Source organism: Rhodococcus sp. KRD162, assembly GCF_017168335.1.
In the GTDB taxonomy this organism is placed as follows: domain Bacteria; phylum Actinomycetota; class Actinomycetes; order Mycobacteriales; family Mycobacteriaceae; genus Rhodococcoides.
In genome coordinates this window covers 1-115,343 of record NZ_JABFAU010000005.1, presented here as the reverse complement: position 1 = coordinate 115,343, position 115,343 = coordinate 1, and the positions used below count along the sequence as shown (strand labels likewise).

Annotated in this window: 106 protein-coding genes and 1 riboswitch (1 of these 107 running past the window's edge); of the genes, 75 read left to right on the top strand and 31 right to left on the bottom strand. The window is 65.2% G+C overall.

Annotated elements, in window-relative coordinates; all coding sequences use genetic code 11:
• On the bottom strand, positions 1-70 hold the start of the coding sequence (locus tag J1M87_RS08850) for a heme-copper oxidase subunit III (protein WP_206489189.1). 542 nt of this gene lie to the left of the window's left edge; 70 of the gene's 612 nt are visible here — the first part of the coding sequence; it begins with the start codon at positions 68-70; its stop codon lies off the left edge, out of view.
• Between the two features lie 151 nt (positions 71-221).
• On the opposite strand from J1M87_RS08850, the gene J1M87_RS08845 reads away from it, so the two are divergent.
• Together J1M87_RS08845 and trpD are read left to right on the top strand one after the other, a co-directional pair.
• Positions 222-701 (top strand): hypothetical protein, encoded by a 480-nt coding sequence (locus J1M87_RS08845; protein WP_206489188.1) that lies wholly within the window; start codon positions 222-224, stop codon positions 699-701.
• 51 nt (positions 702-752) lie between these two features.
• On the top strand, positions 753-1,814 hold the full coding sequence (trpD, locus tag J1M87_RS08840; protein ID WP_206489187.1) for an anthranilate phosphoribosyltransferase: 1,062 nt from the start codon (positions 753-755) through the stop codon (positions 1,812-1,814).
• Between the two features lie 10 nt (positions 1,815-1,824).
• On the opposite strand, the gene J1M87_RS08835 is transcribed toward trpD, so the two are convergent.
• Together J1M87_RS08835 and J1M87_RS08830 are read right to left on the bottom strand one after the other, a co-directional pair.
• Positions 1,825-2,100: an Lrp/AsnC family transcriptional regulator gene (locus J1M87_RS08835; protein ID WP_206489186.1), complete on the bottom strand. Its 276-nt coding sequence runs from the start codon at positions 2,098-2,100 to the stop codon at positions 1,825-1,827.
• Between the two features lie 142 nt (positions 2,101-2,242).
• Complete coding sequence (locus J1M87_RS08830) at positions 2,243-3,958, bottom strand: DEDD exonuclease domain-containing protein (protein ID WP_206489185.1); 1,716 nt, start codon at positions 3,956-3,958, stop codon at positions 2,243-2,245.
• Positions 3,959-4,125: 167 nt separating this feature from the next.
• Here J1M87_RS08830 and J1M87_RS08825 point away from each other — a divergent pair, with 167 nt between their 5' ends.
• The 5 genes from J1M87_RS08825 (at position 4,126) to J1M87_RS08805 (ending at position 9,167) form a co-directional block, all read left to right on the top strand.
• Positions 4,126-4,407 (top strand): hypothetical protein, encoded by a 282-nt coding sequence (locus J1M87_RS08825; protein WP_206489184.1) that lies wholly within the window; start codon positions 4,126-4,128, stop codon positions 4,405-4,407.
• A gap of 115 nt (positions 4,408-4,522) precedes the next feature.
• A riboswitch (cyclic di-AMP (ydaO/yuaA leader) is annotated at positions 4,523-4,686 on the top strand.
• Between the two features lie 15 nt (positions 4,687-4,701).
• On the top strand, positions 4,702-5,256 hold the full coding sequence (locus J1M87_RS08820) for a C40 family peptidase (protein WP_206489183.1): 555 nt from the start codon (positions 4,702-4,704) through the stop codon (positions 5,254-5,256).
• Between the two features lie 345 nt (positions 5,257-5,601).
• The gene (locus J1M87_RS08815; protein ID WP_206489182.1) at positions 5,602-6,615 is read left to right on the top strand and encodes a C40 family peptidase; all 1,014 of its coding nucleotides are present in this window, start codon (positions 5,602-5,604) and stop codon (positions 6,613-6,615) included.
• 30 nt (positions 6,616-6,645) lie between these two features.
• The gene (locus tag J1M87_RS08810; protein WP_241256620.1) at positions 6,646-8,019 is read left to right on the top strand and encodes a hypothetical protein; all 1,374 of its coding nucleotides are present in this window, start codon (positions 6,646-6,648) and stop codon (positions 8,017-8,019) included.
• 23 nt (positions 8,020-8,042) lie between these two features.
• Positions 8,043-9,167 (top strand): glycosyltransferase family 4 protein, encoded by a 1,125-nt coding sequence (locus tag J1M87_RS08805; RefSeq protein WP_206489181.1) that lies wholly within the window; start codon positions 8,043-8,045, stop codon positions 9,165-9,167.
• Between the two features lie 10 nt (positions 9,168-9,177).
• Here J1M87_RS08805 and J1M87_RS08800 read toward each other — a convergent pair whose 3' ends face one another.
• Positions 9,178-10,983, bottom strand: a complete 1,806-nt coding sequence (locus J1M87_RS08800; protein ID WP_206489180.1) for a long-chain fatty acid--CoA ligase — start codon at positions 10,981-10,983, stop codon at positions 9,178-9,180.
• 132 nt (positions 10,984-11,115) lie between these two features.
• Between J1M87_RS08800 and J1M87_RS08795 the strand changes: the two genes are divergently transcribed.
• From J1M87_RS08795 to J1M87_RS08770, 6 genes are all read left to right on the top strand, one after another.
• Positions 11,116-11,508, top strand: coding sequence for a polyketide cyclase / dehydrase and lipid transport (locus J1M87_RS08795; RefSeq protein WP_206489179.1), 393 nt, complete (start codon positions 11,116-11,118; stop codon positions 11,506-11,508).
• A 130-nt stretch (positions 11,509-11,638) separates the two neighbouring features.
• The gene (locus J1M87_RS08790) at positions 11,639-12,073 is read left to right on the top strand and encodes an SRPBCC family protein (protein WP_206489178.1); all 435 of its coding nucleotides are present in this window, start codon (positions 11,639-11,641) and stop codon (positions 12,071-12,073) included.
• Between the two features lie 26 nt (positions 12,074-12,099).
• Positions 12,100-13,335 carry an ArsA family ATPase gene (locus tag J1M87_RS08785; protein ID WP_241256619.1) on the top strand — a complete coding sequence of 412 codons (1,236 nt, stop codon included), beginning with the start codon at positions 12,100-12,102 and terminating at the stop codon, positions 13,333-13,335.
• Between the two features lie 37 nt (positions 13,336-13,372).
• Positions 13,373-13,801: a hypothetical protein gene (locus J1M87_RS08780; protein ID WP_206489177.1), complete on the top strand. Its 429-nt coding sequence runs from the start codon at positions 13,373-13,375 to the stop codon at positions 13,799-13,801.
• 52 nt (positions 13,802-13,853) lie between these two features.
• Positions 13,854-14,828 (top strand): ROK family protein, encoded by a 975-nt coding sequence (locus tag J1M87_RS08775; protein WP_206489176.1) that lies wholly within the window; start codon positions 13,854-13,856, stop codon positions 14,826-14,828.
• A 179-nt stretch (positions 14,829-15,007) separates the two neighbouring features.
• Positions 15,008-15,736, top strand: a complete 729-nt coding sequence (locus tag J1M87_RS08770) for a 1-acyl-sn-glycerol-3-phosphate acyltransferase (protein WP_206489175.1) — start codon at positions 15,008-15,010, stop codon at positions 15,734-15,736.
• A 21-nt stretch (positions 15,737-15,757) separates the two neighbouring features.
• On the opposite strand, the gene J1M87_RS08765 is transcribed toward J1M87_RS08770, so the two are convergent.
• Positions 15,758-17,047, bottom strand: coding sequence for a glycosyltransferase 87 family protein (locus J1M87_RS08765; protein ID WP_374222373.1), 1,290 nt, complete (start codon positions 17,045-17,047; stop codon positions 15,758-15,760).
• Between the two features lie 79 nt (positions 17,048-17,126).
• Between J1M87_RS08765 and J1M87_RS08760 the strand changes: the two genes are divergently transcribed.
• Together J1M87_RS08760 and J1M87_RS08755 are read left to right on the top strand one after the other, a co-directional pair.
• Positions 17,127-17,618: a polyadenylate-specific 3'-exoribonuclease AS gene (locus J1M87_RS08760; RefSeq protein ID WP_206489616.1), complete on the top strand. Its 492-nt coding sequence runs from the start codon at positions 17,127-17,129 to the stop codon at positions 17,616-17,618.
• Positions 17,619-17,663: 45 nt separating this feature from the next.
• Positions 17,664-19,049 (top strand): class II 3-deoxy-7-phosphoheptulonate synthase, encoded by a 1,386-nt coding sequence (locus tag J1M87_RS08755; protein WP_206489174.1) that lies wholly within the window; start codon positions 17,664-17,666, stop codon positions 19,047-19,049.
• Between the two features lie 40 nt (positions 19,050-19,089).
• Here J1M87_RS08755 and pknB read toward each other — a convergent pair whose 3' ends face one another.
• On the bottom strand, positions 19,090-21,063 hold the full coding sequence (gene pknB / locus J1M87_RS08750) for a Stk1 family PASTA domain-containing Ser/Thr kinase (RefSeq protein WP_206489615.1): 1,974 nt from the start codon (positions 21,061-21,063) through the stop codon (positions 19,090-19,092).
• Positions 21,064-21,246: 183 nt separating this feature from the next.
• Here pknB and J1M87_RS08745 point away from each other — a divergent pair, with 183 nt between their 5' ends.
• Positions 21,247-21,618, top strand: coding sequence for an Rv2175c family DNA-binding protein (locus J1M87_RS08745; RefSeq protein ID WP_206489173.1), 372 nt, complete (start codon positions 21,247-21,249; stop codon positions 21,616-21,618).
• On the opposite strand, the gene J1M87_RS08740 is transcribed toward J1M87_RS08745, so the two are convergent.
• The 4 genes from J1M87_RS08740 to J1M87_RS08725 all read right to left on the bottom strand — a co-directional run bounded on the left by J1M87_RS08740 (position 21,590) and on the right by J1M87_RS08725 (position 27,186).
• Positions 21,590-22,579 carry a phytoene/squalene synthase family protein gene (locus tag J1M87_RS08740; RefSeq protein WP_206489172.1) on the bottom strand — a complete coding sequence of 330 codons (990 nt, stop codon included), beginning with the start codon at positions 22,577-22,579 and terminating at the stop codon, positions 21,590-21,592. The genes J1M87_RS08745 and J1M87_RS08740 overlap by 29 nt on opposite strands.
• A 10-nt stretch (positions 22,580-22,589) precedes the next feature.
• The gene (locus J1M87_RS08735) at positions 22,590-24,230 is read right to left on the bottom strand and encodes an alpha-(1->6)-mannopyranosyltransferase A (protein ID WP_206489171.1); all 1,641 of its coding nucleotides are present in this window, start codon (positions 24,228-24,230) and stop codon (positions 22,590-22,592) included.
• 158 nt (positions 24,231-24,388) lie between these two features.
• On the bottom strand, positions 24,389-25,972 hold the full coding sequence (crtI, locus tag J1M87_RS08730) for a phytoene desaturase family protein (RefSeq protein WP_241256618.1): 1,584 nt from the start codon (positions 25,970-25,972) through the stop codon (positions 24,389-24,391).
• 11 nt (positions 25,973-25,983) lie between these two features.
• Positions 25,984-27,186 (bottom strand): polyprenyl synthetase family protein, encoded by a 1,203-nt coding sequence (locus J1M87_RS08725; protein ID WP_241256617.1) that lies wholly within the window; start codon positions 27,184-27,186, stop codon positions 25,984-25,986.
• Between the two features lie 64 nt (positions 27,187-27,250).
• Between J1M87_RS08725 and metF the strand changes: the two genes are divergently transcribed.
• The gene (metF, locus tag J1M87_RS08720; RefSeq protein ID WP_374222372.1) at positions 27,251-28,219 is read left to right on the top strand and encodes a methylenetetrahydrofolate reductase [NAD(P)H]; all 969 of its coding nucleotides are present in this window, start codon (positions 27,251-27,253) and stop codon (positions 28,217-28,219) included.
• A gap of 4 nt (positions 28,220-28,223) precedes the next feature.
• Here metF and J1M87_RS08715 read toward each other — a convergent pair whose 3' ends face one another.
• From J1M87_RS08715 to J1M87_RS08695, 5 genes are read right to left on the bottom strand one after another with little or no spacing between them, the layout of a single operon-like run.
• The gene (locus J1M87_RS08715; protein ID WP_206489169.1) at positions 28,224-29,393 is read right to left on the bottom strand and encodes a glycosyltransferase family 2 protein; all 1,170 of its coding nucleotides are present in this window, start codon (positions 29,391-29,393) and stop codon (positions 28,224-28,226) included.
• Positions 29,390-30,133: a DUF3153 domain-containing protein gene (locus tag J1M87_RS08710; protein ID WP_206489168.1), complete on the bottom strand. Its 744-nt coding sequence runs from the start codon at positions 30,131-30,133 to the stop codon at positions 29,390-29,392. Before J1M87_RS08710 ends, J1M87_RS08715 begins: the two co-directional genes overlap by 4 nt.
• Before the next feature lie 23 nt (positions 30,134-30,156).
• Positions 30,157-31,005, bottom strand: coding sequence for a carotenoid biosynthesis protein (locus J1M87_RS08705; RefSeq protein ID WP_206489167.1), 849 nt, complete (start codon positions 31,003-31,005; stop codon positions 30,157-30,159).
• On the bottom strand, positions 31,002-32,606 hold the full coding sequence (locus J1M87_RS08700) for an NAD(P)/FAD-dependent oxidoreductase (RefSeq protein ID WP_206489166.1): 1,605 nt from the start codon (positions 32,604-32,606) through the stop codon (positions 31,002-31,004). The genes J1M87_RS08705 and J1M87_RS08700 overlap by 4 nt, the downstream gene beginning before the upstream one ends.
• A gap of 4 nt (positions 32,607-32,610) precedes the next feature.
• Positions 32,611-33,228: an N-acetyltransferase gene (locus J1M87_RS08695; RefSeq protein WP_206489165.1), complete on the bottom strand. Its 618-nt coding sequence runs from the start codon at positions 33,226-33,228 to the stop codon at positions 32,611-32,613.
• A gap of 196 nt (positions 33,229-33,424) precedes the next feature.
• Here J1M87_RS08695 and J1M87_RS08690 point away from each other — a divergent pair, with 196 nt between their 5' ends.
• From J1M87_RS08690 to J1M87_RS08570, 25 genes are all read left to right on the top strand, one after another.
• Positions 33,425-33,880, top strand: a complete 456-nt coding sequence (locus J1M87_RS08690) for an SAV_6107 family HEPN domain-containing protein (protein ID WP_206489164.1) — start codon at positions 33,425-33,427, stop codon at positions 33,878-33,880.
• A 227-nt stretch (positions 33,881-34,107) separates the two neighbouring features.
• Positions 34,108-34,545 (top strand): DUF3040 domain-containing protein, encoded by a 438-nt coding sequence (locus J1M87_RS08685; protein ID WP_206489163.1) that lies wholly within the window; start codon positions 34,108-34,110, stop codon positions 34,543-34,545.
• A 603-nt stretch (positions 34,546-35,148) separates the two neighbouring features.
• Complete coding sequence (mraZ, locus tag J1M87_RS08680) at positions 35,149-35,580, top strand: division/cell wall cluster transcriptional repressor MraZ (protein WP_094679124.1); 432 nt, start codon at positions 35,149-35,151, stop codon at positions 35,578-35,580.
• Between the two features lie 220 nt (positions 35,581-35,800).
• Positions 35,801-36,832, top strand: a complete 1,032-nt coding sequence (rsmH, locus tag J1M87_RS08675) for a 16S rRNA (cytosine(1402)-N(4))-methyltransferase RsmH (RefSeq protein WP_206489162.1) — start codon at positions 35,801-35,803, stop codon at positions 36,830-36,832.
• Complete coding sequence (locus J1M87_RS08670; protein WP_241256616.1) at positions 36,829-37,650, top strand: hypothetical protein; 822 nt, start codon at positions 36,829-36,831, stop codon at positions 37,648-37,650. The genes rsmH and J1M87_RS08670 overlap by 4 nt, the downstream gene beginning before the upstream one ends.
• Complete coding sequence (locus J1M87_RS08665) at positions 37,647-39,503, top strand: penicillin-binding protein 2 (protein WP_206489161.1); 1,857 nt, start codon at positions 37,647-37,649, stop codon at positions 39,501-39,503. Before J1M87_RS08670 ends, J1M87_RS08665 begins: the two co-directional genes overlap by 4 nt.
• Before the next feature lie 163 nt (positions 39,504-39,666).
• Positions 39,667-41,268: a UDP-N-acetylmuramoyl-L-alanyl-D-glutamate--2,6-diaminopimelate ligase gene (locus J1M87_RS08660; protein ID WP_206489160.1), complete on the top strand. Its 1,602-nt coding sequence runs from the start codon at positions 39,667-39,669 to the stop codon at positions 41,266-41,268.
• The gene (gene murF, locus J1M87_RS08655; RefSeq protein ID WP_206489159.1) at positions 41,265-42,782 is read left to right on the top strand and encodes a UDP-N-acetylmuramoyl-tripeptide--D-alanyl-D-alanine ligase; all 1,518 of its coding nucleotides are present in this window, start codon (positions 41,265-41,267) and stop codon (positions 42,780-42,782) included. Before J1M87_RS08660 ends, murF begins: the two co-directional genes overlap by 4 nt.
• On the top strand, positions 42,779-43,864 hold the full coding sequence (mraY, locus tag J1M87_RS08650) for a phospho-N-acetylmuramoyl-pentapeptide-transferase (protein WP_206489158.1): 1,086 nt from the start codon (positions 42,779-42,781) through the stop codon (positions 43,862-43,864). The genes murF and mraY overlap by 4 nt, the downstream gene beginning before the upstream one ends.
• Positions 43,865-43,867: 3 nt before the next feature.
• Positions 43,868-45,328, top strand: coding sequence for a UDP-N-acetylmuramoyl-L-alanine--D-glutamate ligase (gene murD, locus J1M87_RS08645; RefSeq protein WP_206489157.1), 1,461 nt, complete (start codon positions 43,868-43,870; stop codon positions 45,326-45,328).
• Entirely contained in the window at positions 45,325-46,929 is a 1,605-nt protein-coding gene (ftsW, locus tag J1M87_RS08640; protein WP_206489156.1) for a putative lipid II flippase FtsW, read from the top strand. The genes murD and ftsW overlap by 4 nt, the downstream gene beginning before the upstream one ends.
• Positions 46,926-48,068, top strand: a complete 1,143-nt coding sequence (murG, locus tag J1M87_RS08635) for an undecaprenyldiphospho-muramoylpentapeptide beta-N-acetylglucosaminyltransferase (RefSeq protein WP_206489155.1) — start codon at positions 46,926-46,928, stop codon at positions 48,066-48,068. The genes ftsW and murG overlap by 4 nt, the downstream gene beginning before the upstream one ends.
• Positions 48,069-48,134: 66 nt before the next feature.
• Positions 48,135-49,625 carry a UDP-N-acetylmuramate--L-alanine ligase gene (murC, locus tag J1M87_RS08630; RefSeq protein WP_206489154.1) on the top strand — a complete coding sequence of 497 codons (1,491 nt, stop codon included), beginning with the start codon at positions 48,135-48,137 and terminating at the stop codon, positions 49,623-49,625.
• Between the two features lie 71 nt (positions 49,626-49,696).
• Positions 49,697-50,416 carry a cell division protein FtsQ/DivIB gene (locus J1M87_RS08625; protein WP_241256615.1) on the top strand — a complete coding sequence of 240 codons (720 nt, stop codon included), beginning with the start codon at positions 49,697-49,699 and terminating at the stop codon, positions 50,414-50,416.
• 172 nt (positions 50,417-50,588) lie between these two features.
• Positions 50,589-51,842, top strand: coding sequence for a cell division protein FtsZ (gene ftsZ, locus J1M87_RS08620; protein WP_206489152.1), 1,254 nt, complete (start codon positions 50,589-50,591; stop codon positions 51,840-51,842).
• Positions 51,839-52,606, top strand: a complete 768-nt coding sequence (gene pgeF / locus J1M87_RS08615) for a peptidoglycan editing factor PgeF (RefSeq protein WP_206489151.1) — start codon at positions 51,839-51,841, stop codon at positions 52,604-52,606. Before ftsZ ends, pgeF begins: the two co-directional genes overlap by 4 nt.
• A gap of 19 nt (positions 52,607-52,625) precedes the next feature.
• Positions 52,626-53,381 (top strand): YggS family pyridoxal phosphate-dependent enzyme, encoded by a 756-nt coding sequence (locus J1M87_RS08610; RefSeq protein WP_206489150.1) that lies wholly within the window; start codon positions 52,626-52,628, stop codon positions 53,379-53,381.
• An 83-nt stretch (positions 53,382-53,464) separates the two neighbouring features.
• Positions 53,465-54,115 carry a cell division protein SepF gene (locus J1M87_RS08605; protein ID WP_206489149.1) on the top strand — a complete coding sequence of 217 codons (651 nt, stop codon included), beginning with the start codon at positions 53,465-53,467 and terminating at the stop codon, positions 54,113-54,115.
• 82 nt (positions 54,116-54,197) lie between these two features.
• The gene (locus tag J1M87_RS08600) at positions 54,198-54,485 is read left to right on the top strand and encodes a YggT family protein (protein WP_206489148.1); all 288 of its coding nucleotides are present in this window, start codon (positions 54,198-54,200) and stop codon (positions 54,483-54,485) included.
• Positions 54,486-54,644: 159 nt separating this feature from the next.
• Complete coding sequence (locus tag J1M87_RS08595; RefSeq protein WP_206489147.1) at positions 54,645-55,493, top strand: DivIVA domain-containing protein; 849 nt, start codon at positions 54,645-54,647, stop codon at positions 55,491-55,493.
• Positions 55,494-55,572: 79 nt separating this feature from the next.
• Positions 55,573-55,749: a hypothetical protein gene (locus tag J1M87_RS08590; RefSeq protein ID WP_206489146.1), complete on the top strand. Its 177-nt coding sequence runs from the start codon at positions 55,573-55,575 to the stop codon at positions 55,747-55,749.
• A 297-nt stretch (positions 55,750-56,046) separates the two neighbouring features.
• Positions 56,047-59,184, top strand: a complete 3,138-nt coding sequence (gene ileS, locus J1M87_RS08585) for an isoleucine--tRNA ligase (RefSeq protein WP_206489145.1) — start codon at positions 56,047-56,049, stop codon at positions 59,182-59,184.
• On the top strand, positions 59,181-59,870 hold the full coding sequence (locus J1M87_RS08580) for a peptide deformylase (RefSeq protein ID WP_307830767.1): 690 nt from the start codon (positions 59,181-59,183) through the stop codon (positions 59,868-59,870). The genes ileS and J1M87_RS08580 overlap by 4 nt, the downstream gene beginning before the upstream one ends.
• A gap of 59 nt (positions 59,871-59,929) precedes the next feature.
• Positions 59,930-61,276, top strand: coding sequence for a DNA polymerase IV (locus tag J1M87_RS08575; RefSeq protein WP_241256657.1), 1,347 nt, complete (start codon positions 59,930-59,932; stop codon positions 61,274-61,276).
• Positions 61,277-61,446: 170 nt separating this feature from the next.
• Positions 61,447-61,959, top strand: a complete 513-nt coding sequence (locus J1M87_RS08570; protein WP_206489144.1) for a hypothetical protein — start codon at positions 61,447-61,449, stop codon at positions 61,957-61,959.
• Positions 61,960-62,069: 110 nt separating this feature from the next.
• Here the strand turns inward: J1M87_RS08570 and J1M87_RS08565 are convergent, their stop codons facing one another.
• A complete protein-coding gene (locus J1M87_RS08565; protein ID WP_206489143.1) occupies positions 62,070-62,813 on the bottom strand; it encodes a sensor domain-containing protein in 744 nt (247 codons plus the stop codon).
• Complete coding sequence (locus J1M87_RS08560) at positions 62,810-63,787, bottom strand: hypothetical protein (protein WP_307830766.1); 978 nt, start codon at positions 63,785-63,787, stop codon at positions 62,810-62,812. Before J1M87_RS08560 ends, J1M87_RS08565 begins: the two co-directional genes overlap by 4 nt.
• Positions 63,788-63,858: 71 nt before the next feature.
• Between J1M87_RS08560 and lspA the strand changes: the two genes are divergently transcribed.
• The 4 genes from lspA (at position 63,859) to dnaE (ending at position 69,793) form a co-directional block, all read left to right on the top strand.
• A complete protein-coding gene (gene lspA, locus J1M87_RS08555; RefSeq protein WP_374222371.1) occupies positions 63,859-64,509 on the top strand; it encodes a signal peptidase II in 651 nt (216 codons plus the stop codon).
• On the top strand, positions 64,506-65,432 hold the full coding sequence (locus J1M87_RS08550; RefSeq protein ID WP_206489141.1) for an RluA family pseudouridine synthase: 927 nt from the start codon (positions 64,506-64,508) through the stop codon (positions 65,430-65,432). Before lspA ends, J1M87_RS08550 begins: the two co-directional genes overlap by 4 nt.
• On the top strand, positions 65,432-66,109 hold the full coding sequence (locus tag J1M87_RS08545; RefSeq protein ID WP_206489140.1) for a hypothetical protein: 678 nt from the start codon (positions 65,432-65,434) through the stop codon (positions 66,107-66,109). The genes J1M87_RS08550 and J1M87_RS08545 overlap by 1 nt, the downstream gene beginning before the upstream one ends.
• Before the next feature lie 147 nt (positions 66,110-66,256).
• Positions 66,257-69,793, top strand: coding sequence for a DNA polymerase III subunit alpha (gene dnaE, locus J1M87_RS08540; protein WP_206489139.1), 3,537 nt, complete (start codon positions 66,257-66,259; stop codon positions 69,791-69,793).
• Here dnaE and J1M87_RS08535 read toward each other — a convergent pair.
• Positions 69,764-70,033: a hypothetical protein gene (locus tag J1M87_RS08535; RefSeq protein WP_206489138.1), complete on the bottom strand. Its 270-nt coding sequence runs from the start codon at positions 70,031-70,033 to the stop codon at positions 69,764-69,766. The two genes, dnaE and J1M87_RS08535, sit on opposite strands and share 30 nt — an antisense overlap.
• 153 nt (positions 70,034-70,186) lie before the next feature.
• On the opposite strand from J1M87_RS08535, the gene J1M87_RS08530 reads away from it, so the two are divergent.
• Together J1M87_RS08530 and ilvA are read left to right on the top strand one after the other, a co-directional pair.
• Positions 70,187-70,621, top strand: coding sequence for a nitroreductase family deazaflavin-dependent oxidoreductase (locus J1M87_RS08530; protein ID WP_206489137.1), 435 nt, complete (start codon positions 70,187-70,189; stop codon positions 70,619-70,621).
• 70 nt (positions 70,622-70,691) lie between these two features.
• On the top strand, positions 70,692-72,047 hold the full coding sequence (gene ilvA / locus J1M87_RS08525; RefSeq protein WP_206489136.1) for a threonine ammonia-lyase IlvA: 1,356 nt from the start codon (positions 70,692-70,694) through the stop codon (positions 72,045-72,047).
• A 1-nt stretch (position 72,048) separates the two neighbouring features.
• Here the strand turns inward: ilvA and J1M87_RS08520 are convergent, their stop codons facing one another.
• The gene (locus tag J1M87_RS08520) at positions 72,049-72,573 is read right to left on the bottom strand and encodes a TetR/AcrR family transcriptional regulator (RefSeq protein ID WP_206489135.1); all 525 of its coding nucleotides are present in this window, start codon (positions 72,571-72,573) and stop codon (positions 72,049-72,051) included.
• 124 nt (positions 72,574-72,697) lie between these two features.
• Here J1M87_RS08520 and J1M87_RS08515 point away from each other — a divergent pair, with 124 nt between their 5' ends.
• Entirely contained in the window at positions 72,698-74,254 is a 1,557-nt protein-coding gene (locus J1M87_RS08515; protein WP_206489134.1) for an MFS transporter, read from the top strand.
• Here J1M87_RS08515 and treZ read toward each other — a convergent pair.
• The 4 genes from treZ to J1M87_RS08495 all read right to left on the bottom strand — a co-directional run bounded on the left by treZ (position 74,227) and on the right by J1M87_RS08495 (position 82,945).
• Complete coding sequence (gene treZ, locus J1M87_RS08510) at positions 74,227-75,939, bottom strand: malto-oligosyltrehalose trehalohydrolase (RefSeq protein WP_206489133.1); 1,713 nt, start codon at positions 75,937-75,939, stop codon at positions 74,227-74,229. The two genes, J1M87_RS08515 and treZ, sit on opposite strands and share 28 nt — an antisense overlap.
• 74 nt (positions 75,940-76,013) lie before the next feature.
• Complete coding sequence (gene treY, locus J1M87_RS08505; RefSeq protein ID WP_206489132.1) at positions 76,014-78,389, bottom strand: malto-oligosyltrehalose synthase; 2,376 nt, start codon at positions 78,387-78,389, stop codon at positions 76,014-76,016.
• A 3-nt stretch (positions 78,390-78,392) separates the two neighbouring features.
• Positions 78,393-80,720: a glycogen debranching protein GlgX gene (gene glgX, locus J1M87_RS08500; RefSeq protein ID WP_206489131.1), complete on the bottom strand. Its 2,328-nt coding sequence runs from the start codon at positions 80,718-80,720 to the stop codon at positions 78,393-78,395.
• A gap of 56 nt (positions 80,721-80,776) precedes the next feature.
• Entirely contained in the window at positions 80,777-82,945 is a 2,169-nt protein-coding gene (locus tag J1M87_RS08495) for an acyltransferase family protein (protein ID WP_206489130.1), read from the bottom strand.
• A gap of 258 nt (positions 82,946-83,203) precedes the next feature.
• Here J1M87_RS08495 and J1M87_RS08490 point away from each other — a divergent pair, with 258 nt between their 5' ends.
• Entirely contained in the window at positions 83,204-84,406 is a 1,203-nt protein-coding gene (locus J1M87_RS08490) for an MFS transporter (protein WP_206489129.1), read from the top strand.
• A 529-nt stretch (positions 84,407-84,935) separates the two neighbouring features.
• On the opposite strand, the gene J1M87_RS08485 is transcribed toward J1M87_RS08490, so the two are convergent.
• The gene (locus J1M87_RS08485; RefSeq protein ID WP_206489128.1) at positions 84,936-85,736 is read right to left on the bottom strand and encodes a MerR family transcriptional regulator; all 801 of its coding nucleotides are present in this window, start codon (positions 85,734-85,736) and stop codon (positions 84,936-84,938) included.
• A gap of 87 nt (positions 85,737-85,823) precedes the next feature.
• Positions 85,824-86,414, bottom strand: coding sequence for a CHAP domain-containing protein (locus tag J1M87_RS08480; RefSeq protein WP_241256652.1), 591 nt, complete (start codon positions 86,412-86,414; stop codon positions 85,824-85,826).
• Positions 86,415-86,516: 102 nt separating this feature from the next.
• Between J1M87_RS08480 and J1M87_RS08475 the strand changes: the two genes are divergently transcribed.
• A complete protein-coding gene (locus J1M87_RS08475; protein ID WP_206489608.1) occupies positions 86,517-87,245 on the top strand; it encodes an NAD-dependent deacylase in 729 nt (242 codons plus the stop codon).
• A gap of 49 nt (positions 87,246-87,294) precedes the next feature.
• Here the strand turns inward: J1M87_RS08475 and J1M87_RS08470 are convergent, their stop codons facing one another.
• On the bottom strand, positions 87,295-87,741 hold the full coding sequence (locus tag J1M87_RS08470) for a YafY family protein (protein ID WP_241256613.1): 447 nt from the start codon (positions 87,739-87,741) through the stop codon (positions 87,295-87,297).
• On the opposite strand from J1M87_RS08470, the gene J1M87_RS08465 reads away from it, so the two are divergent.
• Entirely contained in the window at positions 87,740-88,129 is a 390-nt protein-coding gene (locus J1M87_RS08465; RefSeq protein ID WP_206489126.1) for a hypothetical protein, read from the top strand. The two genes, J1M87_RS08470 and J1M87_RS08465, sit on opposite strands and share 2 nt — an antisense overlap.
• A gap of 23 nt (positions 88,130-88,152) precedes the next feature.
• Here the strand turns inward: J1M87_RS08465 and J1M87_RS08460 are convergent, their stop codons facing one another.
• Complete coding sequence (locus J1M87_RS08460; protein WP_206489125.1) at positions 88,153-88,722, bottom strand: TetR/AcrR family transcriptional regulator; 570 nt, start codon at positions 88,720-88,722, stop codon at positions 88,153-88,155.
• Between the two features lie 77 nt (positions 88,723-88,799).
• Between J1M87_RS08460 and J1M87_RS08455 the strand changes: the two genes are divergently transcribed.
• The 3 genes from J1M87_RS08455 to J1M87_RS08445 all read left to right on the top strand — a co-directional run bounded on the left by J1M87_RS08455 (position 88,800) and on the right by J1M87_RS08445 (position 92,199).
• Positions 88,800-89,372, top strand: coding sequence for a dihydrofolate reductase family protein (locus tag J1M87_RS08455; RefSeq protein WP_206489124.1), 573 nt, complete (start codon positions 88,800-88,802; stop codon positions 89,370-89,372).
• Between the two features lie 123 nt (positions 89,373-89,495).
• Positions 89,496-91,799 carry an accessory Sec system translocase SecA2 gene (gene secA2 / locus J1M87_RS08450; RefSeq protein WP_206489123.1) on the top strand — a complete coding sequence of 768 codons (2,304 nt, stop codon included), beginning with the start codon at positions 89,496-89,498 and terminating at the stop codon, positions 91,797-91,799.
• A complete protein-coding gene (locus tag J1M87_RS08445) occupies positions 91,792-92,199 on the top strand; it encodes an META domain-containing protein (RefSeq protein ID WP_206489122.1) in 408 nt (135 codons plus the stop codon). Before secA2 ends, J1M87_RS08445 begins: the two co-directional genes overlap by 8 nt.
• A gap of 12 nt (positions 92,200-92,211) precedes the next feature.
• Here the strand turns inward: J1M87_RS08445 and J1M87_RS08440 are convergent, their stop codons facing one another.
• Positions 92,212-92,799, bottom strand: a complete 588-nt coding sequence (locus tag J1M87_RS08440) for a TetR/AcrR family transcriptional regulator C-terminal domain-containing protein (protein WP_206489607.1) — start codon at positions 92,797-92,799, stop codon at positions 92,212-92,214.
• A 118-nt stretch (positions 92,800-92,917) separates the two neighbouring features.
• Here J1M87_RS08440 and bioB point away from each other — a divergent pair, with 118 nt between their 5' ends.
• Genes bioB through J1M87_RS08425 form a run of 3 tightly spaced genes read left to right on the top strand, consistent with a single transcriptional unit; the run spans position 92,918 to position 94,748 of the window.
• On the top strand, positions 92,918-93,910 hold the full coding sequence (gene bioB, locus J1M87_RS08435; protein ID WP_206489121.1) for a biotin synthase BioB: 993 nt from the start codon (positions 92,918-92,920) through the stop codon (positions 93,908-93,910).
• Positions 93,911-93,932: 22 nt separating this feature from the next.
• Complete coding sequence (locus J1M87_RS08430) at positions 93,933-94,157, top strand: hypothetical protein (RefSeq protein WP_206489120.1); 225 nt, start codon at positions 93,933-93,935, stop codon at positions 94,155-94,157.
• 6 nt (positions 94,158-94,163) lie between these two features.
• Positions 94,164-94,748, top strand: coding sequence for a DUF2567 domain-containing protein (locus J1M87_RS08425; protein WP_241256611.1), 585 nt, complete (start codon positions 94,164-94,166; stop codon positions 94,746-94,748).
• A 12-nt stretch (positions 94,749-94,760) separates the two neighbouring features.
• On the opposite strand, the gene J1M87_RS08420 is transcribed toward J1M87_RS08425, so the two are convergent.
• Positions 94,761-95,459, bottom strand: coding sequence for an NUDIX domain-containing protein (locus J1M87_RS08420; RefSeq protein WP_206489118.1), 699 nt, complete (start codon positions 95,457-95,459; stop codon positions 94,761-94,763).
• 79 nt (positions 95,460-95,538) lie between these two features.
• Here J1M87_RS08420 and nadA point away from each other — a divergent pair, with 79 nt between their 5' ends.
• The 4 genes from nadA to J1M87_RS08400 are packed head-to-tail and all read left to right on the top strand — an operon-like array spanning position 95,539 to position 99,443.
• Positions 95,539-96,597, top strand: coding sequence for a quinolinate synthase NadA (gene nadA, locus J1M87_RS08415; RefSeq protein WP_206489117.1), 1,059 nt, complete (start codon positions 95,539-95,541; stop codon positions 96,595-96,597).
• Entirely contained in the window at positions 96,594-98,162 is a 1,569-nt protein-coding gene (locus tag J1M87_RS08410) for an L-aspartate oxidase (protein ID WP_206489116.1), read from the top strand. The genes nadA and J1M87_RS08410 overlap by 4 nt, the downstream gene beginning before the upstream one ends.
• A gap of 1 nt (position 98,163) precedes the next feature.
• Positions 98,164-99,039: a carboxylating nicotinate-nucleotide diphosphorylase gene (gene nadC / locus J1M87_RS08405; RefSeq protein ID WP_206489115.1), complete on the top strand. Its 876-nt coding sequence runs from the start codon at positions 98,164-98,166 to the stop codon at positions 99,037-99,039.
• 32 nt (positions 99,040-99,071) lie between these two features.
• Positions 99,072-99,443 carry an RNA-binding S4 domain-containing protein gene (locus J1M87_RS08400; protein ID WP_206489114.1) on the top strand — a complete coding sequence of 124 codons (372 nt, stop codon included), beginning with the start codon at positions 99,072-99,074 and terminating at the stop codon, positions 99,441-99,443.
• Positions 99,444-99,865: 422 nt separating this feature from the next.
• Here J1M87_RS08400 and J1M87_RS08395 read toward each other — a convergent pair whose 3' ends face one another.
• Positions 99,866-100,123: a hypothetical protein gene (locus tag J1M87_RS08395; protein WP_241256610.1), complete on the bottom strand. Its 258-nt coding sequence runs from the start codon at positions 100,121-100,123 to the stop codon at positions 99,866-99,868.
• A gap of 85 nt (positions 100,124-100,208) precedes the next feature.
• On the opposite strand from J1M87_RS08395, the gene J1M87_RS08390 reads away from it, so the two are divergent.
• The 11 genes from J1M87_RS08390 (at position 100,209) to J1M87_RS08340 (ending at position 111,748) form a co-directional block, all read left to right on the top strand.
• Positions 100,209-101,729, top strand: a complete 1,521-nt coding sequence (locus J1M87_RS08390; protein ID WP_094661952.1) for a site-specific integrase — start codon at positions 100,209-100,211, stop codon at positions 101,727-101,729.
• The gene (locus J1M87_RS08385; RefSeq protein WP_206489113.1) at positions 101,726-103,534 is read left to right on the top strand and encodes a hypothetical protein; all 1,809 of its coding nucleotides are present in this window, start codon (positions 101,726-101,728) and stop codon (positions 103,532-103,534) included. The genes J1M87_RS08390 and J1M87_RS08385 overlap by 4 nt, the downstream gene beginning before the upstream one ends.
• On the top strand, positions 103,531-105,696 hold the full coding sequence (locus J1M87_RS08380; protein ID WP_094661948.1) for a hypothetical protein: 2,166 nt from the start codon (positions 103,531-103,533) through the stop codon (positions 105,694-105,696). The genes J1M87_RS08385 and J1M87_RS08380 overlap by 4 nt, the downstream gene beginning before the upstream one ends.
• Positions 105,693-106,064 (top strand): hypothetical protein, encoded by a 372-nt coding sequence (locus J1M87_RS08375; RefSeq protein ID WP_094661946.1) that lies wholly within the window; start codon positions 105,693-105,695, stop codon positions 106,062-106,064. Before J1M87_RS08380 ends, J1M87_RS08375 begins: the two co-directional genes overlap by 4 nt.
• Positions 106,065-106,131: 67 nt before the next feature.
• Positions 106,132-106,518, top strand: a complete 387-nt coding sequence (locus J1M87_RS08370) for a helix-turn-helix transcriptional regulator (protein ID WP_094661944.1) — start codon at positions 106,132-106,134, stop codon at positions 106,516-106,518.
• On the top strand, positions 106,515-107,615 hold the full coding sequence (arsB, locus tag J1M87_RS08365; protein ID WP_094661942.1) for an ACR3 family arsenite efflux transporter: 1,101 nt from the start codon (positions 106,515-106,517) through the stop codon (positions 107,613-107,615). The genes J1M87_RS08370 and arsB overlap by 4 nt, the downstream gene beginning before the upstream one ends.
• Positions 107,615-108,286: an arsenate reductase ArsC gene (locus tag J1M87_RS08360; protein WP_094661940.1), complete on the top strand. Its 672-nt coding sequence runs from the start codon at positions 107,615-107,617 to the stop codon at positions 108,284-108,286. Before arsB ends, J1M87_RS08360 begins: the two co-directional genes overlap by 1 nt.
• Positions 108,287-108,337: 51 nt before the next feature.
• Positions 108,338-108,760: an arsenate reductase ArsC gene (locus tag J1M87_RS08355; protein WP_094661938.1), complete on the top strand. Its 423-nt coding sequence runs from the start codon at positions 108,338-108,340 to the stop codon at positions 108,758-108,760.
• Positions 108,757-109,164, top strand: a complete 408-nt coding sequence (locus tag J1M87_RS08350; protein ID WP_094661936.1) for a low molecular weight phosphatase family protein — start codon at positions 108,757-108,759, stop codon at positions 109,162-109,164. The genes J1M87_RS08355 and J1M87_RS08350 overlap by 4 nt, the downstream gene beginning before the upstream one ends.
• A 74-nt stretch (positions 109,165-109,238) precedes the next feature.
• Positions 109,239-110,663 (top strand): FAD-dependent oxidoreductase, encoded by a 1,425-nt coding sequence (locus tag J1M87_RS08345; RefSeq protein WP_094661934.1) that lies wholly within the window; start codon positions 109,239-109,241, stop codon positions 110,661-110,663.
• A gap of 23 nt (positions 110,664-110,686) precedes the next feature.
• On the top strand, positions 110,687-111,748 hold the full coding sequence (locus J1M87_RS08340) for an ArsO family NAD(P)H-dependent flavin-containing monooxygenase (RefSeq protein ID WP_094661932.1): 1,062 nt from the start codon (positions 110,687-110,689) through the stop codon (positions 111,746-111,748).
• A 16-nt stretch (positions 111,749-111,764) separates the two neighbouring features.
• Here J1M87_RS08340 and J1M87_RS08335 read toward each other — a convergent pair whose 3' ends face one another.
• The gene (locus tag J1M87_RS08335; RefSeq protein WP_094661930.1) at positions 111,765-112,619 is read right to left on the bottom strand and encodes a metalloregulator ArsR/SmtB family transcription factor; all 855 of its coding nucleotides are present in this window, start codon (positions 112,617-112,619) and stop codon (positions 111,765-111,767) included.
• Positions 112,620-112,720: 101 nt separating this feature from the next.
• Between J1M87_RS08335 and J1M87_RS08330 the strand changes: the two genes are divergently transcribed.
• Both J1M87_RS08330 and J1M87_RS08325 read left to right on the top strand, forming a co-directional pair.
• Positions 112,721-114,061, top strand: coding sequence for an NAD(P)-binding domain-containing protein (locus J1M87_RS08330; RefSeq protein WP_094662178.1), 1,341 nt, complete (start codon positions 112,721-112,723; stop codon positions 114,059-114,061).
• The gene (locus J1M87_RS08325; protein ID WP_206489112.1) at positions 114,054-115,298 is read left to right on the top strand and encodes an MFS transporter; all 1,245 of its coding nucleotides are present in this window, start codon (positions 114,054-114,056) and stop codon (positions 115,296-115,298) included. The genes J1M87_RS08330 and J1M87_RS08325 overlap by 8 nt, the downstream gene beginning before the upstream one ends.
• Positions 115,299-115,343: the final 45 nt, after the last annotated feature.

The following is a 115,343-nucleotide window of genomic DNA, read 5'->3' as shown; positions in this document are numbered from 1 at the left end:
TATTGGGACGGTTCAGCGAGTGCACGCGTTGGGTGATTGCCGATCCTTGAGTCCCTACAGCGCTCGTCACAGAAAGAAGTATGACCCGTCGTAGTACGGAAGGCATATCCGGGTCCACTCTTGGCGCGTCGCATCACAACGAATCCGCGCGCTTCCTTGTTCCCGCGCAGGTAGATAGCCCTGGCCGGACCGGTGGGGTCCAGTCGTGCAAGGCTGGCCTCATGGCAAAGAGCACCGAGGGTGGGTGGTTTCGAAGACTGTTCTCGCGGTCGAGAGTGGAACCGTTGGACCCCACGCGCGAGGACTTGGTCACAGTGGCGCGTTGCTTCGACGACGCCCAGGCATGTTCGGCCGTGCTCGACGAGGCGGCAATCACGGCGCCTGTGTGGAACGCCGCTGCAGAGGTAGTACTGCGACACCATCTGGTGTTGCCGGCACACGAAGTGAACGACGCAGCAGCGATCGCCGCCCAGGACGGCTACTCGGTCGGGCCCGCCGTCGACGTATCGGAATCCGGCGGCGGGTACCGCCCCCAAGTCGACGACGGCGTGCCGCTGGTGTTGCAACGGGTACAGCTTCTCGACGCATTGCACTGCTCGCAGGAGCGGTCACGGATGGCAGGCCTCGCCCAGCGCCGAGGAGGAGCAGTGCTGGGGTGGGACGCCCTGCAGCCTGCGCCACCCGACACAGTGCCTGACTAAGCTTCCACCGCACCGAGTGCATCGACGGCAGAAGGGCCCGGTAGAACCACCATGACCGCAGCAACCAACGACGAGCAGCCGCGCACCTGGCGTCGAATTCTCGGCGCGTTGACCACGAACACTCACCTGTCCAGCGCAGACACCGGCTGGGTGATGGACGAGATCATGTCCGACAACGCGACATCGGCCCAGATCGCTGCCTTCGGGGTGGCCCTGAAGATGAAGGGCCCGACGCCGGCCGAGCTCGAAGGGCTCGCCGACTCGATGCTTGCGCACGCGGTGCTGGTCGAGACCGATCGTGACGCAGTCGACGTCGTCGGTACCGGCGGAGACGGTGCCGACACCGTCAACATCTCGACCATGGCGGCGATCGTCGTCGCCGCCAGTGGAATACGAGTGGTCAAACATGGCAACCGCGCAGCGTCCTCCAAAAGCGGCACCACCGACGTACTCGAAGCACTGGGCGTGCGTGTCACCCTGGGGCCCGCCGAGGTGGCGTCGAGCGTCGACCAGGTAGGAATCGGATTCTGCTTCGCCCCGATCCATCACCCCGCACTGCGCTTTTCCGGACCGGCGCGCAAAGAGATCGGAATCCCGACGGTCTTCAACGTGCTGGGCCCACTGACAAACCCCGGACGCCCGCGCGCAGGCCTGATCGGCTGCGCTTTCGAGAATCTGGTCCCAGTGGTAGCGGGTGTGTTCGCCCGACGCGGCAGCTCGGTTCTCGTCGTGCGCGGAGACGACGGCCTCGACGAGATCACCCTGTCCACGACCACCACCGTGCATGTGGTGTCCGACGGGTCCGTGACCATCGAGACGATCGATCCGGTCGACTACGGAATCGCCCGATCACCCATCGAGTCCCTCAGAGGCGGCGACGCGCAGTTCAACGCCGCAGTGGCCCATCGCGTGTTCGCCGGAGAACACGGACCGGTCCGTGACGCCGTGCTGCTCAACGCCGCCGCGGCCATCGCAGCGCACGAAGGTGTCTCGGGCAATCTCCACGATCGGATTCAAGCGGGATTGGCAACTGCTGCAACAACTGTCGACTCGGGAGCCGCCGCAAAACTACTTGCCGATTGGGCGCGCTGCACCACGGCAATGGCCGACTGATCGACCGGCCCTACTCGCCGATCGAGAACCCGGCATCGACATCTGCGCTCGAATAGGACTGAAACGCAATGTGAGTCGTGGTGTTCCGCACGCCCCGAACCCGATTGATGTGCTTGGTGATCACCTCGGCGATCGACGCGTGATCACGCACCTTGACTATCGCGATCAGGTCGACATCCCCGGCACACGAGTAGACCTCCGACACACCCTCGACATCGGCCACGGCCTGCGCTGTCTCCGGAATCAAATCGGCCTCGGCGTCGATCAAAACGATGGCATTGATCATCTGTGCTCCTCACACATCCCGAACTCGAAATACGACGAGCTCCACCCAACGCGACCAACCCTAGTTCCTCAGGTTGCCGTGCCGGTCGTTCCGCGGGCTCCACTCCTGCTCTAGTGGTCGTTCCGCGGGCTCCACTCCTGCTCTAGTGGTCGTTCCGCGGGCTCCACTCCTGCCGCGCGGCGGCGCGTGCCGTTCGGCACCACCCCTCCCACGAACCCGCCGAACGTGCGTGGCTGCAGTAGCCACTGCTGGTCCGCACGATTCGAACCCCGTCAGTGCGCAGCCACGACGCAATGAGAGCGACCTCCTCCGGCGGTGCACCTCGAAGCGGCGTCGAATCGGGTATCACCGTCTCGGCGGCCGCGGCGATGGCGTCGACGACGGGCATCGGGTGCACTCCGCGCGGCGCCACCGCCGCCCCCGCCAGACGACCGAAACGCACCACGATCAACTCCCACCCTCCCTCCGGCGTTCGTCGTGCCGCCACGAGTTCGGCAATGGCGGCCACCGCCGCGGATCGATGCATTCTGCGTAGCGTGTCGACGGTCACGGCAATCCGGTCGCGCAATCGTGCTGCAGTCTCGTAGAGCTCTCTGTCCGCGAGCTCGGTGACTCGGACCCGCATGGAATGCAGGATCGCGTCGTCCTGGCCGCACACGAGCGCGAGAAACTGCCTCGGAGCGATGGAGTACTCGTCTGCCGTCAGGGGCCCGGACGACGCCGCTGGGCAGCCGCCGACATCGGCCGCCGGACAGTGGTCACCGTGCCGAACCGAACGGGGCAGACGGCGGGTGCACGTGCGCAGACGGCAGAACTCCGCCACCAGCGCGGCCGCCTCCGCGGCGTCGTGGCGAACCGAGAACGGTCCGAGGCTGTCCGGCGTGGGCGCGCGAACGATCGACAGGCGCGGAAACGCCTCGTCTGTCAGGGTGATCCACCACCCCTTCTTCGGAAACTTCGAGCGTCGGTTGTACGGGGGAATGTGCGCCGAGAGCAGCCGCAGTTCTCGAACACCGGCTTCGAGTGCGTGCGCGCATTCGACATGGTCGACCCGAGTGGCCAGACTCACCATTTCCTTCATCCGGCCCCTGGTCTCGGAGCCGGTGAAGTAGTTGCGCACCCGACGCTTGAGATTGTTCGAGGTGCCGACGTACAACACCTCGTCGGACGGGCCACGGAACAGATAGACGCCTGGGCTGGACGGGAGGTGGGCCGCCAGCCCGCGTTTGGCGCGCTGGCCGGCCGACACCGCAGGGAGGTAGTCGACCAACTCGGCGTAGCTGTGGACGCCCTGATTGCCCACTCTTTCGATCAGACCGTGCAGAACGTCGACGGTGGCGCGAGCGTCGTCGAGTGCGCGGTGCGTCGGCCTGGTCTCGGATCGGAACAACGTGGACAGGGCCGAGAGCTTCACCGACGGTGCCTCGTCGCGGGTGAGGACCCGTCGAGCCAGTTTGACGGTGCACAGCACCTGGAACCGCGGCCACGCTATGTCGAGGCGGCTGGCGGCGGCCTTGAGAAATCCGGTGTCGAAACCTGCGTTGTGGGCCACCAGCACCGAGCCCCGAGCGAACTCGAGGAAGCCGGGCAGTACCCGTTCGATTCGGGGCGCACCGATGAGCATGGCCGAGGTGATGCCGGTGAGCTCGACGATGTACGGCGGAATGGATCTTCCCGGGTCCACGAGTGTGGCGAATTCGCCGAGAATTTCGCCCCCACGGACCTTGACCGCACCGATTTCGGTGATGGCTTCGCTGTCCGCGCTGCCGCCGGTGGTCTCGAGATCCACGACGACGAACGTCGTCCGGTGCAGCGGGGTGTCCAGCTCGTCGAACGTCAACTGGGTGGGCAGGCTCACCCGGACGACGTTAGGTCCGACCTCCGACAAGAACGCTCGGCGCAGCCGCGAGGACTCACTGCGCGCTCGCGCAGTGACGTGTCACGAAACCTTGTCGGTGGCGGACGCTACGTTTCGCTCGATCGGCTGTTTCGGCCGCCTGAAACAGGAAAGAGACGAGGATCACAATGATTGTCGATTGCAGTGACTGCAAGGTCCGCGACATCGCCTGCGCGGACTGCGTCGTGACGGTTCTTCTCGGCCCTCCCGGGATGCCGTCCAGATCGGACGGTAGGTGGGTGGGACCACGGCCTCCTATCACGCTCGAGCAGGAAGAACTCGGTGCGATGGGGGTCCTTGCCGAGGAGGGTCTCGTGCCCACACTGAAGCTCGTGACGAGCGAAGACGACGCCGCCCGCGCTCCGTTGTTACCGACTCGTAACACGCCGGGTGATCAGCGCGCCGGATAGCGAGAATCGGGCCTGATTCGGTCCGCTCGGCGAGTTGGAGTCGACACGGACGTATGCCATTTCGTAACCTTCCTGAGACCTTGCGGAGTCTTGCCAATCCAAACCGGAGTGGCGTCGCAAGTCACCGCCTAATCGTTCACTCGCGAGAGTGTTCGTACCGGGAACCCGATATCTACTGGGGTGAATCCCGCTGAGCCACCTCGAGTGGACTGCGGGTAGGGCTGCTCTTCCCAGCCCGAACCCGTCAGCTAACTCGGTCGGCGGACGATAGGAAGAAATGGAGCACCATCTTTCGTGGCGTCACAACTTTCCAACCGATCATTGCGGCGAGTTCTCGTAGCCGGAGCGCTCACGGCAGGCGTGGTCATCCTTCCCGCTGCACCCGCGATGGCGGCCCCCCTCACCATTCCCGGCGTCGGAACCTTCGAGATTCCCGACGTCCCGGGCCTGCCTCCCCTCAACCTTCCGGGCGTGCCCGCACCGGGCGCGCCGCTTGCCCCTCAGGTGACGCCTGCGGCGAAGGCCGTGCAGGCCGCTGAGTCCAAGATCGGTGCACCGTACGTGTACGGCGCTGCTGGTCCGGATTCGTTCGACTGCTCGGGACTCGTCCAGTGGGCGTACAAGCAGGCCGGCATCAGCCTGCCCCGCACGAGCTACGACCAGGCCGCCGCGGGCACTCCTGTCTCGCGTGACAGCCTGGTTCCCGGCGACGTCGTGTCGTTCTACGGTGGCTCGCACTCGGGCATCTACGTCGGCGACGGCAATGTCGTGCATGCATCCACGTCCGGCGTGCCGGTCAAGGTTGCGCCCGTTGCCTCGATGCCGTTCGACGGTGCTCGCCGTTACTGATCCGAGCAGTCGACGTTCGCTGTGACAGACCGACAGGGTCGAGCCGAGTATCGGCTCGACCCTGTCGTCGTTTCCGGCCCCGACACGCCGGTCCGGTGGACAGCAGCGCCCCCAGTTCGTAATCTGATCGAGACCTGGTCGATGTTTGATTTGTGACCAGTCACGTCGAACCCCCGTCGATTTCGGACCGTGTTCACGTCCGAGCCCGCAATTGCATGGGTATGGTTCGTTTCGAGGTACTTTTTCAACCGCTGTCTCGGTCGAGGCAGCATGTGTGAGGACGGAGAGTCGCTTTCCGTGGCGATATCGAGATCTACCCGTGTGTGGCGTCTGACTGGAAGCTCGATGGTGGCTGCCGCATTGACGGCATGCATCGCCCTGGCACCGACGACGCCCGCACTGGCGCAACCGGGATTCGACTCCGCTTCCGATGCTCAGGCCGAGCTGGCCGAGCTCTCTCGCCAGTCCGAGCAGACCAACGAATCGCTGCACAACGCCCAGATCGATCTCGACGCCAAGACTCAGCAGCAGACGGACGCACAGACCGCCGTCGATCGGAGCCGCGCCGCCCTCGATGCAGCGCAGGCACAGTTGGCGCAGCTCAAGCCCGTCATGGACAAGGTCGCCAACGTCAACTACCAGGGTGCGCGGACGAACCGACTGTTCGCGGTCATGGTCAGCGACTCCCCACAGCAGCTTCTCGACCAGATGTCTGCACTCGATGTGATCTCCGCCGATACCGCCGATCAGGTTGCGCGGTTCCAGCAGGCGAGTTCGGACGCTGCTGCCGCCGAACAGGCCGCAGCAACGGCCGCCGATCAGGCCCGAGTGGCGGCCGAGCAAGCCAAGGCGGTCAGCGACGACCTACAGGCCAAACAAAGCGAACTGCAGAGTCAGATCGCGGAGGTGATGGCTGCCTACAGTGCGTTGTCTTCCTCCGAACAGCTCGCTCTCGCCGGATCGACCCTGCCCGACGGATTCGATCCCTCCGCGGTGCTGCAGAACCTGACGCCCGGTTCGGGTGCCAGCGCATTGCAGGCCGGCTTGACGCAGATCGGGAAGCCGTACGTCTGGGGCGCGACCGGGCCGGACGGCTTCGACTGTTCGGGATTGGTCGTGTGGGCGTACAAGCAGGTGGGTAAGACGCTGCCTCGATCGAGTCAGGCCCAGGCCCAGGGTGGAACTCCGGTGAGTCAGAAGGATCTGCAGCCGGGCGATGTGGTGCTGTTCTATCCGGACGCCTCGCACGTGGGAATCTATGCAGGCAACGGCAACGTGTTGCATGCGTCCACCTTCGGGGTCCCGGTCAAGGTGCAATCGATGGCATCGTTCCCGTATTACGGGGCACGTCGATACTGAGGTGTACCTCGACGATCGGCCGGCCCCGATATGAGCGAACCGGCCCAGCCATCCGGTGTGGGCTTGTTCGTCCGATCAGCGGGGATGCGGTGGGCTGCGATACTTCTGGTCGCCGTCGTGTCGCTCTCGCTCGTGTTGTTCCATCGTCACGACGGCACCGACGCGGCGTCCGGCGAGGTGCCGACAGAGGTCTCCGGCGTTCCCAGCTCGCCGACCTACGATCAGCAGCGGCGCGCCGAGGTGGCCGTTCTCCTCGATCAGTGGGCTGCTGCCGTTCGCTCAGGAGACGTCGATGCCCTTCGAGGCTTGATGGATCCGCGGGCCGATCCGAGTTTCGTGGATGCACAGGTGCGCCGCGCAGCAGTGATTCCGACCGTGCCGTTCGCAGATTTCGGGTACGAACTGGGCGACGAGCCCGAAACCCCGGTACCTCCCCGCATCGCTGAACCACTCGATGCCACCGACATCTGGGCACCCTCGGTCTACCTCCGCTACGCCGTCGAGGGACCGGACGCGTCGCCCACGCGTCGACCGGTCTCCCTCGTCGTCGCCGAGCGGAACGGACGATGGGGGTTGGTCGACGATGCGGACCTACCCGAATATCGCCGGCACACCTGGCGTGGCCCGTGGGATTTCGGTCCGCTCGCCGTGCGTTCGGTGCCCACCGCATCCGGTACTTCGGTGGTGATGGGGCACCCTGATCGGGAGCAATTCGTTGCGGATGTGGCAGCCGAGCTCCCCTCCGCAACTGCCGCTGTCACCGAGTTCTGGGGCGAGGACTGGGCGCGAGACGCGCTGGTGTTCGTCGCGTCCTCTGCCGAGGAGTTCGGCGAACTGGCCGGATCCGATCCGTCGACCGACGTGGCCGCAGTGACGGTGTCCGACGCACCGACAGGCGACGGTTCGCGTCGAACCGGCCAGCGGGTGGTGTTCGGTCCCGATGCCGCATCGCGGTTGACACCGTTCACCGTTCGATCGGTCCTACGGCACGAGATCACTCATGTCGCGGCACGTGCCCGAACCGCAGACGGCACGCCCCTGTGGGTATCGGAGGGATTCGCCGACTACTCCGGTTACCGACATTCCGGAGCCGGATTCGCACAGCTCGCACCCACCCTCGATGCGATCGTGGCGTCGGGTGGTCCGCCGACGGCGCTGCCGAAGGACGAGGACTTCGGTGCCGGCGGTACTCGGTCGAGTGTTGCGTACGAGTCGGCATGGTCGGTGTTCGAGTTCGTGGCCGATCGGTACGGCGAGCCGAGGCTGCGCCGGCTCTACGAGGCGTTGGCGTCCGGACGGGCGTCGGACGGCACCATCGATGTCGCCCTCGAATCGGTGCTCGGACTCGGGCGGGCACAGTTCGTCGCCTCATGGGGAGAGTGGGTGGCAGCTCGGTCGCGGTGACGCCGGACGCTACGGTTGACGCCATGCGTCGTACTTTGTTGGTGACGAACGACTTTCCCCCGCGCCCGGGCGGTATCCAGTCCTATCTGCACAGCTTCGCCTCGCAGCTGCCGGGTGAGGAGCTGGTGGTCTACGCACCGCGCTGGCGCGGCGACTCCCATGAGAAGTTCGATGCCCGGCAACCGTTCGAGGTGATCAGACATCCGACGACGCTGATGTTGCCGACCCCACTCGTGGCGCGTCGTGCTGCTCGAATCCTGAAGTCGCGGGAGTGCGATTCGGTGTGGTTCGGCGCGTCGGCTCCACTGGCGGTGATGTCTTCGTACCTGCGCCGGGCCGGGGCGGATCGCATCGTGGCCAGTACCCACGGCCACGAGGTCGGGTGGTCGATGGTTCCGGGCGGGCGTTCGGTTCTGCGCACGATCGGCGAGAACACCGATGTGGTGACCTATGTCAGCAAGTACACCCGGGGACGGTTCAGCTCGGCGTTCGGGCGGTCCGCCGCCCTCGAGCATCTGCCGCCGGGGGTCGACACCGATCGATTCGTTCCCGACGCCGCCGCGCGGGCCGAGCTCCGTGCTCGCTACGGCCTCGGTGACCGGCCCACCGTCCTGTGTTTGTCTCGCCTGGTCCCTCGAAAGGGACAGGACTTTCTGATTCGTGCGCTGCCCGGGATTCGGCGGGCCGTCGACGGGGCAGTTCTGGTGATCGTGGGCGGCGGGCCATACGAGAAGACTCTGCGCGAGCTGGTCCGCTCGACCGGAATGGACAAACACGTGGTGTTCACCGGCACCGTGCCCTCCGCGGAACTCGCCGCCCACCACACCATCGCGGACGTGTTCGCGATGCCGAGCCGCACCCGCGGCTTCGGTCTTGACGTCGAAGGCCTCGGAATCGTCTATCTCGAAGCCTCCTCGTGTGGCGTGCCCGTCGTTGCCGGCATGTCCGGGGGTGCGCCGGAGGCTGTGCAGCACAACAAGACCGGACTCGTTGTCGATGGAACGTCGGTCTCGGACATCACCGACGCGATCGTGAAAATCCTCTCCGATCGCACGCTCGGCGCGCACATGGGCAACGCCGGCCGCGCATGGGTGGACGGGCAGTGGCGCTGGGATGTATTGGCGGAGAAGCTACGCTCGCTGATCTGAGCGGTGAAGGTCAGCGCTTGTAGATCGACTCGATCTCGTCGCCGTACGCCTGTGTGATGACCTTGCGCTTGAGCTTGAGCGTGGGGGTCAGCTCACCGCTTTCCTCCGAGAAATCGTGGGGGAGCAGCCGATACTTCTTGATGGACTCCGCGTGCGAGACGGACTTGTTCGCATCGGCGACTGCAGCATCGATCTCTGCGGTCAGGTCGCGATCCTGCTGCAGGTCTGCCGCAGTGGCGTCGGCAGCCTTGCCATGGTCGGCTTTCCATCGATCGAACGCATCCGGGTCGAGGGTGATCAGAGCCCCGATGAAGGGTTTCTGATCGCCCACGACGACGGCCTGGCTGATCAGGGCGTTCGCCCGAAGACTGTCCTCCAAACCCGCGGGTGAGACGTTCTTTCCGCCGGCCGTGACGATCAACTCCTTCTTGCGGCCCGAGATCGTGATGTAGCCGTCCTTGTCGACAGAACCGAGGTCTCCGGTGCGGAACCAACCGTCGTCCAAGGACTCTGCGGTCGCGTCCTCGTTGCGCCAATAGCCGTCGAACACCACTGGACCGCGAAGTTGGATCTCTCCGTCCTCGGCGATGCGTACTGTGTTGCCGGGCAACGGACGCCCCACGCTGCCCACGCGTTGGTGCCCGATGGTGTTGACCGCGAACGCCGCCGTGGTTTCGGTGAGGCCGTAGCCTTCGTAGATCGGTACGCCGATGCCCCGGTAGAAGTGGCCGAGCCGACTGCCGAGGGGTGCGCCACCGGAGATGGCCAGCTCGCACCTTCCGCCGAGTGCGGTTCGCAGCTTGGCGTACACCAACTTGTCGAACACTTTGTGCTTGGCGCGCAGCACAATTCCGGGACTGCCGGTGTCCTGTGCCTCGCTCCACGCCACCGCGCATTCGGTGGCGAGATCGAAGATCTTGCCCTTGCCGTCGGAGTGCGCCTTCTGCTTGGCCGTATTGAAGACCTTTTCGAACACGCGCGGCACCGAGAGGATGAAGTCGGGCCGGAAGGTTCCGAACGTCGACACGAGGTTCGGGATGTCATTGGTGTGGCCCAGCGTGACTCCGGCGTCGAACGAGGCGATACTCACTGCTCGCGCGAGGACGTGAGCGAGAGGCAGGAACATCAATGTGCTCCTACCTTCGGTCATGAGGGACTTCAGCGATGTCTCACGAATGCCGAGTGACTCGGCGAGCAGGTTGGCGTGTGTCAGTTGCACGCCCTTGGGTCGACCGGTGGTGCCCGACGTGTAGATCAACGTTGCCGGATCGGACGACGCGAGAGTTGAAACCCTTTGGTGGACTTGATCTTCGGATATGTGGGTGCCGTCTTCGGTCAGGGCCTGTACGGCCCCGCTACCGGCCGAGTTCTCGATCACGAATGTCTGACGCACCGACGGCGCGGCCGCAACGACCTCCGTCGTCTCCTGCACGTGGGCGTCGTTCTCGACGATCAGCAACACCGGCTCGGCGTCGGCGAGGATCCACTCCACTTGTCCGGCCGAGGATGTCTCGTAGATCGGCACCGTCACCCCGCCGGCCGCCCAGATCGCGTAGTCGATGACCGACCACTCGAATCGCGTCGACGACATCAACGCAACCCGGTTGCCCTGTTCGATGCCTGCCGCGATCAGCCCCCGTGCCACACCGACGACCAGACGCTCGAACTCGGCAGCGGTGACGTCGGTCCAGCGCCCATCGAGCAGGCGTCGGAAAACCACGGCATCGGGTGCCGTGCTGGCCCGGGTGAAGACGGTGTCGACCGCCGAGCTGGTGTCCTCGACGGCATATTTTGCGGCGACGGTGAACTCGCGCACGGAATTACCTCCGGTTGGAAGACAGAGAGAAAGTCGATAGCTCGGCTTCACAGATACTCTAGACCCGGGGTCGCGACGTCGAACTTCGCCTCGGTGCACCCGGCAGGGCACCCGATATGTGAAGCTCTGTCGATGAGCAGTATTCAAGTTGCGGATCAGACATTCGTGGCCGCCCCCGGCGAACTGGTGGCACAGGCTTTCGCCTCGCCGGAACGGTGGCGTCGGTGGTGGCCGGATCTGAATCTGACGGTCACCGAAGACCGAGGTGAGAAGGGGATCCGCTGGGCCGTGCGCGGAGGCGTCCTCGGAACGATGGAGCTGTGGCTCGAGCCCGTGCTCGACGGTGTGATCGTGCACTACTTCCTGCATGCGGAGTCCGCCGGTACCGACGAGCTAGCGGCGCAGCAACACCGGCGCCGTGTGGCCGGTCGCGCCATGACGTTCGAGCTCAAACGCGAACTGGAGGCCGGGCGTTCTGCAGGGGAGGCGCCGCGCCACGTAGCGTCGAGTTCAGCTGTCGATTGAACCGCGCGGTACGGTCGGCCGGTTCGCATTGTGCACAGGCGGATCGATCATGTGAGATAGGTCTGCTGTCTGTTCGACGGCACAGCGAACGAAACGATCGATGTACCCGAGAGGAAGCGGACGAGAAGTCATGGCGGAGAAAACCCAGAGGTCTATCGTCGTCGAAGCCTCACCGAGCGCGGTCATGGACGTCATCGCCGATTTCGACGCGTACCCCACGTGGGTGTCGGCCGCGAAGTCCGTCGAGGTCCTCGAGCGCGGAGCAGACGGGCGCGGTAAGCGCGTGAAGTTCGTATTGGACGCAGGCATGGTGAAAGACACCTACGAGCTCGAGTACGACTGGGCCGCCGACGGTAACTCGGTGTCGTGGAATCTGGTCTCGGGTGAGATGCAGAAGTCGCAGAACGGCTCGTACTCGCTGCGTGAGACCGGTGACGGCACAGATGTGACGTACGAGCTCACCGTGGACCTCAATATCCCGATGATCGGACTGTTCAAGCGCAAGGCGGAAAAGGTCATCACCGACACTGCCTTGAAAGAATTGAAGAAGCGGGTCGAAGGCTGAGCGAAGCTCGCACCGAAGCCCGCACCATGGTGTTGCTGTTTCTCGGCAAAGGTGGTGCGGGCAAGACCACGTTGGCTGCTGCTTCGGCCCTGCAGCTCGCGCAGTCCGGGAAGCGGGTGTTGATCGCTTCCGTCGACCAGGCACATTCGCTCGTCGACGCGTTCGCGGTCGACGGCGTCGCCGAGTCGGCGGAACCGTCCGAGATACTGCCGGTCGCGCCCGGCGTCGACATCGTCGAGATCGATACCTTCGCGTTGCTCGAGCAGCGATACCGAGGTCTGGGTTCGGTGATGGCGATGGCGTCCGCGGGCCACGAGCACGGAGTGAGTTTCGGGGCGATCGAACCGGAGGAACTGCTCGGTTTCCCAGGAATCGAAGAGTTGCTGGGAATGCACGAGGTCTACCGCCTTGCCGACGAAGATCGTTGGGACACAGTGTTGGTGGACATGCCCGCCTCGGCCGATGCGCTCCGCACGCTGCAGTTGCCGGACACCGTCGCCGGATACGTCGAGCGGATCTGGCCGCACCACGACCGGATGGTTGCCGGCACCGGTGCCGATGTTCGGCTCACCCTGGTCGTGGCAATGATCGAGCGAGTTCTCGCACATATCGAGTCGGTGCGATCGCTCATCGTCGACTCGACACGCACCGGCGCGACCGTGGTCGTCACTGCCGAGGAATTGTCGATCGCCGACGCGGAACGGACGCTGTCGGCGGCTGCTCTGCTCGGAATCAGAATCGATCGGGTTCTCGTCAACAAGATTCTGCCCGCGCTGAACTCGTCGTCGATCGGTTTGGTCGGCGCACATCCGGCAGTGTTCTGGTTCGAGAGGTGGCGGTCCGCGCAGCTCGACGCCGTGGCGGAGCTGCGCCGAAGGATCGCGACGGTGCCGCTGGTGGAGGTGGAGCACTTCCACACCGAACCGGTAGGGTTGGAGCCCTTGCAAGAAGTGGCCGCTCGCCTGGAGCGAGGCTCCCTCGGGCGGCGCGCGCCGGGCTGGGGGGAGCAGCCCCGTGTGGTGCACGAGTCGGGGGTCGGGCTGGAATCTGTATACGCGATGAGAATGCTGCTGCCGGTGGTGGATTCGGCAAGCTTGGCGCTGGGGCGAGTGGAGGACGACTTGATAGTCAGTGCCGACGGGAGGCGACGGCGAATCAGGTTGGCATCGGTGCTACGTCGGTGCGTCGCGGAGTCCGCCGAACTCGACGGACCGTGCCTGGTGGTGCGTTTTCGCCCGAACCCCGACGCGTGGCCGCTGTGACCGCAACGTCCCCGGACAAGCCATCCGAGGTGTTGCGATGACCTCGGACCATTCCGAGCTGGGCGCGGATCTGTTCGCCCTGGCCGAGACGGTACTCACGCGGCTCGAGCCCATTTTGCGGCGCGTCGCCGAAACACAGGCGGATCGCGATCAGCAGGGATGTAGTTGGTGCCCGGTGTGCGCGCTCGCTGCGCTGGTGCGCGGCGAGCGCCACGATCTCGTCGAGCTCGTGGCCTCCGAGGGCGCAGTGGTGATCGCACTGCTGCGTCAGCTGCTCGCCGATCACGCGGGCGCAGGGACGCCGCACTCGGCGGAGCCTGCGTCGGGTTCGTCCGCCGACCGACCCGATCGAGAATCCGGCGGTGTGGCGAAGGACGTGGACGCCCCGGCCGACCGCCGGAACGCGTTCGTTCCGATTACGGTCCGTCTCGGAGAGTCGGGCAGTGACGGCCGGGACGGTCAGTGACAGACGGACGGAATCGGACCGCGTGGGGAACGGCCGAGGAAGGTATGGACGAATGAAGCGGCACCATGAGCGACTGACCGTCGGCATCGATGTCGGCGGGACGAGCTTGCGCGCATCCGTCGTGGACTCCGAGGGCCAGGTGCTCGACTCCACCGCCGCCCCCACTCCACACACCGCTCGCGCGCTCGAACGCGGGCTCGACCGGGCCGTGCAGGAGCTGGCCGGTCGGCACGACATTGCCGCTGTCGGGCTCGCCGTCGCAGGATTCATCGATTCCGAGCGGACCACGGTTCGATTCGCTCCGCACCTACCGTGGGTGGACACGCCGGTCGCGGCACAGATGAGTGCACGTGTGGGGTTGCCGGTACTCCTCGAACACGACGCCAACTCGGCTGCGTGGGCCGAGTACCGCTTCGGTGCCGCCGCCGGCGGCCGCAACGTGGTGATGGTGGCCATCGGCACCGGAATCGGTGCGGCACTGCTGATCGACGGCACGATCTACCGCGGAAGCCACGGGGTCGCCCCGGAACTGGGTCACCTTCAGGTCGTACCGGACGGCAGAGCCTGCCCGTGCGGCAAGCGCGGCTGTTGGGAGCGCTATTGCAGCGGCACCGCCCTGGTGGACACCGCGGTGGAACTGCTCGCCGCAGACCCGTCGTCCTCGACGACGCTGGCTCGCGAGGTGTTTCTCGATCCGGGTTCGTTGACCGGTCGCCGGATCGCCGGTGCTGCACACGACGGAGACCCGATCGCTCGCCGCACCATGGAGGATTTCGCCCAGTGGCTCGGTGTCGGGCTGTCGATGGTCAGCGACGTGTACGACCCCGACCTGATCGTGCTGGCCGGGGGAGTGGCGACGTCGTCGAGCCAATTTCTCGCCCGCGCGACCGACAAGTACGCGCAGCTCGTCACCGGTGCGGGCCATCGACCGCTGGCTCGAATTCGCAGTACTCAACTCGGTGAGGCGGCGGGCATGATCGGGGCCGCGGAGCTCGCCCGGGCGCAGTTCGTCACCGGCGTGCGATGACCGTGTCGGGCCGCTTCGTGTGAGCTCTGTCCCGCTGTGGCCCGTGGTGTGGCTGGTGTCATAAACCCTGGGTACAGTTCACTACGCGGCACAGTTCGAGGACGCCCGGCCGCGGTCGGTTCGCCTTCGAGTGGATCGGCACCAACGACTTTTCCGGACCATGATCAGGGAGCACGGCAATGTGGTACTGGCTGTTCAAATTCGTCATCGTCGGGCCACTGCTCATTGCCCTCGGGCGGCCCACGATCGAGGGTGCGGAGAACATTCCGGCGCACGGCCCGGTGATCCTGGCGAGCAATCACAAAGCCGTGCTCGATTCGTTCTACCTTCCGCTCAAGACGCCTCGCCGCATCACGTTCCTGGCGAAGAGCGAGTACTTCACCGGGACCGGACTCAAAGGTGCGTTCCAGCGGTGGTTCTTCACCGCGGTGGGGCAGGTGCCGATCGATCGCACCGGAGCCGATGCCGCGCAGGACGCCCTCAATGCCGGAGTGCGCGTGATCGAAGCGGGCAAGGTTCTGGGCATCTACCCCGAGGGCACGCGCTCGCCCGACGCCCGGTTGTACAAAGGGAAGACGGGCATGGCCCGTCTGGCGCTGCAGACCGGGGTGCAGGTCGTGCCCGTCGCGATGATCGGTACCGAGAAGATGAACCCGATCGGTTCGCGGGTGTGGCGGCCGGCCAAGGTCACCATTCGCGTGGGAAAGCCGATCGATTTCTCGCGCTTCGAGGGGATGGCCGGCAATCGATTCGTCGAGCGGGCGGTCACCGACGAGGTGATGTACGACCTGATGTTGCTCTCCGGGCAGGAATACGTGGACGTGTATGCCGCCTCGCTGAAGAAGACCGCGCCGAGTCCGGAAGCGACTCCGGTACCGCCGCGCATCCCGGACACCAAAGCCAGCTGAACCCTCCGCGCGCGGCTGCGATCAGGCAGTCGCGGCGGTCCTCGCGGCTCTCCCGCGGTGGGCGATATCGATCGATGCAACAGCGATGATCGAGGCCAGTGCCCACCACACGTATGCAGACGCCTCGATCTGGTCGATCAGGGGCCAGCCGAGCCCGCTCCATCGCCCTTCGCCGAGCTTCCAGTGCGGCGGATAGATCATCAGCGCCAGACCGATGCCAACCAGCGTGAACAGCAGTGCGCTGCGGCGGCGGTATCCGAGGACGGCAAGTACGACGACGAACGGCACCGCCCACACCCAGTGATGGGACCAGGACACCGGCGACACCAGCAGGCCGAGCAGCGCATTGACCGTCAGCGCGAGGGCGATCTCCCCGGCCGCGAACGCTTTCCGCATGGCCACGGCGGCGATGATCAACACCACCGCCGACAAGGCGAGCCACAGGATCGACCGGGGTAGATCGTCCAATCCGAGACGTGCGAGCACGCCGGTGATCGACTGGTTCGGCGGATAGGCGGGGCCACCGATCCGGTCGGAGTCGACGATGGTCTCGGTCCAGTACTTCACCGAATCCGACCATGTCAGCGCAAAGCCGATGGCCGTGAACACTGCAAAACCGAGAACCGACATCACAGCCGCGCGAAAATCTCTGCGCAGCAGAAAGAACAGCACGAACACAGCCGGGGTGAGCTTGACGGCGGCGACCAGACCGATCAGCAGCCCGCGAGGCCATGGCGTCTTCTTCGGCAGACAGTCGAGAGCCACGAAGGCCATCAGCACGATGTTGATCTGTCCGTAGTTCAACGTCGAGGTGACCGGCTCCAGGATCAGCACCGACACGGCGAACACGGCACCGGCCGACCACAGGACCATCGATGCAGGGCGCACCCCGAGCGAGACGAGTGTGGTCACGAGTGTCACCAGCAACAGAACCATCGACAGTGCCGTCACCGCGATCGACGCGGTGTACAGCGAGATCGAGGACAGCGGGCTGAACACGGCGGCGGCGATCGGCGGATAGGTGAACGGCAACGTGGTTCCGGTGGCGATCGGCGGCAACTGTCCGTAGAGATCCCCACCCTGGGCGAACACCTGCCCGCCCAGGCGGTACACGTCCAGGTCCAGTCGGTAGTGCTCGCCGAGAGCACGCAGGCCCGGAAAGCCGTTGAGATGGAACAGGACACCCACAGCGGCGGCGGCCAGAACGAGGACTCTGCTCGACGCCACCGCCCAACGAGGCCACCGGCGTGGCCGCGGCCCGGCCTGGTCCGATGCCTCGGCGATCGGACGGTTGGTGTCGGGCGTAGTCACAACGTTGCCTTTCCGGGCTGTTCGGGTCGGGGCTACCGGTACGTGGGGACGTGTCGGAGCACGCGCTAAGGTGAGCCGCGTGCGCTACTTCTACGACACAGAGTTCATCGAGGATGGTCGCACAATCGAGTTGGTCTCGATCGGCGTGGTATCCGAGGACGGCCGCGAGTTCTATGCGGTGTCCTCCGAGTTCGATCCCGAGCGAGCGGGCCGCTGGGTTCGACGAAACGTGCTGCCCAAGCTGCCACCGTACTCGTCACCATTGTGGATGAGTCGGTCCCGAATCCGTGACGAGCTGCTCGAGTTCCTGGTTCCGCAGTACGGCGCGGAGGTCGAACTGTGGGCGTGGGTGGCTGCATACGATCACGTTGCGCTCTGTCAGCTGTGGGGTTCGATGACCGAGCTGCCTCGGTCGTTGCCTCGTTTCACCCGTGAGCTGCGTCAGCACTGGGAGGATCGCGGCAGCCCCGAGCTGCCGTCGGCACCGGACGATGCGCATGATGCGCTCGCCGATGCTCGGCACAATCTGGCGAAGTTCCAGGCGATCGAAGAGTTCTCGTATCGCGGGTGAACACCCGTTGTCCTGCGGCGACTGCGGTACGAATATCCTGTACCGGTGAACTGGACTGTCGACGTACCCATCGATCGCTTGCCCGACCTGCCGCCGTTGTCGCCGACGCTGCGCACTCGATTGGACGATGCGTTGGCCAAGCCAGCTGCGCAGCAACCGCAGTGGGACCCCGACCACGCAGCCGATATGCGCAAGGTGCTCGAGAGTGTGCCGCCCATCACCGTCGCCGGTGAAGTGGAGGCGTTGTCGGACAAGCTCGCCGCCGTCGCCCGCGGTGAGGCCTTCCTTCTCCAGGGTGGAGACTGCGCCGAGACGTTCGTCGACAACACCGAGCCGCACATCAAGGGCAATATCCGCACACTGCTGCAGATGGCCGTCGTGCTCACGTACGGCGCGAGCATGCCGGTGGTCAAGGTCGCTCGCATCGCGGGGCAGTACGCCAAGCCGCGATCCTCCGACATCGATGCGCTCGGGCTGCAGTCCTACCGCGGAGACATGATCAACTCCCTCGTGGCCGACGAGAGCGTCCGCGGCCACGATCCGTCGCGGCTGGTACGCGCATACGCCAACGCCAGTGCCGCGATGAATTTGGTGCGTGCCCTGACCGGGGCGGGCATGGCCGATCTGCACAAGGTGCACGACTGGAACCGTGAGTTCGTCGCGCAGTCTCCTGCCGGCGCCCGCTACGAGGCCCTCGCTGGTGAGATCGACCGAGGGCTCCGGTTCATGGATGCCTGCGGCGTCACGGACCCCAATCTGCACACGGCGCAGATCTTCGCCAGCCACGAGGCGCTCGTACTCGACTACGAGCGCGCGATGCTGCGTCTGGACAACACCGACGACCACCCCAAGCTGTACGACCTGTCCGCGCACTTCCTGTGGATCGGCGACCGCACCCGACAACTCGACGGCGCACACATCGCGCTGGCCGAGCTGATCTCGAACCCGATCGGGCTCAAGATCGGACCCACGACGACACCCGAGATGGCTGTCGAATACGTCGAGCGCCTCGACCCGACCAACAAGCCAGGACGCCTGACGCTGATCTCGCGGATGGGCAACGGCAAGGTGCGCGACATTCTGCCCGGCATCATCGAGAAGGTGCAGGCCACCGGTCATCAGGTCATCTGGCAGTGCGATCCGATGCACGGCAACACCCACGAGGCATCGACCGGGTACAAGACGCGGCACTTCGACCGCATCGTCGACGAAGTGCAGGGCTTCTTCGAGGTGCACAACGGTCTCGGTACGCACCCGGGCGGCATCCACGTCGAGCTCACCGGTGACGATGTCACCGAATGCCTCGGGGGTGCCCAGGACATATCGGATCTGGACCTCGGCGGCCGTTACGAGACAGCCTGTGACCCACGGTTGAACACGCAGCAGAGCATCGAGCTGGCCTTCCTCGTCGCCGAGATGCTCCGCGACTGAGCCGTGTTGCCCTGAGCCAGTCGTGTTGCTCCGCGAGCGATCAGGGCAGTGAGACGACCTTGACCTCGGAGCCCGGTTTCACTCGGGAACCGGCTCCGGGGCTCTGGGTGATCACCACCGACCCGTCCGTATCGACCACCTGACGGACATCGATCGCGAGGCCGAGAGTGTCGAGGGTCGTGCGAGCGGACCCTACCGACCGGCCGAGCAGTGAGGGCACCGTCACGGCGTTCGATACTTCGAGGACGGCTGTGGTTCCCGACTTCACCGTCTTCCCGGCCTCGGGCGTCGTTCCGATGGCCTTGCCGCCGTCGGTACCTTTGTCGAACGTTTCCTGAACCTCGCTGACGGTGATGCCCACCGATTCGAGCGTCGTTCGGGCCTGTTCGACGCTTTGCCCGCGCACATCCGGCATCTCGACCGGCGGCGCTCCCTTGCTGCGCAGCACCGACACCGCGGCCCCGGTGTTCAGCACCGTCCCCGGCGGTGGGTCGAGCGCTGCGACCCCGCCGATCGGAGCGGTGGTGCTGAACGCTTCGCCGCCGTCGACGGGTGTGAACGTCCGATCTCGCAGTTGCTGTTCCATATCCGCAACCGAGGCGCTCGCGTCGATGGAGGGGACACTGGGACGCCCGAGTGACACCAGGAGAAACACGGTGTCACCCTTGGCGATTCGTGATCCACCGGTGGGGTCGGTCCCGATCAGACGGTCGGTGTCCACCGAGTCGGAATAGGTTCCGCGCACGGTGGCCTCCAGCCCGGCCGCTTCGACGGCGCTGGTGGCACCGGTGGTGTCGAGCCCGTCGACCAGCGGGACCGCGGTGTAGCGACCCGAACCCATCCACCAGCCGCCGACACCGACCAGGACGGCGAGCAGGGCCACGACGAGAAGCCAGACGAGGATCGCGCGACGCGAGCGCTGTCGATCTGCTTCGAAGTCCGGAAATCGGTACTGGCCCCGACCGGACGGTGCAGGCTCGGCATGTTGCTCCTCGGGTTGCTCCGAGCCGTAATCGACACCACGCGAGGTAGGTGAGGTGACCGCGCGGGTGTGCTGTACCCCCGGCTGCCTCGGCGGGTCCTGGACCACCTGGGTGCGAGCGGAAGGCGCGCGATCACCGGCGACCGTCGTCGGTGCGCCCGCCGCAGCGGAACTCAGGTGCTCGGCCGAGCGTTTGGGCGCGGGCACCCGGTATTCGGGAAGCGCCAGCTCCGACGCGGCACCACGCAGGGCGCGGGCCATGTCGTCGGCGTTGCGGTAACGATGTTCCGGGTCGCGGACGGTCGCGCGCTCGACCACTTCGTCGAATTGCGGGGGTACTCCGGCGATGAGGGCGGACGGGAGCGGCACGTCGTTGTCGATGCGTTGGTAGGCGATGGACAGCGAGGTATCCCCGGTGAACGGGGTGCGGCCGGTCAGCAGCTCGAACAGCACGACGCCGACGCCGTAGACATCACTGCTCGCGGAGGCAGAGCCGGTGGTGACCTGCTCGGGAGAGAGGTACGCGGCGGTGCCCAGAATCACACTGCTCGAGGTCACCGTGGAGGCCGCGATGGCTCGCACGAGTCCGAAATCGGCGATCTTGACGTCGCCGTCGTCGCTGATCAGGATGTTCTCGGGTTTGATATCGCGGTGCACCAAGCCCGCCCGGTGGGCAACCGCGAGGGCTTCGAGGACCGGCCGCACGACGGCGACCGCAGCGTGCGGTGGCATCGGGCCACGCTCACGCAGGAGCTCCCGTAGGGTGCCGCCCTCGACGAGTTCCATGACGAGAAAAGCATGTTCGCCGTCTCGACCATGGTCGTACACGGCTACGAGGCCGGGATGATTCAGCCTGGCCACGGCCCGCGCCTCGAATTCGAATCGCTGGACGAACTGCGGGTCCTCGGCGAACTTCGGATCCATGATCTTCACCGCGACAGGGCGGTCGAGTCTGGTGTCGAGTCCGCGGTAGACCGTCGACATGCCGCCCCGTGCGATCGGCGCGTCTATTCGATAGCGACGATCGAGCATCGAACCCGGTATCACCGAACCTCCTCTCGCGCGTCCGCCGTTCACCGGACGTCTGACGACGATCGTATCGGTGCCGCAGGCGGTGCCCGGTGATCGTGGTTGTCGTTTCTCGTCCTCCGCGAACCCTGCGACCGGCCGGACGACTTTTGAAGTCTGGCCGCCGGACCCGTTAACGTTACCTGCGTGAGTGCCATTCCCTATGCCGACGACGTGCTCGATCCGTCGGTGTCTCTGCTGCAGTTCGCCGATGTCGCGAAGATCCTCGATGTTCCCAAGACTCGCGTCGAACAGCTCGTTCGCGACCAACAGTTGCTGGCTCTGAAGCGCTCGCGCGTACCCGGTGTGCCCGAGCTGTTCTTCGACACGACCAGAGGCGAGATCGTCAAGGGGCTACCCGGACTGTTGGCCGTGCTGCACGACGGCGGTTATGGGGACGAGGAAATCCTGCGGTGGCTGTTCGCCGAGGACGAGAGCTTGCCTGGCACGCCCGTCGCGGCCTTGCACGGTGACCTGATGCGTGAAGTGATCAGGCGCGCACAGGCGATGGCCTTCTAGCGAAGGTTGCGCGCTCGAAGCCGGTGACGAAGAACTGCGGAAGTGCGATCCGAGCTCGGGTCCACTGCGGCACGGTCGCCCGCTGGGACAGGACGCGGTAGCCCTGGGACTCCACCTCGTCCAGAATGCGGCCGTAGAGTATCGACGCCGTGCGCATGGACGGGCGCACCCGTGGATCGAGCATCTCGATGCCGGCGTCGGACGTACGGTAGATCGAGCGGGTGACAGCGATCTGGTGCGCCAGAGCTCGACCGACCTTGGCATCGACGTTGCCGGTGGTGCGGCACCAGCGCAGCAGCTCCTCGTCGACTCCGAACGCTTCGAGCTCGTCCATGGGGAGGTAGATCCGGTCTCTATCGAGGTCCTCGCCCATGTCGCGGATGAAGTTCGTCAGCTGGAACGCCTCACCGAGGGCCGCGGCGGGTGGTTCGGCCTCGGCCCGGTCGACGACGGTTCCCAGGATCGGCAACATCTGCAGTCCGATGACCGCAGCGGAGCCGTACATGTACTCGCGGAGCTGCTCCATCGTCCGGTAACGGGAGATGAACACCGTGCTGCCTGGAATATCCATCCGCATGGAGCGCATGAACGCGAAGAAGTAGTCGTGTGGGATGTCGTACCGTAAAGCGGTGTCGCACAGGGCGCTCAGGACCTGATCGGACACGCTGTCCGACAGCGGCTCTCCCGCCAAGGCCGCACGTACTCGAGACTCGATCAGGTCGAGTTCGGCGAGGCGTCGAGCATTGAGCTCGTCCGATCCGACGACGATTTCGGTTCCTTCGAGGTCGACGATGTCGTCGACCATGCGGGCGAAGCCGTACAGCGCGTGCACGGCCGCGCGCTTGTCGACGGGGAGCAACCGAGTGGCGAGGAAGTAGGTCTTCCCGTGCCGGGCGTTGAGCTCGCGACAGATTCGGTACGCCCCGTGCAGCGCGGGGTCGATGGTGTCCAGTTCCTTCATCGCGCGGCCGTCACGACGTGGACTCGCCCTCGGACGATTCGGCGGTGGAGGTCCTCGGGGCGTTCGGCACCGCACGACGTTCTCTGGACCGGTCCGACCGCAAACGCAACGGATCTACCCTGGTCAACGCGAGTGCGGCCACAACAGCCGCGAAGACGGCCAGTGCCACGTGCATGAACGTGTACAGCCCGATCGAACCGTCTGGCTGGAAGACGAGCATCAGCCATGTCGACAGTCCCGTCAGGATCATCAGCGTCGTTCGCGACAGTGCGAATCCGGCGGCGATCGCCAGCGGCCAGGAGTAGTACCAGGGCAGCGCCGCGGGGGAGAGCACAACAGTGGCCACCAGGGCGATCAGAATGCCCTTCACCGCGTCTCGTTCGGACTTGCGGCCCAGCCACCAGGCCGCGACGAGGACGACGACCAGCGCGATCGCACACAGCAGACGCGTCACATCGAGAACCGGTCCGAGGCGCAGGTCGAGGAACCACGAGGTACTCACGGTCACCAGGTGCGCGAGAATTGTCGGGAGCGAGAGCCAGTTGATGATCTTGGCCGATCCCGAGAGCGCTGTGAGCCACCCGATACCCACTCCGGCCACCACGGACGCGACCGCGAACACCGCCACGAAGACGGCGGCTCCGATTCCGGCGGTCTTGGTGAACGCCAGTATCGGTGAGCTCGGTGCGCGACCCTCGGCACGAGCCTTCTCCCGCAGATGCAGCATCCAGATCCAGACCAGGAACGGCAATGCCAGGCCTGCTGTCGCCTTGATCGCCACGGCGATCGCCACCAGTGCGATGCCGGAGACATGACGATGTTCGAGAGCCAACACGATGCCGGCAGTCATCAGCCCGACCATGAGCAGCTCGTTGTGGACGCCGCCGATCAGGTGAATCAGCACCAGGGGGTTGAGGACGGCGAGCCACACTGCGGTGGTCGCGCGGCCGCCGAGGTGTGTGGCCAGTCGCGGAACAGCCCACATCATCAGTGCGAGACCGGGCAGCATGGTCAGGCGCAGCAGCATGGTGCCTGCGATGACGTTGTCGCCCGTCACACTGGTGATTCCGCGCCCGAGCAGCAGGAACAACGGCCCGTACGGCGCTGTGGTGGTGGTCCAGACATTGCTGACGTTGTCGAGAAGTACCCCGGGATTGGCGACGGGGCCCACCGCGTACGGGTCGAAACCGTCCCGGAGCAAAGCGCCCTGAGCCAAGTAGGAATAGGCGTCGCGGCTGAACATCGGCACCGACAGCAGCAGCGGAGCCGTCCATGCCGGCACGATCCATCGCAGTTCGCCGACGGTGGTGCGGCCGTGCAGGGTCGCGCGCCCGAGCCGAACCCAGGCGGTGATCATCAGCAGCACGCCGACCCAGACGATGATGGTCGACAGTACGAATCCGTGGCCGAATCGCAGCCACGAGAGGTGCATCGACTCGAGTAGCGGGTCGCGCCTGCGCACACTGCCTGCGCCGAATCCGCCGAACATGATGCAGACGGCACCGACGACACCGAGGATTGCGGCATTGCCCTCGGGGCTGCGTAGAAAGTTGGCGGTGGTGGTCAGCCTCGATGTCCGTCGCGCAGGAGAGGGGTCGGGCCCGTCCGAGGATCGATCCGAGGAAGTGGAGTGCGACGAAATCGAAGACATTGCCGCCTGCTCCTCCTCTGCAACGAAGTGTGGATCGAGATGAACACGTCAGCCGGTGTGTTCGCGCCGTTCACCGAACGATCATGCTCGCAGCAATGAGGGCGACCGGCAAACGATCGCGCTCAGCTTAGTTGGTCGGTACGGCGAGTCGAACGAACCTACCGGCTCCGGTGTCCTGTCACTCGTTCGGCAGCGAGCTTTCCCGAGACCAGAACCGTGGGAACGCCCACTCCGGGTGTCGTACCCGAGCCGGCGAGAACCACGTTGTCGAGTCCGGAGACCAGGTTCTTGCGTCGGAACGGTCCGGTCTGACGAAACACATGTGCAGACGAGAACGGCGAACCCTCGATCATGCCTTTTCGCGCCCAGGTCTCGGGTGTGTCGAGGTGGTCCAGGACGAATCCGTCGAGGAGCCCGGTGTAACCGCGATCTTCCAGAGTTGTGAGAATCTCGCGGAGATACGGCTGCGCCAGCTCGCTCCAGGGCAGGGGAGCGCTCTCGAGGTTGGGGCACGGAGCCAGAATCGATACCGGCTCACTGCGGACGCCGCCGCGAATCACTTCGAGATTCGAATCACTCACCGACGGCCGGGTGATGAGCAACGACGGATCAGCCATCAATGATCCCTTGCCCGGCTTGGCGGTGATGCGGCGAAAGGTCTCGGCCCACTCGTTCCCGAAGTCGATGGTGTGATGCGCCCGGGCCGGCCACGCGGCGGTGTGTTCGAGGGCCACGGTGCCGTGTGCGACGACCGCCGACGGAGAGACGGCACCGTAGCCGTTTCCTCGACCCTGCCTCGTCACCGAAGCACGGTCGAGGAGTCGGTCCACGACGGGCAGATCGGGAGTGAGAACGAGAGCGTCGCACGCGATCCGGTCACCAGTCGCGGTCAAAACCGAGTCGGCACGGCCACGGTCGACGGTGATGTCGACGATCTCGGTGCCGAGCTCGAGCGTGCCGCCTGCGGTGACGAAGGCGTCGGCCATGGCCTTGGAGATCGCCGCCATTCCGCCCTCGGGAAAGAAGACCCCCAGCGAGGTGTCCATGTGCGCGATGGCCCCGTACACCGCGAGTGCCTTCTGCGGTGCCATGCCTGCATAGAGCGCCTGGAAGGTGAAGACCCGACGCAATCGCGGATCTTTCAGGAATCGGTCGACGCGTGGTCCGAGTCGGCCGAAACCGCCGAGCCTCGCCAGCGTGGCGGTGTCTCGGATCGCGGCCTTCGAACCCACGAGATCGAGCGGGGAATCGAAGTTCGAGTCGATGTACCGATCGAACTCGGCGTCGAAGATGGCGGCCAGCCAACTCCGTAGATTGCGGTATCCCTGCGCCTCGGCGGGGCCGCAGGTCCGTTCGACCTCGGCCGCCATGGCCTCGGGGTCGGAGTAGACGTCGATCGAGCTGCCGTCGGCGTAACGCGTGTGATACGAGGGCGACAGTGTCGCCAGCCGAATCGGCGGTGTCGTGGATTCGAAATCGGCACCCACGGCCGCGAGCGCCTCGAGCACCAGGTTCGGCATCGTCAAGACGCTGGCACCGTTGTCGACGTCGTACAGGTGGGAACCGTCGATGTCGAACACCGGATACACCCCGACCCGGCCGCCCACGCTCGCCTCTCGTTCGACGAGAACGACTTTCTTGCCTGCCCCGATGAGATGCAGACCGGCAGCCAGTCCGGCCAGCCCGGCTCCCACCACCACGACTGTGTCGGTGGGCCCGGTGACTGCACGGATAGAAGACATGACGCTCTCTTTCAGTACTGCCGTCTGATGGCGGCGGTCGCCATGGCGCGCAGGTGCGCGGCAGCGACCGGTTCGATCAAACTGTTGTCGAGGGTGGCCAGAGCGCGGGTACCGAGTTCGTCGATCTGCCGCTCGACCGCATCCACTGCACCGAGCTCGACCAGAATCGAACGGATCTCGGCGACGCCGGCAGCATCGAGATCGGTACCGAGACCGGCCCGAATCGTGGCTGCGTGATCGGGGCGAGTCAGGTCGGCTTGGTGCAGTGCCGAGGCGATGAGCACGGTGCGTTTGCCCTCGGTGATGTCGTCGCCCGACGGTTTGCCGGTCACCTCGGGGTCGCCGAACACTCCGAGCAGGTCGTCGCGCAATTGGAATGCGATCCCGATGTCGGCACCGAAGCTGCGGTACGCCGCGATCAGCTCGTCGTCCGCGTCCGCCAGCGCTGCGCCCAGATGCAAGGGCCGTTCTACGGTGTACGCGGCAGTCTTGTATCGGTTGACCCGCATCGCAGCTGCCACGCTCTCGTCGATACCGGCCTCGGCCTCGATATCGAGTAGTTGGCCACCGAGCACCTCGGTGCGCATGGCCGACCACACCGGCTGGGCTCGACGCGCGGAGTCTGCGTCGATACCCGATTCGCGGAGTAGGTCGTCGGCCCAGCACAGGGCCAGATCGCCGACGAGAATCGCCGCCGATTCCCCGAAATGCTCCGAGGAGCCGGACCAGCCCGCGTCTCGATGCCGGCCTGCGAAGTCGACGTGCACAGTCGGGAAACCGCGTCGTGTGCTGGATGAATCGATGATGTCGTCGTGGATCAGGGCGCACGCCTGGACCAACTCGAGCGCTGAGCAGGCTCTGAGCACGGCGTCTGCCCGTTCACCGGTCGACTCGCCACCGGCACCGAGCCACGCGGTCCACGCGAAAGCGGGACGCATGCGCTTGCCACCCCTGAGCACGAACGCTTCGAGATCGGCCACTGCTGCGGGGTAGCCGCCGCCCACTGTGTCGACCACAGCGCGGCGCGAGGCGAAGAACTCGGTGAGGGTCGCGTCCACGGCCGTGCGCAGCGCCTCCGGTCCGGTAGCGGTGGTTGCGGTGTCGACGACGGGCGAAGACGAGTCTCCGGACAGAACGATCCTCCAGGGTTCGGCGTGAGTGTGTGTCGGATTCCGATCCCACACTAGTAGGCGCCGCCACCAGCGCGCCGACATGCAGCGAACCCCGTCCTGCGGGAGGCCCGACGAGCGTCGACGGAGCGCAACCTATGATCTTCGGGTGAGCGAAGATTCCGTCAGGGGGCGGTCGAGCCGAGGATTCGTGACGAGGACTCCGTCCATCGTCGACCGATTGCGGCACGATCCGGAGGCCAGGATCCCCTTCTCGGTCGAGTTCTCCCCGCCTCGCGATGCCGCCGCAGAGGCCAGGCTGTGGCGGGCAGTCCGTGAGTTCGAGCAACTTCAGCCCGCATTCGTGTCGATGACGTACGGAGCCGGCGGCTCCACCCGCGATCGAACTGTGCGCGTTACAGGACAGATCGCCGAGGAGACGACCCTGCTTCCGGTGGCGCATCTCACAGCGGTCTCGCACAGTGTCGACGAGTTGCGCTCGATGGTCGGCTCCTACGCCGATCGCGGCATCACCAACATTCTCGTGCTGCGCGGCGACCCCCCTGGGGATCCACTCGGTGATTGGGAGAAGCACCCCGACGGAGTCGAATACGCGGAGGAGTTGGTCCGGCTGGTCCGCGATCTCGGCGACTTCCACGTAGGGGTGGCATCGTTTCCCGAAGGACACCACCGTGCCGACGATCTGGAGCAGGACACCAGGTGCCTGGTGGACAAGCTCCGTGCCGGAGCGGAGTACTCGATCACTCAGATGTTCTTCGATGTGGACGACTACCTGCGATTGCGCGATCGTGTGTGTGCCCACGATGCCGAGCAGGGCGCGAAGCCGATCATCCCCGAGATCATGCCGATCACCTCACTGCGTTCGGTCCGCCGGATGCTCGAACTCTCCGGCACGACGCTCCCGTCCTACCTGGACGAGAAATTCACTCGCGCAGCCGGTTCCGGGCCGGAGGAGGACCGCGCTGCCGTCCGAGAAGTGGGCATCGAACTGGCGACGACCATCGGCGAGCGGTTGATCTCCGAGGGTGCGCCGGGATTGCACTTCATCACGCTCAACTTCGCACGGGCGACGCGCGAGGTACTGAGCAACCTGGGTCTGGCACCGGCGCGGGTCTAGCCTCTCAGCTCTGCGGTACGGGCATCGGGCGTGATTTCCACGACAGCGAGCCGCGCTGCATGCGTAGGTGTGACTCGGCCACCAGGCCGACGAACGCGAGAATCGACAGCGGATGCAACGCGGCGTCGATCACATCGCCGAGGCCGAACCGCGATCCCGATTCGCGCCGCCGCGCGGCCATTCTGGATACCGTGCCGGCCAGATACCCGGCCACGCCGAGTCGACGCGTCGACCCCGTGGAGGTGAGTGCGGCGACGGGCGGTACGAGGTAGATCACGGACAGCGTCAGAGCTGCTGCGGTCGACCCCGCAGGTCCGCCGAACACGCTCCACAGCCACCTGCTGTATCCGGACCGCAGATCCGCGGTTGAGTCGTACATCCGGCATCGAATCAACCCGGCAGCAGAGGCCACCGACGTCGAAAAGCCTCGTCGGCGCAGTGCACGTGCCAGGTCCAGATCCTCGGTCGCGCTGCCGGCAACGCAGCTGTGTCCGCCGATGGCCCGGTACGCAGCCCTGTCGAAGGCCATGAACTGACCGCACGCAACTGCCATCGACGGCAGCGGCAGCGCGTTCGCCACCGGCACCGGCAGAGTCGACATCCACGACCACGCCAGCAAGGGTTGGACGAGTCGCTCGACGGCGCTCCCGGCACGTTGCTCGGGCCAGGGGCACAGCAAACCGTCGCCGCGTCTGCGCAACATCCGCACGGCTGCCGCGACAGCGCCGGGTTCGAGTCGAACGTCTGCGTCGACGAAGACGATCACCGAGGCGTTCACATCGTCCTCGTCGGCGAGCCGGGCCAGCTCGGCGCACGCTGCGGCTTTGCCGGTCCAGCCCGGTGGCGGTGGAACGGCGGACTTCACGACCCGAATTCTCGGGTCACCCGCAGCTGCCGCGTTCGCTGCCGCGGTCGTTCCGTCGGTCGAGTCGTCGTCGAGAACGACGACCTTCAGGTCGGTGCACAGTTGCTGCCGGGTCAGGTCGTCGATCAAAGCCGGCAGCGTGCCCACCTCGTTGCGAGCGGGGATGCAGATCGAGATGCGTTCGGTGACCGGACTGGTCGGACGGCGCAGACCCGGCATGGACAGCGCGTTCATCGAGGCCACCGCGGCGGAGGTCGAGGCGAGGACAGCGGCGGCCTGCGTTGTTCGTGCGAGGAACCGGCCCGTCACACCGATGTTCTGTCGGTCGAGTCGTCCGCCCCGGGGCGTCGCGGCCGACGGTTGGCCAGCGGCGGGTTGCGTGAGACCCACGCCATCGCGCCGACGATCGCCGCGACGCCGACGGTCACCCCGCCGACGATTCCGGCCCAACCGGCGAAGCTTCGGGTGTTCGGATCGGGATAGTTGACCTCGGCGCGCACGGATGTGACCTCGCCGGCCGGTAGTTTCCAGGAGATCGAGTTGTCGCTCTCGCGAGTGCCGTTGGTGGTACCGATGCGAGCGGGAAACGCGATGGTGAACTGGACGTCCGATCCCTGAGTCGGGACCGAGGACAGGTCGGCGTTGCCCGACAGGCTGACGGTGTCACCAGAACGTTGCAGCGTGAGTTGGAACGATCCGGCAGCGTTCTGGAAGATCGATCCGAGCGTCTGCACGTCGCCGAACGAGAGATCCTCGAAAATGGCCTGTGAGCCGACGTATCCGTCCTGGTTGTACGGTTCGACACGCACCTTGTCCTCGAGGGACGAGGGAACCACCAGTTCCGGGCCGGTGTCGGAGTCGGAGGTCGGCACACTGGCCGCCACGATCTGACCCGCCACCCGGTCGTTCGCCGAGACCCCCATCGTGACCTGCACCCGCAGACAACCGGCCAGCATCGGTGCAATCAGCAGGGCCAGTGCGATCACCGAGAGGACTCGGCGTCGGTTGGTTCGGTGAGGTGTTCGCGATGTCGACTGCACGTCCGACATCGTGCCAGGGCATGGAGCCGATGTCAGTCGGCAGGGGTTGTCAGCGAGGTGTGTCGGTCTCGAGCTGATCGAGCTCGCCAGGCCGTCGCGATCAGCGGGATGCCGACGGTGCCCATCACCACGAACCCGTACACCGCCGAGTAGCGAAGTTCTGCACCCTCGAGGAATACCGCATGGGCGAGGGCCGAACCGAGCCAGGTCCACAGAAAGAGCCCGATGGGAACCGCGTCGCCGGAGGGCTGCACCGGCCTCACCGACCGCCGCGGTTCGCCGACGGCTCGATCGAACGAGGACATGATCACGGTCATCGATGTGGCCACCACGAGCCAGCCGAGGTAGTTGGTCAGCGGAATCGACGGCACCCCCGGCAGTCCGACGGCACCGCTGGTCCAGGTCCACTGCCCGTCCGTGACCATCTGTGGATCGAGGTAGAGGTCCCAGCCGACCATGCCCACCGCCACCGCGGTGATGCGGAGCGCGGTAGCGCGCACCTGCGAGATATCGATTCGCTCGACGACGAAGCTCACCGCGCACCAGATGGGATAGAACCCGGCCGTCCATGCCAGCGGGACCACGAGAGGAACCTCGAACGCACTGGGGCCCAAGCGGTTCTGCGCGTAGAAGTACTCGCCGAACGGAAAGCCGGTGGCAGTGCCGACGAGCTCGGAGACGAACCCCGAGCCGGCGGTCACAACGATCAGAACTACGGTCCACCGCGCGCCTCGGTAGAGCGCAGCATGCAGGATCGACGCGAGCGCGAGCAACGCGACCACGGCCACCGTCACAGCGTCCCGGGTCGAACCCGACACCAGCGGGTAGACGATCTGGCACCCGACGGCGGCGGCCGCGACGACAACCGGCGCGCTCCTCATGGCTTTCTCCTGAGGAACCCGCGCCGCCGCGAGGCACGGGCGTCCGCGATCGCAATCCGCGCCGCCGATCGCCCACTGGCTGCCATCACCCCGCCGCCGGGGTGGGTCGATGCACCGGTGAGATACAGCCCTCGCGCTCCTGGAACTCGGTGACCGGCCAGTTGGGGATGCGGACGCCACATCATCATCTGGTCCAGTGACATATCGAGATGCATGATGTTTCCGCCGATCAGACCGAGCTCTCGCTCGATGTCGGGGGGCGACTGCACATACCGATTCATCACTGTGTCCGCGAAACCGGGTGCGTACCGATCCATCTCGGCCACGATCCGATCTGCTTCGAACTCGGCCAACGAACGCTCGCCGGGAGCGACCGAACGCCATTGCCTGCCGTCCGCGAGAGTATGAGGATGCCACTGAGACCACAGTGACACCTGGTGCTGTCCTGGTGGGGCAATGGTGGGATCGATGGCGGTGAACGACATTCCCAGAACTGCCGGGGTGGGTGGCAGGTCTCCGGCCAGTGCGTGCCCATGTGCCAGGCGCAACTGGCTGCGGTCGCGTACGAGCAGGGCCAGGCCGTGAGTTCCGTCCTCGATTCGGTCGGCGCTGGGATACACCGGTAGGGCATCGGTGGCCAGCCGGACTGCGGTACCGATGCCGGGCCCCACCCTGATGGTGCTGCGCCACCGAGCGATCCGGTCTGCGTCGTGCCCGCCGTCGGCGAGCAGATCGAGTGTGGTCAGGATGTGACAACCCGCCACGACGATTCGGCTGTCGATCGCTCGTCCCGACGCGGTTCTGGTGGTCCAGCCGTGTGGGCGTCGAACGAGTGAGGTCACTGCGTCACCGAGAGTCACCGCGGCACCGTCGCGCCGCAGGCGGGCGATCATCGCCTCCGTCAGCGCGCCACTGCCGCCGATGGCGCGGCCGGGTGGGAGGGTGTGCATGAGGGCGGCAAAGCCCACCATCGGCGCGGTTCCCGGCTCGGACATCGGTGGTCCCGACTGTGCGCCGAACCACGCCAGTGCGGCCTTGAGGCGTTCGCTCGAGAACAGCTCGTCCAACAGGGAATCGCCGGTGGCGAGGAACTCCCGCGAAAGCATGCTGCCGCCGTCCGGGGCCCCGAGTCCCCAGAAGGATCGGAGCAGCTTCGGGCCGGTGGGTGGTCCGCCGAACGCGCGCATGGTGCGCTCGCTTCGAGGACCCCACGTGTGGACGAAGTTGCGGTAGGCGTTGGCATCGGCTGTCCCGCACGCGGCGGCAATGGAATCGCAGGTGCGGTCGAGGCTGCGATGGAAGACGATGGCTCGTTCGTCGGTGTCGACCGCACCCGGTGCGAAGGCCCATGGATCGCAGTCGATGTAGCGCAGGCCGAACTCGGCGAGGCCGAGTTCTTCGATGATGCCTGTGTGGCGAATCATGATGTGCGCCGAGGAGCCACGGTCGACGCGGTGGCCGGGAAAGCGCTCGACGGTCGACACCGCGCCACCGGCGACGGTGTCGCGCTCGAGCACCTCCACCGACATCCCGGCGTCGCTCAGATAACAGGCAGAGGTCAGGGCGTTGTGGCCTGAGCCCACCACCACAGCGTCGATCACAACCTCAGGCTACTGGCAGCTCGAGCGGCAACCGGCGACTCAATACGGCGAACGGACGTCGATCGCCGGCGAACGAGAAGTCCCGGAGCACGTCCGTGAAGCCCAGCCGCCGGTAGAGCCGCCACGCTCGATTGTCTTCCCCGGTTACTTCGGGAGTGGACAACATCACGTTGTCGGCCGTGACACCGTCCAACAGTCGGCTGCACAGTCGGCCGCCCAGACCGTGGCCTTGGGCACTCGGGAGGACGTGCAACTCGGTCAGTTCGAAGTAGTCACCGAGCACGGCCTCGACCTGTCCAGGGGAGTGGCCCGCCCGCCGCATGCCGTCGCGTACCTGCTGATGCCACCACTGGTGGGCAGCGCCGTGGTAGCCGTAGGCAACGGCGACCAGGGAATCGGGCTGTGCCGGGTCCGGGTTGGGGAGCAATGCCCCCACCGCCCGCCAACCCGGCCGATGCAGATGTTCGCTCCACATCGGGGCGCGGCTCTGCTCGGTTCCACGGGGGTAGCCCATGGCCTCGACGTAGATGGACAGCGCCTCACCCAGCCGCTGGCGGAATCGAGGGGGCGTCAGATCGATCAGGTACGGCGCTGTCTGCGCATCGGCGACGACTGTTCTCACCCTTTCCTCGGCAACTTGTCGGTGGGCACGGCTATATTCGAGATGTCGAACGGGTGTTCGATGATCGGGGCCTGGTGCACCGGTGGCGTCGGCTCGGTTCCGCGAGTCGGATTCCCCGGGGTTCGACTGTAAGGCTTCATCAGGGATCCGGGCGCGTCAGGTACGCACCGGAGATTCGAACTGGAGGTGTTCGAGTATGACGATCACACAGGCATTCGATGCCGGCGTGCTGTCGCCGGTGCCGCGCCAGGCCCGGGTCCTGCTCGGTCGAGCCGATGCATTGCTGTCCGAGTCCGTCGGCGAGACCGATGCAGGCGATCGTTTTCTCGGGAGCTACGCCGCAGCGCTCAAGGGCGCGGCGGCCGTGCTGGCATCCGTGCCGAACTCGATCGGGGCCCGTCCTCGCTCGCGCAGCGCGTGGGTGTTGATGGCGAAGGCGGCGCCTGATCTCGCCGTGTGGGCGGATTACTTCGCGTCGTTCTCGGCTACCCGCGCTGCGGTCGAGGCGGGGGCATCGAGCACGGTTTCCGATCTCGACGCCGAAGATTTCTACCGGCACGCCAGCCGTTTCCTGAACTCGGTCGACGATCGACTGGGTGGCCAGTCACGCTTGGCTGCAGTGGACCCGATGGTGGCACCGATATCGGCGTGACTCGGCAGTGTGGTCGCGGCGGGTGAACTGCCACGTCACGCACTGTTCGGACACCGTTTCCGGCACGTCCGTCTCGAAATCTTCGATGTTTCTCAGGAACACATCGACCGAGTAGGTGGTAAGCAGTGGATTCAGCTCGTATCATCGACAGCAGGTAGCCGCCAAGGTCAGCTTCCCGTCGTTTCGCAACCGAAATGACCTTCAATATCTGTGCAGGGGGAGGTACCGTGCCACTCTCCGAGCACGAGCAGCGCATGCTCGATCAAATAGAGAGCGCTCTCTACGCCGAGGATCCCAAATTTGCGTCTCACGTGAGAGGCGGCCGCGTTCGTGCGGCGTCGAGCAGGAGGCGCTTTCAGGCTGCCGCGCTGTTCGTCGTGGGACTCGTGTTGCTCGTCGCCGGTGTTGCTCTGTCGACGAACAGTTTGGCGTTTCTCGTCGTCAGTCTCATCGGCTTTTTGTTCATGTTCGGTGCCGGGGCACTGTTCCTGTTCGGCGGCTCCAAGAAGGGGGCCGCAGGGTCGCAAGAGGAAGGCAGCACAGCAAGCAATGCTGCTGAATCCTCTGGTCGTGGTTCCGGGCAGAAATCGAAGGGTGGCCGCAAGGGCGGCAGTTTCTCCTCTCGAATGGAAGACCGGTTCCGAAAGAGGTTCGATCAGGAGTGATTCGATTTTGATGTAAGCCGACCTCGTGTCGGCTTCCCACGCCTCACACAGCAGCACCTCACCTTCCGGTGAGGTGCTGCTGTCGTTGCAGCCATAGAACTGCGAACGCCGAACAGTCGCTGACTCCCGGTCGATCCATGTGGCGATCGCGCGACTCGGCGACACGCCGACCGGATTGCGCCCCGGGTCGGGCCCGAGCGCCGATGTGGCAGCGCTGCTGAATGGAACCGTCGTCGCGTGTCGTGTCGTCTCCTACTGCGTCACGCCGGGTCCGTGGGGTGAACTCCCCACTTCGCCCCACGTTCCTCACCATTCCCCACTTTTCCCCACCTGGGCCGAAATAGGGGTCCGTCTGGCGTGCCTGTGCGCCACCACCACGGAAAATGCCAGGCCGAACCGCTCGAAAGGGTGGGTGTCGAGCGTTCGAGTGCCATCGTGCGAGGTGTCACCCCTCGCGCGTCTTGCTGCAAAATAAAGCTGCCCCAGGTTCGTTGAGCTGGTGATTTACGAAAGTTCCCAAGATTTCTCGGCTACGGATGGGTCGAAGTGGGGGAGAGTGGGGTAAAGTGGTCCGCAGCGGAGAGTCGAGGCTGGAGGTGGCGAGTGTTTCTCGGTACCTACACGCCGAAGCTCGACGACAAGGGTCGACTCACGTTGCCGGCCAAATTTCGAGACGCGCTTGCGGGAGGTGTCATGGTGAGCAAGGGGCAGGATTTCAGCCTCGCGGTCTACACCGCGGCAGACTTCGCCGAGCGGTCTCGGAAGCTGACGGCAGCGTCTCGTGCCAACCCGAAAGCCCGTGCCTATGTGCGTCAGTTCTTCTCGGGAACCGACGAGCAGCGGCCGGACGGACAGGGTCGCATCACCATCAGTGCCGAACACCGCCGTTACGCGGGGCTCGAGCGAAACTGCGTGGTGATCGGTTCGATGGATTTCATCGAAATCTGGAACGACGAGGCATGGGCCCGCTACTCCGCTGAGAACGAGCAGGATTTCTCCGACGCTTTCGATGAATCCCTCGGAGGGATCTTGTAACCCGCCCTGGGTCGCCTGCGAGTGCAGCGAGGCCTCTGCCCGATCAGAACCCTGACGTTCTTCCCCAACGCCAGGTTTCGCAGATCAGGACCCTGACGTTCTTCCCCAACGCCAGGTTCCCTATCGGACAGGGACCTCGAAGCATTCGTGACGGTGCCCATGGGCAACCCGCACGGCCCGGACCCGGGCGAGAAGTACGTACGCACGACCGGGAGGAACCATGACGGAGGGCGTCGGAAAGGACGAGAGCAGCTCGTCCGCCGACCGAACCCGCCAACGATCCGAAGCTCCGGTTCACGTTCCGGTTCGACTGGAGCGAGCGGTCGAATTATTGGGTCCTGCACTCGATTCCGCCGACAGCGTGCCCGTCATGATCGATGCGACGCTCGGACTCGGCGGTCATTCCGAACACTTTCTGCGTACCTATCCGCAGCTGCACTTGATCGGGCTCGACCGCGATCCAGATGCGCTCGAACTCGCGGGTGCCCGGTTGTCTCCCTATTCGGATCGAATCACGCTGGTCCACAACACTTACGACGGAATCGCAGAGGCGCTCGGTGAGGCCGGGCTGCCGGCGCTCGGATCGGTGCACGCCATTCTGTTCGATCTCGGGGTGTCGTCGATGCAATTGGACGAGTCCGAGCGTGGATTCGCGTACTCCGTCGATGCCCCACTGGACATGCGGATGAATCCGACGGTGGGCATCACCGCTGCCGACATCCTCAACACGTATTCGCACGGCGATATCGCGCGCGTGCTCAGTACATACGGAGAAGAGCGGTTCGCAGGCAAGATCGCCTCTGCGGTGCTGCGTCGACGCGAGCACACCCCGTTCACGACGAGTGGTCCGTTGGTGGAACTGCTATACGCCGCAATCCCTGCTGCGACGCGGCGTACGGGCGGACATCCGGCCAAGCGGACTTTTCAGGCCCTGCGGATCGAGGTCAACGGCGAGCTGGACTCGTTGAAGGCCGCAGTGCCCGCCGGGCTCGATGCCTTGGCCGTCGGCGGCCGAGTGGTCTTCATGTCCTACCAATCGCTCGAAGATCGAGTTGTCAAGCAGGAGTTGGCACCTCGGATCAAGTCCCGTAGCCCGGAGGGATTGCCGGTGGAGCTTCCCGGAATGGGTCCGGAGTTTCGGCTACTGACCAGAGGGGCCGAGCGTGCCTCGGATGCAGAGATCGATGTCAACCCACGTTCGGCTCCGGTGAGATTGCGCGCCGCCGAACGGATTGCAAGGAGAGCGGAATGACAGTTCCAGGCGCATCTGTCGGGACACAGCGCAGTCGAGTTCCAGCCTCCAGGCGCAATGTCGTTCCGCAGGGTCCACTTTCGGGCCCAGAACCCACCAGCCGTCGCGGTGGACGATCCGGAGCGGCTCTTCGGGCGTACGAGCGCAGACAGCAGCGCGCATCGATTCACACCTCGGATTCGGCCCGCGGTTCCAGCCAACGTCGGTCGATCGACGGCAGTGCTATCGCAGCGCGAATTCCGTTCGTCGCATTGATCATCGGCCTACTTGCCCTCGGTCTCGGTTTGACGTTGCTGCTGACCACGCGGTCTGCGGGCGACTCCTACGATCTGAGCGCAGCGAAGGCAGTGAACACCGAACTCGCCCAGCAGCGAGCATCTCTGCAGCGCGATATCGAGTTGGCGGAATCACCCACCGAGTTGGCTCGCAAGGCCGCTGGACTCGGCATGGTTCCGGCGAAGAATCCCCCGCGCCTGATCGTCGGAGCAGACGGCGGTGTGCAGGTGGTGGGCACCCCGGTCCCTGCCGACGGCGCACCGGTGCCGCCGCTCGACCCGGTGACGAACGCCGCTGGGAGCGAGGCCGCGATGCCTGCTACGGGAACGCAGCAGCAACTGACTCCGCGCAGTGCCTCGCAACCCAACCGGACCTCGGGAACGGTCGATACCCGCGCCGCCACGCCGAGTGCGGGCAATGGGGCTGGAAATGACGCGCTTGCTGAACAATTGGTTCCCATGAGCCTTCCCTCGGGCGAAACACCTTCGGTCGACGCGCCCTCGGCTCCGTCCACCGACGACGCCGCGGGTGACGGGCAGTGACCAGGCCAACGCCTGCTTCGCGCCGTCGGCCACCGAACCGAAAGCGTCTCGACTCGTCCACCTTTCGGTTCCGTCACGGAACCGGGCGGATTCTGATGTACACGGCGCTGATCGTTGCAGCAGCCCAATTGCTGTGGATTCAGGGAGTCGACGGCCCCAGGCTGTCGGCCGAGTCGGCCTCGCAGCGCACCACCACGATCGTCGATCCCGCGTTGCGCGGGTCCATTCTCGATCGCAACGGAAATCCGATCGCGTTCACGATGGAAGCGAAAGCGCTGACATTCCAGCCTGTTCGAGTACGTAGGGAACTCGACGAGGCCAGAGCGGCGGATCCAACCCAACCGGAGACGGAGCAGTATCTCGAGGACATCGCGGCGCGTATCCACAGCGATCTCGGCGATGTGATCAGCGAGAAGGATCTGCTTGCGAAGCTGAACAGCGATGACGAATTCACCTATCTGGCACGTGGTGTCGATGCCACCATCGCGTCGAAGATCAGTGCTGATTTCAGGCAGGTCGGTCTGGAGCGACAGGACATCCGCGAGTATCCGGGCGGGTCTCTGGCCGCGAACATCGTCGGTGCCACCGGGTGGGACGGACACGGTCTGCTCGGTCTGGAGGATTCCCTCGACGCAACCTTGGCTGGAACCGACGGATCGCAGACCTACGACCGCGGTTCCGACGGTGCCGTCATTCCCGGCAGTTGGCGAGACAAGCAGCCCGCCGTCAACGGTTCCAGCGTCGAGCTGACCATCGATGCCGATCTTCAGTACTACGTACAACAGCAGGTTCAACTGGCGAAGGACCTGTCCGGAGCCAAGGACGCATCGGCGTACGTGCAGGATTCGCGTACCGGCGAGGTGCTGGCGATGTCGAACGACAACACCTTCAACGCAGGTATCGGTGTCGGCAACAACGACCGCAACAAGCAGATGGGCAATCTGCCTGTCACCACCCCGTTCGAGCCGGGATCGGTGAACAAGATCATCACTGCTGCCGCGGCCATCGAGAACGGGCTCACCACACCCGACGAGGTGCTGCAGGTTCCGGGCAGCATCTTCATGTCCGGGGTGACCGTCAAGGACGCCTGGGACCACGGTGTCGCGCCGTACACCACTACCGGCGTATTCGGTAAATCCTCCAACGTCGGCACCCTGATGCTGGCGCAACGCGTCGGCGAGGATCGCTATGCCGACATGCTGAACAGATTCGGCCTGGGCCAGCGCAGTGATGTCGGTCTGCCCAACGAGAGCGCAGGAAGCGTGCCGAGCCGCGATCAGTGGTCGGGCGGTACGTTCGCCAACCTCCCGATCGGGCAGGGATTGTCGATGACACTGCTGCAGATGACCGGGATGTACCAGGCCATCGCCAACGACGGAATCCGCATCCCACCCCGGATCATCGAGGCGACCGTGGACGCCAACGGTCAGCGGACCGAGACCGAGCGGCCGGACGGCGTGTACGTGGTGAGCCCACAGACCGCGAAGACGGTCCGGAACATGTTTCGATCCGTCACCCAGGACGACACGGGCAATCAGCGCGGCACCGGGGTCGCCGCCGGTGTCGAGGGGTATCAGATCAGTGGAAAGACCGGTACGGCGCAGCAGGTGGACCCGGAGTGCAAGTGCTACTCGAACTCGAAGTACTGGATCACCTTCGCGGGTATCGCGCCCGCCGACGATCCCCGCTATGTGATCGGGATCATGCTCGACGCCCCGACGCGCAGCGCCGACGGCTCCGGCGGGCAATCGGCAGCACCCCTGTTCCACAACATCGCCAGCTGGATGCTCCAGCGGGACAGTGTGCCCATGTCCGCAGACCCCGGCCCCAAGCTGGTGCTGCAGGCGGACTGAGTCCGATTGTCGACGTGCGGTGGGTCGGGGTGGCGACATCGACGTCCCGGCCGCCGGTAATCTGACACATCGGTTCGGACTCGTTCGTTCGGCCGCCGCCGCAGCACTGCGCGATCGAGTCGGCGCAGGTGCGCGGCCGGCAGCATAGAGGAAGGGAGCAGGAGTGACTGTTTCATCGGATTCACGTCCGGCTCCGGGTTCACGTCCGGCGCAGCCACCGCACACCGAGGTTCTTCAGGTGGCGTCTGCATCCGGTGCCGTGATCGGGGCCGGCGACCCCGCGGGCGTATCGGTGACCGGTATCGATTTGCGAGCACAGTCCGTCCTGCCCGGCGATCTCTTCGCGGCACTGCCCGGATCGAGTCGTCACGGTGCAGAGTTCGCCGCCGACGCGGTCGATCGCGGCGCGGTGGCCGTTCTCACCGACCCCGACGGGCTCGACATAGTCCGGCGCGTATGCGCAGCCACGGAACGCCAGGTTCCGGTGCTCGTGCACGATCGCCCACGGGAAATACTGGGAACAGCCTCAGCGCTGATCTACGGCAACCCCTCGTCGAAGATGACCGTCATCGGGATCACCGGTACATCGGGGAAGACGACGACCTCGTATCTCATCGAGGCCGGCCTGACCGCTGCGGGTCGGCGTTGTGGGTTGATCGGCACGATCGAAACGCGCGTGGCAGGTCGGCACGTGCCGAGCGCTCTCACTACCCCCGAGGCACCACAGTTGCACGCGCTCTTCGCGGTCATGGTGGAACAGGGCGTCGATACCGTGGTGATGGAGGTGTCCTCCCACGCGCTGTCGCTGGGGCGGGTGGACGGCACCTGCTTCGCCGTCGGAGCGTTCACCAATCTGTCTCAGGATCATCTCGATTTCCATGGTTCCCTGGAGGACTACTTCCTGGCCAAGAGTCGATTGTTCGCCGCCGACTCGGCTGTGCGGGCCGAGACCGCTGTCGTCTGCGTGGACGATTCGTGGGGGCTCCGTATGGCAGAGATCGCTCGCGCGGCCGGATCGACCGTGGTCACCGCCTCTACCGGTGACGACTCGAACTGGTCGGTCTCGGATTGGGCCAAACACGACGACGGCACGCAGTCCTTCGTCGTTACCGACCCGCACGGTGAGAAGCTGCCGGTCTCGGTCCGGCTCCCGGGGCGATACAACGTCTCGAACAGCGTGCTGGCGCTGGCGACGTGCGCCGCAGCCGGAGTGGATGCGCCGATGGCGGCGGCCGGGCTTGCGGCGGTCGATGTGCCAGGACGCGTACAGCGCATCGATCGGGGACAGAATTTCGTGGCCGTTGTCGACTACGCCCACAAGCCTGCGGCCGTCGAGGCCGTACTGGCCACGTTGCGTGAATCCTCCCGTGGCCGGATCGCCGTGGTACTCGGTGCAGGCGGAGACCGCGACACCGCGAAGCGGCCGCTCATGGGTGCGGCCGGGGCACGTGGTGCCGATCTGCTGGTGGTGACCGACGACAACCCACGCAGCGAGGATCCCGCCGTCATTCGGCGGGCAGTGGAGGACGGCGCACTGTCGGTGCCGGCGGACGCACGTGGCGAGGTCCGGAATGTGGCAGGCCGCGCAGCGGCGATCGAGCAGGCCGTGGAGTGGGCACGCGAGGGGGATGTTGTGTTGATCGCAGGTAAAGGGCACGAGACCGGCCAGGAGGTGGCCGGGGTGAAGCACCCGTTCGACGACCGGGTGGAGCTCGCCTCGGCGATCGACGCTCGGCTGTTCACCGCGAGTGCAGGTACGCGGTGATTCCGCTGTCGATCGGCCGCATCGCCGAGATAGTCGGCGGCACCGTGCACGAGGTACCGGATCCGACGGTCCTCGTGCCAGGTCCGGTGGAGTTCGATTCACGGAAGGTCACCCCCGGCAGCGTCTTTCTCGCTCTGCCCGGAGCCAAGGTGGATGGCCACGAGCACGCACCCGATGCGGTTGCCGCCGGTGCGGCGCTGGTGCTCGCCGCACGACCTGTCGGGGTACCTGCCGTCGTGGTGCGTCCGGTTCCGCACGAGAGCCGCGCCATGGCTCTCGAACACGATCCCGACGGCTCAGGATCGGCGGTCTTGACCGCACTCGGTGCGCTGGCGAGGGAGTCGGTGCTCGAACTCACCGCTCAGCACGGGCTGACCGTCGTCGGCGTGACCGGATCCTCGGGGAAGACCTCCACCAAAGACCTGATCTCGGCGGTACTGGCACCGCTCGGCTCGGTGGTGGCACCTCCCGGATCGTTCAACAACGAACTCGGCCATCCGTGGACGGCTCTGCGCGCAGACGCCGAGACCGACTTCCTCTGTCTCGAGTTGTCCGCCAGAGGAATCGGCCACATCGCCGAACTCGCCGCCCTCGCACCGCCGCGTATCGGGGTGGTGCTCAACGTGGGCACCGCGCACCTGGGCGAGTTCGGATCGCGTGCCGCGATCGCGCTGGCGAAGGGGGAACTCGTCGAAGCCCTCCCGAGCGCCGCGGACGGGGGAGTGGCGATCCTCAATGCCGACGATCGACTCGTTGCCGAGATGGCAACGCGCACAACGGCATCGGTCGTCACAGTGGGTCAGAGTGCCGATGCCGACATCAGGGCTGTCGACGTTCGGGTCGACGCCGACGCCCGGGCGTCGTTCACGCTCGAATGCGCGGCAGGATCGGTACCGATCACGTTGGCAGTGCACGGTGAACATCAGGTCGGAAACGCGCTCGCCGCTGCGGCGGTCGCACTCGAATGCGGAGCGACGCTCAGCCAGGTGGCCGACGCATTGGCGGCTGCAGCTCCGACGTCGATCCGGCGGATGGACGTGCGTACCCGCGCCGACGGGGTCACCGTCGTCAACGACTCCTACAACGCCAATCCGGATTCGATGCGGGCTGCACTCAAGGCGTTGGTGTCGATGTCACGCCGGGACGACGGGCACAAGCGTCGCAGCTGGGCAGTGCTCGGTGAGATGGGTGAGCTGGGGGCGGACTCGGTGGTCGAGCACGACGCGATCGGTCGGCTCGCTGTTCGACTCGACGTCGATCGGCTGATCATCGTCGACACCGGACGTCCCACTCGGGCGTTGCATCAGGGTGCGGTCATGGAAGGTTCCTGGGGCGAGGAGTCGATGCTGGTACCCGATCGCGAGACCGCGATCGACGTGCTGCGCGAGGAGGTACGTCCCGGCGACATCGTTCTCGTGAAGGCCTCGCAGTCCGGTGCTCTGTGGACCGTCGCGGACGCTCTGCTGGCCGAGGTGTCGAGTGCCGTCGCAGCCACCGCGGAGGGTGAGCAGTGAGGCAGATCCTGTTCGCCGGCGGCATCGCACTGGCCGTCGCGATCCTGCTGACGCCTGTGCTGATCAAAGCGTTCTCGAAACAGGGCTTCGGTCAAGAGATTCGCGTGGAGGGTCCCGCCAGTCACCAGTCCAAGCGCGGCACTCCGACGATGGGCGGCGTCGCGATTCTCGTCGGCCTCTGGGCCGGCTACTGGGGCTCGCACCTGATCGGAATCGGATACGACGCCGACGGTCCGTCGGCCTCTGCCCTGCTCGTTCTCGGACTGACCACGGTGCTCGGACTCGTCGGGTTTCTCGACGACTTCATCAAGATTCGCAAGCAGCGCAACCTGGGCCTGAACGCCACCGGCAAGTATGTCGGCCAGATAACCGCTGCGGTGCTCTTCGCCATCCTGGTTCTGCAGTTCCGCAGCGACAGCGGGCTCACCCCTGGCAGCACCCAGCTGTCCTACGTCCGCGACATCGCCACCTGGTCCATGTCGGCTGTCGTGTTCGTGCTCTTCGTCTGCTTGCTGGTGATCGCGTGGTCCAACTCGGTCAACCTCACCGATGGGCTCGACGGCCTCGCCGCCGGGTCGATGACGCTGGTGCTCGGCGCGTACACGGTCATCACGTTCTGGCAATACCGGCAGGCGTGCGCAGGCCCCGCCGGGCCTGCCCCCGGGTGCTACGACGTTCGAGATCCGCTCGACCTGGCGCTGGTCTGTGCCTCCGCTGCGGGCGCATGCATCGGATTCCTGTGGTGGAACGCCGCTCCGGCCAAGATATTCATGGGCGATACCGGTTCGTTGGCTCTCGGCGGCCTCATCGCGGGACTGTCGGTGGTCACCAAGACGGAGCTGATCATGGTGGTCATCGGTGCACTGTTCGTCGCCGAGGCCGCGTCGGTGGTCATTCAGGTCGCGGTGTTCCGATCCAGTCGCCGACGCGTATTCCGCATGGCACCGTTCCATCATCATTTCGAATTGGCGGGATGGGCCGAGACGACGGTGATCATCCGGTTCTGGTTGCTGGCCGCCATCGCGTCGGCGGTCGGTCTTGCCCTGTTCTACAGCGAGTACCTCGCTGCTGTCGGCGGGTAGGGCATGGCGCAGTCATCGACCGATCTGACCTGGTTGCGCGGTAGCTCGGTGTTGGTCACCGGTGCGCGAGTCTCCGGGCTCGCCGTCGTGCAGCCCTTGCTCGATCTCGGAGCTGTCGTCACCGTCACCGATTCCGATCGCACTGCCCTCGACGAGGCGGCGAATCGCGGAGCGGCGGTGGTGCTGCAGGACGAACTGCTCTCCGATGCCTCGGCGATCGCCGAGTTCTCTCTCGTCGTCACCAGTCCCGGTTTCCGTCCCGACTCACCGGTCTTGGCGGCTGCTGCCGAACAGGGAATTCCGGTGTGGGGAGATGTGGAACTGTCGTGGCAGGTAGACCTGGCCGAGTTGTACGGCCCCCGGACGCGCTGGCTGGTGGTGACCGGAACCAACGGAAAGACGACGACGACCTCGATGGTGGCGTCGATTCTGGAGGCAGCCGGGATCGAGTCGGTGGCCTGCGGCAACATCGGACTCCCCATCGCCGACGCCGTGCGTCGTACCCCGCACCCGAGTGTTCTCGCCGTGGAACTGTCCTCGTTCCAGTTGTTCTGGGCCCCGTCGGTGCGCCCGGCGGCGGGTGTGGTTCTGAACATCGCCGAGGATCATCTGGACTGGCACGGCGGTATGGACGGGTACGTCTCGGCCAAAGCGCGTGCCTTGACCGGTGATGTTGCCGTCGTGGGTCTCGACGATGCCAGGGCTTCGAGTCTTTCGGCTGAGGCACCTGCTCCGACGGTTGTCGGGTTCCGGCTCGGGGAGCCGGCCTCGGGTGAGCTGGGTGTGCGCGGGGGTGTGCTGGTGGACAACGCTTTCGGTGTCGACGTGGATCTGATCGCGGCCGACGATGTCGAGCCGAGCGGACCGTCGGGGGTTCTGGATGCGCTCGCTGCGAGCGCGCTCGTTCGTTCGATCGGGGTGCAGGCCGACGCGGTGCAGGCCGGTTTGCAGAGCTATCGGGTGGGGCCCCATCGGGCTGCGGTGGTGCGCGAACTCGCCGGCGTGACGTTCGTCGACGATTCGAAGGCGACCAACCCGCACGCGGCGCGGTCGTCGATCCTGGCGCACGAGCGGGTGGTGTGGATCGCCGGTGGTTTGTTGAAGGGCGCGGTGATCGACGACTTGGTGGTCGAGATCGCCGATCGGCTCGTGGCTGCGGTCGTTCTCGGCCGTGATGGGATGCAGATCGCAGAGGCTTTGGCGCGACACGCGCCCGATGTTCCCGTTGTCAGGCTCCCTTCGGGAGACGATGCTGGTGTGACTCATGGTGCTGAAGATGCTGATGCGGTGATGCGGGCGGTCGTCGACCACGCGGCTCGGCGCGCTGCGCCGGGGGATACCGTGCTGTTGGCCCCCGCGGCGGCATCACTGGACATGTTCGTCGATTACGGCCACCGCGGCCGCAGCTTCGCCGAGTCGGTGCTGCGGCTCGAGGCCGCCGACATCGGATCGACGCGCTCGTGACCACTACCGGACAGCCGCCTCGTTCACCACGTCGGACCGCTGCGCCGCGCACTCGAATCGGGTTGTGGCTGGGCCGGCCGTTGGCGTCGTTCCACCTCATCGTCACCATCGCGGTACTGCTGACGGTGTTGGGTCTGGTGATGGTGCTGTCCGCGTCGTCCGCCGAATCCTTTGCGGCCGACGAATCCGGGTACGCCCTGTTCACCCAGCAGTTGATCGGCGTGGCGCTCGGTGCCGTCGCCTTCTACACCGCACTTCGGTTGCCGGTCCGTTATCTCCGGAAGCTCTCGTTCCCGCTGTTCCTGGTCTCGATCACCATGCTGATGCTCGTGTTGATTCCCGGCATCGGTGCCGAACGGCAGGGTGCGAGGCGATGGTTCGACTTCGGTGTCGTCTCGTTCCAGCCCTCCGAACTGGCGAAAGTTGCGCTGGTGTTGTGGGGTGCGCACTTGCTGGCCTCGCGGCGCAGTGAACACGGCAACATCAAGTCGTTGCTGGTGCCGCTGCTGCCTGCGGGTCTGCTGATGTGTCTGCTGGTTGTCTTGCAGCCGAACCTGAGTACCGCGATTGCCCTCGGCATCATCTTGGTGGCGTTGCTGTGGTTCGCCGGCCTCAATGCCCGGCTGTTCGGTGCGGTTCTGATGACCGGTCTGGCTCTGGCAACGGTGCTCGCGTTCACTGCCGGTTACCGATCCAATCGCGTCAAGGCCTGGCTGAACCCGGGCGACGACACCCAGGGCCTGTCTTACCAGTCCACACAGGCCAAATACTCGCTCGCCGATGGCGGACTGTTCGGCCGAGGACTCGGCCAGAGCCGCGCGAAGTGGAGCTACCTGCCCAACGCGCACAACGACTTCATCTTCGCCATCATCGGTGAAGAACTCGGGACGATCGGCTGCCTCGCGGTCATCGGACTTTTCGGACTCTTCGTGTACACGGGCCTGCGCATCGCCATGCGCTCGGTTGACCCGTTCCTGCGCTTGTTGACCGCCGGTGCCACGTGCTGGGTGTTCGGTCAGGCCATGATCAATATCGGCTACGTCGTCGGCCTGCTCCCGGTGACCGGTCTGCAGTTGCCGTTGGTGTCCTACGGCGGCACGTCGACCGCGATCACCCTGCTCATGTTCGGCATCATCGCGAGCGCGGCCCGGCACGAACCGGAGGCCATCGCGGCGTTGCATGCAGGGCAAGAGGGCCGCATCGCGCGCGCTCTCCGGTTGCCGTTGCCCGCCGTCTTCTCGCCCAAACGAGCAGCGATGGCGCGCTCGAAGTCCACTCGGCCCACTCTCGCAGCACAGGACCGCAAGCGGCTCGAGTCCCGCAAGGGCAATGGCAAGGGCAAGGGCAAGGGCAACGGCAAGGGCAAGCCCGGTGCAGGTGCGCGTGCCACCGAGACGCCACGCACCCGCGCATCCAGTTCGCGGGCCGGCTCGCCGACCTCGGCCGGATACCGGACGGACGCGGCTCGCCGAGCCGATCCGCAGCGGCGCGAGGCCGGTGCCGAATACCTCGCCGGGGCTCGGTCGCCCCGCAGGCCCCGTCCGGAACCGCAACCCGGTCGCCCGGCCGTCCGCTCCGGTGAGCGAGGATATCGACGGTGAAGCACACTTCTCGACCGATTTCCGTAGTGGTTGCCGGGGGCGGAACGGCCGGGCACATCGAGCCTGCGCTCGCTGTGGCCGATGCCCTGCGCGTCCTCGATCCCACCGTCACCGTCACTGCCCTCGGGAGCAGTCGAGGGTTGGAGACGACGCTCGTTCCCGCCCGTGGGTATGCCCTCGAACTCATTCCGCCTGTTCCGCTGCCGCGTAAACCCACGCTCGATCTGCTGAAACTGCCGATTCGGGTTGCGCGATCGGTGCGCAGAACCAGGGAGATCTTCGCGGCCGTCGAGGCCGATGTGCTCGTCGGGTTCGGTGGCTACATCGCGTTGCCTGCCTACCTCGCGGCGCGCGGTCGAGTGCTCGGCCGTGGTGGCCGAATTCCGGTGGTCATTCACGAGGCCAATGCCAGGGCCGGCATCGCGAACAAAGTCGGTGCCCGCTCTGCCGAGCGGGTACTCGCCGCCGTGGCCGGGTCGGGCATCACCGCGCGCGGCCGCGCGGACGCGGAGGTGATCGGAATCCCGGTGCGTCCCACCATTACCGGTCTCGACCGAGCGAAGCTGCGTGCGCGGGCCCGAGCGCACTTCGGTCTTCCCGAGAAGGGCCCTGTGCTGCTGGTGTTCGGCGGTTCGCAGGGAGCCCGGTCGCTCAACGACGCGGTGTCGGGCGCCTCCCGTGCCCTCGCCGGTGCCGGCATTTCGGTCCTGCATGCGCATGGACCCAAGAACACACTCGCCGTCGAACAGAGCAACCCCGACGCGCCCTACGTCGCCTTGCCGTACATCGACCAGATGGATCTGGCGTACGCGGCCGCAGACATGGCGATCTGTCGGTCCGGGGCGATGACGGTCGCGGAGGTATCGGCAACCGGTCTGCCCGCCGTCTACGTCCCGTTGCCGCACGGCAACGGTGAGCAGGAACTCAACGCCCGCCCGGTCGTCGACGCCGGAGGTGGCATCCTGGTATCCGACGCGACACTGACCGTGCAGTACGTGAGCGATACGGTGGTCGCAATGCTGGCCGACACCGAGACAATTGCCACCATGTCCGCAGCTGCGGCAGCCGCTGGGCACAAGGGTGCAGCGGCCGCCGTCGCGCAGATCGTGCTCGATACTGCGCTCGCGGCGCGGCGCTGATCCGGGCGGCGTCGAGCATGCGAAGAGAACGAGGGAGACGTCCGCGTGACAAGTGATGGTGGGGCGATGTCGGATTTGCCGGCGGAGCTCGAACGAGTGCACATGGTGGGGATCGGGGGTGCCGGTATGTCCGGGATCGCCCGGATTCTGCTGGCTCGCGGCGGTCAGGTCTCGGGATCGGACGCCAAGGAATCACGAGGTGTACTCGCGCTGCGCGCACGAGGTGCCCAGGTTCGAGTCGGTCACGATGCCAGTGCCCTCGACATGATCGACGGTGGCCCCTCGGTCGTGGTGACGACGCACGCTGCGATTCCTCAGACCAATCCTGAACTCGTCGAAGCCCGCGAACGCGGAATCCCGGTGGTGCTGCGGCCTGCGGTGCTGTCCTCGCTGATGCAGGGGTACCGCACGCTGTTGGTCTCGGGTACCCACGGGAAGACGTCCACGACCTCGATGCTGATCGTGGCGCTCCAGCATTGCGGGTTCGATCCGTCGTTCGCCGTCGGGGGAGAGCTCAACGAGGCCGGGACCAATGCCCATCACGGCAGTGGTGACGTGTTCGTCGCCGAGGCGGACGAGAGCGACGGCTCACTGCTGCAGTACACCGCCAACGTCATCATCGTGACCAATATCGAGGCCGACCATCTGGACTTCTTCGGCACCACCGAGGCGTACGTGCAGGTGTTCGACGACTTCGCCGCCCTCCTCGGTCCGGGCGGTGTGCTGGTGGCGTGCATGGACGATCCCGGCTCGGCAGCGTTGGCTCGCCGAGTGGTGGAGCGAAACATGCCCGGCGTGAGGGTGCTCGGTTACGGGTCGTCCGAGGTCGATGCGGGGCCGGTCGAGATGGCCGTTCGGCTGTTGTCGTGGGTTCCCGAGGATGTCGGTGGTGTCGCTCAGCTGCAGATCGCGGGTGAAGATGCAGCGCGTACCGTACGGCTCGGCGTTCCGGGGCGGCACACCGCGCTCAATGCGTTGGCTGCGTTCGTCGCGGCGCGTCAGGTCGGTGCCGGGATCGAGGAAGTGCTGGCCGGTCTCACCGGGTTCGGCGGTGTCCATCGGCGTTTCCAGTTCACCGGGCGAGAGCACGGCGTCCGCGTCTTCGACGACTACGCGCACCACCCCACCGAGGTTCGCGCGGTGCTCACTGCAGCTCAGGCATTGGTCGCCGGCCAGCAACACGGGCGGGTGGTGGTGGTGTTCCAGCCTCACCTCTACTCGCGAACCGCGACGTTCGCCGAGGAGTTCGGGGCAGCATTGTCGTTGGCCGACGAGATCGTTGTGCTCGACGTGTTCGGTGCGCGGGAGGAGCCGCTCCCGGGCGTGACCGGTGCGCTGGTGGCCGCTGCGGTGACCAAACCGGTGAATTATCAGCCTGATCTGTCCTTGGTGGCCAAACAGGTCGCTCATCTCTGTGTCCCCGGTGACGTGGTGATCACGATGGGTGCCGGTGATGTGACGATGCTGGGTGGACCGATTCTGGATGCGCTTCGCTCGAAGACCGATTTCGGTGCTGCCAGCGGCCGCGGAGCCTCGAAGGATCGGCCGTCGACGTGACCCGCCGCTCCGATCGGGCTCGATCCACGGGTGCGAGAACAGCTGCAGGGCAGGATGATTCGTTGAAGGCCATGAGCGACAAGCAGGCGCGTGCGCTGGCCAGGGAACAAGAACGAGACCGGGTTCGACGTTCTCGGCGCAAGGCAATCCTGATCGCGGTTGCTGTCGTTGTTCTGGTGGTGGGATCGGCTGCGCTCGCGTACTTCACTCCGCTGTTGTCGGTTCGTACCATCGCGGTCGCGGGTGAGTCCTCGGTGTCCGAGCAGGAGATTCTCGATCGGCTCGATATTCCGCTCGGTCTTCCGCTGGTTCGCGTGGATACGGCCGCGGCCGCGCAGCGAGTGGCGACGATTCCGGCGCTAGCGACGGTGCGGGTGCAACGCAAATATCCCTCGACCGTTCAGGTGACGGTGCAGGAGCGAGTTGCGGTGGCGTTCTTCGATTCTCCGGACGGCACCCACCTGCTCGACTCCACCGGGGTCGATTTCGCGATCGGGCCGCCGCCGCCCGGGGCGGTGCGGCTGGTGACCGACAATCCCGTATTCGGTGATCCGGTGACGAAAGATGCTCTGGCCGTGCTCGATACGCTGCCTCCGCTGCTGCGGGATCAGGTCGGCGAGCTCCGGGCGAGCACACTGTCGGACATTTCGATCGTGCTGCTCGACGGCCGTACCGTGGTGTGGGGCAGTCCGGACGAGTCCGAACGCAAGGCCGCCGTTGCGATCGCACTGCTGTCGCAGCCGGGACAGATTTTCGACGTGTCGAGTCCGGATCTGCCCACCACGAAATAGTGGCGGTGCCGGTGACTCATATTTCTGTCACGGCGTCGGCGCGCCTAATGGCGATAGCGGTCGGGGATGAATAGCGTTTCGACCAGTTCAGTACTTGACATAACTCTAAGCCTGTGGTTTAGGTTGAGAGTTTTCCATATTTCAGGCAACACTCCACGGAAGGCGAGAGCCCATGACGCCCCCGCACAACTACCTCGCCGTAATCAAGGTCGTCGGCATCGGCGGCGGCGGCGTGAACGCGGTCAACCGCATGATCGAACAGGGACTCAAAGGAGTCGAGTTCATCGCGGTCAACACCGACGCGCAGGCGCTGCTCATGTCCGACGCGGACGTCAAACTCGACGTCGGTCGTGAACTGACGCGCGGACTCGGGGCCGGAGCCGATCCTGAGGTCGGCCGCAAGGCGGCAGACGACCACAAGGACGAGATCGAAGAGGTGCTCAAGGGTGCCGACATGGTCTTCGTCACCGCAGGCGAGGGCGGCGGAACCGGTACCGGTGGCGCTCCCGTTGTTGCCAACATCGCCCGCAAGCTCGGTGCGTTGACCGTCGGTGTCGTCACCCGCCCGTTCTCGTTCGAGGGCAAGCGCCGCGGGGGACAGGCCGACACCGGAATTCAGCAGCTCCGGGAGTCCTGCGACACCCTCATCGTCATCCCCAACGATCGACTGCTCCAACTCGGCGACGCTGCCGTGAGCCTGATGGATGCATTCCGCAGTGCCGACGAAGTGCTGCTCAACGGCGTCCAGGGCATCACGGACCTGATCACCACACCTGGTCTGATCAACGTCGACTTCGCGGACGTGAAGGGCGTCATGTCCGGCGCGGGCAGCGCGTTGATGGGTATCGGTTCCTCTCGCGGGGAGGGTCGGGCGATCAAGGCTGCCGAGTCGGCGATCAACTCGCCCCTGCTCGAAGCCTCGATGGAAGGTGCCCGCGGGGTGTTGCTGTCCATCGCAGGGGGATCCGATCTCGGCCTGTTCGAGATCAACGAGGCCGCGTCGCTGGTGCAGGAAGCGGCGCACATCGACGCGAACATCATCTTCGGCACGGTCATCGACGACTCGCTCGGCGACGAGGTTCGCGTGACCGTCATCGCTGCGGGCTTCGACGGTGGGACACCGACGCGTCGGCCGATCGAGGCTGCCACGGGCGGACGCGGTCCGATCGGATCCGCACGCTCGGGAGAGGTGTCGTCGCGATCGGGCGAGAGCTCCGAAGGCGCGGTGTTCCGCGATCCCGTCGGCGCCTCCAGCGGCAGCAGTCTGCCGCCGTTGAACTCGTCGAGTTCTTCTTCCCGGGACTCCGCCGGCCGCGACTCCGCCACCGGAAGCGACCGCGAGTCCGTCGGTTCCGGCCGTCGGGTGCCGATCGCCGAGGACGACGGCGAAGACGATGTCGACGTGCCGTCCTTCATGCGGCGGTGAACGAGGCAGCCGCCACCGCTGCGTTCCGGGTCCGGCGAGTGTCCACCACCCGCGAGGGTGGCGTGTCGGCACCGCCGTTCGACACCTTCAATCTCGGTGACCATGTCGGCGACGATCCCGTTGCCGTCGAGACCAATCGCCGACGCCTCGGCGATCGGTTGGGCATGGGGCTGGAACGGTTGGTCTTCATGGAGCAGGTGCACGGTCGAACCGTCACCGTCGTCGATGGCCCGACGTCCGAACCGGTGCCGATGACCGATGCCCTGGTGACGACGCAGCGGGATCTGGGGTTGGTGGTGTTGACCGCCGACTGCGTTCCCGTGCTGCTGTCCGACGAGGAAGCGGGTGTCATCGCTGCGGTCCACGCAGGTCGGGTTGGTGCCCGCATCGGGATTCTGCCTCGGGTGTTGGCTGCGATGGTCGAGCTCGGGGCGGTGCCCGCGAGGATCGGGGCGCTGCTCGGCCCGGCAGCCAGTGGCAGGCACTACGAGGTACCGGCGTCCATGCGCTCGGATGTGGACAAACACCTTCCCGGAAGTGCGACGACGACTGTTCGGCACACCCCAGGACTCGACATACCCGCCGGACTCCGGGCCCAGCTGATCGCAGCAGGCGTGTCCGGTGTGGCTCAGGATCCGCGGTGCACGATCGAGGACAGGACTCTGTTCAGTCATCGCCGGGAAGGTTCTACCGGCCGCATCGCCAGTGTCGTGTGGATGGACAGTGGATTCTCCGACGACCGCGCGGCCACGGCCGAGCGGTGACGCGGCAGGAGGGATGCTCATGAGCGAACCGACCGATCACGCCGAGGACGCGGGCCGCGCCCGTGAGATCGACGGTGCGCTGACCTCGGTGCGCGAGCGGCTCTCTCGCGCCTGCGTCGAGGCGGGTAGATCGCCCCAGGAGGTCTCGCTGCTACCGGTGACCAAGTTCTTTCCGGCCTCCGATGTGCGCATTCTGTACCGGCTCGGGTGCCGGGACTTCGGGGAATCGAGAGAACAGGACGCGAGCCCGAAGGTGGCCGAGACGGTCGAGGAGTTCCGCGCCGATCCGCCTCGGTGGCACATGATCGGCCATCTGCAGCGCAACAAGGCGAAGTCCGTTGCGGCCTGGGCGCAGTCGGTCCACTCCGTGGACAGTCTCCGGTTGGTCACCGCACTGTCCAAGGCAGCGACGGGGGCCTTGGACGACGGCGTTCGTCGGAACGATCTCGACGTGCTCATCCAAGTCAGTCTCGACGGCGACGTCCATCGCGGCGGCGTCGAGCGTGACGAGGTCGACGCATTGGCCGAGGCGGTGTCGGGCGCATCCGGTCTGCGGCTGGCGGGGCTGATGGCGGTGCCGCCACTGGGTGCCGACGCCGACGCATCGTTCGCCGATCTCGAGCGGATCCACCATCGTGTGCTGCGCGATCATCCGGGTGCCCTCGAGCTGTCCGCCGGCATGACCGAGGACCTGGAAGCTGCTGTGCGCCACGGATCGACGTGCGTGCGTGTCGGTACCGCAATACTCGGTGCGCGGCCGATAGCCTCGCACTAACAGTCCACAGATCACATCAGTCACAACAGACACTTGCGAACCTGGGGATCGACAGCAGACACACCGCCACGGAAGGCAGAACGATGAGCACCCTGCACAAGTTCAAGGCGTACTTCGGCATGGTTCCGCTCGCCGACTACGAGGACGACTACCTCGACGAGCCCGACGCGCGACGCAGTTCCCGTGGTGGTCGTGACAGCTACGACGACATCGACGACCGTGAGTTCGTGAAGCCGTCCTTCGGCGGATCCCGGCACGCGCACATCGAGGACGACTACGACGACGACTACGAGGCACCTCGGTCGGCTGCCACGCTCGCACCGATCGGTGGTCGGGGACGCGGGTCGGCACCGGCGACGCGAGGCCCGGCAACTCGAGGAGCCTTGGCCATGGACACCCGTATGGACGTGCGCGCCGACACTCGCCGCAGCCCCGTCGTCGACGATGGCGGCCCGATGTCGAAGATCACCACATTGCGTCCACGGGACTACAGCGAGGCCCGCACGATCGGTGAGCGTTTCCGCGACGGAACTCCGGTCATCATGGATCTGGTGGAGATGAGCAACGCCGATGCCAAGCGTCTGGTGGATTTCGCTGCCGGTCTGGCGTTCGCACTGCGTGGTTCCTTCGACAAGGTAGCGACGAAGGTCTTCCTGCTCTCGCCTGCCGATGTGGATGTATCCCCGCAGGAGCGCAGGCGTATCGCCGAGACCGGCTTCTACAGTCAGCAGTGAAGGATTCGCGACTCGGGGCGGTAGTTCGAGGCTGTGACCAGCGCGCTTTGCTCAGCCAGGCGAAGTCAGGCAGAGTATAGCCGTGATCGTGTTCACGGTGATCAACATCGTATTGTTTCTTTTTTGGCTCCTTCTCATCGGTCGAATCATCGTCGAGTTCATCAGAACTTTCGCGAGGGATTGGCATCCGACCGGGGTGGTCGTCGTATTGCTCGAGGCGATCTTCACCGTCACCGACCCGCCGGTGAAGTTCCTCCGTAGAGTGATTCCACCGCTCAACCTCGGTGGAGTACGACTGGATCTGTCCATCATGGTCCTGCTTTTCGTCGTCTTCATCCTGTGGAATGTGACCAGCAGCCTCGCGGCCTGAGGCAGAAGATGGAATGTTAGAACTCGGGACGTGCGCAGGCTGCGTGTCCCGTGTGACAGAATGGACGCCAGTTACAGTTTGATTGTTCTGCACTCGCGCGGAATGGCATATAACTGAATGCTTGCTCTACCGCCCCAAGACGCGTGAAGGGATCCTTCCATGCCGCTGACTCCAGCTGATGTGCACAATGTAGCTTTCAGTAAGCCGCCCATCGGTAAGCGCGGTTACAACGAAGACGAGGTCGACGCTTTTCTCGACCTCGTCGAGCAAGAGCTGTCGCGACTGATCGAAGAGAACGCCGACCTACGTCAGCGGGTCGGTGAGCTCGATCAGGAACTTGCCGACTCCAAGAGTTCGGCCCGGCAGAGCCCGCAGCCCGTTCAGGCTCCCGCGCCGAAGGCAGAGCAGCAGCGCCCGGTGGATCCCCCCAAGCCCCAGCCCGTGGCGCAGCCCGCGCCTGTGGCACCGGTTGCGGCGGCAGCCGCGCAGGGTGGCGACTCCAACATGCAGGCCGCGAAGATTCTCGGCCTCGCTCAGGAGATGGCCGATCGTCTCACCGGTGACGCGAAGTCCGAGTCCGAGCAGTTGCTCGGCAATGCTCGCACCAACGCCGAACGGCTGGTGTCCGATGCACGTACGCGCTCCGAGGCGATGATGACCGAGGCTCGGCAGAAGTCCGAGTCGCTGCTCTCCGACGCCCAGACTCGCTCCGAGACGCAGTTGCGCCAGGCCAAGGAGAAGGCCGACGCGCTGCAGGCGGATGCCGAGCGCAAGCACACCGAGATCATGGCAACGATCAACCAGCAGCGCTCGGTGCTCGAGGGTCGTATCGAACAGCTCAAGACGTTCGAGCGCGAGTACCGCGTCCGGCTCAAGTCCTACCTCGAATCGCAGCTCGAAGAGCTCGAGAACCGTTCCTCGGCTTTGCCGGTGGACAACGGCCAGGAGAACTTCAATCAGGACAATCAGACGTCCGGATACTCCCAGTCGTACGCCAAGGGCAACTGACGCACGATCGCCGTCCGACGCTGCCGGCTTCGGTAGCGTCGGATCCGGTTGTCGCGTCGAGTATTGAGCGAGGAATGCCGTGTTGGTCCTGACTCTCGGCGCAGCGGCGATCGGCTTCGGTTTCCTGGTACTGGCCCTGATGACCGGGTCCGTGGTCTGGGCATGGGCCTGCATCGTGGTGTGTATCGTAGGAGCAGCACTGCTACTGATCGGCGCTCTCACGGGCAGACGACCACCGCCCGAGCCCGACCGGTAACAGGGGCGGGATCTGTCCGTCCGGCGGCCAGTGTTGCAATCAGTGTTCGAGTAAGTGTTCAGGCATCGATCCGGCTATCACCGGGGAGTCTTCGGAAGAACGACGCCGTCGGCGTTCAGTAGAACCGAACGGGCGAGCCCGTCACAGCTCACGTGGAGTGGCTCGATCCTCCCGACGTGACGTCGAGAGCGAGCAAGCGGGGTGGTACCGCGGTGTAGGGCGCACAGAATGCCCGAACGTCGTCCCCGTGCCAACCAGTGTCGCGTGATGCACGCGACCGGCACGGAGGAGACCGTTATGACAGATGCAAGCGCACGTCCGACCTCGGCGTCGTATCCGCTCGTCGATCTGGCGCATGGCAGATCGGGCAGTGTCCCGTTTCCCGATCTCGAGCGCATCGTCCTGCACGAGTGGGCCGAGGACGGAACGTTCCGAGCCAGCGTCGACAACCGATCGGATGCCGAGGAATTCGTCTTCTACGACGGACCACCCTTCGCCAACGGGTTGCCGCACTACGGTCACCTGCTCACCGGTTACGTCAAGGACCTCGTCCCGCGGTTCCAGACGATGCGCGGCAAGAAGGTGGAGCGCCGATTCGGCTGGGACTGCCATGGACTGCCCGCTGAGCTGGAAGCGGAGAAGCAACTCGGTATCAAGGACAAGTCCGAGATCGACGAGATGGGCCTGGCGAAGTTCAACGCCTACTGCAAGCAGTCGGTGCTGCAGTACACCGACGAGTGGCGGGACTATGTCACCCGGCAGGCGCGGTGGGTGGACTTCGACAACGACTACAAGACGCTCGATGTCGACTTCATGGAATCGGTCATGTGGGCGTTCAAGACGCTGCACGACAAGGGCCTGATCTACCAGGGTTACCGGGTGCTGCCGTACAGCTGGTACGAGCAGACGCCGCTGTCCAACCAGGAGACCCGACTCGACGACGCATACAAGATGCGTCAGGACCCTGCGGTCACCGTTCTCATGCCGCTGACCGCTCCCGGCTCACCCCTGGACGGTGCCAATGCGCTGATCTGGACCACCACGCCGTGGACGCTTCCGTCCAACCTGGCGATCGCCGTGCATCCGGCGGTGCACTACGTGCAGGTGCGCGGTCTCGACGGCGAGCGGTACGTGCTCGCTGCTGAACGTCTGGCGCACTATGCGAAGGAACTGGGCGAGCAGCCGGAGGTGCTGTCGGAGCACACCGGGACGGAGTTGGTCGGGCTCGACTACGCGCCGCCGTACGACTTCTTTCTCGGCCATGAGAACTCGCACCGCGTGCTGCGTGCCGACTACGTCACCACCGATTCGGGCACCGGGATCGTTCACCTCGCGCCGGCCTTCGGTGAAGAGGACATGGACGTCGCCACCGCGAACGGCATCGAGGTGGTGCAACCGCTCGATGCAGGGGGCAAGTTCACCTCGTTGGTGCCACCGTACGAGGGCCTGATGGTGTTCGACGCCAATCCGGTGATCATCAAGGATCTCAAGAGCGCGGGCCGGTTGCTCCGGCACGAGACCATCGAGCACTCCTACCCGCACAGCTGGCGCAGCGGCGAGCCGTTGATCTACATGGCGGTGCCGTCGTGGTTCGTCGCGGTCACCGAGTTCCGTGACCGGATGGTCGAGCTCAACCAGGAGATCACCTGGGTGCCCGAACACATCAAGGACGGCCAGTTCGGCAAGTGGCTCGAAGGCGCGCGCGATTGGAACATCAGCCGAAACCGATACTGGGGCAGCCCGATTCCGGCATGGACCTCCGACGACCCGGCCTATCCGCGGCTGGACGTGTACGGCAGCCTGGACGAGCTCGAACGTGACTTCGGCGTGCGGCCGACCGATCTGCACCGCCCCTACATCGATGATCTGACGCGTCCCAATCCTGATGATCCGACCGGTAAGTCGACGATGCGGCGCGTGCCCGAGGTGCTCGACTGCTGGTTCGAGTCGGGTTCGATGCCGTATGCGCAGGTGCACTTCCCGTTCGAGAACGAGGAATGGTTCCACTCGCACAACCCGGGCGATTTCATCGTCGAGTACAACGGACAGACTCGCGGTTGGTTCTACACCCTGCATGTGCTGGCCACGGCCCTCTTCGACAGGCCCGCCTTCAAGACCGTTGCCGCGCACGGCATCGTGCTCGGCGAGGACGGTCTGAAGATGAGCAAGTCCAAGGGCAACTACCCGGACGTCAAGGAAGTGTTCGACCGCGACGGCTCCGACGCCATGCGGTGGTTCCTGATGTCCTCACCGATCCTGCGCGGCGGCAACCTGATCGTGACCGAGCAGGGTATTCGCGAGGGCGTGCGGCAGGCTTTGCTGCCGATCTGGAACGCGTGGAGCTTCTTGCAGCTCTATGCGCCGACCCCGGGCCGATGGCGCACCGATTCGCCACACGTACTCGACCGTTATGTGCTGGCCAAGCTCTCGGCAACTCGCGATGTCATCACCGATGCGCTCGAGGGCAACGACATCGCCGGTGCCTGCGACGAGCTGCGCACCTTCTGCGATGCACTGACCAACTGGTATGTGCGACGGTCTCGTTCACGTTTCTGGAGCGAGGATGTCGACGCAATCGACACCCTGCACACCGTGCTCGAGGTGCTCACCCGCATCGCGGCACCGCTGTTGCCGTTGATCAGCGAGGTGGTGTGGCGAGGATTGACCGGTGGGCGCTCGGTGCACTTGACGGATTGGCCCGCCGACGGCGAACTCCCCTCGGATTCGGAGCTCGTCGAGAGCATGGACGAGGTCCGTACCGTCTGCTCGACGGTTCTCGGTCTCCGCAAGGCCCAGAATCTGCGCGTTCGGTTGCCACTGCCCGAGGTGACCGTCGCTGCTGCCGACGCCGAGCGGCTGCGTCCGTTCCTCGACATCATCGCCGACGAGGTCAACGTCAAGAAGGTCGATCTGACCGAAGACGTTGCCGTACACGGCAAGTTCGAGCTCGTCGTCAACGCGCGCGCCGCAGGCCCACGGATCGGCAAGGATGTCCAGAAGGTCATCAAGGCGGTCAAGGCCGGTGACTGGTCCGAGGATGCCGAGGGCGTCGTCACCGCGGCCGGAATTGCACTGCTGCCCGAGGAATTCACCCGGAGGCTTGTCGCTGCCGAGCCCGAATCGACGGCTCCACTGCCCGCAAATGCCGGGCTCGTGGTGCTCGATTCGGTCGTCACCGAGGAATTGGAGGCCGAGGGTTGGGCGAAGGACCGCATCCGTGAGCTGCAGGACGCGCGTCGCAGTCACGGATTGGACGTCTCGGACCGGATCGACGTCGTCATCGAGGTTCCCGCGGATCGTCGGTCGTGGCTCGAGACCCATCGCGATCTGATCGCGGGCGAGGTGCTTGCGCTCTCGCTCGTCGATGGCAGCGTCGGCGAGGAGGGCAGCGATCTCGGTGAAGGGGTTCGGGCTGTGATCACCAAGTCCTCGTGACCGACGATCGTGCAGTGACCCACGATCGTGCAGTGACCGAACCGGACGCCGAGGTATCGGGCGACTCCGTCCGCGAGCTTCTCGCCGAGGCTCGCGGCGGCGTCGTACCCATCGTCTCGGCCGGTGCCCCGGTGTTGCGGTCGAGGGCTGCGACCTATGCCGGGCAGCTGGACGGCGAGACGTTCGCCGAGCTGATCGAGGTGATGCGTGCCACCATGCACGCCGCACCCGGCGTCGGTCTGGCTGCGCCGCAGATCGGAATTCCGTTGCAGATCGCGGTGATCGAGGACGGGTTCGAAGTCGGTGCCGACATCGCTCGCGTGCGGGATCGCACGCCGGTGCCGTTCCGAGTACTGGTCAACCCGAGGTACACGCCGGTTGGATCGCAGACGGCCAGTTTCTACGAGGGGTGCCTCAGTGTTCCCGGCTACCAGGCCGTCGTGACCCGAGCGGCCCAGGTTCGGCTCGAGTGCACCGACGAAGCCGGTCGCGAGATCGACGAGGTGGTCCGCGGTTGGCCGGCCAGGATAGTGGCCCACGAGACCGACCACCTGGCCGGAACGTTGTACATCGACCGAGCCCACACTCGATCGTTGACCACGGACGAGCAGTACGGCGCGCGGTGGTCCGATCCGGCACCCGAACGCGCAGCGCAGGCGCTCGGCTTCACCGTCGACCCACGCTGACCGTGCCCGACATCGCCGACGACACCCTACGGAGTCGCCGATGGGTGCTGCACCTGGACATGGATGCGTTCTTCGCCTCCGCCGAACAACTGACCAGGCCGACGCTGCGAGGACGCCCCGTCCTGGTCGGCGGTGCAGGCGGGCGGGGAGTGGTGGCCGGATGCAGCTACCAGGCCCGCGCTTTCGGGGCCAGGTCCGCGATGCCGATGCATCAGGCCCGCAGGCTCGTCGGTGCGTCCGCGGTGGTGCTGCCGCCGCGGTTCGTGCTGTATTCGGAGCTGAGCAGGCGGGGTTTCGAGGCACTGCGGGTGCGGATGCCCGTGCTCGAACAACTCTCGATCGACGAGGCGTTCGGCGAGCCGCTGGAACTGGCCGGTGCGACGGTAGGGGAGGTCGAGGAGTTCTGCGCGAGCCTGCGCGCCCTGGTTCTCGAGGAGACCGGTCTGGTGGCCTCGATCGGTGCCGGGTCGGGAAAGCAGATCGCCAAGATCGCCTCGGGCCTGGCCAAGCCCGACGGGATCAGCGTTGTCGCTCCCGGAGTTCAAGCCGACCTCCTGGCAGATCTGCCGGTGCGAAAGTTGTGGGGGATAGGCCCTGTTGCCGGCGAACGCTTGCACCGCTTGGGCATCGACACCATCGGCAAATTCGTGGCCACACCGGAGTCGGAGGTGGCGTCGATCCTGGGCGCGACGATGGGACCGAGCCTGCACCAGCTGGCCCGGGGAATCGACAACCGGGTGGTGGCCGAGCGCGCAGAGGCCAAACAGGTCAGCGCCGAGACGACCTTTGCGCAGGACGTCATCTCACTCGCTCAGCTGCGACCCGCCATCGAGTCGATCGTCGACTCGACCTATCGACGACTTCTGAAGGACGGCAGGGGTGCCCGAACAGTGGTGCTCAAACTACGCAAATCCGACATGAGCATCATCACCCGATCGGCCACATTGCCGTATGCCACGGTGGACAAGCAGACGATCGTGGCGACGGCGCAGCGGCTGGCGGTCGATCCGGTCGATGTCGGTCCTATCCGCCTGGTCGGAGTCGGGTTGGCGGGCCTGTCGGCAGTGCGACAAGGATCGTTGTTTCCCGAGTTGGACTACGAGCCCGTTGCCGATGCGACGCAGGAGTCACCTGCTTCGGGCAGAAGCACAGCGAACGAGGCCACAGGGAACGAGGCCACAGCACGTGAGGTCACATCGAGCTCCGGCGTCCCGGACGGTCCGCGCTGGCAACCGGGCCAGGACGTCCGGCATTCCGAGTTCGGCCACGGCTGGGTACAGGGTGCCGGTCATTCGGTGGTGACCGTCCGATTCGAGACCCGCACGTCCGGGCCGGGGACAGCGCGGACCTTCGCCGAGGCGGACGAGAACCTGGTGATTGCCGATGCTCTCGACAGCCTGAAGTGAATGTGCCGGAGCTGAGGAAACTCTGTGAGGTTTCACAGGTATGGGATTCGGGTTGTGACTCGACCGATCCGAGCTGACATAGTGGACTCCAGTCCGAGACGACCCACCCCCAGACGACCGACGAGTCACAGAACGATCGATTTGTGACTCAGAGTGAAAAGGACAAGCACTTGAAGCTTCGCAACACCCGACGGGCAATGGTTGCCGGCGTTGCCATCGCCGCAGCACTCACCATGACCGCCTGCAGCTCCGGCGACGATGGCGGGACCACCACGACCACCACGGCTGCCACCACCACGGCTACGACTGCCGCTCCCGACACCTCGTACCCGCCGGTCCCGACCGTCGCACAGCTCAACGAAGAGCTCAACCGTGGCCTCGATCCCAACGTGCCCGTCGAGGAGAAGGCAGCCCTGATTCAGGGTGCCTCCGAGGATCCGGAGTTGATCAACCAGGTCGCCGCCGCGGCCGTCGCCAACAACGCGCAGATCGAGATCACCAGCGTCGACGATCTCGGCACCGGCGTGCTCAACGCAGGCATCACCATCACGCTCAACGGACAGGCCAACCCGGGCACGTTCCAGTTCGTCCCCGAGGACGGCGTGTGGAAGCTGTCGAAGGAGAACGCCTGCGGCATCGTCGCGCTCGCGCAGCTGACCAGCCCGGCGTGCCCCGCACCCTGAGTCCTGCCGATCGTCTCTGACCGTCCGGGAACTGCCGGTGACGGATCCTCCAGGGGGTCTGTCACCGGCAGTTCTTCGTTCTCGACCGCTCGTGGGCTGGTCCAGGACGGTCACATGTTCGGCGTCGCCGATCGAATGCGGTCGGCGGCCGCCTCGGCGACTGCGGTGACCGTCTCCGGTTCGAGCCCGCTCTGATCCGAGACGACGATCTGCATCACAGTCGAATCGACCACGGCGACCACCACGTCGGAGACCAACGTGAACCCGTCGCTGGTGGTGGTCAGGCGGACCGACGCGGACGCGTCACCGATCTGCGACTGTTCACGCCCGGCCACCGTGTAGTCGACGCCCACACCGTCTGCATCCGTGCCGCTGAACTCGGTGCACCCGACCCAGGCCTGTTGAACCGAGGTGAATGCATCCGCTGCGCCGGTACCCGAATAGCTCGCAGCGTCCTCGTCGATGGACGAGAAGTTCGGTCCCGAGAAGCGTGCCACCGCTGACGATTCCGCCCCGCCGAGTTGGTCCGATACCGGTGCGAGCACCGCAGCGCACTGCGCCGGATCGGTACTGGACTTGTCCGGCGAGTCGTAGTCGGGAGCGGGGTCCAGCCCCAGATCCCGGACCGGGTCGGGGATCGAGGAGAACCCGTCGGGAAGCTCTCCCAGGTTCAACATCGCAGCACTGAGCACGCCTGCATCGGTGATGGGCGCGCCGAGGAGGGGGTCGGGAGCAGCGACGGTGGCGGGAGCACTCGTCGGTGTCTGTGAGGGTTCGTTCGAGCTACACCCGGTGGCCGCAGCGATGCCGAGGAGTGAGAATGCAGCCAGCCTCCGGGCCGAGGTCCCCGTCATCGGGCATCCCAGGTGATCGAGTCCCCGACCGTCTGCTTCAGCACGGTCGTGCTGTCCGGATCGGTGTACACCTGCTCCCCACTCGCGGTGATGGATCCGCCGACGGGAAGGGGCCGGGCGAGGTCGATGTCGACCGATCCCGATCCGGTGTACGTGTACGACGCGATGTTCAGCGTGCCGGAGTTGTCGGGAAGGTTCCAGACGTTCGATTCGGGCGTCTGGGTGATCGCGACGTCGAGTGTTGCACTGTCTCCGTCGAGTGCCCGCAGCGTGACGGTTGTGCGCTGGTTCAGTGTGATGCCGCTCTGCACCTGCTGATCGATCGTCCATACGGCACCGACTCCGATGTCGGAGTCGGGAAAGCTCACCGAGCGGTAGACCACCGCGTTGAACGAGCGTTCGAGTGCGGCCCGGGCAGTGTCGAGGGCAGCCTCGGCCGGAGTGATGTGCAACGCGGTGACGGCTCCGGAGTCGGTGGTCGACAGCCTCGCGGTCGAGTCCTCGGATGCCGCCAAGGCGTCGGTCAGGCCTTCGTCGGGGGACGTCGCGGCCCCGATCGTCAGTTCTATCGAGCGCGTCGTCCCGGCCGGGGCATCCTCGCCCGACGTGGCGACCTCGGCCGTCGAGGCGCTCAGCGGCACCGTCAGTTCGGGGCTGGAGAAGTCCTGCGCGGCACCATTGTTGATCTGCTGCTGCACGGTGGAGGTGGTGGTGAGGTCGACGTTCTGCTCGTCCGCACCGTTCTGGTCGTTCTCATCCGGGGTCTCGAAGCTCAACACGCGCCGGGGCTCGCTGCCGGGGTCGACGACGGTGGTGGTCACCGGGGTCACCGCGATCGTCACTTCCTCGGGGGAGGTGGTCGGCTCGGCGGCGGGATCGGCGTCGGTACTCGAGCAGCCGGCCAACAGGACCAGTGCACAGGACGCGGCGAGAAGACTGGAGCGGAGGGCGCGAGAGCGATCGGTCGACTTCACGGCAACCAGGCTACTGACTCCGTGACCGGAGACCGGTGGCGCGGCGCACAGATGAGGAGCTGCAACAGCCGATGCGCCATGATGGACAGGTGAGTGAAGACCGCGCCGACGACCCACCGACCGATACCAGTAGTGTTCCGACACCGAACGAGACCGCGGACTCGCAGGTGAACGCAACCGACAGCGCCCCCGCGGGCTCGGTCAGGCCGCTCAGGACTCGGCTGCTGATCGCCATCGCGGCCGTGATTCTGTTGTTCGATCTCGTGACCAAGATTCTCGTCGTGCACTTCGTGAAGCCCGGAAACCCGATCGAGATCATCGGCGACGTCGTGACGCTGCGGCTCGTTCGAAATCCGGGCGCGGCGTTCTCCATGGCCACCGGAATGACGTGGTTGCTCACGATCGTGGCCGTCGCGGTCGTCATCGGCGTGATCAAGATCGGCAGGACGCTGCGGTCGCCGTGGTGGGCGTTGGGATTGGGTCTGGTTCTCGGTGGCGCACTGGGCAACCTGATCGACCGATTCTTTCGTGCACCGGGGCCGTTCCAGGGCCATGTGGTCGACTTCGTGTCGGTCGGGTGGTGGCCGGTGTTCAACGTCGCCGACTCGTCCATCGTCTGCGGAGCGATTCTGCTGGTAGCGCTCAGCCTGTTCGGGTTCGAGCCGAACGGCGAACGGGTGACGAAATCGGATTCCGAGGCCGTTCGTGAGGCCGACAAGTGAGGGAATCGCGCTCGATGCCGGTGCCCGACGGTCTCGACGGAATGCGGGTCGATGCCGGGCTCGCCCGGTTGCTCGGGCTCTCGCGTACCGTCGCCGCGACGTTGGCCGAGGAGGGTTCGGTTCTGGTCGATCACGGTGCCGTCGGCAAGTCCGAGCGGCTGGCTGCAGGATCGTGGCTCGAAGTGACGCTGCCCGAGCCGGCTCGCGAGTTGACGATCGAGGCCGAGCCGGTGGAGGGCATGGAGATTCTCTATGCCGACGACGATGTCGTGGCCGTGGACAAGCCCGTGGGCGTCGCCGCGCACGCCAGTGTCGGTTGGACGGGCCCGACCGTCATCGGCGGCCTCGCGGCGGCGGGTTTCCGGATCTCCACCTCCGGCGCGCACGAGCGGCAGGGCATCGTGCATCGGTTGGACGTGGGCACCTCCGGAGTGATGGTGGTGGCAACATCCGAGCGGGCGTACACCGTGCTCAAGCGAGCGTTCAAGGCGCGGACCATCGACAAGCGGTATCACGCACTGGTGCAGGGGCATCCGGATCCGAGCAGCGGAACGATCGATGCCCCGATCGGGCGACACGGCAGCAACGACTGGAAGTTCGCCGTGCGCGCCGACGGCAAGCCCAGCGTCACCCACTACGACACGGTCGAGGCGTTCCAGGCTGCGAGCCTGCTGGATGTGCACTTGGAAACCGGACGCACCCACCAGATTCGGGTGCACTTCTCGGCGCTGCGCCACCCGTGCTGCGGGGATCTGACCTACGGTGCGGATCCGCGCTTGGCCGAACGGCTGGGGCTGGAGCGCCAATGGCTCCATGCGCGCTCACTCGGCTTCGCGCATCCGGCCGACGGCCGATGGGTCGAGATCGAGAGCAAGTATCCGGCCGACCTCGAGCATGCCCTCGAGGTGCTCCGGAAGGCGTGATGGGACGCAGGGGAGCGGCGGGCGCGCTCGGCGGTGTCGTCGCTGTTGCGCTCGTGCTCGGCACGCTCGCTGTGATCGGGCACCTCAATCCGCAGCGGCAGCTCGGTGTGAGTACCGATCGACTCGGTCCGGACAGCGGCGAGCGGGTGGCGGACTATCTGGCCCGAGCGCGGACGAGTCTGGACAGCGGCACCGACTCGGCACCGGACGAACCCCGATGGGGCTCGGTGTCCTTCGACCGGGAGCTCACCACCCAACAGGCCTATGCCATTGCCGATGGGGTGCGTATTTCCCAGGTGATCTTCCGCGTCCCGCTCGAGCGAGTGCAGACTCCGATTCTCACTGTCGGAGTACCGGGCAGTGAGCGGTCGGTGTCGAACTCGGCGGCCCGAGCGGCGAGCGAGGTGCAGGATTCGTTCACCACGTCGAGTCGGCAAGCACAGATCGCCGCCGTGTCCCGGAACCGCCTGCTGGGCGGATGCGCATGTGTGGTGACAGTGGTGGTGCGGGGCACGCAGCCCGAGCTGTCCGAGGTGGCGGGCCGCCCGGGGGTGCGCTCGGTCGAAGCACTGCCACCCGACGCGGTATCCGGGAAATTCGCGGTCGAGCCGTTGCTGCCGGAGTACGCGGACATCGTCGCACCGCTGCCGGACGACGGTCCCGTGCCCGGCCGATGACTACAGTTTTCGTCGCATCCGTCACACCCGTCACGTCTGCCCAGGACACACCGACGGCTACGAAATTTCTGTCGGTTCGACGGCTTAGAGTGGGTGCATTCGCGGCTCGCATACTCGAAAACGCACGACTTTCAGGAGAGAACCTTCGTGGCCGATTCGTTTGTTCATCTGCACAACCACACCGAATACTCGATGCTCGACGGTGCCGCCAAGATCGGCGCGATGTTCGCCGAGGCGGCCCGGTTGGAGATGACGGCAGTCGGCATGACCGACCACGGCAACATGTACGGGGCCAGCGAGTTCTACAACGAGGCCACGAAGGCCGGAATCAAGCCGATCATCGGCATCGAGGCATACATCGCTCCGGAGTCCCGGTTCAACAAGAAGCGCGTGCTGTGGGGCGAACGCAGCCAGAAGTCCGACGACGTCTCCGGTAGCGGTGCGTACACGCACATGACGATGGTTGCCGAGAACTCCACCGGAGTCAGGAACCTGTTCAAGCTGTCCTCGCTGGCTTCGATCGAAGGCCAGCTCGGTAAGTGGGCTCGCATGGACGAGGAGATCATCGCCTCGCATGCAGAGGGCATCATCGCAACGACCGGCTGCCCGTCGGGTGAGGTACAGACTCGGCTGCGACTCGGCCAGGATCGTGAGGCACTCGAAGCCGCCGCCAAGTGGCGCGAGATCTGGGGCCCGGACAACTTCTTCCTCGAACTGATGGATCACGGCCTGTCCATCGAGCGCCGGGTCCGAGAAGGTCTGCTCGACATCGGCAAGAAGCTCTCGATCCCACCGTTGGCGACCAACGACTGCCATTACGTCACCAAGGACGCCGCCGAGAACCACGAAGCACTGCTGTGCATCCAGACCGGAAAGACTCTCAGCGATCCCACCCGGTTCAAGTTCGACGGCGACGGCTACTACCTCAAGTCCGCCGCCGAGATGCGCGAACTCTGGGACAACGAGGTGCCCGGAGCCTGCGACAACACATTGCTGATCGCCGAGCGGGTGCAGTCCTACGACGAGGTATGGGCGCACCGAGATCGGATGCCGATCTTCCCGGTCCCCGAGGGCCACACCCAGGGCACCTGGCTGCGCCACGAGGTCATGTCCGGGTTGGATCGGAGATTCCCGGACGGCCCGTCCGAGGACTACCTCGCGCGGGCCGAGTACGAGATCAAGGTCATCCTCGAAATGGGCTTTCCGGCGTACTTCCTCGTGGTCGGCGACCTGATCAACCACGCCAAGGAGGTCGGCATCCGGGTCGGACCTGGCCGAGGATCTGCCGCCGGATCGTTGGTTGCGTACGCGATGGGTATCACCAACATCGATCCGCTGCCGCACGGTCTGCTGTTCGAGCGCTTCCTCAACCCGGAGCGTGTGTCGATGCCCGATATCGATATCGACTTCGACGACCGTCGCCGCGGCGAGATGGTGCGTTACGCCACCGAGAAATGGGGCAGTGATCGCGTCGCGCAGGTGATCACCTTCGGCACCATCAAGACCAAGGCTGCCATCAAGGACTCCGCGCGTGTGCAGTTCGGCCAGCCCGGTTTCGGGATCGCCGATCAGATCACCAAGGCCTTGCCGCCGCCCGTCATGGCCAAGGACATTTCGGTTGCCGGCATCACCGATCCAGAGCACGAGCGCTACAAGGAAGCGGTCGAGGTCAGAGCGCTCATCGACTCGAACCCCGATGTGGCAACGATCTACAAGACGGCCAAGGGGCTCGAGGGCCTGATCCGCAACGCAGGCGTGCATGCCTGCGCGGTGATCATGTCCTCGGAGCCGCTCACCGATGCCATTCCGGTGTGGAAGCGCGCTCAGGACGGTGCGATCATCACCGGCTGGGACTACCCCTCGTGCGAGGCCATCGGTCTGCTCAAGATGGACTTCCTCGGTCTGCGCAACCTCACCGTCATCGGTGACGCGATCGACAACATCAAGGCCAACCGCGGGATCGACATCGACCTCGACGAGCTGCCGCTCGACGATCCGGCGACCTACGAATTGCTCTCGCGCGGAGACACTCTCGGGGTGTTTCAGCTCGACGGTAGCGCCATGCGAGATCTGCTGCGCCGCATGCAACCCACCGGCTTCGAGGACATCGTGGCCGTGCTCGCGTTGTACCGGCCGGGTCCGATGGGCATGAACTCGCACAACGACTACGCCGATCGCAAGAACGGCAGGCAAGAGGTCAAGCCGATTCACCCCGAGCTCGAAGAGCCGCTCGAGGTGATCCTCGGTCAGACCTACGGCCTGGTGGTCTACCAGGAGCAGATCATGCAGCTCGCGCAGAAGGTCGCCGGGTACACCCTCGGCCAGGCCGACCTACTGCGTCGCGCCATGGGTAAGAAGAAGCTCTCCGAGTTGGAGAAGGCATACGCCGGGTTCCGTCAAGGCATGCTGGACAACAACTTTTCGGAGGCGGCCATCAAGGCGCTGTGGGACACCGTGCTCCCGTTCGCCGGCTACGCATTCAACAAGTCTCACTCGGCCGGATACGGTCTGGTGTCGTACTGGACGGCGTATCTCAAGGCCAACTACCCGGCCGAGTACATGGCAGGCTTGCTCACCAGCGTCGGTGACGACAAGGACAAGGCCGCGATCTACCTGGCCGACTGCCGCAAGCTCGGCATCACCGTGCTGCCGCCGGACGTCAACGAGTCCGAGCTCAACTTCGCGTCGGTGGGCAAGGACATCCGTTTCGGTCTGGGCGCGGTGCGCAATGTCGGAACCAACGTGGTCGCCTCGATCATCAGGGCACGAACGGAGAAGTCGAAATACACCGACTTCTCGGATTACCTCGGCAAGATCGACGCGGTCGCCTGCAGCAAGAAGGTCACCGAATCCCTGATCAAGGCCGGTGCGTTCGATTCCCTCGACCATCCGCGCAAGGGTCTGATGCTCATCCACGCCGACGCGATCGACTCGGTGATGGGTACCAAGAAGGCCGAGGCCATCGGTCAGTTCGATCTCTTCGGCGGCGAGGATGCCGACGAGTCCATCTCGGCGGTGTTCAACGTTCGCGTCCCCGACGAGGAATGGGAATCCAAGCACCGGCTCGCCCTCGAACGCGAAATGCTCGGTCTGTACGTGTCCGGCCACCCACTCCTCGGTGTCGAGCACATGCTGGCAGCGAAGTCGGACTGCAACATCCCGACGATTCTCGAAGGTGACATCAAGGACGGCACCCAGGTCACCGTCGGTGGCATCCTGGCCTCGGTCAACCGGCGGATCAACAAGAACGGCCTGACCTGGGCATCGGCCCAGCTGGAAGATCTGGCCGGCGGCATCGAGGTGCTGTTCTTCCCGCAGGCGTATTCGGTGTTCGGCGTCGATGTCACCGAGGACTCGGTGGTGCTGGTCAAAGGTCGGGTCTCGATTCGTGACGACAGGGTGTCTCTGATCGCCAACGATCTCGCGGTGCCGGATCTCTCGGCGATCGGTATCGACAAACCGCTGGCGGTGAGTCTGCCGACTCGGCTGTGTACCGCAGACAAGGTCGGCGCGCTCAAGCGCGTGTTGATCAGTCATCCGGGTACGTCGGACGTGCATCTGCGATTGGTCAGTGGCGACAAGATCACCACGATGAAGCTGGACGACAGCCTCCGCGTCACGCCGACATCGGCGTTGATGGGGGACCTGAAGGCGCTACTGGGGCCCGGCTGCCTGACGGGCTGATGCTCGGCCGACCGAACCCAGTTCGGTCAGGCGCAGGGTCCACCAGGCGAGGACGGCGACCGCTGCGCCGGACAGCACCGCGGCCTGCAGGGCACCGGCAACGACGAGGGTCGCGGCGAACACGAGGAATCCGAGTGCGAGGGCCTCGAGTTTGTAGACGGGCCACGCGACGCCGGCCACATCCGCGGTGCGGAGGCCAGGAGCGGTCCGAGGGCTCACCTCGTTGCTCGTGTACGTCATCGCGTCCTCCTCGGTTGGGCAGGTTCGGGTGTCCGCTGCGGGAAGTTCAGACTATACCCAGCCAAAGATTCGGTCCACCGAACTCCGCGTCCGGGCCTGGGAATGTTCTCGATCTCGTGGCGTCCCGACGCCCGAAGGTGTTGACTGAAAACCATGCCATTGACAGGAGAATACGAACCGAGTTCATCCGACTGGGCCCGCGAGCAGGCAGAGCTGTACGAGAGGTCCGGCGGTACCGAGGGGACCATGCTCAACGGTATGCCGGTCGTGTTGTTGACGACGAAAGGCAACAAGAGCGGCAAGCTGCGCAAGTCGCCGTTGATGAGGGTCGAACACGACGGCGAGTACGCCATCGTCGCCTCCCTCGGCGGCGCGCCGAAGCATCCCGTCTGGTATCACAACGTCAAGGCCGAGCCGCTCGTCGAACTGCAGGACGGTCCGGACAAGCACGATTACATCGCACGCGAGGTGACCGGCGACGAGAAGGCCGTGTGGTGGGAACGCTCGGTTGCCGCGTACCCCGATTACGCGGAGTACCAGAAGAAGACCGACCGCGAGATACCTGTCCTCGTACTCTCGCGCGCCTGAAACGCCGTCTTCCCGGTCGTGGAACGGTCCCGGGTGGCCGCTCGCTCCACACTGGTGGCAGCATGTCCTGGTGTCTTCCTCCCCTGAACTCGTCTCACAGCACTCATCGTCGGTAGCCGTCACCGCTGCCGATATCGATGCCGCTGCGGTGCGAATTTCTTCGGTGGTTGCGGCGACGCCCCTGCAGCTGTGTGAGCGGCTGTCTGCGGAGACGGGCGCGACGGTCTACCTCAAGCGCGAGGACCTGCAGGTCGTGCGGTCGTACAAGATTCGCGGCGCATACAACCTGATGGATCAGCTCACGGACGCCGAGCGCGCTGTGGGCGTGGTGACGGCGAGCGCTGGTAATCATGCGCAGGGCGTCGCATTCGCGTGCCGCTCGATGCAGGTGCGCGGCCGCATCTACGTGCCTGCCAACACTCCCAAGCAGAAACGTGACCGCATCCGGGTGCACGGCGGCGAATTCGTCGAGCTCATCGTCATCGGCGACACGTTCGACGCCGCGGCGGCCGCGGCCGCGGCCGATGTTGCTCGTACCGGTGCCACCATGGTGCCGCCCTTCGACGATCCACGAACCGTGGCCGGGCAGGGCACCATCGCTGCGGAAATCGTCGATCAACTCGGCGGTGCACCCGATGTGGTGGTGATGCCCGTCGGCGGCGGCGGATGCATCGCCGGTATTTCCAGCTATCTGCGTGAGCGTGCACCGCAGACATCGTTGGTGGGCGTCGAACCGTCGGGAGCGGCGTCGATGACTGCGGCTTTGATCGCAGGGGGACCGGTGACGCTGTCCGATATCGACCCGTTCGTGGACGGGGCCGCCGTCCGCCGTATCGGCGACGTGCCGTACGCGGCCTTGCAGTCCTTGGGTGCCTCGGTGGTCTCGCATGCCTCGTTGCCGTTGATCACTGCGCCGGTGTTCGATCACTCGGGCCCAGGGGCATTCCTGATCACCCAGATCGACGAGGGCGCGATCTGTACGGCGATGCTGGCGCTCTACCAGAACGAGGGAGTCATCGCCGAGCCCGCAGGGGCCTTGGCGGTCGCCGCCCTCGAGCACCTCGACATCGAACCGGGCAGCACCGTGGTGTGTCTGGTGTCGGGCGGCAACAACGATGTGTCCCGGTACGGCGAGATTCTCGAGCGTTCGCTCGTCCACCTGGGGCTCAAGCACTATTTTCTGGTCGATTTCCCGCAGGAGCCCGGCGCACTGCGTCGTTTTCTCGACGAGGTGCTCGGGCCCGACGACGACATCACGCTGTTCGAGTACGTCAAGCGCAACAACCGGGAGACCGGTGCCGCGCTGGTCGGCATCGAACTGGGGGCTGCGGAGGGTCTCTCGGCACTGCTGGAACGGATGAACTCCTCGCACCTGACAGTGGAACAGTTGGAGCCCGGCTCGCCGGTCTACCGGTATCTGACCTGAGCTACCGTCCGAGCAGGCGGTCGACGACGCGTTTGTGCAATTCTGGGTCCACCGGCGGCAGGTCGAGCACGGCACCGAGATAGATTCCGTCGCCGACGAGTCGGATGATCTCGGCCTGGACCGGGTCGTCGATCTCTGCTCGGAGGCCGTCGTCCCACTGCTGCATCATGTCGACGACGGCGTCCTGTACCTCGCCGGAGTTCCCGTCCACGCTGCGCAGTGCGGCCAGCGTGGAGCGATACAACTCGATTTCCTTGTCGGAGATGCAGTCGGGTGGCTGCAGGTACCACTCCGCCACCGATGTGCCGCCTGCTGCGGCGTCGCTGCGCTGCTGATCGGCCTGTACGGCGAGTCTTCGGACCATGGCGGCAACCAGCGCGTCCTTGGACTTGAAGTGATAGAGCAAACCGCCTTTGGAAACTCCGGCGGCGGCGGCGACGCTGTCCAAGGTCACTTTCGTCATGCCGTGTTCGAGCAGCATCGTTTCCAGGGCGTCGAGTATTCGGTCGCGGGTGTCCGATGACATGAAACCTACTTTACCGGCTGGACGGTTCAGAGTAGTCTCGACGACTGTACCGGCTGGACGGTTGGTACCTGTGTCGCTGGGACGGCCGATCGCGAGACGCCCAGCGCGGAACCTAGGAGAAGTTGTGAGCGACGTGCGCACCGGTTCGGTGCAGGAGGTGTCCGGAGAGTTCGAGCATCGAGCCACCGGGCGAGATTGGCTCGGGCTGGTGGTGCTCGCGTTCGCGATCCTGTTGATCGCGGTCGACGGTACCGTGCTCGATCTCGCGCTACCCTTCATCAGCGCTGATCTGGCTCCGACCAGCAATCAGCTGCTCTGGATCATCGACGTGTACTCGTTCGTGCTGGCCGGTCTGCTGATCACCATGGGCACACTCGGTGACCGAATCGGCCGCCGCCGATTGCTGTTGATCGGTGCTGCGGGCTTCGGTATCGCCTCGCTCGTCGCCGCCGTCTCGTCCAGCGCCGAGATGCTCATCGCCGCTCGAGTTCTGCAAGGCATCTCCGGCGCGACGCTGATGCCCGCGACACTCGGCCTGATTCGCACGATCTTCCTGAACCCGTGTCAGCGGGTCGCGGCGATCGGAGTGTGGGGCGCGATGGCCGGTGGCGGTGCTGCTGCCGGTCCGCTCGTCGGCGGTTGGTTGCTCGAGCACTTCTGGTGGGGATCGGTGTTTCTCATCAACATCCCCGTCATGCTCGCCCTGATCCTGCTGGGTCCGCTGGTGATTCCGGAGTCACGCGATCCGAACCCTGGCCGCTTCGACCTGACGAGTTCGGCGCTGTCGATGCTCGCCATCGTGCCGCTGGTGTTCGCAGTGAAGGAGACCGCGGCACACGGAGTCGACCCGGTGTACGTGATGTCGGCTGTGGTCGGTCTGATCGCCGGTTATGTGTTCGTTCGCAGACAGCGAATCCTCGACGCGCCCATGATCGACCTGCGGTTGTTCGCCAGCCGGGCATTCTCGACGGGCGTCGCCACGAACTTCCTGTCCGTGTTCGCCCTCGCCGGGGTGCTGTTCTTCGGTGCGCAGTATCTGCAGGTCGTGCTCGGCAACAGCCCGCTGGAAGCGGGGCTGTTGCTGTTACCAGGCACGGCCGCCAGTATCGTCACATCGCTTCTGGTGGCGGTCTTGGTCCGATACTTCAGTGCAGGAACGGTTCTCGGTGTCGCGATGATCGTCGGAGCGGCAGGTGCAGGGGTCCTCGTCGGCCTCGCCGCAGACAGTGGCCCGGCGTTGTTCATCGCCGGATTCGTCCTCGTCGGGGCAGGCGTCGGTGTTTCGCTCACGTTGACCTCCGAGTTGGTGGTCAGCGCGGTCGAACCCGAACGAGCGGGAGCCGCCTCGGCAGTGTCGGAAACCGCATACGAACTCGGTATCGCACTGGGTGTCGCCATACTCGGCACCGTCGTCATGGCCTTCTTCCGGCGCGGGATCGACGTCTCACTGCTCACGCCTGAACTCGGTGCCGACGCCAGCGAGACCCTCGGCGGTGCCCGAGAGGTTGCCCGCGGGCTGCCGGACTCGGCGGCGACAGCACTGATGGACTCCGCGAACGCAGCGTTCGTGTCGGGTATGCACGTCGCCGCGGTCGCCACTGCGGTGGTCTTGGCCGTGACCTCGGTGTTCGTCCTGATCAATCTCCGCCAGCGTCAGGACTCGAGTACAGCGAAGGAGTGACCGGGGACCGTTGTGGCGGAACCGGTCTCGTTGGAGGTCGTCGGCTCCCATTCGAGCAGTGGGGAGCCGCCGGCCGGCACCGTCGCAGGCGATTCGGACAGATTGCACACGACGCTGACTCGGCCGCGACGCACGACGATCCACTGCGCGTCCTCGTCGTAGTCCACCTTCACATGGTCGAGCCAGGGGTCGGTGAGTTCGCTGCGGTCGCGGCGCAACCTCAACAGGTCGCGATAGACGGCCAGCAGTCGTGCGTGGTCTCCGTCGCCCAGTTCCGACCAGTTCAGCTTGGACCGGGTGAACGTCGCTCGGTCCTGCGGGTCGGGGATCTCACTCTCGTCCCAGCCGTGTTCGGCGAATTCCGCTTTGCGCCCTTCGGCTGTGGCCCGGCCCAGTTCGGGCTCGGGATGCGAGGTGAAGAACTGGAACGGCGTCGACGCCCCCCACTCCTCGCCCATGAACAACATCGGTGTGTACGGCGAGGTCAACACCAGAGCGGCCTTGATCGCGAGCTGGCCGGGAGACAGGTAGAAGCCAGGCCGGTCGCCGATCGCCCGATTGCCGATCTGATCGTGCGTGGTCGTGTAGGTCACCAGTGAACTGGCCGGAATTCGGCGGGTGTCGAGCGGGCGGCCGTGGATGCGACCGCGGAAGCTCGAATATGTTCCGGCATGAAAGAAGCCCTGCCGCAGCGTGTTCGCGAGACCTCGAAGTGAGCCGAAATCGCCGTAGTAACCCTGCCGCTCGCCCGAGACCGCAGCGTGGATCGCATGGTGGATGTCGTCGTCCCACTGCGCGTCGAGTCCGTAGCCGCCACCCGACCGCGCGGTGATCAGTGTCGGATCGTTGAGGTCGCTCTCGGCGATCAGGGTCAGTGGACGACCCAGATGTGCTGAGAGCGTGCGGGTTTCGATGGAGAGTTGTTCGAGCAGGTGCACGGCCGTGTGGTCGACGATCGCGTGCACTGCATCGAGTCGCAGTGCGTCGATGTGGAACTCGGAGAACCAGCGCAGCGCATTGTCGAGGGCGTAGCGCCTGACCTCGCCGGATTCTGCCTCGGCGTAGTTGATCGCCTGGCCCCAACTGTTGGCTCCTTCGGCCATGTACGGACCGAAGCGATCGAGATAGTTGCCCGAGGGGCCTAGATGGTTGTAGACGACGTCGAGCACGACTGCGATGCCGCGGCGATGGCAGGCATCGACCAAGCGCTGCAACCCTTCCGGGCCGCCGTACGCCTCGTGCACGGTGTACCAGAGCACGCCGTCGTATCCCCAGTTGTGCTCACCGTTGAACCCGTTGACCGGCATGATCTCGATGAACGTCACGCCGAGATCGACGAGATGATCGAGCTTGTCGATGGCCGCGTCGAAGGTGCCCTCGTCGGTGAACGTGCCGATGTGCAGTTCGTAGATCGACGAACCGGGCAGCTGCCGTCCGGTCCAGTCCGAGTCGGTCCACAGCCTCGAGTCGACATCGAAGACCTGGGACAGCTCGTGTACGCCCTCGGGTTGCCGCGGCGATCGCGGATCGGGAAGCGCCTTGTCGGCGTCGTCGAGCAGATAGCCGTATCGACTGTTCGGCGACGCCTCGACGTCGGCGTGCCACCAACCGTCCGACGAGCGTTGCATCGGATGAACAGCGTCGTCGAGTTGTAGGCGCACGGTCTGTGGGGTCGGTGCCCACACGCGGAACTGCCGAGTCGTCGCAGCTGTTGATGACTCTGCTGTTGATGTCCCTGCTGTTGATGTCGCTGTCGATCTCACTGTGTCGCCGTTCCTTCGTTGTCGCGCACCAGGAGTGCCACCGGAAGCGAGGCGAACACCTCGGCCACCGAAACGGTGCCCGTGTGTTCGGCATCGGTGATGCGATCGCGCCAGCGACCGTCGGGCAGAGTCACCGTCGTGTCGTCCCATCCCTCGTCGGACAGGCCGAGGGAGAGCCGTGTCACCAGGGCGATGACATCGTGGTGGCCGGCGACCGGGCCCCGGGCGAATCCCACGAGATGCTCGGCCGCAGCACCGTCCGCCACGATCGGTGCATAGGTTCCGCCCACGAAGCTCTCGGGACGCTCACGGCGGACATGCAGTGCGGAGCGGACGACCGCCAGCTTCGCGGCACCGGTCTCGATGACGGGTGTGCCGGTGTTCGACGCTGCGAGCATCGCGCGACGGACCGAGTAGTCGACGGGCCTGCGGTTGTCGGGGTCGACCAGCGAGTCTTCCCACAGTTCGGTGCCCTGGTACACATCGGGAATTCCGGGTCCGGCCAGGTTCAACAACTTCTGTCCCAGTGCGTCGCAATTGCCGTGGGGAGCGAGTGTCTCGACGAGTGTCGTCATCGAGTGCGCAACTGGGCCGTCGAAGATCGAATCGAGCCAGGCGTGCACCGCAGACTCGAACTCGTCGTTCGGGGCGGTCCAGGTCGTGCGCAGAGCGGCCTCGCGGATCGCTTTCTCGGCGTAGGCGTGAAACCGCTCACGCAGGGTGGACGTGATCACTCCGTCGAACGGCCACACGCCGAAAAGGTTCTGCCACAGAAACATTCCAGTCGTACCGTCAGGGCTGGGGCTGAGTTCTTCCCAGTCTGCGATGCTGCGTGCCCACAGTTCAGGAGCCTGCGACAGCACGCCGATCCGCGCCCGCACATCCTCACCGCGCTTGGTGTCATGGGTGGACAGCGTGGTCATCGCGGCCGGCCAACGTCGAGCTCGGTCGGCATTGGTGAGGTGGAAATACGCAGTGCTGCAACCGAATCTACTCGGGTCACCACCGACTTCCTGCAACGAGACGAGTCGGTTGGCGCGGTAGAACAGGCAGTCCTCGACGCCCTTGGCGGTGACCGCACCGCAGACCTGGTCGAATCGAACAGGCGATTCGGTTCCGGTGACGAGTGCAGTGGCGAGCGCACCCACGCCGCCGCCGAGCTCCGGTTGTTCCTCGACGATCGCGGCGATCACCGTCGGGAGTACACCGGCGAGTGGTGCGTAATCGGTCCGGTACACCGGAACGGCCGCGACGACGGCAACGATCGCGTCGATGATCGACTCGAGCTCGACGGTGGTGGCGGACTCGCGGACGATGGCACGGGCGAGGCGTCGCACCTCGGGGGACAGATCGCCGCGTGCGACACCGGTCTTGAGGTCGAGTTCGGTCTCGTGCAGAGATTCGCTGTCGAATGCGATTCCCGAGCGCACCTGCGACAGCGCGGTGAGCGCATGCACGCCGTCGGGGTCGACGAACACTCCGCCGACCGTGGCCAATGCGTCGTATCCGGTGGTGCCGTCGACGGGCAAGGACTCGTCCAGCGGTTCACCGTCGGCCAAGATCTTCTCGATGACCAGCCATCGGTCGGGGCCGAGCAGCCCCCGCAGTTCGGTGAGGTAGCCGGCGGGGTCGGCCAGACCATCGGGATGGTCGACGCGGAGCCCGTCGATCAGATCGTCCTCGACCCAACTGGCCACCTGGCGGTGTGAGTCGGTGAAGACATCGAGGTCTTCCTGTCGGATTCCCGCGAGTCCGTTGACCGAGAAGAACCGGCGATAGCCGATCAGTCCGTCGGACCAGCCGACCAGCCGATAGGCCTGGCGGTCGTGCACGACCTGCGCGTCGTCGCCGTCGGTGCCCTCGGCAATGGGGAAGCGATGTTCGTAGAACGCGAGTAGTGGTGCGTCCTCGGAGCGGTCGATGGTCAGTTCACCGACATCGCTGGCGCTACCGAGTACGGGGATGGCGATCTTGCCGTCGACGCCGTTGTCGGTAGCGAAGTCGATGTCGAAATACGTCGCGTACTCGGATTCGCGTCCGTGTAGCAGAACGTCCCACCACCATGCGTTCTGCCGCGGGTCGTCGACCCCGACATGGTTGGGCACGATGTCGACGATGATGCCCATGCCGCGCTCGGAGGCCCGCGAACGCAACTGCTTCAGTGCTTCGCGGCCGCCGAGCGCCGCCGACACGGTCGCGGTGTCGGTGACGTCGTACCCGTGGGTCGACCCATCGGTGGCCGTCAGGATCGGGGACAGGTAGAGGTGGCTCACTCCGAGGTCGTGAAGATAGCCGACCACGTTCGCGGCGTCGGTCAGGGTGAAGGCATCGCCCCGCAGTTGTAACCGGTATGTACTGGTGGGCAGCGGCATATGTCAGGCAGTCTTTCGTAGAACGAGTAAGGAACGAGCGGTGACCTTCACCGGTGTACCCGCTTCGATCGATTTCTCACCCGCTCCCGTGCGCGCTGCCGTATCGAGCGCGACGGTCCATTCCTTGGCGTAGTTCCCGTCCGGTGTCACGAACTCGAGAGTTTCGTGATGTGCGTTGAAACACAACAGGAACGAATCGTCCACCACCCGCTCGCCGCGCTGATTCGGTTCCGGGATTCCCTCGCCGTTGAGGAAGACGGTGAGCGACTTGCCGAAGCCGCTGTCCCAGTCCTCGGGCGTCATCTCCTCGCCTGCCGGGGTGAGCCAGGCGATGTCTCGAGCCTGTTCGCCGGTACGGATGGGCCTGCCCTCGAAGAACCGTCGACGACGGAATACCGGATGCTCGGCGCGCAGGGCGATGGCATTGCGGGTGAACTCGACCAGTTCGGCATTGGTCTCGGCCAGCGACCAGTCCATCCACGCCAGTTCTGAATCCTGGCAGTAGACGTTGTTGTTGCCCTGCTGAGTTCTCGCCATCTCGTCGCCGTGGGCGATCATCGGCGTGCCCTGGCTCAGCAGCAACGTCGCCATGATGTTGCGAATCTGACGCGCCCGGAGGTCCAGAATCTCCGGATCGTCGGTCGGCCCTTCTACGCCGCAGTTCCAGGACCGGTTGTGGCTCTCGCCGTCGTTGTTGCCCTCACCGTTGGCCTCGTTGTGTTTGTCGTTGTACGAGACGAGATCGTTGAGGGTGAATCCGTCGTGAGCGATGACGAAGTTGATGCTGGCACCGGGGCGGCGACCGTTCGCCTCGTACAGATCAGAGGATCCAGTCAGCCTGGAGGCGAATTCGCCGAGCGTGGCCGGCTCGCCGCGCCAGTAGTCACGCACGGTGTCGCGGTACTTGCCGTTCCATTCCGTCCACAGTCCGGGGAAATTGCCGACCTGGTAGCCGCCTTCGCCGATGTCCCACGGCTCGGCGATCAACTTTACCTGGCTCACCACCGGATCCTGCTGAACCAGATCGAAGAATGCACTGAGGCGATCGACGTCGTGCAGCTCGCGTGCCAGCGTGGACGCGAGGTCGAAGCGGAACCCGTCGACGTGCATCTCGGTGACCCAGTAGCGCAGCGAGTCCATGATGAGTTGCAAGGTGTGCGGATGCCGGGCGTTGAGACTGTTGCCGGTGCCGGTGTAGTCCATGTAGTGCTCGAGGTCGCCGTCGACCAGTCGGTAGTACGCCGCGTTGTCGATACCGCGGAAGCTGATGGTCGGGCCCATGTGGTTGCCCTCGGCGGTGTGGTTGTAGACCACGTCGAGTATCACCTCGATGCCTGCGGCGTGGAACGCGCGAACCATGGCCTTGAACTCGGTGACCGCGGCACCCGGCGACTGTAGCGACGAGTACTCCGCATGGGGGGCCAGGAAGCCGAATGTGTTGTAGCCCCAGTAGTTTCGCAGTCCCTTGTCCAGTAGAACCTGATCCTGCATGAACTGGTGGACCGGCATCAGTTCGATCGCCGTGACGCCGAGATGGTTGAGGTGGTCGATGATCACCGGATGGGCGAGCCCGGCGTAGGTGCCGCGCTCGGCCTCGGGGATGTCGGGGTGGTTGATGGTCATGCCCTTGACATGGGCTTCGTAGATGACCGTCTCGTGGTACGGGCGGTTGGGGGCCCGGTCGGCCTGCCAGTCGAAGAACGGGTTGATCACGACGGTGGTCATCGTGTGACCGAGCGAATCATGCTGAGGGAAGTCGTTGTTCGGCTCGTCGTCGTGAGCGATGGGGGCCACGTCGACGATCTCGCCTGCCGCATCGTCGAGGTCGGCCGCGTCCTCGAAAGGGGCCTCGACGGTGGACGCGATGTCGGTGTCCTCGTCTCCGGCTCCGGCTTCGGCTTCGGTTGTGGCCTCGGCAGCGTCGAGCTTCGGCTGCGGCTCCGGAGCCGGGGTGTCGATGTTGTACGAGAACAGTGATCGGTCACCGTCGAACGATCCCTCGAAGGCCTTTCCGTACGGATCGACGAGCAACTTGCTCGGGTCACAGCGGTGTCCGGCCGCCGGATCCCACGGGCCGTGAACGCGATAGCCGTAGCGTTGCCCCGGAACTACCGTCGGAAGGTACGCGTGCCACACGTAACCGTCGGATTCTTCGAAACGGATTCGGGTCTCGGTACCGTCCTCGGCGATCAGGCACAGGTCCACTGCCTCTGCGACCTCGGAAAACAACGCGAAATTGGTTCCGGCTCCGTCGTAGGTCGCTCCCAATGGATAAGCGGATCCCGGCCATACGGCGATGGCGGGAGTGTCGTCGGAGGCTTCGTGCTGCATGGATCAACCCTACTGTGACCGGGGGGCCCGGGCTTACCGAGTGCGGGTCGCTCCGGTCACGGTCCGCTCCACCATCCGGTGGCCGATCCGATCTGCCGTCCCAGCTCGGTGGTCAGCGTGCGCACGTACGTCGCGGTGAGGTGGTGCTCGTCACGGTAGATCAGTACGTTGCCTTGCTCGGCTCGGCACACCGTGACATCGCAGACCGCGTTGGACAGGTCGAGAGCGGAGAATCCCTGCAGCTGGAACGACGAGGCCAATGCTGGATTGACCGAGTCCAACGCGTCGTCTCTCGGTATACCGCACGAGGTGGCCGTACCGCCGTCGGCAAGGCAGTCGATGGCGCGGTATGCGAGCCACGGAGTGTCGCGGACACCGAGTATTCCGACACCGTCGGCGGCCAGTTGTCGCCACACCGAGGTGTACCAGGTGGGTGTGTAGTCGCCCGGAGCATCCTCCCGCGGGCGGGTGGCGGTGGTGAACACGTACTCCGGTGCCATCGCGGCGACGTCGCTGAGCACGGTCTGCGTCCAGTCCAGGCAGTCCGGATACTCGTTTGGACCGAGCATCGGCATCGTGTCCACGCTCAGCGGGCATCCCATCTTCAAGAATGTGACGACCTTGAACCCGTGCTGCAGTCCTAGTGCATCGAGGGCTGTCACCCAGTGCTCGGCGTGTGAGCTGCCGGCGAGCACAATCGTTCTGGCGGCGTTGACGTCGCCGTACGTGCACGACAGTGCGTCGCGGGTTTCGAAGTCTGCGATGCACCCCTCGAGGGTGGTGACGGGGAGATCCTCCGGAGCCGAGTAGAGCGGAGGGCTCACGTCGGCCGGGTCCGCGCGGATTCCGTCGGTCAGCTCGAGCGCGCCCGGGTGGGTGAGGTCCACGACCGTGCCACTGGATTGCACGGCGCTGATCGCACGAGCGATGTAGATGTTCCAGCCGATCGAACCCACGGTGACCGCGATCGCGGCGATCGCCGCGCAGGTTGTGACCGCGATCCGTCCCGGAGTCAGTGTGGTCGATTGTGTCGGTCGCTCGACCAGTCTGACGGTGAGCCACGCGAGAGCGACCGAGGCGGCGATGATGCCGAGACCGCCGAGCACATCGGCATGGGGTTTACCGGTGACCGCGAGGTAGAAGATCAGCAACGGCCAGTGCCACAGGTACAGCGGAAACGCGATCGACCCGACCCATGCGAAGAACCGGTTGGACAGGGTGGCGGCGACGGCGGTCTCCGAGCCGGCGATGATCAGCGCGAGCGTGGCCAGCACCGGAATCAGCGCGAGAGGTCCGGGAAAGTCGGTCACCCCGTCGACGACGAAGCCGCAGACGACGATGACGGTCATCCCGACAACGGCGAGCACACCGCGCGCGGTCGAGGACACCCTGGGGTAGCGCTCCGAGTCCTCTCGCCGGGGCCCGGTGCTTCGGGCCGCGAACACAGCGGCGACGGTGGCACCGAGCATGATCTCCCAGAGCCGTGCGCCGGTGTCGTAGTAGTTCCAGGCCTGATGCCGTTGCACACCGTCCGCCGCGTACACGAAGGACACCACGGCGATCGCGAAGAAGATCACTGCGAAGGTGCGCGGCCGAAGACTGCGAGGTCCGTCCGGGCGGACTTTGCGCCGGACCCACGCGAGGCCGAATACGACGGCGATGGCGAACAGATAGAACTGGAACTGCACGGCCACCGACCACAAATGCTGGACAGGACTCACCGACGGGTCGGCGGCCAGGTAGTCGTTTGCTGTTGTCGCGAGTTGCCAGTTGACGTAATAGAACACACCGGAGACAAGTTGATCGCCCAGATCCGCCCAGCGGGTGCGTGGTAACAGGAACACCGACGCGACAGCCACGGCGAGAAGGGTGATCAGCAGGGGTGGACCGAGCCTGCGCAGTACTCGGACGACGCGAGTGACCGGATTGAGGCTGGCTCCGGCCTGAGCCGATCGCATTAGGGACGCGGTGAAGAAGAACCCGGACAATGTCAGGAAGACATCGACGCCCCCCGATACCCGACCCAGCCAAATGTGGAATATGACGACGAGGGCGATGGCCACACCGCGCAGACCGTTGAGATCTCGCCGCTGCGGTGGTCGATTCTGGACACCAGGGGACTGCGTGCCTGGCGCTGGTCGCTCGGAGGCGCAAACCGGCGCGTCGTGGACCGCCGCCGAGAAGTCGGAGGCCGAGCCGCGGTCGGTACTCGGATGTACATGCATGAAGAAGAAGTGGCTCCGGCTGTCGATCGACTACTCGGTCGGGTGTGCGATACCGGGCAAACAATACGTGTACGCGACGTGAAGCACTGCGCAGAGTCCGGTTCGGGCCGATAGCCCCAGCTCGCGTCGCGGTACTGACGCCGCCGGCGTTATCGGCTTGCACTGGTAACGCGCGCATGCAACTATTTACAGCGCGCGTGCAAGTACATGCGCTAGCAGGATAACTGCGTACGCCTCTTTCAACTCAGGAGCCTCGTCATGCCTCTAGGCTTGCTCGCCCTCGCAATCGGAGGATTCGGCATCGGATTGACCGAATTCGTCATCATGGGACTACTGCCTGACGTCGCGGCCGATTTCGCGGTCACCGAGGCCACCGCAGGCTGGCTCATCACCGGCTATGCGCTCTCCGTCGTCGTCGGGGCCGTGGTCCTCACTGCCGCCGTGACGCGTTTTCCTCGCAAGACAGTGCTGCAATCCTTGATGTGCCTGTTCGTCGCGGGAAACCTGATCTCGGCACTGTCGGGCAGTTACGAGATGTTGCTGATCGGCCGTGTCGTCGCTGCGCTGTGTCATGGCGCGTTCTTCGGTATCGGTGCTGTGGTCGCGGCCGGCCTCGTCGAGCCGGCGAAGAAGGCCGCAGCGATCGCGATGATGTTCGCGGGCCTCACCGCGGCCAACGTTCTGGGTGTTCCGTTCGGCACATTCCTCGGCCAGAACTACGGATGGCGCTCGACGTTCTGGGCCATCACGGTGATCGGGATCATCGCACTGATCGGAATCGCGGCCCTGGTGCCCCGCGAGCGAGTGCGCGCCGAGGGTAGAGATCTGCGCCGCGAATTGCGTGCGTTTCGATCACTACAGGTCTGGCTCTCCATTGCCACCACGGTGTTGGGCTTCGGCGGCATGTTCGGAGCGTTCACCTATATCGCGTTCACCCTCACCGAAGTCAGTGGTTTCGCCCCCAGTTCGGTGCCCTGGTTGCTCGTGCTGTTCGGGGGAGGTCTGTTCGTCGGAAACTACCTCGGCGGCAAAGCTGCCGACCGGAACGTCACCGTCACACTGTTGGCGTTGCTCGGCGTGCTCGCTGTGGTCCTGGTCTTCTTCGCACTCACTGCACAGAGCCGCCCGGCGACGATCGCGTCCCTCGCCCTGATGGGGGCGTTCGGATTCGCGACGGTGCCGGCCCTGCAGATGCGGGTGATGTCGTTCGCACCCGGCGCTCCGACGATGGCCTCCGGTGCCAACATCGCAGCGTTCAATCTCGGAAATGCGCTGGGCGCGTGGGTCGGTGGTGTCACGATCTCGGCCGGTCTCGGCTACACCTCGCCCATCTGGGCCGGATTCGGTGCCACCGTGCTGGCGGTGGTGGTCTTGTCGACTGCAACGGTCCTGCTGCGTCGTGCAGCACCGGGTGAGGACCGCGTCAGCGCGACGACAAGTGCGGTCGCATCGTCCACCTGAAGACCGAACGAGCGGGCGGTTCCTGATACCTGTCGCCGCTTCAGGAGTGCGGGAACCACTACTGCTGTTGCAGTCGATAGTTCGATGTCCACCGTGGTTCCGTCCTGGTTCGGCAGGACGAGCCTGCTGCCGTCGAGGGTGGGCGACACGACACCGCGCCGCCGGTGAATTCGCGCGGACACGATCGTGGCCCGGTCCAGCGTCGCGACCACCGTTCCGGAAACGCGCAGAGTGAGTGCGTCGGCTGACAGAACGTGCGGGTGCACCCGATCCAGGGCGAGCGATGATGCAACTGCCACCAGAGAAGCAATGGACAAGACTGCAACCGCAATGCTGAGCCACAGCCACGGAATCAGCAGATGGAGAACGACCATCTCGATGACGGTGGCCGCACCGAACATCATGGGCATCGCGAGAGTTCCGCGCGTGGCCGTGAACACCAGCGAGTCCGTCGGAATCGGTGCACGACGGCCCCGCATCCACAGCAGCATCGAGCGCCACCTACCCACCCGGACTGCCGTTTCGGCTGTCATTGCGTGCCTTCGGACCGGGTGTTTTCGCGGCGCAACAGACGTGCGGACGCTCGAACGATCACTGCGCGCTGCGCCGGATCGGGCACGATGTCGTCGATACTCAGAGCGCTCGTGCCAGGCGCATCCCCGGCGGCGGGCGGTGTGGACAGCAGCGGGTCGAGATCGAGCATCGACACCACATCCACTGCAAGAGAATCGATATCGGCCTCGACCGCATCTGGATCCCGACCGTCGAGAGCGCTGAATCTGCGGAGAAGCCCGAGATACCGTCGACGTCGGTCGTCATCGAGCAGCGTCGCGGTCACCGTCTCGAAGAACGAGGCCGGAACGGTGCCCGATATCGCCATCACCTCCAGGAGGTCGCGTTCGCGGGTCAGCGCTTCTCGGTCCGCGTCGGCAGCTGCATCGATCGCCGCGGTCAGCACGTCGGCCACAGTGTGTGGAAGTGCGCTCAGCCTTCGTCGTTCGACGGCGTCGTCGAGCAATGCCGACAGGCGAGTGTGCTTGCGCGCCAGCAGCTTCTGCTGCGATTCGATTCCGGTCAGCAGAGCGCGCAAATCAGCGACCACGTCGGACTCGTCTGCTGGGACCCCGCCCAGTACCGTCGCAATCTCGCCCAAGGGCATCCCGCAGTCCGCCAGCCACCGAATTCTCATCAGCCGCACCACGTCGTCGATCGAATACTCGCGATACCCGTTGGACAAGCGGCGCGGTTCGGCGAGCAGGCCGAGACGGTGGTAGTGGCGCACCGTCCGAGGGGTCGTTCCAGCGGCATCCGCCAGCGATCCGATTCTCATACGTTCACTGTGAACCATGACGTAGCGTCCAGGTCAAACGGCGGTGCACGCTGCTACGGCGACGGGAGCCGTCCCGGCAGCTGACCGTCAGCTGTTCAGACGGCCGAATCCGACAACGCCCGGGTCGGATTCGTAGTGCAGGGAGTGGACTCGAATCTTCCCGGCCTCGTTGCCTCCGACGGTGATGGCCTCGTCGCCCTCGACGGCCACGATCACGTTGGTGTGTTGGCCGGCCCAGCTCGCATTGTCGTACAACACCACATCTCCCACGACGGGCGTGTAACTGCCGACTTCCTCGAACCGACCCTGCTGCTGGTAGTACTCCTGCAGTGTGTAGACGCCGGGTATGCGCCACGAACCCGAATTGGGGTTCGACAGGGGCATATCCGCTTCCTTCATGATCCAGCTGACGAAATCGGCACACCAGGCCTCGTCGACGCCCTCGGCGTAGAACGTTCCCGGCCGCTGTTGCTCGTGCTCGGCCCGCAACAGCTCCACGACTCGGGCCTGATCAGCGGTCAACTCACCGCTGTTCACCTCGGGGAAGGCTTCGGTGTCCCACGGGAGGTACCGGCTCGGAGCCAGCCACAGAACCCCGACCGCCACGACCACGACGAGGGCAGTGCACGCGGCAACCCACAAGGGCCACTGTCGTCGCGTGCGCGGCGCGGTCTTCATGCTCATGGTGCCCACGGTAGCGCGACCGGGGGCACGGCTTGGCACAATGAGACCGTGGCACACCCTCAGGATCGGTCGTTCGACGCTGTCCCGGAGCCCGTTGTGGACGCTGCACGCACTGCTTCGCGCATCACTGTTCTCACCGGGGCCGGAATGTCCGCCGAATCGGGTATCTCTACGTTTCGCGATGCGCAGACCGGCCTGTGGAAGGACTTCGACCCCAAGGCTCTCGCGAGTCCCGAGGGGTGGGCGGCCGACAGTGACCTGGTGTGGGGTTGGTATCGATGGCGAGCAGCATTGGTGCGGCGCTCCGAACCCAATGCCGGTCACGTTGCACTGGCGAGCTGGCAAGGTCGGGCACACGTGGACATCGCCACTCAGAACGTCGACGACCTGCACGAACGGGCCGGAGCGACAGTGTTGTCTCATGTGCACGGGTCATTGTTCGAGCCGTACTGCAGCGACTGCGGGGCGCGCGGTGCCGTCGAGGACACCGACGACGAACCCGCCGAGGCGGATCAGCGGGTTCCGCCGCCCGAGTGTCCGCTGTGCGGCGGGCTGATCCGTCCCGGCGCAGTCTGGTTCGGCGAATCTCTTCCCGAGGATGCGTGGCGTGCGGCCGAGAAGGCTGTTCGCGAAGCAGACCTCGTACTCGTCGTCGGAACCTCCGGAGTCGTGTACCCGTTCGCCGGACTGCCTGCGATCGCTCGCAGCGCAGGAGCCACGGTGGTCGAGGTCAACCCGGTCGAGACCGAGGTCTCGGACATGGCCGATCATCGATGGCGTACCACTGCGGCGGTGGGGCTACCGGCCCTGGTTGCACGTGTGTGACATCCGATCAGGTGTCCGTGGACTGGTTGGGATCTCCATTTCCATGCCCTCAGATTCCGGTCAGCGCGCGAGTGAGGGCATCCATTGCCGATGCGGCACTGTCGGTTTCGGTGGGGCCGAGTGCGGCCAGGCTTGCAATGAGCGCGGAGATCTCGGGGACGGTCAACTGCACCGGTTCGGGATTGCGTTGAGATGCCAGGCGGGAACCACCGTTCGTACCCGGTACCGACACGATGGGTACTCCACTCTCACGCAAGCGGGCGAGATCGCGTTCGACGGTGCGGACGCTCACGCCGAGCCGTTGCGCCAGTGCCACTGCGGTGAGCGGCAGTGTCGCCGAACTCAGCCACTCGACGATTCGCTGCTGGCGCACCACCCGTCGCAGGGTGAGGACGTTGTCCAGGGAACTGGGAGAAGTCGTCTCTGTCGGCACTGCCCGATTTTCGCTGATCACCGACACCGCCTTGACGGGAATGGGTCGTACCGTTTCGATCATGAAACCTGACACGGAATCGATCGAAGACTTCTTCATTCGCTACACGGGGTATCTGACCGCCGGTGACCTCGATGGGCTCGCGGAGATCTACAACTATCCGGCTTTGGCCGTCACTGCACGCGGCTGTGCGGCCATCGCCGATCCCGAACAGACGCGAGAGTTCTTCGCGCAGGGGCAGGACTTCTACCGCTCGCGCGGGATACAGGGTGTGCGCGCACGAGACATCGTCACCGAGATCGAGGTGCCGGGAGTGTGGGTCGGACACCTGCTGTTGGAAAATCTCGATTCCGACGGTTCGCCGGTGGGTACCGAGCGCAACGCCTATCAGGTGGTGACGCTGGCGGATGGGGCCCGAAAGATTGCGGTGACGACGCCGCTCGATGCCTAGAGTTGGGGTCTCTCGATCCGCGCCTATCCATGCAAGAGCCCGGCGACCAGAGCGTCGACGACCTCGTCGGTGGATGTGTCGGGATCGATCGGATACGTCAGCCGGTCCAGTAACAAGCCGTCGATCGCGTAGTGGAAGAGGGCAACTTCCTTCGCGCCCCCGGGAAGTCCTGCGGCAAGGTTGAATTCGACGTCCGCTGCGAAACTCGAGCTCTGCCACGCGCCGAGTGCGTTCCTGATGTCCGGGTGTCTCGACGCCTCGAGCCGCAGCTCGAACAAGGCCAGTGTCACCTCGCGATTGGCGATGAGTCGAGCGACGATGTCTCGAATGTAGGCACCGAAGAGTTCGGGGCTCGGCGGCATCGCACCGAGTGATTCGTGGACATGTGGGTCGGGGGCGAGTCGTTCTCCGATGCGTTCGATGAGCCCGGCTATGACGTCCGCGCGGGTCTTGAAGTAGTTCGAGGCAGTTCCTCTCGGCACTCGCGCCTCGTCGTCGATCGCGCGATGGGTGAGTCCTCGGGCTCCCTCTCCGGCCAAGATGCGGAGACCGGCGTCGGCCAGTTCGGAGCGTCGGAGTGGGTTACGGGCCATGCCCATAGGCTAGCGGAACCACTACGGATGTCGTAGTCTGCTTTCAACCACTACAGCCGTCGTGATCGGAGATCCTCATGCGCGAACTCGTGTACTACGTTGCCGTCAGCCTCGACGGTTACATCGCAGCCCCCGACGACACATTTTCGGACTTTCCGATGCAGGGCGATCACATCGACATGATTCTGCGCGACTACACCGATACCATCCCCACGCTGGGGCTTCGAGCGACCGGACTCACGCCCGATCTGAGTCGTTTCGATACCGTTCTCATGGGGTGGAACACGTACCGGGCCGGGGGAGTCCATCCACCGGACGGCCCGTACGGGCATCTGAAGCAGTACGTGTTCTCACGCAAGCACTCGGCCGTCGAACCGGCAGTGACCTCGACCGGTGACGATCCCGTGGAAATCGTACGAATGTTGAAGAGCGAAAAGGGTAGTGGGATCTGGCTGGCAGGTGGAGGCATGCTGGCGTCGGCGCTGGTAGGCGAAATCGACCGGCTGATTCTCAAAGTGAATCCGGTGCTCCTCGGGTCGGGCAAACGGCTCTTCGCCGAACGCGAGTATTCGCCACTACGGTCGCGTCTCGTTGCCAGCGCATCCTACGAGTCAGGGGTGGTGGTCAACGAGTACGTGGTGGACAGATGACGCAGTATCGGTGAGATCGACCCCGATTCCGCTGCCGATACGCACTCCGTTGTCAGCGACGGTAGAAGTCGTACTCGGTACTGTGGGTGAGAACGGGTTTTCTTTCTCAGGTAGGGATTACAGATGGCTTTGGGCTCCGACCGATTCTGGCGCGTACTCGGCCGCTCCGCGCAGAAGGCGCAGAGCACCTCGCGTCGACGCGTCGACCGAGCCCAGGAGCATGCCCAGTGGGCAGCTGATCTGCCCGAGAGCGAGTTGGCGACAGAGGCGACTGCGCTTCGTGTGGACGATGTCGAGCGTCTCGACGTTCCGCGGTATCTGGCGTTGACGCGCGAGGCGAGCGATCGTGCCCTGAAGCTACGGCCCTTCGATGTGCAACTGCACGGTGCCGTGCGGTTGCTCGCCGGCGATGTGGTGGAAATGGCAACCGGCGAGGGCAAGACGTTGGCCGGTGCCGTTGCTGCCGTGGGATATGTGTTGTCCGGGCGTACGGTGCACGTGATTTCGGTCAACGACTTTCTCGCGCAACGCGACGCACAGTGGATGAAGCCGTTGTTCGATGCGCTCGGAATGAGTGTCGGATTCATCAGCGAGGCGTCGAGCGCGGTCGAGCGCCGCGCAGCCTATGCGTGCGACATCACGTATGTCTCGGTCAACGAGGTCGGATTCGATGTTCTACGTGATCATTTGGTGAACGACCGAAAAGACCTGGTCTCACCAGCACCTGATGTGGCGCTGATCGACGAGGCCGACTCCGTTCTGGTCGACGAGGCGCTCGTACCACTGGTGTTGGCGGGTTCGGTCTCGGGTGACGTCTCGACGTCGACGGTGATGGATGCGGTTCGATTGTTGGACAAGGGCGTTCACTACGACACCGATGCCGAGGGGCGCAATGTCTTCCTCACCGACGAGGGAGCGCTGCAGATCGAGAAGGATCTCGGCGGCATCGACCTGTACTCCGAGCATCACGTCGGAACGACATTGGTCGCCGTCAACGTTGCTCTGCATGCCCAGGTTCTGGTGCAGCGCGATGTCGACTACATCGTCCGCGATGGGCGGGTTCAGCTGATCAACGCCTCCCGTGGGCGGGTGGCAGAGCTGCAACGCTGGCCCGACGGGTTGCAGGCGGCGGTAGAGATCAAGGAGGGAATCGAGCCCACCGAGACCGGCGAGATTCTCGACACGATCACCGTGCAGGCGTTGATCAATCGGTACGCAACGGTGTGCGGAATGACCGGAACGGCGATGGCGGCGGGGGAGCAACTGCGTACCTTCTACAGCCTCGGTGTCTCGGTGATCGAGCCCAACGTGCCCACGGTTCGTGTCGACGAGAGCGACCGGGTGTACGACACGACCGAGCACAAGAACGCGGCAATTGCGCAGCAGGTGAAACAAATTCACGAGACCGGTCAGCCGATTCTCATCGGAACCCACGATGTTGCGGAGTCCGAGGCGCTGGCCGAGACGCTCGATGCGAGCGGTGTGAGCGTAGTGGTGCTCAACGCCAAGAACGACGCAGAGGAAGCCGCAGTCATCGCCGCAGCCGGTGCATACGGTGCAGTGACGGTGTCGACGCAGATCGCAGGCCGGGGAACCGATATCAAGCTCGGCGGTCCCGACGGAGCAGATCGCGAGCGGGTTGCCGAGCTCGGTGGGCTGTACGTTCTCGGCACCGGTCGCCACACCACCGAGCGCCTGGACAATCAGCTACGTGGACGCGCAGGCAGGCAGGGCGACCCTGGCCGCTCGGTGTTCTTCGGTAGTTGGGAGGACGACGTCGTCAAGAACAACATCGGCGACAAGGACGCTCCCAAAGGGATCGACGACAATGGCCGGTTCACCTCCTCGGTGGCTGCCGAACGCGTCGACCATGCACAGCGCATTGCCGAGGGGCAGATGCTCGAGATCCATTCTCGTACTTGGCGTTACAACCAGCTCACCGCCCAGCATCGCGAGATTCTCGATCGCAGCCGGGCCACGTTGCTCAACTCGGACGAGGCGTTGACTTTGCTCGAGGCGCATTCGCCGAGTCGCGCGGAAGAGCTCCGGGAGACGGTGCCCGAGGAGACGCTGGCCGATGTCGCACGCCGGATTGTGCTCTATCACCTCGATCGATCGTGGTCGGACTACCTCGCCCACCTCGCCGATGTTCGGGAGAGCATTCACCTCCGGGCGCTGGGTCGAGAGAACCCGCTCGACGAGTATCACCGCATCGCGGTCGAGGCGTTCAAGACGGTGTCGTCCAAGGCGATGGAACTCTCGCACGCGACATTCGAAACTGCCGACATCACCTCCGACGGTATCGATCTCGATCGAGAAGGCTTGCGTCGGCCGACGTCGACCTGGACGTACATGGTGCACGACAACCCGTTCGCGTCTCGCGGAAATGCCGGTGCCGCCGGCCTGGGGCCGATTTTCGGTGGCTGACGCGGGCCGTGCACTGATTGCTCTCGCGTTCGGCGCGAGTGTGATCGCCGGTGGGTGTACCCAGTCGTACGGTGAATTCCCCGCCGACAAGACCTACACGTCCATCGATGCGCCCGATTCGTATACGCCGGTCGAGGGAACGACCGTCAGGCTCGAATTCGCCGACAACCGAATCTCGGCAGAGGCCGGGTGCAACAGGCTGTTCGGCACCGTGGACACCTCACAGGGCCGGCTGACCGTCGAGTCGCTGGGTTCGACGCGCGTTGCGTGTCCCCAGGCGTTGTTGGACCAGGACGGGTGGCTGTCTGCGTTTCTGACTTCGAAGCCGCAGTGGTCCCGCAAGGACGGCACCATGACATTGGACAACGGAAGCGAACGGATCGTCTTCGCCGAGTCCTGATCTGTCGATGACCTATCGGCGGATGCGGTCGGCAGTCGAGTGGCGAATTCCGTCGAGGAAGAGTTTCAGTCCGAAGTCGAATCGGCTGGTGGGATCGGGACTGTCGAACATCGGCGACGCGTCCTCGGTCAGGGCTCCTGCGGAGTCCATCTGAAGTCGTGCCTGCTCGTCCACCGTCTGGCCCAGGATGTAATACAGCAAGGTGTCGGCGGTCAACTCCGATTCGCGCCGCGGTAGTCCTGCGCGAATGCAGACCGCGGCCAGACGCTCGCGAATGTGGTTGGTGGTCAGTCGCGAGGCGTAGGTTGCAGCGACGAGTTCGGCGCCGTCTCGACGTGAGAGCAGGGCGTCGCGCACCCGGTGTGCGATCTGGCCGATCTGCGCATCCCAGGACTCCTCCGTGGACGGTGCATCGGCACCGGAGAGCAGGTGATCGGCCATCGCGCCCAGCAAAGTCTGCTTGTTGGGGAAGTGCCAGTACAGCGCCCCTGGTTGCACGTGCAGCAAGGTAGCCAGGCGGCGCATCGTCAGGTCGGCGAGGCCGTACTCGTCGAGGATGGCGATGGCACCGTCGAGGACGTCCTGCCTGCGTAGCTGCACTGCTTCCTCCTGGTTCTTCGACGTGTTCACTTTGACAGTAGTCGAGCGCGTTGCCTAACGTGAACACCGTTCAACTTGAACAGCGTTCAATAATGGGTTCGACGACGAGGGGACCGGTATGGATATTTTGTGCGCGGCGCGTGAACAGGTGCTCGGCGAGGGCATCGCACTCGATCGGTCTCAGGTTCTCGAGGTGCTCGAGCTCGATGACGACCGTCTGGAAGAAACGATGCAGCTGGCACACGAAGTTCGTATGCGGTGGTGCGGGCCGGAAGTCGAGGTGGAGGGGATCGTCAGCCTCAAGACCGGCGGATGCCCCGAGGACTGCCACTTCTGTTCGCAATCAGGGCTTTTCGCATCTCCGGTTCGATCCGCCTGGCTCGATATCGCAGCGCTGGTCGAAGCAGCCAAGCAGACTGCCAAGACCGGAGCGACGGAATTCTGCATCGTCGCCGCAGTGCGCGGACCCGACGACCGGCTGCTCGCGCAGGTCGCCGCGGGAATCGAAGCCATCAGGCAAGAGGTGGACATCGACATCGCGTGCTCGCTGGGCATGCTCACTCAGGAACAGGTGGACCAGCTCGCGGCCATGGGCGTGCACCGCTACAACCACAACCTCGAGACCTCCCGATCGTATTTTCCGAATGTGGTGACCACCCATACCTGGGAGGAGCGGTGGGAGACTCTGCGCATGGTTCGGCAGGCAGGCATGGAGGTCTGTTGTGGCGGGATTCTCGGCATGGGGGAGACCCTCGAGCAACGGGCCGAGTTCGCGGCCGACCTCACTGCGCTCGAACCCGACGAAGTGCCCCTGAACTTTCTGAACCCGAGGCCGGGCACCCCGTTCGGAGACCTGGACGTACTTCCGGCCTCCGATGCGCTGCGTGCCGTGGCCGCCTTTCGGCTGGCGCTGCCGCGGACGATTCTGCGCTTCGCTGGAGGTCGCGAGATCACCCTCGGTGATCTGGGGGCGCAGCAGGGGATGCTCGGCGGTATCAATGCAGTGATCGTCGGCAACTACCTCACGACACTCGGCCGTCCGGCAGAGCAGGATCTCGATCTGCTCGGCGAACTGCAGATGCCGATCAAAGCGCTCAACTCCACGATCTGATGGGCGTATTAGGGTGGGTGGAATGACGAGCGAGATCCACTACGACCCACACACCGGTGTGCGGATCGAGTCATCGACCCAGGTGGCCGAGAATTCGCTGACGGTCGCCGTTCGCCTCGGGCTCGAGCCCCCGAGGTTCTGCGCTCGATGCGGCCGCAGGATGGTGGTGCAGATCGTTCCCGATGGTTGGACGTCGGTGTGCTCGCGGCACGGCCTGATCGATTCGACCGCGACAGGCAGGCGCTAGGTGGTCATGTCCGAACTGCACGAGAGCCCGTCGCGTGCGAGCACCGCTCGGGTTCTGGCCGTGGTCGTCGGGATATCGGTGGTCCTGTCCGCGCTGTGCGGCATTATGTGGGGCTTCCTTGCTCCGGCGCAGCAACTGCTCGTGGTGGCACAGGATCGTGGTGCGGCGCTGACCGGAGAGAGTCTGCACCGTTTCGATGCCCTCGCATTGTTCGCGTTCGCGTCGTTCGGGCTCGGTGTGATCGTTCCGATTGTGTGTTGGCTGTGGAAGTCCGAGCGCGGACCGAGGCTGTTCGTCGCTGTGCTCGTCGGCGCGCTCGCCGGTTCCCTCGCGGCATTCCTGGTAGGCAACGGCATTGCCGCCCTGCGCTTTCCGAAGGCGGATGATCCGGCGATCGGATCGATCGTATCGGTGGCACCTGCCATCGACACCCCGTTGGTGCTGATAGTGCAGGCGCTGACGGCCTCGCTGGTTGTCCTGCTGCTGGCCGCCATGAATCCCAACGACAATCTGCAGTACCCCGACCCCGATCCGGAGGACGTCGACGCTACCCCGCCGCCACCGTCGTTCGACTCACGTGTGGGTGAGTGATCACATCGCCGCTCATGCTTGCGGCGGCCGTAGGGCAGCGAACTCGTCGGTGACGCGAATGCTGTTGTCGGCAAAGCGAAACAGTGCCGGTGGACGGCCACCGGCTTTGCCCGACGGTGCTCGTCGTCCGGTGGGCTCGATGACGCCGCGACGGCCGAGGACTCGTTGCAAGTTGGTCGCGTCGACCTGATAGCCGAGGGCTGCGCCGTAGATCTCCCGCAGCGTCGAGATCGCGAATTCGACCGGTGCCAGGGCGAATCCGATGTTGGTATAGGACAGTTTCGCGGCAAGTCGATGTCGCGCATGAGCGACGACGGTTCCGTGATCGAACGACATCGCGGGCAGTGCCGAGACCGGATGCCACATCGTGTCGGCAGGCAGCGTGGGCTCTGCCGATATCGGCACCAGGCCGAGGAACGTCGACGCAATCCGTCGATCTCCAGGAACCCGATCCGGATCGCTGAACACGGACAGTTGTTCGAGGTGCGCAACCGTCCGTACGTCGACCTTCTCGGCCAGTTGGCGACGTGCCGAGGTGGCGAGGTTCTCGTCGTCGCGTAGCGCACCGCCGGGAAGTGACCAGGTTCCCGCCTCCGGGTCGAGCGCGCGTTGCCAGAGCAGCACGCCCAGTTCGGGGGCGTCCGGGTCGGAAAATGCCCGAACTTGGAACACCGCAATGAGGACTTCGTGGACGGTGCTACGATGAATCATGTTTTCGATCATAAGTCGAAAACTTCCTCGGAGGAAATTCGGTCACGGACGACCGGATGATCGGTGAAGGAGAACCGTCATGACCAGCAGCGCTACCCGGGTGAACAATCTCGAGTCGAACTTCGCCGGTGTTCGCGACATCGTCGACGGAGCCGGTGGCTACGGGGGAGTCGAGGCGACGCCGGAATGGGCCGCGGAGGTTCGACGGCTCGCCGATCTGCGCGGTGCGACGCTGCTCGCGCACAACTATCAGCTGCCGGCGATTCAGGACGTCGCCGATCACGTCGGTGACTCCCTCGCGCTCTCTCGTATCGCCGCCGAGGTATCGGAAGAGACGATCGTGTTCTGCGGTGTCCACTTCATGGCCGAGACGGCCAAGATTCTGAGCCCGAGCAAAACGGTCCTCATCCCGGACCAGCGTGCCGGATGCTCGCTCGCCGATTCCATCACCGCGGGCCAGCTCCGCGAATGGAAGGCCGATTTCCCCGAAGCCGTCGTCGTCTCGTACGTCAACACCACCGCCGAGATCAAAGCCCTGACCGATATCTGCTGCACCTCGTCCAATGCGGTCGAGGTGGTGCAGTCCATCGACCCGAACCGGGACATCCTGTTCCTGCCGGATCAGTTCCTCGGTGCGCACGTCAAGCGCATCACCGGGCGCGAGAACCTGCACATCTGGGCCGGAGAATGCCATGTGCACGCCGGTATCAACGGCGACGAGCTGGCCGAGAAGTCGCGTACTCATCCTGACGCGGAGCTGTATGTGCACCCCGAATGCGGTTGCGCCACATCGGCTCTGTACCTCGCAGGGGAGGGGTTCGTCCCCGCTGAGAAGGTCAAGATCCTCTCCACCGGAGGCATGCTCGACGCCGCCCGCGGCACTGCATCCAAGCAGGTCCTGGTCGCCACCGAGATCGGCATGCTCCACCAGCTGCGCAGGGCAGCACCCGAGGTCGACTTCCTCGCCGTCAACGATCGTGCGTCGTGTGGATACATGAAAATGATCACCCCGGCGGCACTGCTTCGTTGCCTCGTCGAAGGACGCGACGAGGTGCATGTCGATCTCGAGACCGCGAACATCGCCAGCAAGTCGGTGCAACGGATGATCGAGATCGGTACCCCCGGCGGCGGCGAGTGAATCCGTCGGTCGACTGGGAGACCGAAACCGATCTCGTCGTCGTCGGTGGCGGAATCGCCGGGCTCACCGCCGCTCGTACTGCCGCAGCGCGCGGGATGCGTGTACTGACCATCAGCAAGGGCAGCTCCATCGACACTGCGACGCAGTACGCACAGGGCGGAATCGCGGTAGTCGGACCAGATCTGGAAGATTCGATCGAATCGCACGTGGCCGACACGTGTGCCGCAGGCGCAGAACTGTGCGACGAGGCCGCGGTGCGGTCCATCGTGTCGGGTGGGCGCGCCGCGATGGCCTCGCTCGAGGCCGCAGGCGCTGCGTTCGATCTCGGACCGGACGGATCACCCGCGCGGACCAGGGAGGGCGGGCACAGTGTGCGTCGAATCGTCCACGCGGGCGGCGATGCCACCGGTGCCGAGGTTCAACGGACTCTCGACGCTGTGGTGCCTGCGGTGCACTTCGACACGACGGCGCTGCGCGTGTTGACGACGGACGGTGAGGTGGCGGGGCTGCTGGTCCGCGGTCCCGAGGGCGTAGGGGTCGTTCGTTGCTCGACGGTATTGCTCGCGACCGGTGGGCTGGGGCAGCTGTTCTCGTGCAGTACCAACCCCGCGGGTGCGACGGCCGACGGGATCGCGCTCGCCCTCGATGCCGGTGCCCGTGTTGCCGATCTCGAATTCGTTCAGTTCCATCCGACCGTCTTGTTCGCAGCCGGTTCGACAGGCCGTCGCCCGTTGATCAGCGAGGCGGTGCGAGGTGAGGGTGGCCGACTCCTCGATGTGACCGGTCGCGCATTCATGGCTGACGTACACCCGCTCGGCGATCTGGCCCCACGTGATGTCGTGTCACGGGCCATCGCCGAACTGTTGCACGTCAGCGGGGCCGAGCACGTACTGCTCGATGCTCGTGGAGTCGAGGGAGTGCGCGAGCGGTTCCCCACCGTGACCGCCTCCTGCCTCGAGGCCGGTATCGATCCGGCGAAGGACCTGATTCCGGTGGCACCGGCAGCGCACTACTCCTGCGGTGGGATCGTGACCGACACATTCGGTCGCACAACGGTTCCGGGATTGTTCGCCGCCGGCGAAGCGGCTCGTACGGGTCTGCACGGCGGGAACAGGCTGGCATCGAACAGCCTGCTCGAGGGACTGGTGGTCGGCGAACGTGCGGCCCTCGTTTCCGCCGAACGGAAGGGACACGCCGTGGAGGTCTCCGATATCGCCCTGCCCACTTATCGCCGCATCGACCGAGCCGTATTGCAACGCACCATGACTGCCGAAGTCGGTGTGGTTCGGGACGCCGCAGGACTGGACGAGGCGCGTCGCGTGCTGGCTCAGGGCGTTGTGTCCGAACCGCCGGTCGATCCGCGTGCCGTGGAGGACGCGGCGTTGACCGCTGCAGCGGAGGTCGTCGTGCTCGCCGCCGCTCACCGTCGTGAAAGCAGAGGGTGCCACACCCGACGTGATTTCCCGGACAGTGATCCCGCGCAACGCCGTAGCCTGCATATCGAACGAGGTTCGGACGGCCGTCTCGAGATAGTGAACGACGACGTGATGACGGGAGCACGATGACATGATTGATACGTCGAACGAGGTGAGCCCGGGCGTCGATCGCGCCGAGGTGCTTGCCCTGATCCGGACTGCGCTCGACGAGGATCTGCGCTACGGACCCGACATCACCACTGTGGCAACGGTTCCGCAAGATGCCGTGGCAACGGCCTCGGTGGTATCGCGTCAGTTCGGCACGGTCGCCGGCCTCGATGTGGGCCTGCTGGTGCTCGACGAAGTGATCGGTGCGACGGGATATTCCATCGCGCATCGCATCGAGGACGGATCCACCGTCGAACCTGGGCACACCGTTCTGACGGTCGAGGCACCGACTCGGGGGCTGCTCACGGCCGAGCGCACCATGCTCAACATCGTGTGCCACCTGTCGGGGATCGCGACTGCAACTGCCGCGTGGGTTGCCGAGGTGGCCGATACCGAGTGCAAGATCAGGGACAGTCGAAAGACGTTGCCGGGATTGCGTTCGCTGCAGAAGTACGCGGTGCGTGCCGGCGGAGGTGTGAATCATCGAATGGGCTTGGGCGACGCAGCACTGATCAAGGACAATCACGTGGCGGCAGCCGGATCGGTTGTCGCAGCGCTCGATGCGGTGCGAGCCGCGGCTCCGAGTATTGCCTGCGAAGTGGAGGTGGACAGCCTCGAGCAACTCGATCAGGTGCTCGCCGAAGACGTCGAACTGGTTCTGCTGGACAACTTCGCGCTGTGGCAGACGCAGATGGCGGTGCAGCGCCGAGACAAGCTCGCTCCGAAGACCAAGCTGGAATCCTCCGGTGGGCTGACCGTCGACGTGGCGCGAGACTACGCACGAACGGGCGTGGACTTCCTCGCGGTGGGCGGTCTGACACACTCGGTGACAGTGCTCGACCTCGGACTGGACATGTAGTCGAGCCTCGCAATGTGAGGGAATCGGTCGAAATGGAATTGCAGAGTGCCCGCCTGGACAGCTGGATCTGGGCGGTGCGGTTGTTCAAGACACGTTCGGCAGCAGCCGCTGCCTGCCGCGGCGGCCACGTCCGCGTCAACGGGACGCCCGCCAAACCCGGCCAGCGCATCGGGCCGGACGACGAGATCAGGCTCCGAGTCGACGGGCTCGAGAAGATCGTCGTCGTCGTGCGGGCGATCACCAAACGTGTCGGCGCAGCGGTCGTTCCCGAGTGCATGATCGACAAGAGTCCGCCGCCGCCGCCCAAAGAGGTGGTGGCCTCGGTACCGAGACGCGATCGAGGAGCAGGAAGACCGACCAAGCGTGATCGACGGGAGATCGACCGACTACGGGGCCTGGCCTGACAGCTTTCGAGCGGCGACAGTAACTCGGCCGACTGAACGCATGAACACGAATTCCGTTGAGGTTCAGTCGATTTCTCCGATGTCAGCGACATGAAAAGCTGAAATTCGCCACTGTTGCCGCGACCGTAGGGCTGGTTCTGTTCCTGACCGCAGTCGTCGGCTGTGCATAGTCGGCAGTGTCCTCAGGCGGCAGTGTCCTCGGGCGTCGGTGTCTTCAGGCGTCGGTGTGTTTACCGAACTGGCTCGGTAAACACACCGTTTCCCTGTTGGATGTGCAGACTCGTGCCTGGGTCGCCAGGTTCACCGGGGTGCGTCGTCACCTCCGGCCGACTTCATCGCGGATCGCGCAGGCGCAGGTGTGTGCAGCAGGCAGGTGTGTGCAGCAGGCATGGCTGTGCCATGCCTACCTGCTGGTGTGTGGGTCATGCGGGTTGTCGTGGTTCTTCGTCGCCGGTGTCCCCGGTGTCCCCGGTGTCCCCGGTGTTGTTGTTGTGGTGGTTGTGGTGGTCGGGTGGGTGCAGTACTTCTTCGGGGTGGTGTGTGTGGTTGATCAGCCCGCGACGTTGGGGGTCGATGTCGGTGGGTGGGTGCCAGAGGGTGCGGCCCGGGTAGCGGTGGCTCGCGGTGGTTTTGGTGGTGGCCCATGTGCCGGGGCCGGTGCCGACGAGTGCGTGGTGCATGTCGCAGCCGAAGGTGAGGGAGTCGATGTCGGTGGGTCCGCCAAAGCTTGTGCATACTCGGTCAGTGACCGGATGATGTGCGTCGATGACACGCAGCCGATGGCATGTTCGCACTACTGCCGCAGAGCTTCCCAAGCCCCGTTCCACACTTACTCCCAACGGCGTAACCCTCCCCGACGACTGGGCCGACTGGCTCAGAGCAACTTGCCAGACTCCGGGCACACCGTTCTTGCTCTCGCCCGCTTTCGACTACGACACGGACCTGAACGATTTCTTCCGCACCACAGCGATGGTCACCATGGCCACGACAACCCAGATTGGATATGCACGCGACCTCGCGAGCTTCCTCACTTTCGTCAACCACATTGACCGCAAACATCATTGGCGTGATATCACCGACAGTGATCACCTCTCGTACCTGCATTGGCGTCGACACGATCCCGACGGCCCGCGCGTGTCCGGCAACACGTGGAACCGTGAAGTGGCGGCAGTGAACAGGTTCTACCGTTGGGCACACACCGCCGGCCACGTACGAATCAATCCGATCCCCCAGACCTGGCGACGGCCCGCGCCCGCACACACCGGGTACGCGGTCTCGCGGCGATCCGATGAGCTCCGCCCAGCGACCTACAGTCACGACGGCGGCCGGGACCGCATCCAATGGCTTCCCCTTGCCGACTATCGCAGGTGGCGCGAGGTCGGTGTCCGCGGGTTCGACAGCTCCGGGATGCCGCGAGAGGGTTTCCGTGGCCGGTGGTCGGGGCGTAACGCGACCTACTGCGACGTGATGGTCCGGACAGGACTTCGGATCTCGGAACAGTCCGCACTCACCGTGCTGGAACTTCCACACATCGATACGACTCCGACTGGTTACCAGCGGTTTTGGCTTCCCGGTGCGATCGCAAAAGGCCGCTCCGCACGGTGGGTCTACGTTCCGGCATCCCTCGTACGTGACCTGGCTACTTACAGCGCCTTCGACCGAGCCGACGTCATCGCTGCAGCCCAAGAAAAGCAACGATACGAGCGGATCCGACACCCTCTGGTCGTGGAAGATCCCGAACGTGCGATCGCCACGCACGTCACAGGTGCCGCACTGAAGCGGACCGTGAAAGTCTCGGAGCTCAATTGGGCGGAGCGACAACGTTTGTTGATCGCGCGCCCCGGCGGTCTCGAACCCGCCGCGTTCTGGCTCGGCGAGCACGGTATGCCGCTGTCAGTGGCCGCGTGGAAGAAGATGTTCGCCGATGCCAACACCCGCTGCCAGCGTGCCGGTGTCCCACTGTCTGCCCACGCTCACATGCTCCGTCACACGTTCGCCGTCATCACCCTCGAACAGCTCCAACGCGGACACATCGCTGCCCTCGGCGCGCTGGAACCGGAGCAGCGCGGGCACTACACCCGCATCTTCGGCGACCCGCTGGACTGGGTACGCCGCCGACTCGGACATCGATCCGTGGTGACCACACAGATCTACCTCCACGCGCTCGCCGAACTCGAGATGGAGACGAGAATGGCGCTTGTGCCGGATGATTGGGAAATCCCCACCCCGGATCCGGCCAGTGCCGACGACCCAATGACTGTCGCGGCGGCCGGTGTTGTGCTGTGACCGAAGCGCGAACCCACCCCGGGAAGCATGCCCCACTCCCTACGCCCGGAAACTATCGCCCACCGTCCGTTGCTTCCTCGGTGCCGTCTCTGGTCGTCGACTTCCACGGCGACGACGGACGCACCGAAACGTTCGACGTCGAAGTCCTTGCAATGCCGAGCTGGCACGAGCCGGTGGCGGAAGCCTTGGCGCTGCGCATAGGTCCTGCCGGTGACAGACGGACCCACAGTTCGGCAACGACGGTGTTCTCGTCCGTCGCACGGTTACTGCGCTTCCTCGAAAGTCTCGACAACAGCCCCGCCTCACCGGCTGATTTGACCGTGGCGCACGTCGAGGGGTTCCTCACCAGAGTCGACACACCGCGAACAGTCGCCACGTGCACAGCCGAGCTCAGTGAGCTCCGCCTGCTTCTTCGGCTGCCTCCGCTGGCGAACCATCTCGATGCCGAGGTGCTCGACCATCTCAGCACCCCGGCGGGCAAGGGGACGTTCACTTCTCTGACCGGGTATTCCGACGGAGAGTTCGCACGCATCCTCGATGCCGCTCGTACCGACGTCGCGGAAATTCGTAGCCGCATCACCGCGGGCAACGACGCCCTCACGGCTATGGCTGCGTCAGGTGTGGAACCGTCGACGGAGTTCGAGCACATGGTCTCGCGTATGGCGGCCACCGGCATCGTCCCGGTGACCGGCGGACGAATCGTCGCACACCGCCACCGCCGCACAGCCTGGGCGGGCCAGCTGTTCGTCACGCGCGACGATCTCGCACCACTGCTGACCTTGTTCGTTGCAGTCACCGGCCGCAACGTCGAAGCCCTCAAGGAACTACCCGCTGAGCACCGGATCGTCGGAAACCGAGCGGTAGAAGTCCGGTTGAGCAAACGACGCAACGGCCCGAACCGATGGCACGACACCGTGACCTGGGAGATCGGACCATCGCACCGAGAACTGCACACCCCGGGCGGTCTGTACCTGCTGCTGCACCGCCTCATGGAACATGGACGGGCACTGAGCGATACGGCCGCACTCTGGTCGTCGTGGCGCAACACCAACCATGATCGTGGAACCGTCGCCGAACATCACAACCCGTTCGCGCAATCCCTCGCCGGCCGATTCACCTTCGCGAAATGGAGCAGACTGCGAGAACTACACACCGACGCCGACACAGCCGGACACACCGCACCGCTGGGGCTGGACATGCGCCGCGTTCGCACCAGTGTCGAGGTGCGCCGTACTCGATCGGTCGGTGGACATCTCCCCTCGGCTGCCCGATCGAACAGTGTCGAAGTGCTGTTCAGCCACTACCTTCGCGGTGATCCCACCGCCAAAGAGTGGGCGCGCCAGACGATGTCCGAGGCTCTCCGTGATGCGGAATCAGCGGCCCTGGCCGCACATACCCACGTCCTGGCCGAACATGGCGTGACGGAACTCGAGGTGCGCGTCGACACCGCCGCCGATGAAACGACTGCAGGCGAGGAGGGTGCCTGGACAGCATGCGCCGACTCCTCCGCTCACCCTGTCACCGGCCGTGCGTGTCGACGGGTGTCGTTCCTGGACTGCTTCCACTGCGGCAACTGCGTCGTCACCACGGCGCATCTACCCGCTATCACCGCACTGACGTCGACCTTGTCCACGCGACGCACCGAACTCGACGAGCAGACCTGGTGGACGCGCTACGGTCCGACCTGGACCGCGATCCACCACGACATCTACCCGAAGTTCACCGCCGCACAACTCGACTCGGCAAAAACCGAGGCACCCGAGTGTCTCCTCGAACTCGCCGAAGATCCCTGGGAGCACCCATGAACAGCCCCATCATCGTCGCCCCGGTACCGGCTGACGACCCGCTGTCCGATCCGGTGCAGGGCGATCCGGTGCTCGGTGAGCACCGTGTCCTGACCGGCCTGTGGCTTCGCTCTGGCTACTCGCTCACGGACACGTCGCAATTCCGCGATGACGTCTGGCGATTGGAACCTGCTGTTGCACAAGCACATGTTCGATCGCTGGTCGTCTCCTTCGACACTCTCGCCGACCGCTACCGTCTACCGGCCAAAGAACTATGCCTGGCGATGCTGTCAGGTCCTTTACCCGCAGGCGAACGGCGGCAGTCTGCCGTCGGGATCCGCGGCACCTTCATCGAACTGCGCAAGTTCCTGCACTGGCTCGCCGAACGCACACCGGCACACTCTGATCGAGAGCAGATGCCAGCATTGAGTTCGCTCACCGCGGCCGACGTCCTCGACTACCACCACTACCTGATGACTTTGCCCGTCGGAGTCGGATCGCGCGAGAACTCCCGACGAGCGGTATGCATGCTCTGGCGCTACCGCACCTGCCTGACCGACACGCTGACCTTCGATCCGCGCCGCATCGACGGTTGGACCATGTCCAAATCCAGCACCACCGAGAACGCCACCGGCCGCATCCCCGAGCCCGTCCTCGGCCCGCTGATCACCTGGGCGATCCGCTTCGTCGACGACTTCTCCGGCGACATCCTCACCGCCACCGCACACCGAGACAACCACCGGTCCAGACGCACCAACGGACGGTACGGGCGCAACAGCGGTGCCGCCGAAGCGCTCGAGAACTACCTCGCGCAACACGAGGCCGACGACGAACCGCTCCCCGGACATCAAGGCCGCCCGAACTTACGACAGATCGCCGCCGAGATCGGCACCAGCAGACACGGCCTCGACACCAACCCAGCAATCCGCACACGGCTATTTGCCTGCGCGGCGCGAGTCGGAGTCACCGAACACACCTGGATACCTCTCGCCATCGAGGGCCGACTTCACGGCCGTCCGTGGATAGAGGGCATCGCGCACCAGCACTCCACCAGCGGATACCTGCATCTGCAACGAATGTTGCACATCGCCTGCTACATCGTCATCGCGTTCCTCTCCGGGATGCGGGACGCCGAGATCAAACACCTACGCCGCGGTTGCCTGAGCACCGCACGCGATACCAGCGGCACCGCCTACCGCTGGACACTGAACGGACTGGCGTTCAAAGGCGAAACCGATCCTCGCGGAGTCGCCGCAGAGTGGACCGTCGGGGCTCCCGCCGCCAGGGCGATCGCGGTCCTCGAGAGAATGCATCCACCCGGCCAGGATCTGCTGTTCTCGCACCCGCCCGGCTCCGAAAACGTCCAACCCAGAAACGACGCAACGGTCGGAGTCTTGACCACCAAAACCACCTCCGGTCAACTGAAGGATTTCATCGGTTGGGTCAACACCTACTGCGCCGAACACGCTCTTACGGAGTCGATTCCATTGGTGAACGGACAACAGTGGGTTCTGAGTACGCGCCAGTTCCGCAGGACGCTGGCATGGTTCATTGCTCGCCGCCCTGGAGGGTCGATCGCCGGTGCCATCGCCTACCGCCACCTGAGCATTCAGATGTTCGAGGGCTACGCAGGCACCTCGGATTCGGGTTTTCGCGCCGAGGTCGAAGCCGAACAAGCTCTCGCTCGCGGTGAAGACTTGATGAGCATTGCCACCGACCATCCCCACACGGTCACCGGTCCTGCTGGCGATCACGCCCACCGCAGACTGGACGCGTTCACCACTGCCGCTGCATTCGCCGGTGCTGTCGTCACCGACAGCACCCGCATCAAGCGCCTGATGAAACGATCCGAACCCGCCATCTATCCCGGCACCTTCGCACTGTGCGTGTTCGATCCCGACAAAGCGATGTGCCAACCCCGCCCTGATCAACGTGGCAACACTCGACCGCAACTCGGTCACTGCCAACCCCTCGAATGCGGCAACGTTGCACTGACCGCAGACAACATCGACGCGCTACGCACCGAACATCGCTCGCTGCAGCAGGAATTGGCCACCCGAACAGCTCTCCCGCCGCTGTTGCTACACCGCTTACGCGAGCGAGCACGCCGACTCAGCGACTTCCTCGACCGCCACACATACCCGACAACCGACCATGTACAGACGATCGAAACGAAGCAGTGACGCGGAACTCCGATCAACCCGACGCCGCAGTGGTCAACGCCGCCATCGAGCATCTCGAACGCCAGACCGGCCGTTCACCGTCGGTGCTCACCGTGGCCCGCCATCTCGGCCTTGCGAACACCACATTTCGGCGGCGCTTCCCCGGCATCGTCGACCGGCTACGTGACCCGAACCGGGTACCGGCTACACCCGACGTCCGTCGCCAGGTCGGCTCGGACGTCATCCGACTTCGGCAGCGAAACCGGGAACTCACCGATGCCCTCACGCTCGCTGTCTCGAGCATCCAGCGCCTGTCCATCGACAACCGTTCTCTGTGCCGACAGCTCGAAGTTGCCACTGCCGTCACGCACCTCCCGAGGAAGTCATGACGCAATCGGCTGCCCGTTCAGATGTTGTTCACTTGACCTCTGCTTAGACGTACTTCAATATAGACGTATGTCGAACCAAAGCCTGCCGCTCGCGGCGACCAGCGGTGAATGTTGCTCACCGCTGATCCGGGAACCACTGTCCACCGATTGGGCCGGTGACCTGGCCCGCATGTTCAAAGCGCTGGGTGACCCGGTCCGGCTGCGGCTGTTGAGCTTGGTGGCCAGTCATGCCGGCGGCGAGGCCTGTGTCTGCGACATCTCCGACTCGTTCGACCTGTCTCAGCCCACGATTTCCCATCACCTCAAAGTGCTGCGAGAGGCGGGTCTGCTGGACTGTGAGCGCCGCGGAACCTGGGTGTATTACTGGGTCTTACCTGCTGCGCTGCAACAATTGTCGTCGGTCCTGTCGGCTGCGGATCCCACTGCCGACGATGCAGCGTTGGTGACCGCATGAGCACCTCGGCGAACACCTCCCAGCACCCGGCCGTGGTCGGCAAGCTCTCCACCCTCGACCGATTCCTGCCCGTCTGGATCGGCGTCGCCATGGTCGTCGGCCTCGTCCTGGGCCGCATGATTCCGGGCATGAACGACGCCCTGTCGTCGATTTCGATCGACGGGGTGTCACTGCCGATTGCCATCGGGCTGCTGATCATGATGTATCCGGTGCTGGCGAAGGTCCGCTACGACCGCCTCGACACCGTCACCGGCGACAAACGCCTCCTCGTCGGGTCGTTGGTCCTGAACTGGGTCCTCGGCCCGGCTCTGATGTTCGCTCTCGCGTGGCTTTTCCTTCCCGACCTGCCCGAGTACCGCACCGGATTGATCATCGTCGGCCTCGCTCGATGCATCGCGATGGTCATCATTTGGAACGACCTCGCCTGCGGAGACCGTGAAGCCGCTGCCGTCCTGGTCGCCATCAACTCGGTGTTCCAGGTCTTCATGTTCGCCGTACTCGGCTGGTTCTATCTCTCGGTTCTGCCCGGCTGGCTCGGTCTCGAGCAGACGACTATCGAAGCGTCGCCATGGCAGATCGCGAAATCGGTGCTGATCTTCCTAGGGATCCCTCTCATAGCAGGGTTCGCTTCGCGCTACTTCGGTGAACGCGCCAAAGGCCGTGAGTGGTACGAGGAAAAATTCATCCCGAAGATCGGGCCGTGGGCGCTCTACGGCCTGCTGTTCACGATCGTGATTCTCTTTGCGCTGCAGGGCGATCGAATCACCTCTCAACCCCTCGACGTGGTCCGCATCGCGCTCCCGCTGCTGGTCTACTTCGCAGTGATGTGGGGCGGCGGCTACGCCCTCGGTGCCGCAATGGGGCTGGGCTACGAACGCACCACCACCCTCGCATTCACCGCCGCGGGCAACAACTTCGAACTCGCCATCGCCGTTGCCATCGCCACCTACGGCGCGACATCCGGACAGGCCCTCGCCGGTGTCGTCGGCCCGCTCATCGAAGTACCAGTCCTCGTCGGCCTGGTCTACGTCTCGCTCGCTCTACGCAAACGCTTCACCCCTCGCCCGTCCGTGACGGCAGCGACAAAGGAGTCCTGATGTCCGACAGTGCAACCCATGACGACACCCGCGCACAACCCGAACTGCTCATGCCCCAAGCGGTCCTTTCCCGCACCGCGGAGAGGCTGTCGGAAAAGTACACCGGCATCTTCTCCCCACAGACGGTGGAGCGGTACGTCTTCGAGTCCTACACCGCGCTGCGGCGGACCTCGAAGATTCACACGCACCTGACGATGCTGGCCGGACGCTTCGCAGCGGACCGACTCACCGCCCTCGCTCAATCGCAAGGTGATGCGCCGAAGGAAGTACCCGAAGTGCTGTTCATCTGCGTCCACAACGCGGGCCGCTCGCAGATGGCCGCGGCGCTGCTCACCCACCGCGGTGCCGGCCGGGTCCATGTCCGTTCCGCCGGATCCGCACCGACGCACGAGATCAACCCCGTTGTCGTCGAGGCGATGACCGAGCTGGGTCTCGACCTCGGCGATGCCTACCCGAAACCACTGACCGACGATGTCGTCGCAGCCGCCGACGTGGTGGTATCGATGGGCTGCGGGGACGCCTGCGCGATCTACCCGGGCAAGCGCTACCTGGACTGGGAGCTCGACGACCCGGACGGAAAGTCCATCGAGGAGGTCCGCCGCATCCGCGACGACCTCGACGCCCGCGTCAGCACGCTTCTCACCGAACTGACCACGCCCGTTCCGGCCTGATGCAGCCATACGGCGACTCAACGTCACACCCATCGAAGGGGTCTTGATCTCATGTCCGACCTACCCAGCGTGTTGTTCGTCTGCGTCCACAACGCGGGCCGCTCGCAGATGGCCGCCGGATTCCTCACCCACCTCGGCGGCAACTCTGTCGAGGTCCGTTCTGCCGGCAGCGCGCCCGCGGAATCCATCAACTCTGCGGCCGTCGAGGCCATGGCCGAGCTCGGCATCGATATCTCGGCGCAGTCCCCGAAGATCCTCACCCCGGACGCCGTCGACACCTCCGACGTCGTCATCACCATGGGCTGCGGCGACGCCTGCCCGGTCTTTCCTGGTGTGAGCTACCGGGACTGGGCCCTGCCCGACCCGGCCGGCAAGGGCGTCGACGCAGTCCGTCCGATCCGCGACGAGATCAAGTCCCGCGTCGAAGATCTACTCACCGAACTGGTTCCCGCGCAGGCAGGGTCACGTCGATGAGCACACCGAGTGTGCTGTTCGTGTGTGTCAAGAACGGCGGCAAGTCGCAGATGGCCGCCGGACTCATGCGCAAGGCAGCCGGGACCACCGTCGAGGTGCATTCGGCCGGCACCAAACCCGGCAGCACAGTGAACGCGCTCTCGGCGCAGTCGCTGCTCGAGGTCGGTGTCGACCTCTCCGGTGAGCACCCGAAACCGATCGACCCGGACCTCTTGGCGCGGATGGACTACGTCATCACCCTCGGCAGCGAAGCAAAGCTCGACCCGGTCGACGGTCCGAGGTTCGAGAACTGGGACACCGACGAGCCGTCCGAACGCGGGATCGACGGCATCGAGCGGATGCGCCTGGTCCGCGACGACATTGCCGCCCGCGTCGACGATCTCGCCGCACGCCTGCAGCACTGACTCTCGTCCCAGACTGCACGCTTTCGCTCCACCGTCGTACGCCCACACGCCTCTGCTCAGAAGGAGCACCTGCCATGCCAGGACGCAAAGTCGTCGCCATCGGCGGCAGCGACGCCGGAATCAGCGCGGCCCTCCGCGCCCGCGAACTCGACCCCACCGCCGAGGTCACCGTCGTCGTCGCCGACGCCTACCCCAACTTCTCCATCTGCGGAATCCCCTACTACGTCTCCGGTGAGGTCACGCACTGGACGAATCTCGCCCACCGCACCGCCGACGACCTCGCCGCCACCGGAATGCGCGTGCTCACCGACACCCGCGCCACCGCCATCGACGTCCCCGGACAGTCGCTGGCCGTCACCGGCCCGGACGGGAGCACCTACTCGCTCGACTACGACGCCTTGGTCGTCGGGACCGGCGCAGTCAGCACCCGACCGCCCATCGCCGGCCTGACGGGGCCGGACGCACTGGGACCGACCGACGGCGTGCACCTGCTGCATTCGATGGGCGACACGTTCGAGGTCATGGACTCCATCACTACCCGCGACCCGAAAACCGCAGTCATCATCGGTGCCGGGTACATCGGCCTCGAGATGGCCGAAGGATTGACCACCCGCGGGATCGCCGTCACCCAGATCGAAGCCCTCCCCGAAGTCCTCCCGACCGTCGACCCCGGGCTTGGCTCACTCGTCCACGCCGAACTCGAACGCGGCGGCGTCGAGGTCGTCACCGGCACCACCGTGTCCTCGATCGGCCGAGACGGAGACGCGCTCACGGTCACCGCCGCAACATCGGCGGGCGAAACACTTACGCGAACGGTCGATCTGGTGCTCGTCGTGGTCGGGGTCCGCCCCGATGTCACCCTCGCAGCCGATGCCGGCGCGCAGCTCGGCGACAAGGGCGCGATCGTCGTCGACGCCGGCATGCGCACGTCCCTGCCGAACGTGTTCGCCGCCGGTGACTGCGTGGTCACCCACCACCGCCTGCTCGGGTCGACGTGGCTGCCGCTGGGCACCACCGCCCACAAGCAGGGTCGGGTTGCCGGGGAGAACGCTCTCGGCGGCGACGCCGTATTCGCGGGAAGCCTCGGCACCCAGGTGGTCAAAGTCTTCGATCTCGTCGCCGCCCGCACGGGACTTCGCGAGCACGAAGCTCGCGACGCCGGCACCGGCTGGATCCCGGTGTCGACCACCTCGACTCCGGACGATCACAAGGCGTACTACCCCGGTGCGACTCCGATCTCGATCCGTATCACCGGCGACACGGTCACCGGCCGACTGCTCGGGGCTCAGCTGGTGGGACGGCGGAGCGCGGAGATCTCCAAGCGCGTCGACACCTACGCCGCCGCACTGTTCCACGAGATGACCGTCGACGGCGTCAGCGAACTCGACCTGTCCTACACCCCGCCCCTCGGTTCCCCCTGGGACGCGGTGCAAATGGCAACCCAGGCCTGGGTGCGTGAGCATCAGCTCGATGCTCAGCGCCGAACCGTCACAGTGTGACCCCACCTGACATTGCTACACCGATGACCACCACCTCCAGCGACGTGGTGGTCATCGGCGGCGGCCAAGCGGCACTCGCTGCCGGGTACTACCTTCGCCGCGCGAAGATCGACTTCGTGATCCTCGACGACCAGCCCGGCCCGGGTGGGTCGTGGCAGCACTACTGGCCCTCGCTGCACCTGTTCTCCCCCGCCGAGTACTCCCGTCTACCGGGGTGGCCGATGCCGCCGTGGCCGGCAGGCTTTCCGCCCGCCTCGCACGTCGTGGACTACCTCACCGCATACGAGAACAAGTACGACCTGCCCGTGCACCGGCCCGTCCGAGTCGACTCGGTACACCGCCGCGACGGTAGTCGTGGATACCGACTCGACACCGACCGGGGATCGCTCGACGCCGCAGCGATCGTCAACACCACAGGGACGTGGTCCCGGCCCTTCTGGCCGGCGTATCCCGGCATGCGCGACTTCGACGGAATTCAGGTGCACGCCAGCACGTATCGTGATCCATCCGAGTTCGAGGGTCGCCGTGTCGCTGTGGTCGGTGGGGGTAATTCGGCCGCGCAGATCCTCGCCGAAATCTCGACCATCACCGACACCGTGTGGTTCACCGCCCGCGAGCCCCGGTTCCTCCCCGACGACGTCGACGGCCGAGTCCTGTTCGACGTCGCCAGCGATCGTGCTCGCGCACTGGCCGCCGGCGGCGACGATTCCGGTGGGGTCGCCGGATTGGGCGATATCGTCATGGTCCCGCCCGTGAAAGAAGCGCGTGATCGCGGCGTGCTGCACAGTCGGCGCATGTTCACCGCGCTCGTCCCCGGCGGTGTCAAGGACGGCGACAACGTCGAGAAGATCGACGTCATCGTGTGGTGCACCGGATTCCGGTCGGCGCTGCGGCACCTGACGCCCCTACACCTGCCGTCGAGCCCGGACTCGCCGATTGCGTTGGATGGTAACCACGTTCGCGGAGAGCCGACCGTGGTGTTCCTCGGCTACGGCGACTGGACCGGCACGGCGTCGGCGACCTTGATCGGGGTGGGCCGCACCGCGCGGTCGGCCATCTCAGCCCTGGCGGCGGCGCTGCCGTGACCGGTGTCGGTGGCAGTCACTGCGCGTGTCGGCGTTCGAGCAGGACGGTGTCGCGCCAGCGTCCGTCGAGCTGGGCGATCCGCTCACGGATCCCGACGGTCCGATACCCCGACGCATGATGCAGCGCGATACTGGCGCGGTTCTCGGGGAATATCGAGGTCTGCAACGTCCACAGCCCGGCAGCGTCAGCTTCGGTGACTTGCTTGTGCATCAACGACTTTCCGACACCGCGGCCACGGAAACCGTCACCGACGTAGACGGAATTCTCGGCGAGACCGCGGTAGCAGTCGCGCCCCGAGACGGCAGTCAACGCCGCCCATCCGGCGACCTGGCCTTCGACCTCGGCGATCCACCGATGACCGGGAAGCCACTTGCCGTCAAGGACCGGGGCGGTAGGTACGTCGGTTTCGAACGTCGCGTTGCCGGTGGCGATTCCTTCGGCGTAGATCCGGCGCACCGCATCCCAGTCGGCGCCCGTCATCGCCCGGACGGTGACGTCGCCGGGCAGATCCGCAGGGCAGCACGGGCGCGGGGTGAGCACTCCCATCACCGCGTCGGCCGCGTGCGGGAGCCCGGTGCAGCACGTCGGGTTCACCGACACGACAGTCGTCGTGCCTCGTTTGCCGAGGGTCACGAAGCCGACGTCAGCGAGCTTGCGGACGTGGTGCGAGACCGTGGGCTGCCCGATCTCGAGGGCGTCGGCGAGCTTGCCGACCGCGATCCCAGCACCCGACGCAGCGACCAGGTGCAGGATCCGCACCCGCATCGGCTCGGCCAGGCAGGCGAACCAGTGAGCGTAGGTCGCTGCATCGTCGGCGGCGAGCGGGGCAAGGTCGGCGGGCGAGTCGACGAGTGGCGCGATCGTGGTCATCACCGAAGTATATCGATGACCGTCGATGGTTGCGAGTATCGATGGACATCGATACAGTCGCCTCATAAGTATTGATGATCGTCGATGAATGGGAGTGCAAGATGTCCGAATACCCCGTCGTGGTGATCGGCGCCGGACCTATCGGCCTGGCCGCCGCCGCACATCTGACCGAAACCGGCTCTGTTGTCGTCGTTCTCGAACGCGGACCCGGTGCTGGTGCTGCTGTGTCGGAATGGAATCACGTACGCCTGTTCTCACCCTGGTCCGAGGTCGTCGACCCCGCCGCAGCACGGCTGCTGGCACCGACAGGGTGGACCGCGCCGGACGGTGACAGCTACGCCACCGGCCGCGAATGGGTCGAGAGTTACCTCGCGCCACTGGCCGCAGTACTCGGTGATGTGGTCCGGTTCGATTCCGAGGTCGTCGGTGTCGCACGGCGGGGACGGGACCGCGTCGTCGATGCCGGACGCGACACCGAACCCCTCTCGGTCCACATCCGACACAGCGACGGCAGCGAAGAACGCATCCTGGCCCGCGCCGTCGTCGACGCCTCCGGCACCTGGGGATCACCGAACCCACTGGGCAGCGAAGGACTCCCTGCGGTCGGCGAACGTACTGCGACCCAGCGGATCTCGTACCGGGTTCCCGACCTGGCCGACGAGAAGATCCGTTCCGACTACGCCGGCAAGCACATCGTCATCGCCGGCAGTGGCCACTCCGCGCTGACCGCGCTCATCACCTTCGCTGAGCTCGCAGCCCAGGCACCTGGCACGAGACTGACGTGGGCGGTGCGGCGCGGTATCACCGACGAGGTGTTCGGCGGAGGCGAATCCGACGAACTCGCCGCCCGCGGCGCTCTGGGCCTGCGCGCGAAGAAGGCCGTCGACGACGGCTACCTCACTGTCGTGTCCGGATTCCGCACCGAAACCGTTGCACCGCAAGGTGATCAGCTCACCCTCGTCGGCGACACCGGTGCCCGCATCGAGAACGTCGATCGCATCGTGGCACTGACCGGGTTCCGGCCCGACCTGTCATGGCTGTCCGAGGTTCGCCTCGATCTCGACCCCACCCTGCAGGCCCCGAGGTTCGTAGCGGAATTGGTCGATCCGAACATGCACTCGTGTGGATCGGTGTCACCGCACGGCGTCGTCGAACTCACCCAACCCGAACCGGGTCTCTACCTGGTGGGGATGAAGAGCTACGGCCGCGCACCGACATTCCTCGCCATGACCGGCTACGAGCAGGTCCGCAGCATCGCCGCCGAACTCGCCGGCGATCACGAGGGCGCACGGAAGGTCGAACTGACCCTGCCGGATACCGGTGTCTGCGGCGGAGCGGGACTGTTCGACGACCCGAACGCCGACGCAGCCGGCAGCGGCGGATGCTGCGGAGTACCTGCTGCCCCGGAGCTGATCAGTCTCAGCGCACCGTCGCGTGACTGAACAGGTCACCGACTCGGCGTCGCTGCAGGAAGCACCGCATCCTGGGCGACGCCGAGTCCTGTCGATCCTGTGTCTCACCGAAATCACCAGCTGGGGAATCCTGTACTACGCCTTCCCCGTACTCTCCCCCGCGATCACCACGGACACCGGCTGGTCGACGTCGGTAATCGTGGCCGCGTTCTCACTGAGCCAGCTCGTCGCGGCTGTGGTCGGAATACCGGTGGGACGGATCCTGGACCGGCACGGGCCACGTTGGGTGATGACCGCCGGATCCGTTATCGCGGCCCCGGCGCTCATGGTCGTCGCCACCTCGCACAGCGTGGTCGTGTTCTACCTCGGCTGGATTGTTGCCGGGACGGCGATGGGTGCGGTGCTCTACCCGCCCGCCTTCGCCGCGCTGACGCGGTGGTGGGGCACAGACCGCGTTCGGGCGCTGATGATTCTGACTCTCGCCGCCGGGCTGGCCAGCACCGTCTTCGCACCGCTCACCGCGCTGTTGTCGAACCAGAGTGATTGGCGTCGAACATATCTGGTCCTCGCCGCAATTCTGCTTGTTGTCACAGTGCCGGGTCATCTATTTGGTCTACGCGGACGCTGGCCGAGCGTCGCTGCCCCGCAACTTGACTCACCCGCTGTGATGGGCAGAGCCGATGTCGTGCGGAGCCGCCCGTTCCTGGCACTCACCGCGTCACTGAGTCTGGCGGCGTTCGTCGCGTTCGCCGGCGTGTTCAACCTCGTGCCGCTATTGCTCGAGCACGGCGCAGACTCGACCCTCGCCGCCACCGCGCTCGCACTCGGCGGGCTCGGTCAGGTCCTCGGGCGAGTCGGATACCTTCCGCTGCAACGCTTCACTGGGGTCCGCGGACGAACAGTGGGTATCATCGCGGCCACGGCGCTGACCACCCTCGCACTTGGCGTGGTCACCTCGTTGATCACATTGGTTGCCGTCGCGGTCGGCGCCGGACTCGCGCGCGGGATATTCACGCTCATTCAGGCCACTGCCATCACCGATCGCTGGGGCCCAACTCAGTACGGGCACCTCAACGGCATCATGTCCGCACCCATCGTCATCACGATGGCACTGGCACCCTGGGCCGGATCACTGCTCGCGGACTGGACCGGCAGCTACTCCGGTGCCTACATCACTCTCGGAATCCTCGCATCGATAGCCGCAGCACTGTCGACGGCGAGTGTGCCTACTGCAGCCAGGAAAACCACGGAACCCGCAGCATCATGATCGGATTCGGTCAAACGGTCATGCTCGAGCTGTAGCTACAACAAA

Bases quoted from the DNA above. Each gene is read 5' to 3' on its own strand.
- J1M87_RS08605 (WP_206489149.1), top strand. From the start codon at position 53,465: ATGAGCACCCTGCACAAGTTCAAGGCGTACTTCGGCATGGTTCCGCTC.
- J1M87_RS08670 (WP_241256616.1), top strand. From the start codon at position 36,829: ATGACAGTTCCAGGCGCATCTGTCGGGACACAGCGCAGTCGAGTTCCA.
- secA2 (WP_206489123.1), top strand. From the start codon at position 89,496: ATGGCTTTGGGCTCCGACCGATTCTGGCGCGTACTCGGCCGCTCCGCG.
- murC (WP_206489154.1), top strand. From the start codon at position 48,135: ATGTCGGATTTGCCGGCGGAGCTCGAACGAGTGCACATGGTGGGGATC.
- bioB (WP_206489121.1), top strand. From the start codon at position 92,918: ATGGATATTTTGTGCGCGGCGCGTGAACAGGTGCTCGGCGAGGGCATC.
- J1M87_RS08535 (WP_206489138.1), bottom strand. From the start codon at position 70,033: ATGACGTACACGAGCAACGAGGTGAGCCCTCGGACCGCTCCTGGCCTC.
- ileS (WP_206489145.1), top strand. From the start codon at position 56,047: ATGACAGATGCAAGCGCACGTCCGACCTCGGCGTCGTATCCGCTCGTC.
- arsB (WP_094661942.1), top strand. From the start codon at position 106,515: ATGAGCACCTCGGCGAACACCTCCCAGCACCCGGCCGTGGTCGGCAAG.
- J1M87_RS08825 (WP_206489184.1), top strand. From the start codon at position 4,126: ATGATTGTCGATTGCAGTGACTGCAAGGTCCGCGACATCGCCTGCGCG.
- J1M87_RS08625 (WP_241256615.1), top strand. From the start codon at position 49,697: ATGAGCGACAAGCAGGCGCGTGCGCTGGCCAGGGAACAAGAACGAGAC.
- J1M87_RS08785 (WP_241256619.1), top strand. From the start codon at position 12,100: ATGGTGTTGCTGTTTCTCGGCAAAGGTGGTGCGGGCAAGACCACGTTG.
- murD (WP_206489157.1), top strand. From the start codon at position 43,868: ATGGCGCAGTCATCGACCGATCTGACCTGGTTGCGCGGTAGCTCGGTG.
- J1M87_RS08610 (WP_206489150.1), top strand. From the start codon at position 52,626: ATGAGCGAACCGACCGATCACGCCGAGGACGCGGGCCGCGCCCGTGAG.
- J1M87_RS08465 (WP_206489126.1), top strand. From the start codon at position 87,740: ATGAAACCTGACACGGAATCGATCGAAGACTTCTTCATTCGCTACACG.
- J1M87_RS08845 (WP_206489188.1), top strand. From the start codon at position 222: ATGGCAAAGAGCACCGAGGGTGGGTGGTTTCGAAGACTGTTCTCGCGG.
- J1M87_RS08345 (WP_094661934.1), top strand. From the start codon at position 109,239: ATGCCAGGACGCAAAGTCGTCGCCATCGGCGGCAGCGACGCCGGAATC.
- J1M87_RS08390 (WP_094661952.1), top strand. From the start codon at position 100,209: ATGACACGCAGCCGATGGCATGTTCGCACTACTGCCGCAGAGCTTCCC.
- J1M87_RS08530 (WP_206489137.1), top strand. From the start codon at position 70,187: ATGCCATTGACAGGAGAATACGAACCGAGTTCATCCGACTGGGCCCGC.
- J1M87_RS08595 (WP_206489147.1), top strand. From the start codon at position 54,645: ATGCCGCTGACTCCAGCTGATGTGCACAATGTAGCTTTCAGTAAGCCG.
- J1M87_RS08545 (WP_206489140.1), top strand. From the start codon at position 65,432: ATGGGACGCAGGGGAGCGGCGGGCGCGCTCGGCGGTGTCGTCGCTGTT.
- J1M87_RS08705 (WP_206489167.1), bottom strand. From the start codon at position 31,005: ATGAGGAGCGCGCCGGTTGTCGTCGCGGCCGCCGCCGTCGGGTGCCAG.
- J1M87_RS08835 (WP_206489186.1), bottom strand. From the start codon at position 2,100: ATGATCAATGCCATCGTTTTGATCGACGCCGAGGCCGATTTGATTCCG.
- J1M87_RS08340 (WP_094661932.1), top strand. From the start codon at position 110,687: ATGACCACCACCTCCAGCGACGTGGTGGTCATCGGCGGCGGCCAAGCG.
- lspA (WP_374222371.1), top strand. From the start codon at position 63,859: ATGCGCCATGATGGACAGGTGAGTGAAGACCGCGCCGACGACCCACCG.
- J1M87_RS08770 (WP_206489175.1), top strand. From the start codon at position 15,008: ATGTGGTACTGGCTGTTCAAATTCGTCATCGTCGGGCCACTGCTCATT.
- rsmH (WP_206489162.1), top strand. From the start codon at position 35,801: ATGACGGAGGGCGTCGGAAAGGACGAGAGCAGCTCGTCCGCCGACCGA.
- J1M87_RS08520 (WP_206489135.1), bottom strand. From the start codon at position 72,573: ATGTCATCGGACACCCGCGACCGAATACTCGACGCCCTGGAAACGATG.
- J1M87_RS08455 (WP_206489124.1), top strand. From the start codon at position 88,800: ATGCGCGAACTCGTGTACTACGTTGCCGTCAGCCTCGACGGTTACATC.
- J1M87_RS08690 (WP_206489164.1), top strand. From the start codon at position 33,425: ATGACGATCACACAGGCATTCGATGCCGGCGTGCTGTCGCCGGTGCCG.
- J1M87_RS08740 (WP_206489172.1), bottom strand. From the start codon at position 22,579: ATGAAGGAACTGGACACCATCGACCCCGCGCTGCACGGGGCGTACCGA.
- J1M87_RS08420 (WP_206489118.1), bottom strand. From the start codon at position 95,459: ATGATTCATCGTAGCACCGTCCACGAAGTCCTCATTGCGGTGTTCCAA.
- pknB (WP_206489615.1), bottom strand. From the start codon at position 21,063: ATGCTCGATCGTCGCTATCGAATAGACGCGCCGATCGCACGGGGCGGC.
- J1M87_RS08710 (WP_206489168.1), bottom strand. From the start codon at position 30,133: ATGTCGGACGTGCAGTCGACATCGCGAACACCTCACCGAACCAACCGA.
- J1M87_RS08460 (WP_206489125.1), bottom strand. From the start codon at position 88,722: ATGGCCCGTAACCCACTCCGACGCTCCGAACTGGCCGACGCCGGTCTC.
- J1M87_RS08400 (WP_206489114.1), top strand. From the start codon at position 99,072: ATGGAATTGCAGAGTGCCCGCCTGGACAGCTGGATCTGGGCGGTGCGG.
- J1M87_RS08780 (WP_206489177.1), top strand. From the start codon at position 13,373: ATGACCTCGGACCATTCCGAGCTGGGCGCGGATCTGTTCGCCCTGGCC.
- J1M87_RS08395 (WP_241256610.1), bottom strand. From the start codon at position 100,123: ATGCACCACGCACTCGTCGGCACCGGCCCCGGCACATGGGCCACCACC.
- J1M87_RS08380 (WP_094661948.1), top strand. From the start codon at position 103,531: ATGAACAGCCCCATCATCGTCGCCCCGGTACCGGCTGACGACCCGCTG.
- trpD (WP_206489187.1), top strand. From the start codon at position 753: ATGACCGCAGCAACCAACGACGAGCAGCCGCGCACCTGGCGTCGAATT.
- J1M87_RS08425 (WP_241256611.1), top strand. From the start codon at position 94,164: ATGTCCGAACTGCACGAGAGCCCGTCGCGTGCGAGCACCGCTCGGGTT.
- J1M87_RS08335 (WP_094661930.1), bottom strand. From the start codon at position 112,619: ATGACCACGATCGCGCCACTCGTCGACTCGCCCGCCGACCTTGCCCCG.
- J1M87_RS08485 (WP_206489128.1), bottom strand. From the start codon at position 85,736: ATGAGAATCGGATCGCTGGCGGATGCCGCTGGAACGACCCCTCGGACG.
- J1M87_RS08350 (WP_094661936.1), top strand. From the start codon at position 108,757: ATGAGCACACCGAGTGTGCTGTTCGTGTGTGTCAAGAACGGCGGCAAG.
- J1M87_RS08815 (WP_206489182.1), top strand. From the start codon at position 5,602: ATGGTGGCTGCCGCATTGACGGCATGCATCGCCCTGGCACCGACGACG.
- J1M87_RS08775 (WP_206489176.1), top strand. From the start codon at position 13,854: ATGAAGCGGCACCATGAGCGACTGACCGTCGGCATCGATGTCGGCGGG.
- J1M87_RS08430 (WP_206489120.1), top strand. From the start codon at position 93,933: ATGACGAGCGAGATCCACTACGACCCACACACCGGTGTGCGGATCGAG.
- treY (WP_206489132.1), bottom strand. From the start codon at position 78,389: ATGCCGCTGCCCACCAGTACATACCGGTTACAACTGCGGGGCGATGCC.
- J1M87_RS08565 (WP_206489143.1), bottom strand. From the start codon at position 62,813: ATGACGGGGACCTCGGCCCGGAGGCTGGCTGCATTCTCACTCCTCGGC.
- J1M87_RS08470 (WP_241256613.1), bottom strand. From the start codon at position 87,741: ATGATCGAAACGGTACGACCCATTCCCGTCAAGGCGGTGTCGGTGATC.
- J1M87_RS08490 (WP_206489129.1), top strand. From the start codon at position 83,204: ATGCCTCTAGGCTTGCTCGCCCTCGCAATCGGAGGATTCGGCATCGGA.
- J1M87_RS08330 (WP_094662178.1), top strand. From the start codon at position 112,721: ATGTCCGAATACCCCGTCGTGGTGATCGGCGCCGGACCTATCGGCCTG.
- nadC (WP_206489115.1), top strand. From the start codon at position 98,164: ATGATTGATACGTCGAACGAGGTGAGCCCGGGCGTCGATCGCGCCGAG.
- J1M87_RS08805 (WP_206489181.1), top strand. From the start codon at position 8,043: ATGCGTCGTACTTTGTTGGTGACGAACGACTTTCCCCCGCGCCCGGGC.
- J1M87_RS08370 (WP_094661944.1), top strand. From the start codon at position 106,132: ATGTCGAACCAAAGCCTGCCGCTCGCGGCGACCAGCGGTGAATGTTGC.
- J1M87_RS08480 (WP_241256652.1), bottom strand. From the start codon at position 86,414: ATGAAGACCGCGCCGCGCACGCGACGACAGTGGCCCTTGTGGGTTGCC.
- nadA (WP_206489117.1), top strand. From the start codon at position 95,539: ATGACCAGCAGCGCTACCCGGGTGAACAATCTCGAGTCGAACTTCGCC.
- J1M87_RS08495 (WP_206489130.1), bottom strand. From the start codon at position 82,945: ATGCATGTACATCCGAGTACCGACCGCGGCTCGGCCTCCGACTTCTCG.
- J1M87_RS08735 (WP_206489171.1), bottom strand. From the start codon at position 24,230: ATGTCTTCGATTTCGTCGCACTCCACTTCCTCGGATCGATCCTCGGAC.
- J1M87_RS08810 (WP_241256620.1), top strand. From the start codon at position 6,646: ATGAGCGAACCGGCCCAGCCATCCGGTGTGGGCTTGTTCGTCCGATCA.
- J1M87_RS08355 (WP_094661938.1), top strand. From the start codon at position 108,338: ATGTCCGACCTACCCAGCGTGTTGTTCGTCTGCGTCCACAACGCGGGC.
- J1M87_RS08575 (WP_241256657.1), top strand. From the start codon at position 59,930: ATGGATGCGTTCTTCGCCTCCGCCGAACAACTGACCAGGCCGACGCTG.
- ftsZ (WP_206489152.1), top strand. From the start codon at position 50,589: ATGACGCCCCCGCACAACTACCTCGCCGTAATCAAGGTCGTCGGCATC.
- glgX (WP_206489131.1), bottom strand. From the start codon at position 80,720: ATGCAGCACGAAGCCTCCGACGACACTCCCGCCATCGCCGTATGGCCG.
- J1M87_RS08795 (WP_206489179.1), top strand. From the start codon at position 11,116: ATGAGCAGTATTCAAGTTGCGGATCAGACATTCGTGGCCGCCCCCGGC.
- J1M87_RS08790 (WP_206489178.1), top strand. From the start codon at position 11,639: ATGGCGGAGAAAACCCAGAGGTCTATCGTCGTCGAAGCCTCACCGAGC.
- J1M87_RS08725 (WP_241256617.1), bottom strand. From the start codon at position 27,186: ATGTCGGCGCGCTGGTGGCGGCGCCTACTAGTGTGGGATCGGAATCCG.
- J1M87_RS08360 (WP_094661940.1), top strand. From the start codon at position 107,615: ATGTCCGACAGTGCAACCCATGACGACACCCGCGCACAACCCGAACTG.
- crtI (WP_241256618.1), bottom strand. From the start codon at position 25,972: ATGTCTTCTATCCGTGCAGTCACCGGGCCCACCGACACAGTCGTGGTG.